Here is a 115343-nt window from a genome sequence, read left to right on the forward strand (position 1 = left end):
GTGACCAACGCTCTGACCTGCGAAATAGGGTTGCACCCGGCCCGCAAAATCTAGGGGAGGAGTTTTTTCAGCGAGGACTCGAGTCGAGTTGGAGAACGCGAGTGCTGCAGCACTCGCGTTCTCCAACTCAGCACCTGCTGTCGCCAGTGTCGGCCTCGCTTCGGTGACAGTCCACTCTTCCCACCTCCGCGATCGAGACCTCACGCAGCGGGTGGGACAGTTCCGCACCCGAACCAGGCACGGGCTTCGAGCGTGAACGGTCCGTCGGGCAGCCTCGAACGGCAGGCCTCGCGGATCTGCCCGCGGCTGTCGTCGTCCAGTCCGGCCAGATGGGAACCGGCCGGCCCGACCGCGTAGGTGAACGGCATCCAGAAGTCGTCGAAGTCGGTGTACTCGACGCTCGCGTGCAGTTCACCGTCGACGACGTAGTCGAGCCCGATCGTGGCGAGCCGATGCGCGATGTCGCCTCGGCGCACTCCCGCACGCAGACGCTCACCGACGACGTCGGGGTCGAGGTCGCGGGCGGCTGCCCAGAACGTCTCGAGCATGATCATGCCGCCCTCGGTGAGGTCCCACATACAGGCGGCGACTGGTCCTCCCGGCCGGGTGACTCGGGCCATCTCGGCCAGTCCCGCGTCCGGGTCGGTCATGAATCCGACGACGAGGCAGGAGAGTGCCGCGTCGAAGCTGTCGTCCTCCCACGGCAGCGCTTCGGCCACACCCACCCGCACGTCGGCGCCCGGATTCCTGGCACGGCACGCCTCGGCGAATTGAGGTGCCGGGTCGATCGCGGCAACCTGGCGCGGATCGCCGACACGCTCGGCCACGGTGGACGTGAGACCGCCTGGCCCGCAACCGACGTCCAGTACACACAAACCCGCCCGCACGCCGGCCGCGTCGACGAGTGCGGGCGCAAGTGTGCGGGTGTAGCGCCCCATGAAACTGTCGTAACTCTCGGCTGGAGCCGTGAACTCCATGGATCAACTCTGACCCCGTCGAGACCGGATCGTCAACCGTGCGGTGGTCTCGACACCACGCCTGGTTTCGAGACGCATCGGACTCGCTATCGCTCGCACGGTGCTCCTCAACCCAGCGGCCTGGCGGCTCGGAGTCGGCTCCGCCGGATCGAGCCGGTACCGAGCGGAGCGAGGCACCGTGTCGAGATCGACCAGCGGTGGGCAGCTCAGCTCGTCGGCGCGGGTGAACCGCTCGGCGCCACGGCGGCGGGGTTGCGCCACACCACCGGCGAGGTCTTGTAGTCGAAGGCGTCTGCGCCGGAGGTGTCGGCCCAGTAGATGACCTGCTGCAGTTTCTGCCCCGGGTCGGCGAGGGCGAGCAGGCACGTCGCATACGACTCGCCGCGCCGCATTCGTTCCGGCTTCGCGGTCGCAGTGCACGACGGCAGACCCGTGGGTGGTGGGACGGTGAGCGCTGCCGCCCGGCCGTCGGGGCTCCCGGCGATCCCGACCACGCCCGGTGCGGCTGACGGCCGATTCGCCAGCGAGGTCACCGTCACGTAGATGAAGTAGGGGACGCCGCCGTTTGTGGCGGTTTCGGGCACACCCTCGGCGGGTGTTATCCCGGTGACCGTGAACAGTGCGAGGGCGCCCGACGTGGCGAAGGCGTCGGCCGGAAGCGTGGCCGTGGCACCGAAATCGAGGCCGGTGCCGGGCGCCGTGCGCGCGGGTACGCCGCGGGACACGGTCACCGATGCCGACATGGGCACCGACGTAGGTTTGTCGCCGGCTGGGGTGTCGGAGGTTGTCGATGAGCAGGCCCCGACCGCCAACAGCATCGCCACGCTTGCCGCGATCCCGACGCGCCGCACCATCCGATCAATCCTCACGCTGCGTAAGGTTACCGAGGTGACGACCAAGCAGGGGCAAGTCGTGGCGTCGGGCGCGTTCCAGTTGTTCGGCCAGCGCAAGCGTGAACAGGTCAGTGAACTGCTGACGGACGTGTTCGGGCGTGACGATGTGGAGGCGTTGGGCGCGGATTGGCGCGGCATCGTGTACTTCACCGTCGCCGACGACGAGGAGATCTCCGACGACTCGGTGCTCGGATTCGATGCGTCGAGCGGCGATTCGGGAGAACTCGCGACGGTCGAGGAGGTGCTGGCCGCGATCCGTTCCGGGGAGATCGCCGAGGCCGTCGACGTCGCGAGTTTCGATGCATGGCGTGACGCCACCGGAACTCACACCATCGACATGGGTGCGTGCGTGCCGCCGACGCTGTACGAGTTCCTGGGTGGTAATCCGGCCGAAAGATCCACCGAGACAGAGGATCTCGTGACGTTCATCGCGGTCGCCGCCGCGCTGATGGGGCGGCTGGAGCAGCTTGGTGTCCAACCCGGCGACGAGATTCCCGACGAGGTGTTCGACGACGAGCGCTGGCGCGACGGCTGAGGCGATCAGTCTGACGCGATCAATCTGCGGTCACCTGGATGGGCGCGATCGCCAGGTGCGGGAGGTCGGGCTGCAGGCGCAGTTCCACCCTGCCGGACCCGGTGGTGACGGTGGTGCCGATGCCGTGAGTGGTGACTGACGGAATGCCGGTGCCGGCGACCCAGCCGCGGAGGGTGCCGCGAGTGCCGCGGGTGAGGTTGCGCCAGTCGACCCGGACGTCCACCCGGCACGGTGCACTGGTGCCGGAGATGCCGAGGAAACCGCCCGTTACCTGCACGTATACCTGTCCCGGGCGGTACGGCCCGGGTGCGGCGAGCATCCTGACGGTGCCCGCGCAAACCCCATCGGCCAGTGTGTACAACGGCGCCGAGGACGCTGTGCGGTTCTGCGGTTCGGCGTTGGCTGTTGTCGCAGCCAGGCCCATTCCCGTTGTGGCGGTGATGATTCCGACGGTGATGGCGATGGGGCGTCGGATTCGGCGGAGAAGATGGCGGCTACCCATGGCGGACTCCCGGTATCTGCGGTGGCGTCCGGGCCGCGATCTCGACGCCGGGTGTGACATATGCCATATCGACGACGATGGGACTGTCGTTACCCGCTAGCTGTCTCGAGCACCTCAGGGAGCGGTGGGTGGGAGCCTGCAGCTCAGGCCTCGCGGCCGCGATGCTGTCGGTACCACCGGACCAGTTCGTCGGTCGACGAGTCGTCCGCGGCGGGGGGCGCGGCGTCGGTGGTGATGACGCCCAGCAACTCCTTGGCCTGCGTCTTGCCCAACTCGACACCCCACTGATCGAACGGGTTGATTCCCCAGACGGTGCCCTCGACGAACACCTGGTGCTCGTAGAGGGCGATCAGCTGGCCGACCACCGCGGGGGTGAGCTTGGGGGCCAGGATCGACGTGGTCGGCCGGTTACCGGGCATCACCTTGTGCGCCACCACATTCGGGGCCACACCTTCGGCGGCGATCTCATCGGCGGTCTTGCCGAAGGCGAGCACCTTGGTCTGGGCGAAATAGTTGCTCATCAGCAGGTCGTGCATCGAGCCCGCGCCGTCGGGGGTCACCGGCAGGTCGTCGGTGGGTTCGGCGAAGCCGATGAAGTCCGACGGGATCATCCGCGTGCCCTGGTGCAGCAGTTGGTAGAAGGCGTGCTGGCCGTTGGTGCCGGGTTCGCCCCAGAACACCTCGCCGGTGTCGGTGGTGACGTGATGCCCTTGGGCGGTCACCGACTTGCCGTTCGACTCCATCGTGAGCTGTTGCAGATACGCGGCGAATCGGGCCATGTCGTTGGAGTAGGGGAGCACCGCGCGTGTCTGCGAGTCCCAGAAGTTCGAATACCAGAGTCCGATCAGGCCCAGGATCACCGGCGCGTTCTGTTCGAGGGGCTGCGTCCGGAAATGCTCGTCGACGACGTGGAATCCGTCGAGGAACTCGGCGAAGCGGTCCTTGCCGATGGCCGCCATCACCGACAGCCCGATCGCCGAGTCGACCGAGTAGCGTCCGCCGACCCAGTCCCAGAAGCCGAACATGTTGGCGGTGTCGATGCCGAACTTCGACACCTCGGTCGCGTTGGTGCTCACTGCGACAAAGTGTTTCGCGACCGCGTCGGCTCCGGCGCCCAGCTCTTCCAATAGCCAGCTGCGGGCCGCCGAGGCGTTGGTCAGGGTCTCCAGCGTGGTGAAGGTCTTGGAGGCGATGATGAACAGCGTGGTCTCGGCGTCGAGGTCGGCGAGGGTGCCGACGAGGTCGGCGGGGTCGACGTTCGACACGAAATGGCAGCGAATGCCGGCGTCGGCGTAGTGGCGCAGCGCCTGGTACACCATCACCGGGCCCAGGTCGGAACCGCCGATACCGATGTTGACCACGTCGGTGATCGCCTTGCCGGTGTGGCCCTTCCACTCGCCGCTGCGCAGCTTGTCGGTGAAGACGCCCATCGCGTCGAGGACCTCGTGGACGTCGGCGACCACATCCTGACCGTCGACCGTGAGCGACGCGTCGGCCGGCAGTCGCAACGCGGTGTGCAGGACGGCGCGGTCCTCAGAAGTGTTGATGTGGGCGCCGGCGAACATGTCGTCGCGGCGGTCCTCGAGCCCGACCTCGCGTGCGAGGCTGAACAGCAGTTCCAGCGTCTCCCGGAGCACACGGTGCTTGGAGTAGTCGATGTGCAGATCTCCGACGTCGACCGTCAGCTCACGGCCCCGATCGGGGTCGACGGCGAACACCTCTCGCAAATGCATCGCGTACACGTGCGGCTGATGAGCCGCGAGCGCCTGCCACGACTGGGTGGCGGTGATGTCACCATGGTCGCTTCCGGTGAACTCTCCGCTGCCTGTGAAACCGCCGCTCGACACGTCGCTGCTCATGGCTACCTACCCTATGTGTTCGGGGCGGGGGCCGCGATGCTCATCGACAGGTGTTCACGACTAGGGCACGCCCTAGGTTCACCGGCCCAGCGGTCCGCGGCCGAGTCGCAGCAGCAACATCGCCAGCGTATGGCCCTCTTGCCCAAGGTCTTTGAATCGCTCGAGTACCTTGACCTCGCGGCTGTAGACGAGTCGTGGGCCGCCCGACGCCATACGTGCTGCGCCGATCTTCTTCGACACCGCGGAGCGCCGCTTGACCGCGGCCAGGATGACGGCGTCGAGCCGGTCGATCTCGAGGCGCAGCGAGTCGATGTCGTCGGGCAGGTCGGACACCTCGGACGACAGCTCATACCGCTCGAGATCGATGGTCTGGTCGAACGGTACGGGCTGGGTGCTGCTGTCGTCGGTCACCCGCCCGATTCTGCCACGCCGGTACTCGGCACCACCGAGTGCGGCAGGTCGGAACGGACACGAGACGATAGGTGCCATGATGACCAATCGAACGGTGTCGTCGATCGCGGCGGCCCTGATCATCGCGGCATTGGTCGTTCGCGGCGCTCTGGTGGCGACGGGGAGCTTCTACTGGGACGACCTGATCCTCATCGGGCGTGCCTCGACGATGCCGATTCTGTCCTGGGACTACCTGGGTCACAGCCACGACGGCCACTTCATGCCGGCGGCCTTCCTGGTGGCAGGCCTGTCCACGGTGATCGCCCCGGTCAACTGGGTGGTACCGGCCATCACGCTCATCGTCGGGCAGGCGATCGCATCGGTGGCGGTGTGGCGCATGATCCGGATCATCGCGCCCCGCGCTGGTGCGGCGGGTCTGGCGGCCCTGACGTTCTACCTGTTCACGCCGATGACCGTGCCTGCCTTCACCTGGTGGGCGGCCGGGCTGAACACCTTGCCGATGCAGGCGGCGATGGCGTGGATCGTGGGCGACGCCGTCCTGGCCTGCCGGTCCGACGCCGACGCCGCGCAGCGCCGCCGCATCGTCGTCCGATCGTCGATCGTCTTCGTGGTCGCCCTCGCGTTCTTCGAGAAGTCGTTGTTCGTCCTACCGGTCGCGTTGGTCGCGGCCACCCTCTCGATCGCGTTCGAGGATCACCCGATCAGTCCGCTGGCGACGGCGGTGTCCCGTGCGCGCGGTCTGTGGGGAGCGCTCGCCGCGATCTTCGGAGTGTGGCTGATCGTGTTCTTCTCGGTGTCGGATGCGACGGCGGGCGTGCACTCGGCCGCACAGACCGCGCGGCTCGTGTGGCGGTCGGTGAATCGTGCGATCGTGCCTTCGCTGGTCGGTGGTCCGTGGGAATGGGACCGGTGGAATCCCAGCCCGCCCATGGGTTTCGCGTCGTGGTGGATGATCCTGGCCGGGTGGCTGGTGATCGCCGCGGTGGCGATCTGGGCGCTGCTCCGCAAGCGCGGAGCTGCGGCGATCCTCATCCTCGCCGCCGCATATGCGGTGCTCGCTCAGGTGCCGGTGATGTGGAATCGGTCGAGCGGCAACACCGCCCTGGAATTGGCGCAGACGATGCGCTATCTGCCCGACACCGCGCTGGTCTTCGCCGCGGCTCTCGCGCTGCTGATCGCGGCTCCGGCCCGCGTCAGGGCAGTGCCGGCCGACGACGAGAATCCCCGGGGTGGTCGGCACGCGAAACCCGCCGAACCGGCCGCCCCGGCGACCGGGCTCGTGGCAGTGGTCGTCCTCATCGGGCTGGCGGTGGCGTCGGCAAGCGTGTCATTGGCCGGGTTCGGGAACTCGTGGCGCGACAACCCGACCGGCGACTACCTCGACACCGCCAAACGCAGCCTGGCCGCGGGCACCGATCATCCGATGTTCGATCAGGCGCTGCCACTGGAGATCCTGCTGCCGGTGGCCTATCCGAACAACCAGATCAGCCACACCTTCGGACGGCTTCGGCAGCGACCCGATTTCGGTTCGAGCACCGACCGACTACAGGTCCTCGACACCTCGGGGCAACTCGTTGCCGGCGCGGTGACACCGCGTCGTGCCATCGCCGAGGGTCGGGGGAGTTGTGCCAGACCGGAGTTGTCGGCACCTGCCCGGCTGGCACTCGACGGCCCGCTCATCCGGTGGCGCTGGACGATCGCGCTGAGCTACTGCGCCAACCGTGCGGGCGAGGTCGAGTTCTGGCTCGACGAGGGGTCGCGGGTCAAGGCAACCGTGCAGCCAGGCCTGCACGTCATCTACGTGCAGCTCGACGGCCAGGGCTCGGCGGTCAACGTCGCGCCGCTGACCGCCGGGCTGGCGCTGCACACCGGGGCGGGTCGGGTCGGGGAGGTCGTCGAGGCGCGTTTCCTCGGCGAGTGACCCCGCCGCGTCAGGCGCCGATCAGCGGTTCGGATCGATGTAGGAGACCTCGATCTTGTCGCTCTGACCGGCTTCGCGGACCAGCGCCTCGAGGGCCACGGCGGTGCTGGGCTCCGCGACAAACCACAGGACCCGTGTGCCGTTGGCGGCCGCGACCTGCTTGGTGATCTGGTCCTTGATGGTGGTGGTGCCGGCCCAGGACGGGTCGAGTTGTCCGTTGACGACGTGGGTGGCGTAACCGGGCGCGAACATGACCAGCAGGTCGCCCAGCGGGCCGAGACCGTCGAAGAGGTAGTCGCCGCGCTGGATCACGTAGTAGCTGGGCAGACCGGTACGGGGTGACCCGTATGCGGCGGCCTCGGGCTGCTTGGAGCCGGTACGGACAAACGTGACCTGCTGCTTGGTGCGTTCCTGATTCTTGTTGATCTGGTCGTTCAACGCGTCGACCGTATTCGTGCGGAACGGCAGGTACTGCCAGGTGGGGACGCCGCGAACCGTGGTGCCCTCGCCGACGATGTTGCGGGCCACGCACGTCGCCCGGCCGGTTGCGCCGAAGTCCGCGCGGATCACCGTCGTGCACGGTGCGGCGGCCGGGCGGCCGTTGAGCGTGAAGTTGACGGTCAGGCCGTAGTTGACGTAGCCGGTGCCGGTCGCAGTCGGTGAGACGGTTCCGCTACCTGTGTAGGTGAACGGGCATGCGGCGCGTGTGCAGTTCCCGCCGGGCACAAAGGCGACTGCGCGGCTGTCCACGGTGTAGCCGGGAGCCGGCACGTTGACGAGATCGTTGACCAGCGCACGCTGGTTGGCGAACAACTTCGCCGCATCGTCGGCCGACTGCGTCGCCACGTCGAGGTCGTAGGTGGTGGTGAGTTTGTCCGACCCCTCGTCCGTGACCTCGGTGCCCTTGACATGGGTGACCACCTTGGAGCTCGGATCGAAGGTGACCTCCCACTGGCCGATCTTCACGACGTTGTCGCCGACGAAGGTGACCGGCGGGTCTGACACCGGCCAGAAGCGTGCGTCGGGCAGACCGGGATTCGGCGATGCCACCTCGATGGGGCCGAGCTTGGGTGCCTGATCGGCAGGCACGGTGCCGATGGTGCCGGCGAGGATGTCGGGCGCGAGGGTGTTTCCGACCGGCAACACGCTGGTGCGCGACGAGTCGACCCACTTGCCGGCGAGTGGCCCGAGATCCTTGCGTTCCTTCTCGTTGGAGCTCAGCACGGCGGTCCAGAAACCGGCCGGTGCGTTGACGAAGCGGCTGTTGCCGACCTGCCGGTATTCGCCTTGGTTGCCGTTCACCGAGATGGTGCCCTCGGCACTGTTGGAGATGGTCACCACCATGTTGGTGAAGTCGTACTTGATGCTCTGCCCGCCGTACTCCTGCGTCACACTGCCGGTGTATTTCGCGGCGGGACTCGAGGCCAGTTTGAACAGCACCTCGTCGAGGCTCTTCTGCGCGCGGAATGCGGCCGTCGGTTCGGCTGTCCCGGCATGACTGAACGGGATGAAGGACACCACCACCGCGATCACCGCGGCTATCGCCCCCACCGCCAGGATGACCGCCCCAGCTGCCTTCGACATGGTTGTTCCTCCTGTTGGTCCCGCGTCCCAGCGCCGAAACCACATGGCGCCGCCAGAGTCTGTCGATCCGGGCATATCGTAGCCGTCGGAGCCGACGAGACGTAGCTTGTTCGGTCGGTCGTCCGAATGCCATGTCGCCGTGGCGTGCGGCGTGCGAGTGTGTCCAGGAGATGTCGGTGCCTGCGGGTAACCTCGAATACCGATGACTGGCACTTCCTCTCTCCCGTCCGCCGACACCCGCGAGGCGCGTGCGGCAGCCCCGTCCGATCCTGCGATCGACCGTCTGCTCGACGGGTTGAATCCGCAGCAACGTGCGGCCGTACTGCACACCGGGGCGCCGCTGCTGATCGTTGCGGGCGCCGGTTCCGGCAAGACGGCGGTGCTCACCCGGCGGATCGCTTACCTACTGGCCGCGCGGGATGTCTCGCCCGGCCAGGTCCTCGCCATCACCTTCACCAACAAGGCCGCGGCGGAGATGCGGGAGCGGGTCATCGACCTGGTGGGCCCGCGGGCGACCTACATGTGGGTGTCGACGTTCCACTCGACGTGCGTGCGCATCCTGCGTGCCCAGTCCGGGCTGCTCGAGGGGATGAACTCCAACTTCTCGATCTACGACGCGGACGACTCCAAACGCCTGCTGGGCATGATCATCCGCGACCTCGAACTGGACCCCAAGAAGTTCAGCCCGCGCGGCGTGGCGGTGGTGATCTCCAACTACAAGAACGAACTCGTGGGCCCGGAGCGGGCGATCGAAGCTGCGGCCGACGACGAGCCGTCGGCGCTCAAGATCGCCGAGATCTATCGCGAGTATCAACGTCGCCTGCGCGCGGCCAACGCCTTCGACTTCGACGACCTGATCGGCGAAACCGTGGCGCTGCTGCATGCGCACCCCGAGGTCGCCGAGTACTACCGCCGCCGCTTCCGGCACGTGCTGGTCGACGAGTACCAGGACACCAACCACGCGCAGTACGTCCTGATCCGTGAGCTGGTGGGGGAGCACGTCACTTCTGGCGCCGGGAGCGCAGCGAGCGGGCCACATGGACACGGCGGGGTTCAGCCGTCGGAACTGTGTGTCGTCGGCGACGCCGATCAGTCGATCTACGCCTTCCGCGGCGCGACGATCCGCAACATCGAAGAGTTCGAGCGGGACTTCCCGAACGCGGAAACCATTCTGCTGGAACAGAACTACCGTTCCACCCAGACGATCTTGTCAGCCGCGAATGCGGTCATCGCGCGCAATGAGCATCGTCGGGACAAGCGGTTGTGGACCGACTCGGGCGACGGTGAACTGATCGTCGGCTACGTCGCGGATTCCGATCGCGACGAGTCGGTGTTCATCGCGAAGGAGATCGAGAACCTCACCGACTATTCGATCGGCGGGTCGTCGAGCCACAAGTACTCCGACATCGCGGTGTTCTACCGCACCAACACCGGCTCACGAGCGGTGGAAGAGGTCTTTGTCCGGCACGGGATCCCGTACAAGGTGGTCGGCGGCACCAAATTCTATGAGCGCAAAGAAGTTCGGGACGTGGTCGCCTACCTGCGGGTGGTCGCCAACCCGGACGACACGGTGAGTCTGCGTCGCATCCTGAACACGCCACGACGCGGAATCGGCGATCGTGCCGAGGCGTGCGTCGCGGTGCATTCGGAGAACACCGGCCGCAGTTTCTACGAGTCGCTGATCGACGCGGCCGACGGCAAGGTCGCGCTGCTCAATTCCCGTGCGGTGAAACAGATCGGCGGTTTCGTCGACCTCATCGAGGGTCTGCGTACCGACTTCCTCACCGGGTTCGGCTCGGCCGGTGACGCCGACGAGGACGTCGCCTACATCGACGCCACCGAGGAAGGCGCCGACATCGGCGAACTCATCGACGCGATCGTCGAACGCACCGGCTATCGCGCCGAACTCGAGGCGTCCAACGACCCGCAGGACGGCGCGCGTCTGGACAACCTCAACGAATTGATTTCGGTGGCACAGGAGTTCAGCCAGGACGCGGCCAAGTTGGCGGCCGGCGAGATCGACGAGGACGACGATCCGCTGGAGTCCGGCCGGGACACCGAGGGGGAGCCCGAGCCGGGGTCGCTCGCGGCGTTCCTGGAACGGGTCTCGCTGGTGGCCGACGCCGACCAGGTGCCCGACGAGGGCGAGGGTGTGGTCACGATGATGACGCTGCACACCGCCAAGGGCCTGGAATTTCCGGTGGTCTTCGTAACCGGTTGGGAGGACGGCCATTTCCCGCACATGCGCGCGATGGGTGACCCGGCCGAACTGAGTGAGGAACGACGCCTGGCCTACGTCGGCATCACCCGCGCCAAGGAGCGGCTGTACCTGACCCGCGCGATCACCCGGGCGTCCTGGGGGCAGCCGGTGTCGAATCCGGAATCCCGCTTCCTGCAGGAGATTCCGCAGCACCTACTGGACTGGCGGAAAACCGAACGGCGTCGGTCGTCGAGTGGTTTCGGCGGGTCGTCGTCGGGTGTCTTCGGCCGCGATGGTGCGTTCTCGTCGGGTGGGATGTCGGGCGGTCGTGGGCGGTCCTCGTATTCTGCCGATCCGGCTCGCGGGCGCAACAAATACGTGAATTACGAAGTGGGCGACCGCCACAACCACCCCAAGTACGGCCTGGGCAAGGTGGTCGACAAAATCGGCAGCGGCGCCACCGAACGCGTCGTCATCGACTACGGCGGCAGCGCCGGTCGGGTCACCCTACTGACCGCGGGCGGCATACCCGGCGACAAGTTGTAGGCGTCCGTCTTGCCACCGCCGGCCGAGGTGAGAGCCTCGAAGCTGCTGGTGAGCGGAAGTTTTCGCCTCGCCGGCAGGCGCTACTCGAGTCAGCGGCCCTCAGTCGGTGTTGCCGACGATCGTGGAGGCGGGAAGTGTGGGGTTAGGGCCGGTGGGCAGGATCGGGCCCATGACGGTGGTCGTCCGGGAACATCCCGGAAGCGGACGCTGACGGGCCCGACCCCAGTCACCGATTGTCGGTCGTCGCGTCCCGGCGAAGGCGACACCTTCTGCTAGAACATCGGCTGGACGGCTCAACCCTTGGCGCGGTTGTCACCCAACCCATCGCTCCGCAGACGAGTACCCACAAAGGTTGGAGTTTGACGCGGCATCCGCGCGGCCGGCACCCGCGACAACAGGAGCCGAATTGGAGAACGCGAGTGCTGCAGCACTCGCGTTCTCCAACTCAACTCGAGTTCTCGCAGGACGACGCGGGACACGGCCAGACCGAAGCCGAGGCCGCCCTGGGGTGATGTGCCATGGGTGGCCTCAGACCACACCCCTGTGCCGAGTCGGGTCAACCGTGTGCTGCAGCACACAGATTCTCCAACAGGACACAGAGTGTCAGGAGCGACTCCCCGACAGGCTGTATTTGCCCAGGTCAGAGCGGTGGTGACCTAACTCTTCGAGTCAGCGTCCCTCCGTCGGCGTTGCCGACGATCGTGGAGGTGGGAAGAGGGCCGTGGAGCGCGGCGCGGCGACGATGATCCACGAAAAATAGGGGAAGAAACTCGTCCCCTATCCCTGGAGTCCTCCCCGCGAATTTTCTCGCGGACGACTCAACAAGCAGGGGCAGAAAGTAGGGGAAGAACCTTCCCCTACTTTCAGTGGTCCGGTGGCTCGCTGACGTGGCCCGGTCGCCTGCCCTTCGAACACCTCAGGGAGCGGTGGGGGTGGTGGACGCTTATGTGCAGGTCAGAGCGCTAGTCACCGAACCCTGCGGATCAGCGGCCCAATCGCGATCGTGGAGGCGGGAAGAGTCGTCCGAAACGGCCAGATCACACGATCACATCGCCACCCCCGTCGGATATCTGTACGCCTCAGCCCGGCCACGTGCACTGTGCATTTGACTGGGCTCCCAGGTACAGATTTCCGCAGTTCAGGAGGCCGAAGACAGTACTCTTCGAATCAGGGAGCGGTGGGGTTGATCGAGCATCTCAGCGAGCGGGTCGCAGTCGTCCGCGAACAGCGGTACGCGGCTGGACCCACGCTACGGTGACCTCGCCGCCGTCGGAGAGCTCTCGCCATCGAGCGTCGAAATCGTCGAAGCGATCGAAGATCCGTTGCAGGAGTTCGGGTTTCACGTCGGCGTCTTCTGTGCGGCCGGGCCACGCGGGGTCGGGCGCGGCGAATCCGCGTTCGACCTCCCACAGCGCGAAAGTCAGGGATGCCAGGTATTCCGAGCGTTCCATGTCCTCGACCTGACCGGCAGTCGGCCGACGCGGACGGCGGGCGGCTTTGCGTCGTTCGGCGGGATCGGCGGGCCAGAACAACCCGTCGAGGCCGTTGGCGTCGTAGAGCCTGCCGAACACTCCACCCGACAGGGAAGCCTCGATCTCGACGACCATGTGGGCCGCATCGTGCGGAATGCGTGAACGACCACCCGGACCCCGGCGCGGTGCCAGCACGGGCGGCTTGTCTCGCGTAATGCGAACGTCGTACCCACCGGCACGTTTGACGAAAGACACCTCCACACGGCGATTATCGACGCCGGGGAGGCCGTGAGGCCAGTGGTTTTCTAGCCGCTGTAGGCAGGCAGACGCACGCCGTGCGCGGCGAGCCACGGTACGGGGTCGATCTTGGTGACACCCTGCTTCCACACCTCGAGGTGGAGGTGGGGGCCGGTGGAGAAGCCTTCGTTGCCGACGAGGGCGATCACGTCGCCTGCGGTCACGTGCTGGCCCTTGCGGACGAGGACGCCCGACGAGGACATGTGGCCGTACATGGTGACGGTGCCGTCGGCTGCCTTGATCTGGACCCAGTTGCCGTAACCGCTGGCGGGCTCGGCAGCGATCACGACACCGTCGGTGACCGCGTGGATCGGGGTGCCCAGCGGGCAGGCCAGGTCGATGCCGCCGTGCATGGAACCCCAGCGCATCGCGTAGAGCGAGGTGAACTGGCAGCTGCCGGAGGCGAAGTTGACGGGCTGCGCGAACATCGGGCGTCGGGCGAGTGCTTCGCGACGGGCCTCGTCGGCTGCTGCTGCGGCGCCGACGGCGAGTTGCTGCCCGAACCCGTCGGTGTCGGGGCTGGCGGTCGACGCGGCGACACCGGGCCCCAGATCGCTCGTGGCGCTCGTATCGGAGACGTTGGCGGCCGGACTGACCGAGGTGCCGTTCGGCTCGTCAGCGTTGCTCACCTGGGTGACCGCGGCGACGGTGGCGCCGGCGGCGATGGCGAAGAGGGCGGCGCGGCCACCACGCAGGGCGGTCGGCGGTGCGGCGACGCGATGCTTGCCGCCACGCTTGGTGCGCGATCCCTGCGGGTTGCTGCGGAACGGCTTGTCGTCGGTCTCGACGGCGAGGCGACCGGGGTCGTCGGAGAGGATGTCGGGGCGGGCGCCCTCGAAGTCGAGCGGCTCGTCGTATTCGTACTCGTCGAACTCGTGCTCGGGGATCAGGATGTCCTGAGTGACCTCGGAGCGGCTCGGACGGTAGTAGGGCTCCCAGGTTGCGGGGGTCCACGAGTGGTCGGTGGTGGAGTCGATGGCGGTGTCGTACTCGTCGATGGGGATGATCGTCGTCATCTCCTCGGCGGCGAAATCGTCGAGCCCCGGATACGTCGTCGTGCTTCGTGACCGGGTGCGGGCCGATCCGCGGGAATACGCTTCCGCCAAATCGTCCACCTCATCTCTTCGCTGCAGCGGATTTCGGAATAACGTTCCGTAACCCTTTTGTGACCATGTCTGGGAGCTGACGGTAACGAAATGATTGCGGCAAGTCCAACGCTGCGCGCAAGGTTCCTGCAATTATGTGAGTTGAGTCACAGAACCATTGCGATGTATGCTCTATCCTAAAGAGCCACTTCGTTACTGTGGATGTCGCTCCCTGTTGTTCTCCGACGTCAGCGATCTATTGGAGCACCCCGTCGAAACGTGTTCATCGCCGACCCCGGAATGCCGACCGAGCGAGTGATCTGTCGCACAAGCGCAGGGTGCGGTCACGATGGCCATATCCGGCAGGTTTAGAGTCCGATATGGCCCGCGTTACACACCCCCGCGGTGTTACATCCCTCTGCGCGGGCAAACCTACGAGATGGTGAGCTGAATGGATCTCTTCGAATACCAGGCGAAGGAACTGTTCGCCAAGCATGGGGTTCCCACCACACCCGGGCGGGTGACCGACACTGTCGCCGATGCACGGGCGATCGCCGAAGAAATCGGCAAGCCTGTGATGATCAAGGCTCAGGTCAAGGTTGGTGGACGTGGAAAAGCGGGCGGCGTGAAGTTCGCCGCAACCCCTGATGACGCACAGTCGCACGCCGAGAACATCTTGGGCCTTGACATCAAGGGCCATGTCGTCAAGAAGTTGCTGGTCGCCGAGGCCAGTGACATCGCGGAGGAGTACTACATCTCCTTCCTGCTCGACCGCGCCAACCGCACCTACCTGGCCATGTGCTCGGTCGAGGGCGGCGTGGAGATCGAGGTGACGGCCGAGGAGAACCCGGACGCCCTCGCGCGCGTGCCGGTCGACGCCGTCACCGGTGTGGACCTCGAATTGGCCCGCGAGATCGCCGAGAAGGGCAAGCTGCCCGCCGAGGTGCTCGACGCGGCCGCAGTGACCATTCAGAAGCTGTGGGAGGTCTTCGTCGCCGAAGACGCCACCCTGGTGGAGGTCAACCCGCTGGTCCGCACCCCCGACGATCAGATCCTCGCCCTCGACGGCAAGGTGACCCTCGACGAGAACGCCGACTTCCGCCATCCCGATCACGAGGCATTCCACGACAAGGACGCCACCGATCCGCTGGAGCTGAAGGCCAAGGAGAACGACCTCAACTACGTCAAGCTCGACGGTGAGGTCGGCATCATCGGCAATGGCGCCGGACTGGTCATGTCCACGCTCGACGTCGTCGCCTACGCGGGCGAGGCACACGGCGGCGTGAAGCCGGCCAACTTCCTCGACATCGGCGGCGGTGCGTCCGCCGAGGTGATGGCCGCCGGTCTCGACGTCATCCTGGGCGACGAGCAGGTCAAGAGCGTGTTCGTGAACGTCTTCGGTGGCATCACCGCCTGTGACGCGGTCGCCAACGGTATCGTCGGTGCACTGGGCAAGCTGGGCGACGAGGCCAACAAGCCGCTCGTGGTGCGCCTGGACGGCAACAAGGTCGACGAGGGACGCAAGATCCTGGCCGATGCGAATCACCCGCTGGTGACGCTCGCCGAGACGATGGACTCCGGCGCCGACAAGGCCGCCGAACTGGCGAGCAAGTGAGGTAACGGACAATGTCGATTTTCCTGAACAAAGACAGCAAGATCATCGTGCAGGGCATCACCGGCGGTGAGGGCACCAAGCACACCGCACTGATGCTCAAGGCGGGCTCCAACATCGTGGGCGGCGTCAACGCCCGCAAGGCCGGCACCACCGTCGCCCACACCGCCAAGGACGGCTCCGACATCGAGCTGCCCGTCTTCGGCAGTGTCTCGGAGGCCATCAAGGAGACCGGCGCAGACGTGTCGATCGCCTTCGTGCCGCCGAAGTTCGCCAAGGACGCCATCATCGAGGCCATCGACGCCGAGATCCCGCTGCTGGTGGTCATCACCGAGGGCATCCCCGTGCAGGACAGCGCCTACGCGTGGGCCTATAACGTCGAGAAGGGCACCAAGACCCGCATCATCGGGCCCAACTGCCCCGGCATCATCACTCCGGAGGAGTCGCTCGTCGGCATCACCCCGGCCAACATCACCGGCAAGGGCCCGATCGGGCTGGTGTCCAAGTCGGGCACCCTGACCTACCAGATGATGTACGAGCTGCGTGATCTCGGCTTCTCCACCGCCATCGGCATCGGCGGCGACCCGGTCATCGGCACCACCCACATCGACGCCATCGAGGCCTTCGAGAAGGACCCCGAGACCAAGGTCATCGTGATGATCGGCGAGATCGGCGGCGACGCCGAGGAGCGGGCAGCCGACTACATCAAGGCCAACGTGTCCAAGCCGGTCGTCGGCTACGTCGCGGGATTCACTGCGCCGGAAGGCAAGACGATGGGCCACGCCGGCGCCATCGTGTCCGGCAGCTCGGGCACCGCCCAGGCCAAGAAGGAGGCCCTCGAGGCGGCCGGCGTCAAGGTCGGCAAGACGCCGAGCGAGACCGCCAAGCTGGCTCGCGAGCTGTACGAAGCTCTCTGAGCTCGAAGCCTCTGGGCTGACACACAGAACTCCCACTTACACACAAGATCCCGTGTGTAAGTGGGAGTTTTCTGTGTGGCTGACCGCCTGTCGCGTGCGATAATTCGCCGATGAGCAGCGACGCGCCCCGCGAGGCGAAGATCGCCACCGGGGCCGTGGCATTGGGGCTTCGGGGCGTCGTCTCCTCCGCCGAGGCAGCGCGATCCGTCGCCCGCCAAGCCCTGCGGCTGCCGGTGATCGGCCCCTACGGTCGCCGCGGCATCGATCGTCTCGCCGCCGAGGGCGACCGCGTCATCACCGACGTCGTGCCAGTGCTCGTCGACCGCGTCCTGAGGCTCGTCGTTGCGGTGATCACGGTCGTCGTCGCCGAACTCGATCTGACGAACCTCGTGAAGGAACATGCCGATCTGAACGCCATCGCCGGCGACCTGGACATCAACGCCATCCTCGACCGCGTTGACCTCAATGCGGTGATCGCCGAGCGGGTCGACCTCAACGCCGCGGTCAAGCACGTCGACCTCGATGCCGTTGCCGGGGGACTCGACATCGACGCCATCCTCGCCCGGGTCGACCTGATCGGGCTGGCCGAGGACATCATCGAGGGCGTCGACCTGCCCGACATCATCCGCGACGCCAGCACCTCGGTCACCGCCGACGTGATGACCGATGTGCGCAGTACTTCCGAGCGGGCCGACGACGCGGTGGCCAACGCGATCGGACGTCTGCTCCGACGCAAGGTGGAGGCGCCCGATGAGTGACACCGCCGACGACGAGACGCCGGTCGTCCCGCGACACCCCGTAGCCCACGGCGTCGTGCACGACCGCGACAAGAACGCCGGCATCGTGAGCCGGGGGATCGCCGCGGGATTGGACCTCGGCGTGGTCGGCGCGATCCTGGGGGGCGGGTATCTCGGCCTGATGCTGATCCGGTTCATCCTCAGCGTGCAGAGCTTCACGTTTGCCCAACCGAACCTCTTCTTCACCGCGAGTGGTTTTCTCGCCGTGTCGGTCCTGTACCTCACCGCATGCTGGGCCGTGTCGGGCCGCACCCTCGGTTCGGTCGTGATGGGTCTGCGAGTGGTCAACTACAAGGGGGTGCGCATGCGCCCGATCGGCGCACTGCTGCGCGCCCTGATCTGTACCTTCTTCGCGATCGGATTGCTATGGGTGGCAGTCGATTCCCGACGCAGGTCGGTCGCCGACGTCATCCTGCGCACCCGGGTCATCTATTCGCGCTGAGCCGTGGTAGCACAAGTGCTACCATAGAAAAATGAACACCGTTGGACTGCGAGAATTGCGCCAAGATGCCTCGGAGTTAGTTCGGCGCGTTGAGGCCGGCGAGGAGATCACCATCACGGTCTCCGGTCGTGCGAGCGCGAAATTGGTTGCCGCAGCACCACGTACATGGCGACAGTGGGCCGACGTCGAGTCACTGTTCGCCGGCCCGGCCGATCCCGACTGGGGAGTGGATCGCGAGGCAGTAGACCACGAGATCGCAGACCCATGGGAACGGAATTGAGGGGCATCCTCGACACCAGCGTCGTGCTCGCCACCGACCTCGAACCCATCGCCGGCGAGTTGGCGTTGAGTGCGATCACGCTGGCGGAGATGCACTTTGGTGTTCTGGTGGCCAAGACGTCCGAAGTGCGTGCAGAGCGACTGCGCCGCCTGGTGCTGATCGAGAAGGCGTTCGACGCATTGCCGGTCGATGAGGCGGTGTCCGCGAGCTACGGGCGGATCGCGTCGGCGGTCGTCGAACTCGGGCGGCAGCCACGCGCGCGATCGATGGATCTTCTGATCGCGGCCACCGCGCATGCGCACGACGCGCGTCTCTACACGCGCAACCCGTCCGACTTTGCCGGGCTCGACGATCTCGTGGAGGTTGTGTCGGTCTAGGTTTCAGCAGATCTGCCGGTTCAGCGTGGCGCCGTCGTAGGTGACGATGATCCGAATGCACGTGCGGGCCGGCGCGTATACCGCCGGTGTGAAGAACTGTTGCGGCGCAGCCGAATAGGTGGGTGAGGATTTCCATCCGGAGGCCTGCGACCAGATGCGGGCGCTGCCGTCCATGCCGCCCGGAGTGGCGACCTCGAGCCAGTTGTATCCCGACGGAGACAGGTACAGGATCACCACGGCATTGCCCATCGACGTCCGCCAGACGGGTCGCCCGCCCGCCGGGAGGGGCGCCGATGTCGGCGTGGTGGTCAGGGGTGGTGGCGGCGGTTGTGACACTGTGGTCGATTGCGTCGGGATGAGCGACGGCGTGGTGAGCGACGCGGCCGCCGCCTCATCACCCGACGTGTCGTCGGACGAACCGGTCGCGAGGAACCAACCACCGAGGCCGAGTAGAGCGACCACGAGAAGCGCGATCAGGCCGATCAGGATGTAGATCGACGTATTCGACCTTCTTCGTGGGGGCGGCGTCGGCATCGGCGCGATCGGCGCACGGACCGTGTGTGCCACTGGGGCGGGAACGAATTCGGTGGTGGCGATTCTGGTCGGGGCTTCCGCTGCCGGTGACCGGGTCAACGCGCGCCGGGCGTCGGCCACCAGCGCAGCCGAATCGGGATACCTTTCCCGCGGATCCTTCGCCATGCCTCGCCGGATCACCGCATCCAGTGGTGAGTTCAGTGGTGCCGGGAGCCGCTGAAGGTGGGCGGAGATGATCTGCTCCGGGTTCGTCGACGTCGCGAAAGGTGCCTGACCAGAAAGGCACTCGTACAGGACGCCGGTCAATGCGTAGATATCGGCGGCGGGCCCGGCGGCGTCGTCGGTGAACCGTTCCGGAGCCATGTAGCGAAACGACCCGATCACACACCCGGCCTGCGTGAAACGAGTGTCCGCCTCGGCCATGGCCAGGCCGAAATCGACGAGGTACGCGAAGTCATGTCGATCGACGATGATGTTGTCCGGCTTGACGTCCCGGTGGGTCAGGCCGGCCTGATGCGCCGCATCGAGCGCGCCGCCGATCTGCTCGACGATGTGCACGGCGCGATGGGGTTCGAGTGGGCCGTCGTCGGCGATCACCTGTCCCAGATCGCGGCCCGTCACGAGTCGCATGTCGATGAAGAGTTGCCCGTCGATCGAACCCCAATCGTGGATGGGGATGATGTGCGGGTCATTGAGTGACGCAGCGACGTGGGACTCGCGGATGAACCGGTCCCGAGCGGACGGGTCGTCGCTGACGGAGCGATTGAGCAGTTTGAGCGCGACGGTGCGACGTCGACGGGTATCTGTTGCGCGGTATACCTCGCCCATCCCGCCTCGACCGAGCAGCTCCTCGAGCCGATACTGCCCCAACGTGGTGCCTGCGAGGTCGGTAGGAGACGGGGACATGGTCGATTCGATCCACTGGGCGGGCACAACGGGAATCTCGGACACTACCAGGCACGGATGGGCGTGAGCGACCGTTCGATCGGATGACGTGGAGGTGCAAGAGTGCCTTCACCCCAACGGCCGATACGGTCTGTACGTCAGTTCTCGCTGACCGCTTTGAGTTTCGCGAGTCCCTTCTCGAAGTCCTTGCCGAGGAGCTTGTCGAAGAACCCGAGCGGGGCCGCGACGCGACTGAACAACGAATGCGGGCCGGTCATCGTCCAGGTGACGCCCGTCCGATCGCCCTCTGGCGTGAGTTCGAAAACGCTTGTGCTCGTGGACTTCATCGGCTTCTGGAACACCACCTTGATGTCGACACGGCCTGGCTCGTCGGCGCGCAGGATCTCCATCTCGCCCTTGCCCGCCTTGCGATTTCCCGACCACGCGTACCGTGCTCCGACGCCACTGCCGGCGCCGGAGTAGTCGCGGTGCAACTCGGGGTCGAGCCCCTCCCAGGGTGACCATTCGGTCCAGCGATGGAGATCCACGATGCGTTCATAGACGGCGTCGGCCGACGCGTCGATGGTGGTGGCGCGGCTGACGGTGTAGGTGTCGGACATGGGTCTACCGTAGGGGAGTGGACGAGGGGCGGCGAGTACCGGCAGCCGGCGCAGTGATCGTCGACGACGCGGGTCGCCTGCTGCTGGTGTTGCGCCGCAACGATCCTCAGGCCGGGCGCTGGAGTCTTCCCGGCGGGAAGGTCGAGCCCGGCGAGAGCATCGTCGCGGCCGTCGAGCGAGAGGTCCTCGAGGAGACCGGGCTCGTCGTCGACGTCGGCGATCGGGCGTGGCTGGTCGACATCCCGTACCGCCGGGGCGACGCCGCGGAGGCCATCGTGTTCGAGATCCACGATCATTTCGCGTCGGTACGGTCGGGCACGTTGCGGGCAGGCGACGACGCGGCCGACGTCGGGTGGTTCACGCCGGAAGAGCTGCGCACCGCGCGACTCACGCATGGGTTGCTGGGCTACCTCGAACGCGCCGGTGTCGTCGGGAAATGACCTCTGCCTTACGCGACTTTGTAGCAATTGATGGCGCCCAGCGCTTCCTATTGCTACAGATCCACACCACCATGTCGGCGGTTCGCTGACCTGAGCTCACACGGGTGCGGTCGGGTCGCAAGAGTAGGGTGCCGAGGGAGACCAAAGGAGTGCCATGACGGAACTGTTGCCCCTGGACCCCGACCAGCTGCTGACCACCACACGGTCGGTCCGCAAGCGCCTCGACCTGGAGCGGCCCGTTCCCCTCGAGCTCGTCGAAGAGGCGATCGAGGTGGCCTTGCAGGCGCCGACCGGGTCCAACAGCCAGACCTGGCATTGGATCGTCCTCACCGATGCGGACCTCAAGAAGCGGGTCGCCGAGCTGTACGCGAAGTCCTTCGCGACGTACTACGCCAACCAGGCGCCGCGTGATGAGACCGGTAAACGCGTGGCGTCGAGTGCCCAATACCTGGCCGACGTGATGGGTGACGTCCCGGTACTGGTGATCGGGGCGATCTACACGGGTGGTGAGCTGCCCACGGGCAACCAGGCCGGAGTATGGGGTTCGCTGCTTCCCGGTGCGTGGAGCCTGTCGTTGGCGCTGCGTGCGCGGGGTCTGGGTTCGGCGTGGACCACGTTGCACATCGAGTACGAGAAGGAAATCGCCGAGTTGCTCGGGATTCCGCCGACGGTTCACCAGGGCGTGCTGCTGCCGGTGGCGTACACCAAGGGAACCGATTTCAAACCGGCACCGCGCAAACCGCTCGACAAGGTGCTGCACGTCAACGGTTGGTGAGTACGCCCGATGCCGAGCGCAGATGCCGAGTCGGCGCCACGTCAGACGCGTCGTGAACAGGCCAAGGCAGCCCGCCGCACCGAACTTCTCGAGGCAGCGGCCCGGCAGATGGCCGAGCGCGGCTTCTCGTCGGTGCGTCTCGAGGACATCGGACGTGCGGTTGGCGTGAGCGGTCCCGCCATGTACCGCCACTTCACGTCGAAGACCGACTTGCTCGACGAGATGCTCGTCGACATCAGCGAGCGTTTGCACGACGGCGGCGCCGAGGTGGTGGCGCGCGGCGGCGCGCCTGCCGACACCCTGCTCGACCTGATCGGTTTCCACATCGATGTCCTGGTCACCAAGCCCGACCTGATCGTCGTGCAGGATCGGGATCTGTCGTCGCTCACGCCGGCCGCCAACCATCGGGTCCGGTCGTTGCAGCGGCGGTACGTCGAACAGTGGGTGGACGTGGTGCTGGCCGACGCCGCCGAGCGCGGCAGGACTCTCGACCGCGACGAGGCGCGCGTGCGTGTGCACGCGATGTTCGGCTTGCTCAACTCGTCGCCACGATTGCCCGACTTCCCGGAGCATCAGTTGCGTGCACTGCTGACCGCCATGGCGACCGCCGCACTACAGGTGAATGTGGCGAATCCGCTTGGATGAACTTGCCGCGCAGGGCTACGAGTTCGGCCTCGCATGCCTATAGTCTTGCGCCATCGCCGCACCAAGGCCGGCGTTCGACGAGGAGAACAGCGTGAATCCAGGTGATCCGAACCATCCGGCAGGGCAGCAACAAGGTGCAGGGCCGACGGGGCCGCCATCCGGAGCATTTCCTGGGAGCTCGGATCCCACATCGTTCGTCGGCGCCAACGTGCCCGGGACGCCTCAGGGGCCGGCCAGTGGACAGATCCCGGCGCAGGGTGCGTGGGGCAACCCCTACGATCCCCAGCACAACCCCAACCAGCCGTACGGCCCCAACGCCCCATACGGCGCGTGGGGTCAACCGCCGATGGCGCCCGGTCCGCGTCCCGACATCTCACTCCTGCTCGCCCTGGCGTCGGTGGTGGCCGGCCTCGTCACCTACTTCATGGGGTTCGTGTCCTGGATCAGCGTGGCGAGCGGGGTGGAAGACGAGGCAGACAAATGGAGTGAAGACCTGGCCAACGGGGACCGGGGCGTACCCGGCTTCTTCTCCTATGAGATCGTGCTCAACCCGGGCAAGTTCCTGATCCTGCTCGGCGCGGTCGCGGTCGCCACGACTCTCGTCCTCGTGCCGAAGTACCGAAAAGCCTTGCCGTTCCTCGCCGTGATCGCGACGGCAGGCTGGCTGGCCCTGTTCGCAGCCGCGCTCGTGGTGCCGCCGGTCGTCGAGTTGGGCGCGGGTGCCATCGTCGCCCTGATCTTCGGCTTCTTACAGGTCGCGCTGCTGTTGGGTGCCGCGTTCCTCTTTGGACTGAAGAAGGACGACCCCAAGCCTGCCTGACCATCCCTTGACCGAATCAGCGCGCGGCCCATCGGATTCCGATCCGTTGGTCCGCGCGCTGCGTGCTGCAGGGAGTGTCTTCGCGGAGGACGAGGCGGAGTTGCTGCGCGACGACGCGGTGGATTCCGATCAGCTCGCCTCTTGGTGCGCACGACGCGTCGCCGGTGAACCCCTCGAGCAGATCCTCGGGTGGGTGGGCTTCGGCGATCTGCGTTTGGCCGTCGGACCGGGAGTCTTTGTGCCACGACAGCGTTCGCTGTTGCTGGCGCACGCTGCACTTGCCGAGGTGCGCGAACGGACGAGGCCGACGATGCTCGAGCCGTACTGCGGGGTCGCCCCGATTGCGACGACGGTGCGGCGTCGAGCCGACGACGCGGTGGTGCATGCCACCGACGTGGACGCGGTTGCTTTGTCGTACGCGACGCGAAATCTGGAAGACCCGGCCGCGGTTCACCGTGGTACTGGACTCGCGGGTCTGCCCGAAGCGTTACGCGGCCGCATCGACGTGATCGCCGCTGTGCCGCCCTACGTGCCGGATTCGGCAATCGACACACTCCCACACGAGGCTCGCGACCACGAACCGCACGGCGCCCTGCTCGCCGGACCCGATGGGCTGCAGCATGTTCGCGACCTCGTCCGCGAATCCGTCGAGTGGCTCACACCAACCGGCGTGGTGCTGATCGAGATCAACCACGCTCAGTTCGACGCCGTCGCCGATCATGCAGCGACAGTGGGCTACCGCGCCGCGGCGATCGTCGGCGACGACGGACAGACGGTGCTCGCGCGGCTGCACGCCAATACCTCCTGATCCTCATGCCGCGCCGCGCCGCGCTCCTCGCGCCGCGACCTTACCGCCGCCTGAGGTGCGACGAGCGCTAGCGAGGAGCCTCGAAGGCCTGGTGAGACATCGATGTCACCTCGCCAAGGGCTTCGAGGCTCGCAAGCTCGCACCTCAGCCGGCGGAGGGGGCTTTGTCGGTCTCCACTCGACCGTCAGATACCCAATTCACCTCGCATGCGCGACAACTCGCGATGATACTGCTCGACGTTGCGCATCTTGATGTTCTCGTAGCCGCGGACCATGTCGGGCAGGTCGGCGACAGCGACCAACCGCTCCGCGTCGATCCTGCCGGAGTCGATCGCAGCGAGCATCGACTCGACGAGCTCCCGGTATTCGACGATGAGTGCGCGCTCGGTCCGTCGGATCTCGGTGCGGCCGAACGGGTCCAGCGCGGTGCCTCGCAACCGCTTCATCCGGGCCAACCCCGACATCGGGCGCGTGCTCCACGCGCCCAGCGACATCTTCTCCTTCTTCCCGAGCGCACGCAGCGTCGGCGGATGCAGCCGAACCGCGACCTTGGCGTCGTCCCCGAACTGCTCGGCGACCTGTGACGCGAAGTCCGGGTCAGCGGTCAGGCGCGCCACCTCGTACTCGTCCTTGTAGGCCATCAACTTGTACAGGTTGCGGGCAATCGCATCGGTCAGGCCGGCGTCACCGGCCTCGGTGTGCACTCGCCGGACCACGTCGAGATATTCACGGGCATAACGCTCGTTGGCGTAGGCGGTGAGTTCGTCGTACCGGATCGCGACAGTCCGCGCGAGGTCGCCGGTGATGCCGACCGCATCGACGGCACGCCGTGCAGCGTCACCAGGCTCGGTACCAGCATCGTCGCGGCCGTGCAGCGCGTCGAGGACCGCGGTCACCGCATCGGGGTCGGCGACCACCTGGCGGCCACGTCGGAACGCCTGCGTGTTCGCCGACACCGCAACACCGTTGAGTTCGATCGCGCGTTCGATCGACTCGGCCGAGATCGACAGCGCCCCGGTCTGATACGCAGCCCCGACCATCAGCATGTTCGCGTACTGCTCGTCGCCGAACAGGGCGGTCGAGACGGCGCCGGAATCCAGGTAGACGGCCCGCGCGACCCGCGAGTCGATGGCCGAATGCACTTGTGCGGCTGCGGGAAAACCGACGGTCGTGTCGATGACCATGAGTCCCGTCGGGATCTGCGTCGTCGAGACCACCGCGACCGTCTTCTCGGCCGCGGCCACCTTCAGGTTGACCGGGTCGGTGCCGACCAGCGGGTCGCAAACCAGGTAGAGGTCGCAGTCGTCGGAGGCCACCTTCGCGGCCTGCTCGGCCGGATGTGACGACACCTTGACGTCGCTGACCACCGCACCGCCCTTTTGGGCGAGACCGGTCATGTCCACGGTTCTCGCCCACCGACCGTCGAGCACGGCCGCCGTCGCGAGCACCTGCGACACCGTCACCACACCGGTTCCGCCGATGCCGGTCACGCGCAACGAGAAGGTGTCCCGCATTGCACGCAACATCGGTGTCGGAACATCCGACGCCGGAATGTCCTGCGCCCGAACCGGTTGCCGCTTGGTTCCGGGAGTGACGGTGACAAACGACGGGCAGTCGCCTTTCAGGCACGAGAGATCGAGGTTGCACGAGCTCTGATCGATGCGTGTCTTGCGCCCGAACTCCGTCGACACCGGATGGACCGACAGGCAATTCGACTTCTCGCCGCAGTCGCCGCATCCCTCGCAGATTCGCTCGTTGATCATCACCCGCGTCTTCGGGGTTTCCATCGTGCCCCGCTTGCGCTTACGGCGCTTCTCCGCTGCGCAATGCTGATCGTGGATCAACACGGTGACGCCGGGAACAGCGGCCAATTCGGTTTGGACGTCCAGCATCTCGTCGCGGTGGCGTACCTCGACCGTCGACGGTAGCCGCAGTGAACGTGTCCGATGCGGATCGTCGGAGGTCACGACGACGCGTTTGACCCCCTCGTCGATCAGCAACGACGTGAGGCGTGGGAGGCTCATCGCGCCGACCGGGTCTTGACCGCCGGTCATCGCGACCGTTCCGTTGTAGAGGAGTTTGTAGGTCACGTTCTCGCCGGACGCAACCGCCGCTCGCAGCGCGAGCGAACCGGAATGCATGAAAGTTCCGTCGCCGACGTTCTGAACGAAATGGTCGGCGGTCACGAACGGTGCCATGCCCAGCCATTGCGCGCCCTCGCCGCCCATCTGCGTGACACCGGCGACATCGCCGACCTGCCGCGGATCCATCAGCAACACCATTGCGTGACAACCGATTCCGGCGCCCACCAAGGTGTCGGGCGACACCTTGGTGGAGCTGTTGTGCGGACACCCGGAGCAGAAGTACGGGGTCCGCACCGCCAGCGGCAGTTCGATGCGAGTACCGCGGGCCGCCTTACGGTCGAGCCATGCCTGCGCGGCGTCGACCCCGTGCCGCGCAAGGCGTCCGGCGAGACCGCGCGTGACGGAATCGACGTCGAGTTCACCGAAGCGGGAGAACAGTGTCGACCCGTCCTCGTTGACCTTGCCGACGATGCGGGGTGCCCGAGGATGCCGGAACAGGATGTCGCGCATCATCGTTTCGATGAAGTCGCGCTTCTCCTCGATGACGATCACCTCGTCGAGGTCGCCGCGGGCGGTGCCGAACATGAAACGATCGAGGATCTCGCGTTCGATCGGGTACACCATGCCGAGCTTGAGGATGCGGATGCCCAGGCGGTGGAGATCGTCGTCGGTGATATCCATGAGACGCAACGCTTCTCGAAGGTCGAGATAGGTCTTGCCGGCCGCCACGATGCCGATCCGATCGTCCGGGCTGGACACGACCACACGGTTGATGCCGTTGAGACGCGCGTACTCCAGGGCCCGTGGCAGCCGGGTGGTGAGCTGATTCTGTTCGAGCTCCATCAGATTCGCGCCCAGGAGGCGCCCGCTGGGGACGTGCGGACTACGCCCGAGATTGCCGTACACCGGGGTGATGCGTGCCGGATCGACGTCTGCGGTGGCGGCGCCGTCGGCGACATGCGCCGAGATCTTCATCGACGTCCACAGGCCGCTGACCCGGCTCATCATCGCGGCGTGCACGCCGAGGTCGAGGATGTCCTGCGAGTCGGCGGGGTAGAGGATCGGCATGTACAGATCGGCCAGCGCCATCTCCGACGCGCAGGGGACCGTCGAACTCTTGGCGCCCGGATCGTCACCGACGAGGGCCACGGCGCCGCCGTCGGGATGGGTGCCGATGAGGTTGGCGTGCCGGAGTGCGTCGGTCGCCCGGTCGAGCCCGGGAGCCTTCCCGTACCAGTAACCGACGACGCCATCGCGGTTGTCCGCGAGCGATCCCACCTGCGCGGCCAACTGCGACCCCATCACCGACGTCGCTGCGAGCTCCTCGTTGAGCCCGGGACGGTGGACGATGTCGTACGGATCGAGGTACTCACGACGACGCGCGATCTCGAGGTCGTAGCCCGCGAGCGGTGAGCCCTCGTAGCCGGAGATGAAGGATGCGGTTCGTAGGTCTTGGCGGCGGTCGACGCGGGCCCGGTCGCGGACCATGCGCACCAGTGCCTGGATGCCGGTGAGGAAGATGGTGCCCGAGTCGCGGGTGTAGCGATCGTCGAGCGAGAAGCCGTCGCTGCCGTCTGCACGCTGCTCTACCTGGGCTGATACGAGTTTGCGCGCGCGGTCGTCTGCGAGGGTCATGGGGTTACCTGGCCTTCATTGTGTCGGTCGCCGTTGGCCGGGGTGTGGCGTCGGGCGACGTGGTTGTACGGAACCCAGGGGTGGCGGGTTCCCCACCAATGTACGAGACGGAAGTGACCCGCGTCACGCTTGGTCGAGTGTGCTGATCCGCAGAGTTCGGTGACTAACGCTCTGACCTGCGCGTAAGCGTCCGCCACCCCCCACCGCTCCCTGAGGTGTTCGAAGGGCAGGCGAACGGGCCACGTCAGCGAGCCACCGGGCCACTGAAAGTAGGGGAAGGTTCTTCCCCTACTTTCTGCCCCTGCTTGTTGAGTCGCCCGCGAGAAAATTCGCGGGGAGGACTCCAGGGATAGGGGACGAGTTTCTTCCCCTATTTTTCGTGGATCATCGTCGCCTCGTCGCGCTCCACGGCCCTCTTCCCGCTGGGTACCGATATCCGACGGGCTGGCGTGGGCTCCGGCGGACTGACCGGCCGGCGCTGGGAGTCGGCTGTCTGAAGTGGTCGCCGTGACGTGCCCCCGAGGTCATAGTGCCCTCGGAGCGCACTGAGGAAGACTGATTCGGACGTCGTCGAAAGGGTTGTCTGATCAGTATGGATTTTGGTTCGGATTCCGGACGAAAAATCATACTGATCGCTGTCGGAGAGCCTCGTACTCGACTTTCGGCAGGTGGCTGACATCGACGGCGAAGTCGTGTACCGTCCTATTCAGTTAATGACCAGTAACTGAAAGGTCAATGATGACCACAACGGTCGAGGGGTTCCGAACCGCGCACGAGCAGAACCTCGACGTGCTGCGTCAACGGCTGACGACCGTCGCCGCCGGCGGAGGCGAGAAAGCGCGTGCCCGTCACGAATCGCGCGGAAAGCTGCTGCCTCGCGATCGCGTCGACGGCCTGCTCGACGTCGGGTCACCGTTCATCGAGGTCGGGCCGCTCGCCGCCTGGGGGATGTACGACGACAAGGCGCCCGCCGCGGGTGTGATCGCCGGCGTCGGACGCGTGGCCGGCCGGGAATGCATGATCGTCGCCAACGACGCGACGGTCTCCGGCGGCACCTACTACCCGGTCACCGTCAAGAAGCACCTGCGGGCGCAGGAGATCGCGGCGGCCAATCGGCTGCCGTGCATCTACCTCGTCGACTCCGGCGGCGCGATGCTGCTGCAGCAGGACGAGGTGTTCCCCGATCGCGAGCACTTCGGACGCATCTTCTACAACCAGGCGACCATGAGCGCCGCGGGCATCCCGCAGATCTCTGCGGTGCTCGGGTCGTCGACCGCGGGCGGCGCCTACGTCCCGGCGATGAGCGACGAAACGGTGATCGTCCGCAACCAGGGCACGATCTTCTTGGCCGGCCCACCCCTGGTGAAAGCGGCCACCGGCGAGGACGTGACCGCCGAAGAACTCGGTGGTGGTGCCATGCACTCGTCGGTCTCCGGTGTCACCGACCACCTCGTCGACAACGATCAGCAGGCCCTCGCCAAGGTCCGCGACATCGTGGCCACCCTCGGGCCGCGCGCCGCGCCGCAGTGGGACACGGTCGCGCCGCGCGAACCGCTGGCGCCTCAGACCAACCTCTACGACGTGGTGCCCACCGACCCGCGCACTCCGTACGACGTCCGCGAGGTCATCCGGATCATCAGCGACGCAGGTGAATTCAGCGAGTTCAAGGAGAACTACGGAACCACGCTGGTCACCGCTTTCGCTCATGTGCACGGCCATCCCGTCGGCTTTGTCGCCAACAATGGGGTGTTGTTCAGTGAATCCGCGCTCAAGGGAGCGCATTTCATCGAGTTGTGCGATCAGCGTCGGATTCCGCTGGTATTCCTGCAGAACATCACCGGTTTCATGGTCGGACGCGCCTACGAGGAGGGCGGCATCGCCAAGAACGGGGCCAAGATGGTCAACGCGGTTGCCTGCGCCCGGGTGCCCAAACTCACCGTCATGGTGGGCGGCTCCTTCGGAGCCGGCAACTATTCCATGTGTGGTCGCGCGTATTCGCCCCGCTTCCTGTGGATGTGGCCCAACGCCCGCATCTCGGTGATGGGCGGCCCGCAAGCCGCCGACACCCTGGCGACGGTGCGTCGCAATCAGATCGAGCGGTCGGGACAGGAGTGGGCCAGCCACGAGGAGGAGGCCTTCAAATCGCCCATCCGCGAACAGTTCGAGCGGCAGTCCGATGCCTACTATTCCACCGCCCGACTGTGGGACGATGGGATCATCGATCCCGCGGACACCCGAACCATGCTCGGATTGGCCTTGGAGACTTGCCGATACGCGCCCCTAGCAGATGCCAACTACGGCGTCTTCCGGATGTGATGACATGACCGACACGATCAGGCCCATTCGCAGTGTGCTCGTCGCCAACCGAGGCGAAATCGCATGCCGAGTCATCGACACCCTGCGGCGTTTGGGGATCCGAAGCATCGCGATCTACTCCGACGCCGACGCGAACGCACGTCACGTTCGCGAGGCCGATGTTGCCGTGCACATCGGACCCGCCGCCGCCACCCAGAGCTATCTCGACATCGCCAAGGTGGTCGACGCGGCGCGGCAGACCGGTGCCGACGCAGTGCACCCCGGATACGGATTCCTTTCGGAGAACCAGAAATTCGCGGCCGCGCTCGCCGAGGCGGGCATCGTCTTCATCGGCCCGCCTGCCCAGGCGATCGCGACGATGGGTGACAAGATCACCGCTCGCGCCGCCGTCACCGAGCGGAATGTGCCCGTGGTGCCCGGTATCTCGCGTCCCGGGCTCTCCGACGACGACTTGATCTCGGCGGCCCCCGACATCGGGTTCCCGGTGCTGATCAAGCCCAGCGCGGGCGGCGGTGGCAAGGGTATGCACCGTGTCGAGGACGCGGCCGGGTTGCCCGATGCGCTGACGCGCGCCCGTCGGGAGGCGTCGTCGGCCTTCGGTGACGACACCCTGTTCCTCGAACACTTCGTGGACACCCCACGCCACATCGAGGTGCAGGTGCTCGCCGATACCCACGGCAACGTCATCCACCTCGGCGAACGCGAATGCTCACTGCAACGCCGACATCAGAAGGTCATCGAGGAGGCGCCGTCGGCGCTGCTCGACGAGGCCACCCGCGCGCGAATCGGGGACGCGGCGTGCGACGCCGCCCGCAGCGTCGGCTACACCGGGGCCGGCACGGTCGAGTTCATCGTCTCGGCGCACCGCCCCGACCAGTTCTTCTTCATGGAGATGAACACCCGTCTGCAGGTCGAGCATCCGGTGACCGAGCTGGTGACCGGCGTCGACCTGGTGGAGCAGCAGATTCGGGTCGCGCGTGGCGAGGTGCTCGCCCTCACCCAGGACGACGTCGTGTTGCGCGGTCACGCCATCGAGGCTCGCGTGTATGCCGAGGATCCGGCGAACGGCTTTCTGCCCACGGGCGGACGCATCGACTTCCTCGTCGAGCCGGACAGCCTGCCGGGCAACGGAATCCGAGTGGACTCCGCGATGCTTCCGGGTCTGGTCGTGGGCAGTGACTACGATCCCATGCTGGCCAAGGTCATCGCGCATGGTGCCGACCGCGAAGAAGCACTCGAACGCCTCGACCACGCGCTCGCCCACACCCGGGTGCTGGGCGTGGTCACCAACATCGACTTCTGCCGCCACGTCTTGGCTCAGCAGGCCGTGATCGATGCCGACCTCGACACCGAACTCCTCGACCGACTCGTCGTGGACTACCGGGCTCCGGCACCCGTCCCGGAAGCACTCGCTCTGGCAGGCATGGCGCGTATCGGAGTTCGTGATCGCAGTGACGTGTGGGAGTCCGCCGTGGGTTGGCGGGTCGGCGGTAAGGCGCCGGTGACCATGCGATTGGTCAGTGGCGGAGAACATTTCACCGTTTCGATCCGGGTCGACGAGACCGGCCATCGCACGCTCACCGGAATGGCGACGGTGACCACAGAAGGCGAGACGCCGGCGCCGAGTAGTGCTGCAGAGTGGAGCGCTGCGGTCGGCTACCTGCCCGAGACCGGACGCTTGATCGTCGACGGGATCAGCCAGTCGTGGTCGTCGGCGCTCATCGGCGACACGTGGTGGGTGGCCGGCCCGCACGGCACGTGGCAACTCGAGGTGGCACGCCCCATCCTCGACGAGGCGGCCGACGACAACGCCGGCGAGATCGTCAGCCCCATGCCCGGAACGGTGGTGGCCGTTCCGGTTACCGACGGCGAGACCGTCAGCCAGGGCAGCCCGGTCGTCGTCGTGGAAGCGATGAAGATGGAGCACTCGCTCACCGCCGCGGTGGACGGTTCCGTGTCGTTGACGGTCAAAGTCGGCGACAAGGTGTCCGCCGGGCAGGTGCTCGCACAGATTCAGACAGAAGCCGCCGATAACGCTGCTCCCGAGGAGAACTGATGGAACTGACGCAGGAATACACCGACCTCATCGCGACCGTGCGCGACTTCGCGCAATCGGTGGTCGCGCCGGTTGCGGCCAAACACGATGCCGAACACAGCTTTCCGTACGAGGTGGTCGCGCAGATGGGCCAGATGGGCCTGTTCGGACTGCCGTTCGACGAAGAGTACGGCGGCATGGGCGGCGACTACTTCGCTCTCGCCCTGGCGCTGGAAGAACTCGGGAAGGTGGACCAGTCGGTCGCCATCACCCTGGAAGCGGGTGTGAGTCTCGGCGCCATGCCGATCTACCGCTTCGGAACCGAGGAGCAGAAGCAGACCTATCTGCCCGATCTCACCGCAGGTCGGGCGTTGGCGGGCTTCGGCCTCACCGAACCGGGCGCCGGTTCCGACGCCGGGGCGACCGCCACCACCGCCAAGGACGACGGCGACTCGTGGATCATCAACGGCGCCAAGCAGTTCATCACCAACTCCGGGACCGACGTCACCTCGCTCGTGACCGTCACCGCGGTCACCGGCACTCGCGAGAACGGCCGCAAGGAGATCTCCACGATCATCGTGCCGTCTGGCACCGAGGGGTTTGTGGCCGAGCCCGCCTACAACAAGGTGGGCTGGAATGCGTCCGACACACACCCGCTGAGTTTTTCCGATGTGCGTGTGCCCAAGGAGAATCTGCTGGGCACTCAGGGCCGCGGCTACGCCAACTTCCTGTCGATCCTCGACGAGGGGCGCATCGCGATCGCGGCGTTGGCCACCGGGGCGGCGCAGGGCTGCGTCGACGAAAGCGTGAAGTACGCCAGGCAACGTCAGTCCTTCGGCAAGCCGATCGGCCAGTACCAGTCGGTTTCGTTCGCGATCGCGCGCATGGAGGCCCGCGCGCACGTGGCTCGCACGGCCTACTACGACGCGGCGGCGAAGATGCTGGCGGGCAAGCCCTTCAAGAAGGAGGCGTCGATCGCCAAGATGATCGCCAGTGAGGCAGCGATGGACAACGCCCGCATGGCGACCCAGATCCACGGCGGCTACGGCTTCATGAACGAGTATCCGGTCGCACGGCACTACCGCGATTCCAAGATCCTGGAAGTCGGCGAGGGCACCACCGAAGTGCAACTCATGCTGATCGCGCGGGAGTTGGGATTCGCATGAGCGAGCGAAGCGACGTGGGATTGCCGCTGAGCGAGCGAAGCGACGTGGGATTGCCGCTGAGCGAGCGAAGCGACGTGGGATTGCCGCTGAGCGAGCCGCAGCGCGTCGTGCAGCGTGGGCTCTGGTTCGAGGAGTTCACCGAGAGCACCATCTACGAGCATCGCCCCGGACGGACCGTCACCGAGGCCGACAATGTGCTGTTCACGACGCTGACGATGAACACCCAGGCCTTGCACCTCGACGCGGCGTGGTCGGCGCAGCAGCCCGGCTTCGGCGGGCAGCGTCTGATCAACTCGATGTTCACCTTGTCGACGATCGTCGGGCTGTCGGTGTCGCAGCTGACCCAGGGCACGCTGGTGGCCAACCTGGGCTTCTCCGAGGTGGCCTTTCCCGCGCCTCTCTTTGCAGGTGACACGCTCTACGCCGAGACCGAATGCACCTCTAAGCGCGAATCGCGTTCGCGACCCGGGGAGGGCGTGGTGAACTTGACGCACATAGGACGCAATCAGCACGGCGAGGTCGTCGCGCGGGCGCAGCGGGCCACGCTGGTGCGGAAAAGGCCGACGCAATGACGATGAACTTCACGAATCGACAACTGGCGAACCCGTGGTTGCCGCCCGGGCCCGCGTTGCTGTTTTGTCCGGCCGACCGCCCCGATCGTTACGCGAAGGCGCTCGAACGGGCCGACGTGGTGATTCTCGATCTCGAGGATGCGGTGGCACCGGATCGTCGTGCGGCCGCGCGGGAGGCGCTCATCGCCAATCCCATCGACCCGGACCGCACCATCGTGCGCATCAACCCGGCCGGCACCGGCGACTATCGGCGTGACCTGGCCGCGGTGGCCGAGACCAACTATCGCGTTGTCATGCAGGCCAAGGCCGAGGACATTGCGTCGATCGTCGACACCGCGCTGCAGACCATCGCGTTGATCGAGACACCGCTGGGGGCGACCCGCGCCCACGAGATCGCCGAAGTGGTGAACTGCGTCGGATTGATGTGGGGAGCCGAGGATCTGGTCGCCGGGCTGGGCGGTAAGTCGAGTCGATTCGGGCCCGACGAGAAGCACCCCGGCCAGTACCGAGACGTCGCCCGCTGGGTTCGTTCGTCGACCCGGATCGCGGCGGCGGCGCACGGGAAATTCGCCGTCGACTCGGTCCACCTGGACATCAACGACACCGAGGGGCTCATCGACGAGGTGCGGGATGCGGTGGCCCTCGGGTACAGCGCCACTGCCTGCATCCACCCATCCCAGGTTCCCTACATCCGTGACGGCTATCGACCCGCGGGCGACGAGGTCACCTGGGCCCAACGCGTGGTCGACGAATCGACTGCGCGCGGTGGTGGGGTCTTCAGCCTCGAAGGCCAGATGATCGACGGTCCGGTGTTGCGTCAGGCCGAGATGGTGCTCACCAGAGTGGCTGCCGCCAAAGAAGTTTCGAACAACGACGAGTGAGTCGGGGAGAACCGGAGCACAACCATGACCGAAAAGGCTTACGCGCGAGGTGAAGACACACCCGCGCTGCTCACCGAGACCATCGGTGCCACACTCGCTCGCACCGTCGAGGCACATCCGGACAACCTCGCGCTGATCGACGCGGCGGCGGATCTCCGGTGGACCTACCGCGAATTCCGCCACGGCGTGCGCGCTCTTGCGGCGGGTTTGCTGCGCATGGGTGTCGGAGTCGGCGATCGGGTGGGCGTGTGGGCGCCCAACCGATACGAGTGGGTGTTCACCCAATACGCGACGGCAGAGATCGGCGCGATCCTGGTCAACATCAATCCGGCGTATCGCCAGACCGAGGTCGAGTACGCACTGGCCCAGTCGGAGATCAGCGTGGTGATCGCTGCCGAACGGTTCAAGGATTCGGCGTATGCGACCATGCTCGACGAGGCTCGGGCGAAATGTCCCGATCTTCGTGAGGTGGTGCTGTTCGAGTCGGCGCGCTGGGAGGAACTCATCGCGGAACCGAGCGAGGACGAACTGGCCCGGGTGGCGGAGATCGCTGCTTCGCTGTCGCCCGACGACCCGATCAACATCCAGTACACCTCGGGCACAACGGGATTCCCCAAGGGTGCCACCCTCACTCACCGCAACATCAGCAACAACGGGTACCTGGTGGGTGAGCTGCTGAACTACACCGACGCCGACCGGATCTGCATCCCGGTGCCGTTCTACCACTGCTTCGGCATGGTGATGGGCAACCTCGCGGCCACCAGTCACGGTGCGGCGATGGTGATTCCGGCACCGGCCTTCGATCCGGAGGCCACGCTGCGGGCCGTCGCCGACTACAAGTGCACGAGTCTCTACGGCGTGCCGACGATGTTCATCGCCGAACTGGCGCTGCTCGATTCGGGCGCCGAGTTCGATCTGTCCAGTCTGCGGACCGGCATCATGGCCGGTTCGCCGTGCCCGGAACATGTGATGCGGCAGGTGATCGACCGGATGAACATGTCGGAGGTGTCGATCTGTTACGGCATGACCGAGACGTCGCCGGTGTCCACGCAGACCCGCGTCGACGATCCGCTGGAATTGCGGGTGACGACGGTCGGACGCGTCGGTCCGCACCTGGAGATCAAGGTGATCGATCCCGTCACCGGCGAGACCCTGGATCGGGGCGAGACCGGAGAGTTCTGCACCCGTGGTTACAGCGTCATGCAGGGCTACTGGAACAACCCGGAGAAGACTGCGGAGGCAATTGATTCCGAGGGGTGGATGCACACGGGTGATCTGGCGGTGATGGCGCGCAATGGGTATGCCGCCATCACCGGGCGGATCAAGGACATGGTGATTCGCGGCGGTGAGAACATCTACCCGCGCGAGATCGAGGAGTTCCTCTACACCCACCCCGACATCCTCGACGCCCAGGTGATCGGAGTTCCCGACGACAAGTACGGCGAAGAACTGATGGCGTGGGTACGCCTGCGTGAACCGGCCACCGATCTCACCGCCGACGACGTGCGCGACTTCGCCGACGGCAAGATCGCGCGTCACAAGATCCCGCGTTATGTCCACGTGGTGAAGGAATTCCCGATGACCGTCACCGGCAAGGTGCGCAAGGTCGCGATGCGTGAAGAGGCGATCGAAATGCTCGGGCAAGATCTGTGAGCTCATCGGACATGGACGAGTTCCGAACCCATCTGCGCGACAACGGCATCGACGTAGGCGACACATACGAGGCGTTGTGGCAGTGGTCGGTCGATCAGCCCGCGGAGTTCTGGCGCTCGCTGTGGCAGTTCTACGATCTCGACGTCATCGCCGAGAAACCGCTTGCCGAGGGCGCCGACGCGGTGCTGGCGAATTCCGAGATGCCCGGAGCCCGTTGGTTTCCCGACATCCGCCTCAACTATGTGGATCAGATCCTGCGGCATTCGGGCCTGCCGGGTGCGGCGATCGTCGGGATCGACGAGACCGGTGCCCGCTCCGAGATCTCTTGGGCCGAGCTGGGTTCGGCGGTCGCAGGGCTCGCCGCGACCCTCCGTGATCTCGGCGTCGGAGAGGGCGACGTGGTCGCAGCCTATCTGCCACACATTCCGGAGGCGGTGGTCGCCTTCCTGGCGACCGCGAGTCTCGGCGCCATCTGGTCGGGCTGCGGTCAGGACTACGCGCCGGTGGGTGCGGCCGGGCGTCTGGGGCAACTCGAACCGAAGGTGCTCTTCACCGCGGACGGCTACCGCTACAACGGTAAAGACATCGACAAGGCCGCCGACAGTGCGGAACTCGCATCGTTGCTGCCCGAGCTTCGTGCGCGGATCGTCGTCGGGGGTGGCGGGGATGATGCGGACGTGCTCGACTACCGCGACGCGGTGGCAGCAGGAGATCCGACGACCCTCCAACCGGTGAAAGTGGCCTTCGACCACCCGTTGTGGGTGTTGTTCAGCTCCGGCACCACCGGCCGGCCGAAAGGCATCGTGCACGGACACGGCGGTGTCGTCGTCGAACACCTGAAGGCCGCTGGGCTGCACGGTGGACTCGGGGCCGACGACGTGTTCCTGTGGCAGACCGCGCTGAGTTGGATGATGTGGAACTTCCAGATCGCGGGACTGCTCGTCGGATCGAAGATCGTGTGTTACAGCGGATCTCCGCTCTACCCAGATGCCGACCGACTGTGGCAGATCGTCGCCGACGAAAAGGTCACCTACTTCGGAACCAGCCCCGGCCAGCTGCAGGCGTCGCGCAAGGCCGGTCTGGTGCCCGGGCGCGACCATGATCTGTCCGCATTGCGCGCACTCGGCAGCACCGGGTCGTCGTTGGCGGGTGATCTGTTCACCTGGGTCGACGAGAACGTCAAGGCGGGTCTGCCGATCTCGTCGATCAGTGGCGGCACCGACGTGGTCACCGCTTTCGCGGGCGGCTCGGTGGGCGAACCGGTGGTCGCCGGCGAGTTGTCGGTGCGTTATCTCGGTGTGGCGCTGGAGAGTTGGGCCCCGGACGCAACGACGCGCGTCGGTGAGGTCGGCGAGATGGTGGTGACCGCCCCGATGCCGTCGATGCCCGTGGGATTCTGGCGCGACGACGACGGATCACGCTATCGCTCAGCCTATTTCGAGCACGTATGGGAAGGGTCGGGCCCGGACGGTCCGGTGTGGCGGCACGGCGACTGGGTGACCCTCACCGACCGCGGTTCTCTCGTCATCCACGGCCGCAGCGATGCGACGCTCAACCGGCAGGGCATTCGGATGGGTTCGGCCGACATCTACGAGGTGGTCGAAGGGCTCGACGAGATCGCCGAGGCGTTTGTCCTCGGTGTCGACGGCGAGGGCGGCACGTATTGGATGCCGCTGTTCGTCACCCTGGTGCCGGGCGCGACGCTCGACGATGCGCTGCGCGGTCGGATCGCGGCCGAGATCCGCCGTCGGCTGTCGCCGCGGCATGTGCCCGACGAGGTGATCGAGGCACCGGGCATCCCGCATACGCGTACCGGTAAGAAGCTGGAAGTTCCGGTCACCGCGATCCTGGCCGGTCACGACGAGGTGAACGTCGACCCGAAGGCCGTTGACGACTACTCCCTGATCGACTGGTACGCCGAACGAGGTCGCGAACACAGCTGGTGACACCACTGGTGACGGACGGCCGTGTCGCGTCGAGGTGCACCACCGGTAGCGTGTGCAACGACGGTTACAAGCTATCTGTGAGCAGGAGCGAACTCATGACCTATCAACCCGGGGGGTACGGGCAGCAGCCCGCGACCGGTCAAGACTATGGACAGCAGAGCGCTGCGGCGGGATATCCGCAGGCCACAGGGCAGTCGGGTGCCGCCGATCAGTCGGGTGCGCAGTCCTACGGGCAGCAGGGTTACGGCCAGCAGTCCTATGACCCGCAGTCCTATGGACAGCAAGGCTACGACCCGCAGAGCTATGGGCAGCAGGCCTACGGTCAGCAGGGTTACGGCTACGCCCAGCGTCCGCCGAGCCAGGGACTGCCGGCCATCACGCCGCTCATCGTGGCCGGGACCATCGGTCTGTTCGGCCTGGTGGTGCTGTTCTGCGGTTTCGCCACCGGTAGCAGCTACTCGAGCGAATACGTCGACGTGTCGTCGAAGGTCTGGGAGACCTACTTCGTCGTGCCGTATGCGCTGATCGTGACCGCAGGTTTCCTCGCGCTGCTGGCGCTGGTGCCCAAGCTCGACTTCCGGCCGGCGCCGCTGGTGGTTGCCCTGGCCTTGGCTGCGTCGTTCATCAGCGTCTTTCAGATCGCGACCAAGGAAGGTGAGACGGAGACCGGTGCCGGTGCGATCATCGTCATCGTCTTCTCGATCCTCATCGCGCTGATCGCCATCTTCTGGCTGGTCATCGAGGCCGGACTCATCAAGGTGGCGCCGGGTGCGACCGCTGCACCGGCTGCTGCCGCGACCGGCGCAACCGCGTACGGCACCGGCACAGCGGCACCGACCGCCGATGCGTCCGCGTACGGTGCAGCGACCGGTCAGGCCGACGCCTCCGCCACGGCGCAGAGTGCCGCCCAGCCCGCGCCGTCCGATTCGGCGACCAGCGCGTACGGCTCGACGGCCGGCCAGACCGGCCAGCCCGGCTACTCTCCGTCGGCGTACCCCGGTTACGGGTCGTCCTACGCCCAGCCCACCTATGGTTCCTACGGCCAGTCGCAGGCAGCGCCGGCCGGTGGATACTCGGCAGGGGAGGCGAGCGCCACTCCCGGCGCATCGGCATCCGAAGCCGGGGCGTCGGCGGCCGAGCCCGCCGGCCCCGCTGGCGACGAGCACTCGACCACGGTCTACAAGCGTCCGGAACCCCCGCAGAGCAGCTGACCTCTACGACCGCCGCCCCATCTGGACACGCTCCGGGTGGGGCGTCGTCGTGTGATCACACGCTCTTCTCAGCAGGGGTGCGGCGCGTCTGTCGCTCGGGCGTCGACGATCGTGCGACGCTCGTAACCGATGCCCACCTTCTCCCCGACGCAGACCACCGAGAACCTGGCGTCGCAGCTGCGCAGGCTGCGGCGATCCAATCGTGCCCAGCGGGTGGCCTCCGAAGGATCGGCGCGGGAACTGGTGCTGGTGGCGTTCGCGGTTCCCGCCGCGGCTCTCGTCGTGCTGGCGGTCGTGGTCCTCACCGTCCTGTTGATGGCCGGCAGTGGGCTGACCGGACTCGGCACCGCGGTCGCGTCGTGCTGGCTCGCGATTCACCAGGTGCCCGTCACGATCAGCGGTGTGACGATCGGGGTGCTGCCGCTGCTCCCGACCATCGTCGTGGCGGCTGCGACCGGCAGATTCGCCGCCGCGGCGGCCCGATCGCGCGACACCGTGTCCGAACTCCTCGCGGTGGTGGCGTCCGCGGTGGCCGGGCCCGTTCTGATCACCGCCATGTCGCTCGCGGTCGTCATGGACGGCACCACCGTCCTGCCGATCCAATCGCCCAACCCCTTGCTCGCCTTTGTGTACACCTTGCTCGTCCACGTGGCGGGTGCCGTGGGTGGTGTCGTCTGGTCGCGCCACGGCGACCTGACCGTCCGATGGGGCATCTCGACCACCGACCGACGCGGTATTCGCATGGGCTTCGCGGCAGTGCTGCTCCTACTGGCCGTCGCCGGACTGCTGGTCACCGTGCGGTTGGTGATGCGGCACTCCACACTCGGTGAACTCATCGAGACCGGCAACGGATTCGACGGCTACGTCGGCCTGACGATGCTGTCGCTGATGTACCTGCCCAACCTGATGGTCGGCGCGCTCGCCGTGCTCGTCGGCTCCGACGCGCACGTCGGCACCGCCACCTTCGGTCTGTCCGCGGTGCACGGCGGTCCGGTACCGCCGCTGCCGGTGCTGGCTGCGCTGCCGGATCCGCCCGGTCTGGGACGTGCGGGACTCATCGGCTTTGTGGTGCCGCTCGCCATCGCCGGATTCGTCGCGTGGCGGTGCCGCGACCTCGACCCACGCGCCAACGTGCGGTCGGTCGGTGTCGCCGCGGCGGTCGCAGCGTCGATGGTCGCGGTGTTGACGTGGATGGCGGGTGGTCGGCTCGGAGAGTTCGGCGACGTCGGAATCAGTGTCACCTCGGCATGTGTGTACACGCTCGGCTGGATCATGGTGGTCGGCATGCTGACGGCCGCGGTGTACGGCGTGCTGCCGTCGACCAAGGCGGCGCGGTCGCGCGTCGTCGACGACGAGGATGCGCTGCCCGACTGGGACGACGACGGTTTCGACGACGACTACGTGATCGTCACCGACGCGGAACTCGACGGGGAGACCGACGAATTCGAGTACGACGACGAAGACGCCGAGTACGAGGACGCCGAATCCGACGACTTCGACGACTTCGACGAAGTCGAGGATGTGGACGACGAACCAGAGTCCGACGCACCCGTGAATCGTCTGGCCGACGACGACTTCGACGACGACGAGGCCTACGACCTCTACTCGGCGCCCGACCAGCGACCCTGACCCGGCGAGGTCGGTGCGCATGCGCTGACCTGGGCAAACGTGGGGTTGCCGTGCCGAAAAATCTAGGGGAAGAACTTCTTCCCCGGGGTTCACAGTCTTCCGCCAGAAATTTCTGGGGGAGGACACCAAGGGTCGGGGAAGAAGTTTCCTCCCCTACTTTTGTCGGCGAGGTGTGCAGCCTACCCTGGCGCAGAGACGACCGTCCTCGGCGATTAGGCTCAGACGCGTGAGTTCCGGACCCATCGCAGCACCGAACGGGCGTGTGCCGATCGTGGTGATGGCGTCGGGCACGGGGTCACTGCTCGAATCGTTGCTGGCCCGCACCGCCGATCCGGGCAGTGTGTTCGACGTCGTCGCAATCGTCGTCGACCGCGACTGCCGCGCGGCGCAGATTGCGGTCGAGAACCAGATCCCGCTCATCAGTTGCCGCCTCGCCGATCACGCGGATCGGACTGCCTGGGACCAAGCACTCACCGAGGCCGTCGCCGCCACGGCTCCCGAGTGGGTGGTGACCGCGGGCTTCATGAAGATCCTTGGTCAGCGATTCCTGGCGCGCTTCGGCGGCCGTGTGGTCAACAGCCATCCCGCACTGCTGCCGTCGTTTCCCGGCGCCCATGGCGTTGCCGACGCATTGGCTTACGGGGTCAAGGTGACCGGCGCGACCGTGCACCTGGTGGACGACGGCGTCGACACCGGACCCATCCTGGCCCAACACGTGATCGACGTCCTCCCCGACGACGACGTCGACACCCTGCACGAACGAATAAAATCGGTCGAGCGTGTTCTGCTCGCCGACGTGGTGACGAGCGTTGTCACCCGAGGAGTAGTCATCGACGGACGAAAGGCCCACATTCCGTGAACGCGCAGCATCCCGACACCCGTCCCATCCGACGCGCACTGGTCAGCGTCTACGACAAGACCGGTCTGGTGGAGCTGGCGACCGCGCTGCATGAGGCAGGGGTGGAAATCGTCTCGACGGGGTCGACCGCCAAAACCATTGCCGCGACCGGCATCCCCGTCGTCGAGGTGTCCGAGGTGACCGGGTTCCCCGAATGCTTGGACGGCCGCGTGAAGACCTTGCACCCCAAGGTGCACGCCGGGTTGCTGGCCGACCTCCGCAAGGAGTCGCACATCACCCAGCTCGACGAATTGGGTGTCACCGCTTTCGATCTGCTGGTCGGCAACCTCTATCCGTTCACCGAGACCGTTGCCTCCGGTGCCGGCCCGGACGAGTGCATCGAACAGATCGACATCGGCGGACCGGCGATGGTCCGCAGCGCCGCCAAGAACCATCCGGTGGTGGCGGTGGTCGTCGATCCGGCCGACTACACGTCGCTCACCGACGCGCTGAGCGCGGGCGGTTTCACACTCGCGCAGCGACAGGCATTGGCCGCCAAGGCCTTCCGTCACGTCGCCGACTACGACGTGGCGGTTGCGGAGTGGATGTCCACCGTCGTGTCGCCGGCGCAGGAGAGTCCGGAGTTCCCGGAGTGGACGGGTGCGACGTGGTCGCGATCGGCAGTGCTGCGCTATGGCGAGAACCCGCATCAGGCGGCCGCCCTCTACATCGACAACGCGGGCAGCGGGGGCCTTGCGACCGCAGAGCAGTTGCACGGCAAGGAGATGAGCTACAACAACTACACCGACTCCGACGCCGCGTGGCGCAGCGCGCACGACTTCGACGCGCCGGCCGTCGCGATCATCAAGCACGCCAACCCCTGTGGCATCGCCGTCGGCGCCGACATCGCCGAGGCGCACCGCAAGGCGCACGCGTGTGATCCGGTGAGCGCCTACGGCGGTGTGATTGCTGCCAACCGCGAGATCACCGTCGAGATGGCCGAGCAGGTGGCCGAGATCTTCACCGAGGTGATCATCGCCCCGGGCTTCGCCGACGGTGCACTGTCGGTGTTGACCCGCAAGAAGAACATTCGCGTCCTCGTCGCGCAGGCCCCGACCGATGGGGGCCTCGAGACCAAGCCGGTGTCGGGCGGACTGCTCGTGCAGCAGCGCGACGTCCTCGACGCCGATGGCGACAACCCGGCCAACTGGACTCTCGCGGCCGGTGACCCGGTCGATGCGGCGACGCTGGCCGATCTCGAATTTGCTTGGCGTGCATGCCGTTCGGTGAAGTCCAACGCGATCTTGCTGGCCAAGGACGGCGCGTCGGTGGGCGTGGGAATGGGGCAGGTGAATCGCGTCGACTCCGCGCATCTCGCAGTCAAACGTGCGGGCGACCGTGCTGAGGGAAGCGTTGGGGCGTCGGATGCGTTCTTCCCCTTCCCCGACGGATTGCAGGTTCTGTTGGCCGCCGGTGTGAATGCGGTTGTGCAGCCCGGCGGGTCGATCCGCGACAACGAGGTCATCGCGGCGGCGACCGACGCCGGGGCGACGCTGTATCTCACCGGGGCACGGCATTTCGCTCACTGATCTCGCGCTGCTGGTCGTCGCCGGGTTCGGCGCCGGCCTGATCGGCTACATCACCGGGCTCGCCTCGGTGGTCAGTTATCCGGCGCTCTTGGCGGTCGGCCTCACCCCGATCGCCGCGAACGTGACCAACACTGTTGCTTTGGTCGCGGTCGGTGTGGGCAGCACCGCCCAGTCCGGTCGTGCCCTGCTCGACGGCGATCGTCGTCAACTCGTCGGCGGTGCCATCGCGTCGCTGATCGGTGGTGTGGTGGGCGCGGTCTTGCTGTTGGTGACTCCGGCAGGTGCTTTCGAGGCGGTCGTGCCGTACCTGGTGGCGATCGCCGCCCTCGCGCTGCTCGTGCAGCCGACACTTCGACGCCTGGCCACCAGCCATGCCGAGCGGCCGTCGGTGTTCCTGTTGGGCGTCACCGTGATCGGGATCTACGGCGGGTACTTCGGTGCGGGGGCGGGCATCATGATCCTCGCTCTGCTCCTGGTGGTCACCAGCGAACCGCTGTGGCGCGCAGCGCTGTCGAAATCGTTGTTTCTCGGCATCGCCAACACCGTGGCCGCGATCGGGTTCATGATCTTCGGCCCGGTCCACTGGTGGGCAGCGCTGGCCATGGCGGTGGGTTGCCTGGCCGGCGGCTGGTGTGGTCCGCCGGTGGTCAAACGACTGCCCGCCGGGCCCCTCCGGATTGCGGTGGGGCTCGGCGGGCTCGGTCTCGCGGTGTGGCTGGCCCTGCGCTGAGAACAGTTCAGCGCTGCGGGGGAATGGGATTGCCGTTCTCGTCCGAGCCTGGGGGATAGGTGCCGTTCGCGTACGGGTTGAAACCGTTGGTGAACAGAGTCGCGACGTCGAGGCCTGGTTCGATCTGCCCGATCCGAACGCCCTCGTCGACCCAAACCTTGAACTCCTTCGGATCGATCACCCCGCCGGGCACCGGGATTCCCGCACTCTTCCACTGTGCGACGAACTTTGTGTTCTCGTTACGCCCACGCTTGTTGATGATCTCGGTGAGCTTGGCGACCACCTCCTCGCGAGGATGAAGCTGCGCCCACCGGACGGCTCGAGCGTAGCCCTGCACGAAATCGACGACAGCATCCTTGTTCTGTTCGATGAAGTCCTTGCGGAGGACGGTGGTCGAAATGGCCAGCGATCCGATGAGATCGGTGTCGCGGAACAGTTCGTGCAGCCCGCCTGCCTGCACTGCCACATCCTTGAAGATGGTGCCGAGATTGCCGATGTCGATCTGGCCGGAGCGCAGCGCCTGCTCGGTGTTGATGGGTGGCACCACGGTGAGGCCGACCTGCCGAATCTCGCCATCCGACAGCCCGTTTCGATGAAGCCAGGCGTTGATGACGTACTCGTGATAGGCGCCGAGGGTGTTGATCCCGACCTTCTTGCCGATGAAATCGCGAGGCGCCTTGATACCGCTGCCTTCCAGCGAGTAGTAGCCGGAGAACGTCTGCTGGTCGGAGCCCACATCCGAGATGACCGCGGTGATAGGTGAACCCGCCTGTTGGAGTTTGGCCACCGACCCGTTGAATGCGGCACCCACGTCGACCTGGTTGGTGGCGACGGACTGGATATCCTGCGGCCCACTCGTCGTGTCGCCGACCCACTTCAGTTTGATCTTGCTGAAATACCCCAGCGCGTCGGCCAATTCGTACCATCGAACCGCCGACGTCTGTCCCTGATACCGGATGACCACCTTGCCATCCTCGACCTGTGTCGCGTTGGGCGAGCAGGCGGTGACGACAGCCGCCGCCAAGGCGACGAGAGCGAGGAGGAACGCAGTTGCGCGGCGTGGACGCCAGGTGCGAGTCATGTTCGTATCTCCTGTCTCTGCCCGGTCAGTCACGCGCCACGAAGCGATCACCGGATACGGCCACCGATGGGCTGCCGTCGGGGCCAACGGGGACGTCACCCTCGATGGTTGTCCGGAACAGGGTCCGTCGAACGTCGAGGTGGTTGATGTCGCTGGGTGCCAGGTGTGCCGTGGCTCGGTTGTCCCAGACCGCGACACTGCCCGCACGCCAACGGAATCGAACCGTGTAGGCGGGGTTGGTCACCTCGTCGAACAGCAGATCGAGCAGGGCGTCGCTCTGGCGGCGCGAGTAGCCGATGATGCGGCTGGTGAACCCGGGTGTCACGAACAGGATCTTCTCCCCGGTCCGCGGATGGACCCGCACCACCGGGTGCTCGGCGACCAGCGGTGCGGAGGCCACCTTGCGCCCGTACTCGCTGGCGTCGGTGAACACCGGTTTGCGTCCTCCGAACCGATGTTCGGCGCGCAGTCCGTCGACGAGTTCCTTCAGCGACTCCGGCAGCCCCGCATATGCGGCAGCCAGATTCGTCCAACTGGTGTCGCCGCCACGCTCCGGTGCGACGTCGGCGCGCAGGATGGTCACCGCCGGTGGATTCACGAGCGGGGTGACATCGGTGTGCCATTCGCTGGTGTAGCTTGCGGCCTTGACCCCGAATTTGCGTTCGTACTCGCGGTTGTCGACGGTGAGGATCTGCGGGAACTCGGTGGGGGCGTCGTCGTCATAGGGGTGCGAGTCGGTCACCGCCCCGAAGATGCGCGAAAACGCGATCTGCGCAGCGTGATCGAGGTCGTGCTGATCCCGGAAGAACAGCACCTTGTGTGCGTGCAGTGCCGCGACGAGCGCGTCGGCGGTCTGCGGTGGCAGCTCGCGCGACAGGTCGATGCCGTCAACGTAGGCGCCGATGTTGCCTGCTGCGCGGTGCAATTCGAGATCGATGATGGTCGTGTCGTCTGTGATGGTCATGGTTGTCCGTTCGTGTTCGATGATGGGTTGGCAGGTAAGAAAACTCAGCGACGCGTCGACAAGAAGGGTTCGCCCGAGACGGAATTCGACTTTCGCCCATCGACTCCCACGGGTATGTCGCCCTCGACGGTGGTGCGATGCAACACCCGCACCACGTCGAGATGCCCGAGGTCGGTGGGGGCGAGGTGAATGGTCGCGCGGTTGTCCCACACGCCGACACTGTCGGGCGTCCAGGCGATCCGGACGGTGTAGGCGGGATTGGTGACCTCGTCGAACAGCAGGTCGAGGATGCGGTCGCTGCGCCGAGCGCTCAGTCCCACTATGCGGCTGGTGAATCCGGGGTTGACGTAGAGCAGTTTGCGGCCGGTCACCGGATGCACACGCACCACGGGGTGCTCGCTGATGATCGGTTTGTCCCGGGTGAGGCTCTCCGATTCCGATCCGTCGCTCCACTGGGGTGCCCGCCCGCCGAAACGGTTCTCGGCGTTGAGCCCTTCCAGGAATCGCTGCAGCGACGCAGGCAGATTGTCGTATGCGGCAGCGAGGTCGGCCCAGGTGGTGTCGCCACCGAACTCGGGTACCAGTTCCGCACGCAGGACTGTCACCGCCGGCGGATTGACCAGCGCGGTCACATCCTGGTGCCAGAAGCTGGCATAGCTGTACTGGCGCCCGCCCGCACGGCTCGCGTACGTCCGCGAGTCGACCTCGAGGATCTCCGGAAACCCGGCCGGCGACTTGTCGGTGTAGCCGAGCGGATGCGCACCGGTCACCGGGCCGTAGTACTCGGTGAAGCGGATCTGCTGGTCGTGATCGAGCCGTTGGTCGCGGAAGAACAGCACCTTGTGCTCGAAGAGTGCGTCCCGCAGCGCATCACCCACCTGGGCGGTGATGTCGTCCTTCAGGTCGATCCCGGATACCTCCGCTCCGAGGTAACCCGCGATGGGTTCGACGGTGAGCTGTGCGGTATCCGTCTGGCGGTTCTCGATGACTGAGGTCATGGTTGTTGTCTCCTGATCGGTGAGCCGTATCGGCGGTCTGGACTGCCGTTCTTCTCGACTATCGATCGGCGCCACACGGGCGCAAGGAGGGCATCCACATTGTGGAAACGAACGGCGATTCTCGGGCCAATCGGGTCGGAAAAGTTCACCCTGCACACAAGGATTCACCCGCATCGGTCTGTGGGTGAGCATTGGACGCGACAGCTCACCGCTGAGTGCCCACCGGTCGAGAAGGAGGCCATCATGGATCTGAACCAGAAGGCCCGCACCGGATCTCAGTCGGTCGAGCGGGCGATTGCCGTGCTCTTCGCCTTCGACGGTGAGGACGCGGCAATGTCGCTCACCGATGTGGCCGATCGGGTCGGTCTGCCCGTGAGCACCACTCATCGCATCGTCGGAGCTCTGGTCAAGGGTCGTCTGCTCGATCGGGGGGCTGACGGCAACTATGTGATCGGGCCCGGCATCGTCGACCTGGCCGCACGCGCATTGCCGGAACTCGATCACAGTGCGGCAGCTCCGCATCTGCATCAACTGGCGGCCGAGATCGGCATCACCGCGAGCCTGGGCATGGAGGTGAAAGGCGAAGCCGTGACGGTCTACTCGGCGCATCCGCCGATTCGGTGGTGCAACCAGCAGATCCCGGAACCGAGAACGGCGTTGGACACCAGCGCGATGGGGCAGGCGATCGTTGCCTTCCATGCCGGCGGTCGTCGGCCCGCACTGCGACGCGGCGCCGCGTCGTCCGACGTTCGCCGGCGGGGCTATTCGATGGCCACCACCGCATCGGGGGTGACCGCGGTGGCCGTACCGGTGTTCGACGGCGCTGGCCGGGTATGCGCGTCGATCGGCGTGCAGGCGCGCAGCGCACGGCTCAACCGGGAGTTGATCGGCCGGGTCGTACCGGTGATGAGGTACACGGCTCGCGCCTTGACGCCGGTGCTGGCGTCGGCCGATTCCGGCAGGACACAGATGGAACAAATACCGGGGGTGAGATGACATGACCGAGCAGACACCGAAATTGGAACTGCGCGGCGTACGCAAGGTGTTTCCGGCACGGGGCAAGCCAGACTTCCTCGCGCTCGCGGATGTGACCGTTGCCGCGCAGCCGGGCGAATTCTTGGTGCTCGTCGGCCCGAGCGGCAGCGGAAAATCGACGTTGCTCGACCTGATCGGCGGCCTGACCCGCCCGACGGCGGGGGAGATCCTGCTCGACGGCAAGCCGATCACCGGGCCCGGCCTGGATCGGGGCATCGTCTTCCAGCAGTACGCGCTGCTGCCGTGGCGGACTGCCCGGGCCAACATCGAATTCGGGTTGGAGGCCAAGGGGGTGCGGCGGCGGGCGCGACGGCAGATCGCCGACGAATACCTGGCGCTCGTCGGTCTCACGGGTTTCGGTGACCACTACCCGCACGAGCTCTCCGGCGGGATGAAACAGCGGGTCGCGATCGCCCGCAGCCTCGCCTACGAACCCGAGATCCTGTTGATGGACGAGCCTTTCGCCGCACTCGACGCGCAGACCCGGGAGGGTTTGCAGGACGAGCTGCGCAAGATCTGGCGGGCCACCGGCAAGACCATCCTGTTCATCACGCACGGCATCGATGAGGCCGTCTACCTGGGGAACCGGGTGGCCGTGCTGTCGGCGCGGCCCGGCCGGATCACCGAGATCGTCGACATCGACCTTCGTCGGGAGGGGATCGAGGACCTGCGGTCGTCGGCTCAGTTCCGTGAGTACCGCCACCATCTGTGGCTTGCGCTCCGGGCGCAGCGGGATGCCACGCAGCGGGATGCCACACAGCGGGATGCCACACAGCGGGATGCCACACAGCGAGATGCCGCACAGCGAAATGCAAGTGGTCTGGTGGGAGCGTCGAATGTCTAGCGGCGTGCAGTTGGCTCTGTCCGACAAGCACATCGAAGAGGCGACTGCTGTGCCGGAGACCACGGAGGACTCCGCCGCTGTGGTGGCCGAGGCGTCGGACGATCGAGCGGCGTGGTGGCATCGTGTGTCGTCGGTGGCGGGCAAGGGTGTGCGGGTGTCGCTGGTTCTGCTGGTGCTGGCGCTGATCTGGGAGGTTGCACCACGCATCGGCGCGGTCGATCCCACCTTCCTGCCGCCGGCGTCCACCGTTGCCCAGGCCCTGTGGGAGCTCATCGGCAACGGCCAACTGTGGCAGCATGTGTCGGCCAGTCTGAGTCGCGCCCTGGCGGGCTACCTGATCGCGGTGGCGATCGGGATTCCATTGGGCCTGCTCATCGGCTGGTACCGGCTCGTTGCCCAATGGCTCAACCCGGCGCTCGAACTGTTCCGCAACATCGCGCCGCTCGCATTGCTGCCGGTGTTCGTCCTCGTACTGGGGATCGGGGAGACCTCCAAGGTCGCGCTGGTGGTGTACGCGTGCCTGTTCCCGATCCTGCTCAACACCATCTCGGCGGTGCGTGATGTGGACCCGCTGCTCATCAAATCGGCTCGTTCGCTGGGTCTTTCGCCGGCACGTCTCTTCGCCAAAGTCGTGCTGCCGGCCTCGTTGCCGACGATCTTCACCGGGCTGCGCCTCTCGGCCGCGGCGTCGATCCTCGTGCTCATCGCCGCCGAAATGGTCGGGGCGCAATCGGGATTGGGCTTCCTCATCATGGCGTCGCAGCTCAGCTTCCAGATCCCGGAGATGTATGCGGGGATCGTCGCGATCGCGGTGGTGGGCGTCATCTTCAACGCGGTACTGGTGCTCATCGAACGGTACTTCACGCGGTGGCGGGTCGACCCCGGTCACTGAACCATGTCGAAAGGACAACAACACACCATGTCTCGTCAACTGCATCTGAATGCGTTCGTGCTCGGCGTCGGGCACCACGAAGCCGCGTGGCGGCATCCGCTGACAGATGAGCAACGAGTGCTGGACCCGCGGCACTACATCGAGGTCGCCCAGCTCGCCGAACGTGGGCTTCTCGATTCGGTGTTCTTTGCCGACATCCTCGCGGTGGGACCGAATGTCGCGCGCAACTCGCAGCAGGTGTTCGAGCCGATCACCTTGCTGTCGGCCATCGCCGGGTCGACCCAGAGGATCGGTCTCATCGCGACCGCTTCGACGAGCTACAACCATCCGTACACGCTGGCCCGTGCCTTTGCCTCGCTCGAGCACATCAGCGGCGGGCGGGCCGGATGGAACGTCGTCACGTCGGCGACCGCGGACGAGGCACGCAACTTCGGGTTCAACGGAACTCCCGAGCATGCGCAACGGTATTCGCGTGCAGAGGAATTCGTTGATGTCGTCACCGCGCTGTGGCACAGCTGGGAGTCCGACGCATTACGGCTCGACGTCGATGCGGCGTTGTTTGCCGACCCCGACAAGGTGCACACCGTCGACCACGTGGGCCCGCACTTCACCGTCCGCGGTCCGTTGAATTCGCCGCGTTCCCCGCAGGGTCGGCCGGTGCTGGTGCAGGCCGGGTCGTCGGAGTCGGGTAAAGACCTTGCGGCCAGGATCGCGGAAGTGGTGTTCACCGCGCAGCGCTCTGTTGCCGACGGCACCGCGTTCTACGACGACCTCAAGAACCGTGCGTCGCAGTATGGGCGGGGTCGCGACGAGATCGCCATACTGCCGGGGATCGTGCCGTACATCGGTGACACCGAGGCGCAGGCCCGCGAACTCGAGCACGAGTTCACCACGCTCATCTCGCCCGATTACGCGTTGCGACAGCTTTCGGTCTTCTTCGGGCAGGACCTGAGCGGGATCGCGCTCGACGACCGGTTGCCGCCCCTGCCGCAGGAGTCGGAGATCGAGGGCAACAAGAGCCGCTCGAGTCTCGTGCGTGCACTGGCAGAAGGTGAAGATCTCACCGTGCGGGATCTCATCGGCCGGCTCGGCGGCGGCCGCGGGCATCGGACCCTCGCCGGCACGCCGCAACAGATCGCCGACGACCTCATCGAGTGGGTGGATGCGGGTGCCGCGGACGGATTCAACGTCATGCCGCCGTACCTGCCCGGTGGACTTGAGGCATTTGTCGACAAGGTGGTGCCGATCCTGCAGGAGCGCGGGCGTTTTCGTACCGAGTACACGGGTTCGACGCTGGCGGGTCACTACGGTCTCGACGCCGCGGCGCGAGGCGAGGTTCGTGCGGCGTCGCCGGTGACCCGGTAATCCCGGCGCCTTTAAATCGTGCTGCGACAAATGCTGTGTGACAATCAAATCCTGCACTACAAAGGCGTGGTAGCCACTGCACAGCAACCGGAGGGAGAGCCGCGAACATGCGCCACCACGCGATGAACTGGTCGGACGGCTCCCATCACGGCTCTCCTCCCGAAGTTCCCGGATTCCGCGCCTGACCTGCACGATCCAACGTCATTTCTGACGACACAAGGGAACTCCGATGACAATCTCCATCTCTGACTCTGCCGTGCCGGCATCCGATCGGGGCGCCGCATCCGATCAGAATGCCGGCACCATCACCTCCGGCGTCGAACTCGACGTCGACGAATTCGGGCCCCACTTCGGTGCCGAACTGCGCGGCATCGACGTCGCGAACGCGTCCGACGACGAGGTCCGGGCGATCCGGCGGGCGCTGATCGACTACAAGGTCATCGTCCTGCGTGACCAGCAGCTCGACGACGCGGCCCATATCGATTTCGGGCGCCGCATCGGGGACCTCACCGTCGGACACCCGGTGTGGGACAGCGGTGACGTCCCCGACGAGGTGTACTCGCTCGACTCCGCCGACAACGGATTCGCCGACGTCTGGCACACCGACGTCACGTTCATGCCCCGACCACCACTCGGCTCGATCCTGCGTCCAGTTGTGTTGCCCCGCAACGGCGGTGACACCAACTGGGCCGACGCCGAACTGGCCTATCGGTCGCTGTCGGAGCCCATTCGTACGCTCATCGACGGCCTGACCGCGGTGCACGACGGCAGCCGCGAGTTCGGCTACTACCTCAAGCAGCGCCGTGGCGGTAAGGGCAACGAATGGGACGGTGCCGAGGTCACCGAACTGACCCCGGTCTCGCACCCGGTGGTGCGGGTCCATCCCGAGACCGGTCGCAAATCGTTGTTCGTCAACCCCGGATTCACCTCGCACATCGAAGGTGTGTCCGACGCGGAGAGTCGAGGCATCCTCGACCTGCTCTACGCACACCTGACCAAACCCGAGCACATCGTCCGACATCGTTGGCGCCTGGGCGATCTCGTGCTGTGGGATAACCGCAACACCGTCCACTACGCCAACCGCGACTACGGAGATTCGCGTCGCGTCATGCACCGCATCACGCTGCGTGGAGATGAGCCCGTCGGGCCGGTTGCCTGACTCGAAGGGTTACGTGACGGACCTCCACCGACCGTCGGAAATCTGTACCTGGGAGGTCGACCAGGTCCACAGTGCACGTGGTCAGACTGAGGCGTACAGGTAACTGACGGGGTGCTGGCCCCCTTTCCTCTTTTATTCAACCAAAGGGTTGACAACGACGTCGCGGAGGCGCAGGCTCGTACTCAACCAAACGGTTGAGTAACGGCACCGGGAGCGAAGCGATCGGGCCGAATGTCAGGAGATGACGTGGCAGACGAGTTGTCCAAGGTGTTCGCTGCGCTCGCAGATCCGACCCGACGCGACATGGTCGCCCGGCTCGCGGTCTCCGACGCGACGGTCAGCCAACTCGCCGAGCCGTACGACGTCAGCATCCAGGCGGTGTCCAAGCACCTCAAGGTGCTCGAGGACGCCGGACTGGTGACTCGCAGCCGTGCGGCCCAGACTCGCCCGGTCCATCTGGAAGCGGAGGTGTTCGACCTCATGACCAAGTGGATCGAGCGGTATCGCCGACGTGCGGAGGAGCGCTACCAGCGTCTCGACGTACTGCTGGCCGAACTGAACGAAGGCCCGTCAGGTGCAGCGCCTGGCGACGAACAACCACGAGCGAAAGGACAGGCGTCATGACCACCACCCGATACCCCGAGGCAACAATCGAGGCGGACAAGGAGGTGCCCATCATCCGCATCACCCGCGACTTCCGGGGCACCCCAGCGCAATTGATGAAGGCGCACACCGACCCCGAACTGTTCGTCCGCTGGGTCGGCCCGGATGCGATCAGCAGCCGGATCATCGACTGGGACGTGCGTGACGGCGGGAGTTGGCGTTACGTCTCCGAACACGACGGCCAGGAGTTCGGCTTCCGCGGCTGCTTCCACACGGTGTCGGACGACAAGATCGTCCAGACTTTCACCTTTGAAGGCATGCCCGACCAGGTCGCGCTCGAGACCCTCTGGTTCGAGGACCTCGGCGACGGCATCACCCGCCTGCATGCGCAATCGCTCTGCGACAGCTTCGAAGCCCGCGACGGCTGGCTCGCCTCCGGCATGGAGGTCGGGGTCAACGAAGGTTACACCGCACTGCAGAAGCTCATCGCCGACGGCGTGATCTGATCATGGCACTGGTGGAACTCTCTGCCGCGCAACGCCATCGGCAGGTGAGTGAGCGCTTCGGGGCCGTCGCGGACTCGGTCTCCGACTGGGACGCGCCGAGCCCGGTCGACGGCTGGGCGGCGCGCGACGTCGTCGGACATCTCGTCGAATGGTTCCCCGGCTTCCTCGCCGGCGGCGGTGTGGTGCTCGCCCCAGGGCCTGCCGTCGCCGACGATCCGGTGGCGGCCTGGGTGGCACATGCCGCCGCCGTCCAGGATCTGCTCGACGGTGACCGAGCCGACGAACAGTTCACCCATCCGATGGCCGGCACCCATCGTCTGGCCGACGCGATCGACCGGTTCTACACCGCCGACGTCTTCATGCACACCTGGGATCTCGCCGAGGCGGCCGGTGTCGACGCCGCCCTCGACCCCGCGTTCGCGCAGCAACTCCTCGACGGGATGGCGGGGATCGAGGACATGCTGCGGGCTTCCGGGCAGTACGGGCCGAGGGTCGAGGTGCCCGACGACGCGGACGTCGTCGTCCGCCTTGCCGGTTTCATCGGCCGCGATCCCGGGTGGCGGGAGAAATAGGGTCGGCACCGATCGCCGGTCGCGGAGTACCGTGGACGAGGTGCCAGAGGAGAATCTCATCACCAACACCTCCCAGACCACCGAAACCCGCCATCCGTCGCCCCGAACCGTCGGTGAGCTGCGCGCCAGCGGCCACATCCAGCGCAGCATCCGCGACGAGATCCGCAACAACCTGCTGACCGCCTTGCGGACGGGCGCCGATCCGTGGCCGGGCATCGTCGGCTTCGAGGGGACAGTGATCCCGCAGCTCGAGCGTGCCCTGATCGCCGGTCACGACGTCGTGATGCTGGGCGAACGTGGTCAGGGCAAGACGCGCATCCTGCGCACCCTGACCGGCCTGCTCGACGAATGGACGCCGGTGATCGCCGGCTCCGAACTCGGTGAGCATCCCTACGAGCCGATCACCCCGGCGTCGATCCGCAAGGCCGCCAACCTGCTCGACGATCTGCCGATCGAGTGGCGTCACCGCAGCCAGCGCTACAGCGAGAAGCTGGCCACCCCGGACACCTCGGTGGCCGACCTGGTCGGCGACATCGACCCGATGAAGGTGGCCGAGGGCCGCAGCCTCGGCGACCCCGAGACCATCCACTTCGGGCTCATCCCACGTGCGCACCGCGGCATCGTCGCCATCAACGAGCTGCCCGATCTCGCCGAGCGGATCCAGGTGTCGATGCTCAACGTCATGGAAGAACGCGACATCCAGGTGCGGGGTTACACGCTGCGGCTGCCGCTCGACGTTCTCGTCATGGCCAGCGCCAACCCGGAGGACTACACCAATCGCGGTCGGATCATCACGCCGCTCAAGGACCGTTTCGGCGCCGAGATCCGGACCCACTACCCGATCGAGCTCGACGACGAGATCGCCGTGATCGAGCAGGAAGCCGACCTCACCGCGACCGTCCCGACCTTCATCACGGAGATCCTGGCGCGTTTCACCCGCTATGCGCGTGATCATCCGTCGATCGATCAGCGGTCGGGTGTGTCGGCCCGATTCTCCATCGCCGGCGCGGAAACCGTTGCGGCAGCGGCATTGCACCGCTCCGCGGTGACCGGCGAGGAGCAGGCCGTGGCGCGGGTCGTCGACCTCGAGTCGGTGATCGAGGTGCTGCGCGGCAAGATCGAGTTCGAGTCCGGTGAGGAGGGTCGTGAGCTGGAGATCCTCGAACACCTGATGCGTAAGTCCATCGCCGACACAGTTCGTGCTCATCTCGGCGGCATCGACATGGCGCCACTGGTGGATGCGCTGGAGAGCGGCGAACCCGTCGTCACGGGGGATCGGGTCACGGCCGTCGACTTCCTCGGTTCGATCCCGTCGGCGGAAACCACGTCGGAACTGCTCGACGACATCGCCGAGCGCCTCGACGCCGAGGCCGACGGTGAGCGCGCGAGCGCCGTCGAACTCGCATTGGAAGGCCTCTACCTGGCCCGCCGGATCGGCAAGGAGGCCGACGAATCTGGTCAGACGCTCTACGGGTGAGGGAGTGAGCATGGCGCGCAAGAGCTTTCATCGATCTCGGTATCAGCGCTACAGCGGTGGGCCCGATCCGCTGGCGCCTCCCGTCGATCTGCGTGATGCGCTTGCCGAGATCGGCGACGACGTGATGGCGGGTGCCTCACCGCAGCGAGCGCTGCGGGAGTTCCTGCGTCGCGGCACCCCGGACATGCGTGGGCTCGACAAACTGCGCGAGCAGATCAATCGTCGGCGGCAGGAATTGCTCAAGCGCCGCAACCTCGACGGGACGTTCAACGAGATCCGCGAACTCCTCGACCATGCAGTTCTGGAGGAACGCAAACAACTCGCCCGTGACCTCGACGACGACGCACGTTTCGCCGAGATGCAGATCGGCAACCTGCCGCCGTCGACCGCGCAGGCTGTCGAAGAACTCTCCGAATACGACTGGCGCTCACCGCAAGCCCGCGAAGACTTCGAGAAGATCAAGGATCTCCTGGGGCGCGAAATGCTCGACCAGCGCTTCGCCGGCATGAAGGAAGCCCTCGAAGGCGCGACCGAGCAAGACCGCCAACGTGTTTCGGAGATGCTCTCCGATCTGAACGAGCTCCTTGAGGCGCATAATCGTGGTGAGGACACCACGCAGCAGTTCGACGAGTTCATGGACAAACACGGCGACTTCTTCCCGGAGAATCCGCGCAACACAGACGAACTCATCGACTCGCTGGCTCAGCGCGCCGCCGCGGCCCAGCAGTTCTACAACTCGCTGACGCCCGAGCAACGCGCCGAACTCGATCAGCTCGCGCAGCAGGCGTTCGGGTCGCCGGAACTGATGAACCAACTCGCGCAGATGGATTCGGCGTTGCGAGAGGCGCGTCCTGGTCTCGGCTGGGATGACGGGCAGTCGTTCTCCGGCGACCAGCCGATGGGGATGGGGGAGGGTGCGGCCGCTCTGCGCGACATCTCCGAACTCGACGCACTCAGCGAGCAGCTATCCCAGCAGTATGCGGGCGCGCAACTCGACGACATCGACCTCGACGCCCTGGCCCGTCAACTCGGTGAGGACGCGGCCGTCGACGCCCGGACCCTGCAGGAACTCGAGAAGGCACTCAACGAGCAAGGGTTCTTCGACCGCACCTCCGACGGGCAGCTCCGACTGAGCCCCAAGGCGATGCGGCAGCTCGGGCAGACCATCTTCAAGGATGTGGCCGAACAGCTTTCGGGTCGACGCGGAGATCGTCAGACCCGACGCAGCGGCCTTCTCGGCGAGCCGACGGGGGCCACTCGCGAGTGGGTGTTCGGTGACACCGATCCGTGGGACGTCACCCGCACGGTGTCGAATGCCGTGCTGCGCACCGTGTCCGAGACCACCGAGCCCGCGCTGACGACTGCCGAGATGGCGCGTGAGGGCGTACGCATCGACGTGCGCGACGTCGAGGTCGCCGAGACCGAGACCCGCACCCAGGCTGCCGTCGTGCTCCTCGTCGACACATCGTTCTCGATGGAGATGGAGGGCCGCTGGACACCGATGAAGCGCACCGCGATTGCGCTCAACCACCTGATCTCCACCCGATTCCGCAGTGACGAACTGCATCTCATCGCGTTCGGGCGGTACGCGCGGTCGATCGACATCGCCGAACTGACCGGGCTGCAGCCGCGGATGGAGCAGGGCACCAACCTGCATCACGCGCTGCTGCTCGCGCAGCGTCATCTGCGTCGCTTCCCCAACGCGCAGCCGGTGGTGCTCGTGGTGACCGACGGTGAGCCGACCGCTCACCTCGACCCCAGCGGCGAACCGTTCTTCTACTACCCGCCGCACCCGCAGACCATCGCACTCACCGTTCGCGAACTCGACCACGTCGCTCGTCTCGGCGCGCAGGTGACGTTCTTCCGGCTCGGGGAAGACCCGGGACTCGCGCACTTCATGGATCAGATTGCTCGTCGGATCGGCGGCCGGGTGGTGGCCCCCGACGTCGACGGGCTGGGCGCGGCCGTCGTCGGCGACTACCTCCGCTCACGACGGGGTCGCCGGCGCGGCTGACACTCCCGGTTGGCCTGCCCCTGACTCGAAGAGTTCGGTGACCGCCCCGCTGAGCTGCGGAAATGAGCCCCCGTCGTGCCCGCAAAATCTAGGGGAAGAACTTCTTCCCCGGGGTTCATAGTCGTCCGCGAGAATTTTCCGGGGGAGGACTCCAAGGGTAGGGGAAGAAGTTTCTTCCCCTACTTTTGTGGTGCCGGTTCGCGCCGCCGACGATGATGCCGCCGCTGCGCACTCATGGCAACCACGTGGACGGATCGTGCGTCCATGCTCGACGATGACGCGCTTCCCACCTCGGCGGTTGGGTCGCTGATCCGAGAGGTTGGGTAACCGCCGCGGCGACCTGCGGAAATCTGTACCTGGGAGGCTGGCCACGTGCACAGTGCACGTGGTCTGGTTGAGGGGTACAGATTCCCGACGGGGTCGCGGTGCGTTCCCGCGGTTGGGCCAACCGGGTGACCTACGCGCTCGCCGACCGCGCACCGACCACCCACAGCACGATGCCGACGACGGTCAGAATGAAACCGAATCCGCCGCCGAACACCGCGAGCAGAATGCCGACGACACTCATCGCGATCTCGCCGGCGCTGAGTGCGGGCGCTGCGTAGGCGGGTCGATCACAGGTGATGGTGTAGGAGCCGCTCGCCTTGATCTCGACGGTGCGGAACGATTCGATCTGTTGACCGTCGTAGCCGAAGTTGGTGCTGACCTCCGAACCTCCGGTGACGTCGGCGGGACCGTCGAAGGTGCAGGTCGGGGTAACGCTGTCCTCGGGGGCGAACAGCTGCAACGAATCTCCATCGGAGAACGTGCGGGTCGTCGTCGTGTCGATGGCAAAGATGTCGTCGGCCTGGCCGGCGATCTTGCTGAACCCGATCACCGCGAGCACGATCCCGGTCGCGACGCAGGCCACGAGGATGATGGCGCCGATCCATGTCATCCACTTGCCGATTCGCTTCATTCGCGACCGGTTCTTCTTCGCCGGGACTGGCTGGAACGGTTGGTACGGGTTGGGGGTGTAGGGGGAAGGAGACGGAACCGGTGGGTGGTACGGGCCGTACGGCGGGCCGGGCGTACTCATCTGTCGTCTCCTGGGTAAGGGTTGTCTCGGGGCCTTATTCTGGGGGCCATTCTCCGGGTTTCCACGGTGGTCGTCGGCCGGAATCGACACTAGTGTCGGGATCGTGACCACTCCCGACCTTCCGTCCGACGACCGTCGCGCGCGTCTGCGAGCCGCCGATGCCGATCGCGAACTGGTGCACGAGATCCTGTCGGCCGCGATGGCGGGCGGCAACCTCTCGCCGGCCGAGTACGAGGAACGCGCCGGAAAAGCCGTTATGGCCAAGACTTTTGGTGACCTCGACGAACTCACCGACGATCTTCCGGTGGCCCAGCTCGGCGTCGCGTTGCCCACCTGGCCCGTGGTCGACACGACGCGCGGCACGCGGGTGACCGGCAGGGCGGACAGCCCGGCAATCGTTCGTCATCGGCTCGCGATCATGTCCGGCAGCGAACTCAAAGGGACCGCTCCCGTCGCCGGACACCTGAGTGCGACCGCGATCATGGGCGGGGTTGAGATCGACTTGCGCGAGGTCGAGTTCACCGAGCCCGTTCTGACGATCCAATGCGTGGCGATCATGGGCGGCGTCGACATCACCGTCCCGGAGGACGTGACCGTCGACGTCGGTGGTCTGGGCATCATGGGGGGTTTCGGTGGCGCGAACGCGACTGGCGCGCCTGGCGCACCGACGGTGCGCGTCACCGGTCTGGCGCTGATGGGCGGCGTCGACGTCAAACGTAAGCCGGTCGACGAGTAGGCAATTCGACTCGAGTCCTGGGCCGGTCAACCCGTCAGGCAAGCACCAGCGAGATGATCGCGATCGCCGGGATCGACGCGAGGGTGGTGATGAGCGCGGTGTCGCGCGCGAGGATCTGACCGCGCCGATATCGCGTCGCGTAGACCATCACGTTCTGCGCGCTCGGCAGCGCACCGATCACCACCTGCGCGAAGAGTTGATGCCCGGTCTGGCCGAAGCCCCAACGCGCGACGACGTAGACCAGCGCCGGCATGACGAGCATCTTCAGGGCGGTGGCGAGCGCGATGTCGCGTCGTGGGCTCTCGCCCTTCTTGAACACCGTCACACCGGTCAGGGAGAGTCCAAAGGCGAGCAATGCTCCTGGCACCGAGGCGTTTCCGAGCATCTTGAGGGGTTCGAGTACCGGTGCCGGCGGTATCCAGCCAATGAGCGAGACGACAAGTCCGGTCACCCCGCCGATGACGATCGGATTGGTCAGCGGGGTGACGACAGCGTCGCGCCACAGCGAGCGGTGCGCGCCACGATCGAGCGCCGTGAGGTCGAGGGCCAGGAGCGCGATCGGGGAGTAGATGAGGATCTGGAAAAGCAGCAGCGGCGCGATGAACGTCGCGTCGTCGAGCACGAAGATGGCGATCGGGAGCCCGAGATTCACGCTGTTGACGTACGACGACGACAACGCGCCGATGACCAGCTCCGGAACCGCGCGCCGCAGCCAGAATCGGGCGACGACCAGATAGATCAGCCCGATCGTCAGTGCGCTACCGCCCGCGATGACCAGGGTCGACGAGAAGATGACCGACAGATCCGAGGTCACCAGCGAATGGAAGAGAAGCGCCGGGGTGCAGACGAAGAACACCAGCCGCGACAGGACCTCGTGGGCGTGGTCGCCGAGTAGGCGTGTCCGTCCGAGCACGTATCCGATGCCCACCACGATGAAGATGACGGTGAACCCGGAAACCACGCCTGACACCAGCCGAGCTTATTCACTACCCTGAAATGCACATCAATCGGGCGATCGTGGAGGAGGGTCAGCGTGACCAACACGCCTGGACAGGGATCGGGCCACCAGGACGACGGATGGGTCTCGCTGAACAAGGACGCACCGGCGCAGCCCGCAACGCCGTACGCACCCACCGAGTTCTCGCCGACCTACCAAGCGCCGCCCACCTATCAAGCGCCCCCGACCTACCAAGCGCAGCCGACCTATCAGGACCCGTCGAGCGATCCGTACCTGGCCGGTTACGGATCCAATCCGCCGCTACCGCCGGTCGCGGCACCGGGGTCCGACGGCTACTACGGAGCAGCGTCGCCGAACCCGTACGGCCAGTACCCGTCGACACCCGGGTATCCGCAGTACCCGTCCCCTGTGCAGTACGGGGGATACGGGGCGACGCCCTATGGCTACGGGCAGCCGGTTGCACAAACCAACGGGAAGTCGACGGCCGCGCTCATCTGCGGAATCGTCAGCCTGGTCTGCGTTTTCCTGCTGAGTTGCTTTTCTCTCCCGATCTCGGGCCCCGCAGGCATCGTCGCACTGGTGATGGGAGTCAAAGCGCGACGCGAGATCGACGATTCAGCCGGCGCGCAGAGCGGCAGTGGAAACGCGTTGGCCGGTCTCATCACAGGTGGCATCGGTCTTGCGCTCTCGGTGATTTGCACAGTTCTTCTCATCGCGATCATTGCCGGGTCGTACTGACGACTGATTTTCGGCTGCTTTCCGAGGGGGATCGGAACAATCTTGACTAGGCTGTATCCGACGTGCCGCGCCTTGCGGTACCGATCCGTCTGCGCGTCTCGGGGAGCCGCGCGTTTCGAAAGGCCAAGCCGATGACGAACCCGACCGGCGACGAGGATCCGTTCAAGAAGAAGCCCACGGAACCCGAATCGTACGAGCCACCCGCCACGCCGTCCGGGGACGCGACGCGAGTGATCAAGACCGGACCGGGCGAGGGTTACCCACCGCAGGGCTCGCCGAGCAGCCCGCCCCCGCCGTCGTATGGCACACCGCAGCCACCCGCCGGTGGCTACGACGCCACCCGGGTCTCGCAGACACCGCCGCCGTCTTACGGATCGCCGTCCACGCCTTCGTCGGATCCGTCGCAGTACGGCGCTCCGCCGTCGTACGGTGCACCGGGCTCGACGCCGTCCTACGGCGCCCCCGGTTCGACGCCCTCCTACGGTGCATCGACGCCGTCCTACGGTGCGGACCCCGGCGCGTCGTCCGACCCGAACGTGCCGCCGTCCTATGGCACGCCGTCGTATGGCACCCCGCCCGCCAGCCCGTACGGTCAGCCCGGATACGGCGCTTCGGGTTACCCGGCAGCAGGCGCACCGGGGTACCCGGCGCAGGCGAAGAACAACCCTCTCGCAATCGCATCTTTGGTGTGCTCGATTGTCGGCTTGGTGTGCTGTGGCCTCACCGCCATCGTCGGCCTGGTTCTCGGCATCGTCGCACGCAAGCAGATCAAGGAATCCAACGGCACACAGACCGGCGACGGGATGGCGCTGGCCGGAATCATCATCGGCGCCATTGTGACCGTGCTGTTCATCATCTACTGGATTCTTGTGTTCGCCGGCGTGATCGGTAGCTTCGCCTTCGACACCAGCACCGACTACTGACAAGCCTCGTTTTGGAGGTTGCCGTCCTTGCCGGGTAGTCTGGTGAGGTTGTGTGACGCGCCCACCGGGCTGCAGGCGCACTGACCAGGGATCATCGCGCCAGCTGATCGATCCCAGACAGACCACCGTAGGAGAAGGGCTCAACCATGGCTGTACCGAAGCGCCGGATGTCGCGGGCCAACACCCGTAGCCGTCGTTCGCAGTGGAAGGCGGACAATCCCGCACTGCAAGAGGTGAAGGTGAACGGCGTCGTGCAGCGCATTCCGCGTCGTCTGGTCAAGGCTGCCCGTGCGGGCGTCATCGACCTGGACCGTCGCTGATCTAGAGCTGCCCGACGGTCGCGCCGCCGACCGTCGCGACAAACGAACCACCGACCGCCCCTGGGCCTTGTGCCCGGGGGCGGTCGTTCACGTGCGTGACCAACCGTTCGGATCGGTCATGGGCTGGTTACGATGACCGGGCACCACGTCGGTGCACCAACCAACGGGGGGACCAATCAGAATGCCCGAGTATTACGGCGGTTCGTCCGGTGATGATTCGTCGCAATGGGAGCCGACCCAGCTGAACCAACGACCGGTGACGCCGCCCCGCTTGGACAAGGGGACCCCGCCGCTCTCGATGCCGATCACGCCTCCGCCGGTGTCGGGATCGCTGCCTCCGTTGCCCCCGCCGTCGTCTGCTGCGCTACCGCCGGTGCCGGCCTACGGCGCGCCGTCCGTGCAACCGTACGGTGCTCCGTACTACGGACAGCCGGCGTACGGGCCGCCGGTAGTCATTGCCCCGGTGCGCCGGACCAACGCGATGGCGATCACCGCGCTCGTGGTGTCGCTCGCCGGGTGTGGGTGTCTCAGCTGGTTGGGGATCGTGTTCGGCCTCATCGCGCGCAATCAGATCAAGAACTCCAACGGAACCGAAGAAGGCGACGGGCTGGCCATCGCCGGGATCATCATCGGTGCGATCGCACTTGTCGGAATCCTGGCGTACTTCGTCATCAACGTGATCTATCTGGGTCTGGTCGTCGGCGCATCGTCGACGTCGACCGACTACTGATGCGAAGTGTTCGGCGACCACCGCGCTGAACTGGGCAAATGCGATAGTGTCGTGCCGCAAAATCTAGGGGAGGAACTTCGTCCCCGGGTTTCGTAGTCGTCCGCGAGAATTTTCCGGGGGAGGACTCCAAGGCCAGGGGAGGAAGTTTCGTCCCCTACTTTTCGTGGGGCGCCTGCTTCTGTCGTCGCGTTCGGCGGAACGCGACGACAGGTGACTGAGATCGGGCCGTGAGCGAGTGCTTCCGGGAAATACCCGGAGGACCACCGTCAGGGGCCCGATCCTGGCCACCGGCCCGACCCACCTTCCTGCCCCCACGATCGCCGCCGCCGGCCGGTTCCTACTGGGCGATGAACTTGTTGACGGCGCGGTTGAGGAAGTTCGGGATGAACTTGGCCGCGTTGCCCAGCACCAGGGTCTGGGTACCGACGCCGTAGCTGGTCCGGTGCAGCAGCTTGTCCTGGCGGGTGGGATGTACTGACTCCCACACCTTGTCGGCGACCTGCTCGGGCGTGATCCGGATGCCCAGGGTCTTGGTCGACTTGGCGTCGGCGGCGGCCAGCGCGGTCTTGGCCCACAGCGGCCAGATGCTGACGACGCGGATGTCGTCGGGCTCCCACTCGAGTTCGAGCGCCTCGGTCAGGCCGGCGACAAAGAACTTGGTGGCGCTGTACACGGCGATGTCGGGCTGCCCGTAGATGGCCGACGCCGAGGCGATGTTGACCAGGTGTGCACCGGGCGTCGCCTTCAGGTACGGGTGCGCGGCCTGAGCCCCGAGGGCGACGCCGAGCGCGTCGATGTCGATCTGGCGCTTGATCGCGTCGGGGGAGATCTCGGTCAGCGGACCCTCGTGCAGGATGCCCGCGTTGTTGTCGAGGACATCGAGCGTGCCACCCGTCGCCTCGGTGAACTCACCGAGCGCGTGCGCCCACTGGGCCTCGTCGCGGACGTCGAGTTCGCCGACGATCCAATCGGGGTGGTTCGCCTTGACCTTGTCGAGCGCGTCCTTGTTGACGTCGTAGACACCGATCGTCCATCCCTCCCGGTCGAAACGCTCCGCGGTGGCCAGTCCGATGCCCGCTGCGCCGCCGGTGATGAAAATCGATGACATATCCGTCTCCTGCCTTCTGACCTGCGTCGATGAGGTCCTCGGTCTAACTTACTCGCCAGTATATTCCTGTGCCTGTTTACTCGGTCACAGCCCGGTGCTATCTTGACAACAAGCATTGTCATAACATCACACGTTGTCACGATTACTGGAGGCGAATCAGATGACTGCCGCTATGGACCGCACCCACGCCGGTGAGCCGCAGGCGCCCATCGACAACGTCGTGAGCATGCATGACCAGGGCACCCAGGAAGTGTCCGAGCGTCTTCTCGCGTCGGCCGCGCGGCTGTCGCGCAATGCGATGACCGAGATCGACTGGTCGCTGCCGATGGACCCCACCAAGTACGGCTGCAGCCCGGAATGGTCGTCGCTGTACGGGACGGCGTACTGGGATGAACTCACCGAGGAGCAGCGGATCTCGGTGACCCGCCACGAGTTCGCGTCGATCATGAACATCGGCATCTGGTTCGAGATGATCCTGCAGGAGATGGTGATCCGCGACCAGTACCTCGGCGCGTATCACAGCCCCGAATTCCAGTTCGCGCTCACCGAGATCGCCGACGAGTGCCGCCACTCGATCATGTTCGCCAAGGCGTCGGAGAAGATGGTCGGAACCTCCTACAAGCCCACCAAATGGGTTGGGCGCCTGGGTAAACTGTTCAAGCGAACCGCGAGGAACGAGGTCGCCTACGCTGGCATCCTGGTCGCCGAGGAAGTGCTCGACGTCTTCCAGCGCGGCTGCATGCGCGACGACCGGGTGCTGCCGTTCATCCGCACCGTCAACGAGATCCATGTGCTCGAGGAATCGCGCCACATGAAGTTCGCGCGCGAGGAAGTGCGCGAGTCGATGCAGGGTGTCGGCTGGTTCCGACGCCAGTTCAGCGCCCTGTATGTTGCGCTCGGCGCCTACTTCATCGTCTCGAGTCTGTTGCAGCGCAAGGCCTTCGAGGATGCGGGACTCGACGCGGACCGTGCGGTCGCGGAGATGAACTCCAACTCGCACTTCCAGTCGATGGTCCGGTCGAGTTGCGTGCATCTCATGGAGTTCCTCGACGAGGTGGGACTCCTGACGCGCCCGGCTATGCGTTACTACCGGAAAGTGCACATGCTCTGATGTTCGTCATCACTCAATCCTGCTGCAGCGACGCAGCATGCGTCTCGGTGTGCCCGGTGAACTGCATCCACCCGACGCCCGAGGAACGCGGGTTCGGCAGCTCCGACATCCTGCACATCGATCCCGAGGCGTGCATCGATTGCGGCGCATGTGCAGATGCCTGCCCGGTCGACGCGATCTACCCGGCCGACCGTCTCGGCGCCCGCGATCAGGTGTTCATCGAGATCAATGCCGACTATTACAAGAACAACGCCGACGTGAAGTCCGGCTGGGGTCCGGTGAGCTACCCAGAGATTCCGAAGCTCCCTGCGGGACTGCGGGTTGCGCTGGTCGGTACCGGGCCGTCGGGTGGCTACGCGCTGCGCACCCTGCTGGACCGGACCGAGGCGCACGTCACCGTCCTCGACAAGCTGCCAACACCGGGTGGACTCGTTCGTGCCGGGGTGGCCCCCGACCATCCCGGCACGAAAGGGGTGTTGCGTGGATTCGACCTGCTCTACCGCGACCCGCGCGTCACCATGCTCACCAATGTGACTGTGGGCAAGGATATCTCGCCCGACGAACTCGCCGACCACTTCGACGCGGTGTTCTACGCGGTCGGTGCGAGCGAGTCACGTCGCCTGGGTATCCCCGGCGAGGATCTGCCCGGCTCGACGTCGGCCACCGAACTCGTGGCCTGGTACAACGCGGTCCCGGGAGCCGAGCAGGGTCCGCCCATTCGTCGTGGTTCCGACGATGATCCGGCCACCGGTCGGGCGGTGGTCGTGGGAACCGGCAACGTCGCGCTCGACGTCGCACGCATTCTGGTGTCGCCGCCGGAGTTGTTGGCCACCACCGACATCGCCGACCGCGCGCTCGACATCCTGCGGGAACAGAACGTCCACGAGGTGGTTCTGCTGGGTCGTCGGGGTCCCGAGGACGCCGCCTACACGGCAGCGGAATACCGTGCGCTGTCGGAGATCCCGGGCGTCGACGTGGTGGTCCACTCCGGAGGTGACGTGCCCGACCTGACCGGTCCGGCCGACCCGAGTCGTCGTCGAATCGTGTTCCTGTTCCATACCACTCCTGAGTCGATTGTCGGGGATGAGCGAGTGGAATCGGTGAACCTGCGGTCGGGCGAACACCGCCATTCCGTTGCCACCGACCTCGTGGTGCGCTCCATCGGATACCGCTCCACACCGATCAAGGGCCTCGCCTTCGACGACAAGCGCGGCATCTTCCCCAACGTCGACGGTCGGATGACCGACGTTTCCGGCGACGTCATCCCCGGCGTCTACGTGCTCGGCTGGGCCAAGCGCGGCCCGAGCGGCGGCATCGGCGCAAACAAGATGTGTGCACAGGCGACGGTCGAGGACTTCATCGCCGACGCCGCGTCGGGCGCCCTGCGCAGGACCACGCGTAATCCGGGCGAGTTCCAGGCGCTCATCCGACGCCGCGTGCGGCGCGTGATCGGCTACCGCGGCATGCGCGCCATCGACCGTTCCGAACGCCGACGCGGCGCCGAACAGGGCCGCCCCCGTGTGAAGTTCACCCAGGTCGCCGACATGGTCGGTGCGGCGGGGTGGCGCAAGCGCTGACAGTTCGCTCCCCGAGGTGCCTCTCCCGCTGTGGTGCCCCCTCCCGCTCCCGGAGGTGCCCGAGGCGCCAGCCGAGGGATCGAAGGGCTGGTGAGACAACGCTCTCAGCTCACCAACGGGCTTCGAGGCTCGCAAGCTCGCGCCTGCGCAAGCGGGGGCTCTACGCACAGTCGACGCGCGGTGCAGTGAGGGCCTGACAACGCCCCCGTAACATCGCCGCAAGTGGCATTTCACGCGTACTCGGGATAGTGGCGGGTATGTCCAGCACTCCGCACTTCCTCCAGGGCGTGTTCGCGTTCGCCGGGTCCGGGCTCACCAAACCCGGCCCCATCGACCCGTCGCTGACGTACACGGTGCCATCTGGCCTGACGGCGCAGCCACTCTACTTTCGTGGCGGCAACAGCTCCGATGACCTCATCTACGTCACGCTCATGCGCGACGGTTCGCCGATGCGGATTTTCCCGATGGGTGCCAAGTCGTCGGTGAATGTGCCGCTGCGCGTCGTGGAGGACGTCGACCCCGACAGTGTCCTGGAACTCGTGCTCGCAGCGCCGGAGGGCACCAGCGGCGAAGTTGTGATCGACTTCGGGATGGTCACCTTCTGATGCAGCCGTCGAACTGGGACCCGGACGCAGCGCCCAAACGCCGGCTGGTGGTGGTCGGCAACGGTATGGCCGGGGCGCGCACCGTCGAAGAGATTCTCGCGCGCGGGGGCGGCGACCAGTTCTTCATCACGATGATCGGCGACGAGCCGTACGGCAACTACAACCGAATCATGTTGTCGCATGTGCTGTCCGGCGAAACCTCCACGGACGACGACGACCTGATGCTCAACCCGATGGCCTGGTACTCCGAGAACGGGGTCACGCTGCATGCCGGCGACCGTGCCGAATCCATCGACCGGTTCGCCAAGAGCGTGCGGTGCGAGAGCGGTCGGATCATCGGGTTCGACGTCCTGATCATCGCGACCGGATCGCACACGTTTTTTCCCAACATGGACGGCCTGCGCGAGCCCGACGGCCGACTTGCGCGCGGGGTCTTCGGTTTTCGCACCATCGAGGACACCAACGGAATGCTGCAGATGGCGACTTCGCGCGATCACGTGAAGGCGGTGGTGATCGGCGGCGGACTGCTCGGTCTGGAGGCTGCCTACGGTCTCAAGACGCAGGGCGTCGATGTCGACGTGGTGCATTCGCCCGGCCACTTGATGAATCAGCAGCTCGACGAGCGCGGTGGTCGGGTGTTGCGCAACAAGATCGAGGAACTCGGGGTCGGGGTGCTCACCGGCAAACGCACGACCTCGGTACTGCGCGCCGACGACGGCACGGTCGCGGGTGTGGGCTTCACCGACGGCGGTTCGCTTCCCGCGGACATGATCGTGGTGACCGCCGGCATCCGGCCCAACGTCGAGATCGCTCGCGGTGCCGGATTGGTGGTCGAACGCGGGATCGTGGTCGACGATCAGATGCGTTGCGAAGACGAGGCATTCATCTACTCGGTCGGCGAATGCGCGCAGCACCGTAGCGAGGTCTACGGTTTGGTGGCTCCGCTGTGGGAGCAGGCGGTGGTCCTGGCCGATGTCATCACCGGAGCGAATCCTGCTGCGGAATATCATGGTTCGCGCCTGACGACGAAGTTGAAGGTCGCCGGCGTGGACGTCGCGGCGATGGGTGTCAAAGGGCCCGAACGCGACGACGACGAGTTCGTCCAGTTCTACGAACCGCGCAGCGGTATCTACAAGAGTGTCGTGGTGCGCGACAACAAGCTCATCGGCGCAATGCTGCTCGGCGACATCTCGAAGGCCAGCTTCCTGACCCAGGCTTTCGACGAGAAGGTGCCGCTGCCCGACGAGCGCATCTCGATGCTCTTCGATCTCGGAACACCCAGCGCGGCAACGGGTGCCGCCGAGCTGTCCGACGACGTCCAGGTCTGCAACTGCAACGGCGTCACCAAGGGTGACATCGTGGCGTGCGTCGCGTCGGGCTGCACCAGCGTCAGCGACGTCTGCGCCAAGACCCGCGCCGGAAAGGGCTGCGGCTCATGCAAGGGTCTGGTCGCCGACATCGTCGAGCTTGCGGCCGGTGACGCGCTGACCGTCGACAAGTCCGCGGACTGGTACGTGCCATGCATCCCGCTGACCAAACCTGAACTCATCGAAGCCATTCGACGACAGGACCTCCGGTCGGTCACCGACGTGTTCGCCGCGTTGGCACCCGACGGTGAGGACGCGGCCGCCAAGATGCCACTGGCGTCGCTGTTGCGGGTGATCTGGGGCGCGGAGTGGAAACGTGAGCCGGGAGCGTTGTTCGTCAACGACCGTGTGCACGCGAACATCCAGCGCGACGGCACGTTCTCGGTGGTTCCCCAGATGAAGGGCGGCGTCACGTCGCCAGAGCAACTGCGCAAGATCGCGGATGTGGCCGAGAAGTACGACATCCCGATGATCAAGGCGACCGGCGGTCAGCGCCTCGACCTGCTCGGCGTGAAGAAGGAAGATCTGCCCAAGGTGTGGGCCGACCTGGGCATGCCGTCGGGGTACGCCTACGGCAAGAGCTTCCGCACCGTGAAAACTTGTGTGGGAACCGACTATTGCCGGTTCGGTCTCGGCGATTCGACTCAGCTCGGCATCGACATCGAGACGCGTTATCAAGGCCTGGAGTCACCCGCGAAGCTGAAACTCGCAGTCACGGGGTGTCCGCGCAACTGTGCCGAAGCGCTGTGCAAGGACTTCGGGGTCGTCGCCATCGGCGATGGGAAGTGGGAGATCTACGTCGGTGGTGCGGCCGGGGCGCACATCCGCAAGGGTGATCTGCTCGCCACGGTCGATTCACCCGACGAGGTTGTCCGGTTATGCGGCATCTTCATTCAGCACTACCGCGAGACCGGAAAGTGGTTGGAGCGCACCTACGCGTGGGTGCCGCGGATCTCGATCGAAGAGTTGCGAGCCATTCTGGTCGACGACCGTGACGGTCTGGTCGCCGGGCTTCAGGAGCGCATCGAGGAAGCAGTCGCCGGCTACGTCGACCCGTGGCTCGATCGCGTCGAACCGAAGTCGCCGGCCCAGTTCACGCCTGCGCTACCGCTGTTGCCGCTCCCTGCGGTTCCTGCGCGCGGTGCCCGACCGTCCCCGGAGGTGGTTGCACGATGACCGTCGTGTCGAGCGGAACGGCTGTGGTCCTGGGTCTGATGGAAGACCTGATGGTCGGGGAGGGCCGGGCATACTCGGTCCAGGGCAAACAGATTGCCGTGTTCCGGATGACCGACGGCACGTTGCGCGCCACCGACGCGATCTGCCCCCACAACGGCGGACCACTCGCCGACGGCCAGTTCGACCTCGGCACCATCGTCTGTCCGCTGCACCAATACGCCTTCTCGTTCGGCGACGGAACGTGCCGGAACGGGGCGGTCGGGTCGGTGACGGTCTACCGGGTGGAAGACCGCGACGGCGAGATCGTCGTGTGGTTGTGATCCGCCGAGCGCTGCCTGACTCGAAGAGTTCCGTGACTGGCTCGCTGACCTGGGCAAATGCGTCATGCCGTGCTCGAAAAATCTAGGGGAAGAGTTTCTTCCCCGGGGTTCACAGTCGTCCCCCAGATAATTCGCGGGGAGGACTCCAGGGGTCGGGGAAGAAGCTCCTTCCCCTACTTTTTGTGGGGCGTGTGTTCCCCGCGTCGCGGTCGGCGGAACGCGATGACCGACGATCGGTGATTGAGATCGGGCCCGTCAGCGTCCGCTTCCGGGAAGTACCCGGAGGACCACCGTCAGGGGCCCGATCCTGGCCATCGGCCCGACCCACCTTCCCGCCTCCACGATCGCTGACGACGTCGGCGACCGGGCCGCTGAGCTGGGCAAATGCGCTTGCTTCGTGCCGAAAAATCTAGGGGAAGAACTTCCTCCCCTAAGTTCCAAGTCCTCCCCGCGAAATCTCTGACGGAGGACTCCAAGGGTAGGGGAAGAGTTTCTTCCCCTATTTTTGTTGCGGCAGTGGTGGTGGCGGCAACTGAGGCAGCAGTAGGTCAGTACACGTCCCGAATGTAGCGTTTGTCGGCGGCGAGGGCTTTGACGTAGGATTCGGCGCTCTTCGCTGAGCGTCGACCATGCTGTGCGACAATCCCTTTGAGAGCGGCGTCGACATCCTTGGCCATGCGCGACGCGTCGCCGCAGACGTAGACGTGGGCGCCGTCGTGCAGCCACTGGTAGAGCTCTTCGCCGTGTTCGCGCATGCGGTCTTGGACGTAGATCTTGCGATCCTGGTCGCGGGAGAAGGCGACGTCGAGGCGGGTGAGCACGCCGTCGGAGAGCATCGAGGTGAGCTCGTCGCGGTAGTAGAAGTCGGTGGCGGAGTACTGCTCGCCGAAGAACAGCCAGTTGGGTCCGTTGTGGCCCAACGCTTCACGCTCGCGAAGGAAGCCGCGGAACGGTGCGATCCCGGTGCCCGGACCAATCATGATCATCGGCGTGTCCGGGTCGGCGGGCGGACCGAAGTGGGTCGACTTGGTGACATACAACCCCACGTCCTCGGCATCGGCGTGATCGGCGAGGAACGTCGAACAGACGCCGCCGCGCGGGGTGCCGAACATGTTGTAGCGCACGGCCGACACCGTCAGCTGCACTTCCTCGGGATCTTCCAGCGGGCTCGACGAGATCGAATATGACCGTGGCACCAACGATTTGAGCGCAGCAATCCACTCGGGGGCGGTGGCGCGTGCCGGATACTGGGCGAGGACGTCGACGCTCTGTCGGCCCCACATCCAGCGATTGAGTGCATCCTTGTTGCCCGGAGCCACGAGGTCACGCAGCTCCGACGACCCGCTGCGTTCGGCGACCAGACGCACGAAGTCGGGTGTCACCTTCGCGAAGTCGACACGCTCCCGTAGAGCTCGGCGCAGTGTCATGGTGTCGCCGTCGGGAAGGTCGACCATCTCGTTCTCGTCGAGCTTGGTGAGGCTGAGCCACTCGTCGATCAGCGTGTGAGTGTTCAACGGCCAGACACCCAGCGCATCGCCGGTGTCATAGCGAAGAGTGTCCGGAGGGATGCGAAACCCGAAGTTGCGCACGTCTTTCCCCGAACCATCACCGTTGAGTTTGACGTTGCGGGTCAGCGCGGTCACCAGCGGCTGCTTGCGCGAGTAGGCCGGCGCCGTGCGGATCGACGGTGCTGCCGAGGAGTCGGCGGGTTCGCTGACCACCACGACCTTGTCGTCGGTGGCCGTCCCTTCGACAACTGGTCCGTGCATGCTGATCGCTCGGATCACGCTGTCGAGCCAGCCGCCCGCTGATTCTTCGAAGTCCGGTTCGCAATCGACACGGTCGACGATCCGCCGACCGCCGAGTTCGGCGATCTTCTCGTCGAGTTTGCGTCCGTGGCCACAGAAGTCGTCGTAGTTGGAGTCGCCGAAGGCCAGTACGGAGAAGTCGACGCCCGACAGGTCGGGCGCACCCTCGGTGTTCAAGCTGTCCCAGAAGGCGCTTCCGTTGTCCGGTGGTTCGCCGTCGCCAGTGGTGGAGGTGACGAACAGGGTTGTCCCGGAAAGGGTTGCGACGTCGACCTCGTCCATCGATTTCGCGGTGACCGTCCGCCCGGTGTCAGACACCTTGTCGGCCACCGACGTCGCGTAGTCCTCCGCGGCCCCCATCTGCGACGCCCACAGCAGGGTGACGGTATCCACAGAACTGTCATCGGCAGAAGCGGAATCAACAGACACGGCCGATGTAGAGCGCGCAAATCGACCGGCGAGCACCCCGCCGACCCACATCCGTACTTCCTCGCGGATCGGCGCATCGGACGGAATGGTCGGTACACCAACCGGTTCCGCGCCGATCCCGGCGGCAAGCCCGGCCACATACAGCTTCTCGGACGCAGTCAGCTCAGGCGCGGAAATCCCGGCAACGCCCAGAGCGTCGGACAGACTCGAGTGCGGCACTGACATGGACTCCTCAACTACGACGGCGGTTGCGACCTTGGTGAGCGTCACCGCGCAGACCTTGAACTCGGGTTGTTGCGACGCGGCGTCGACGGCGTCGGAGGTGACCGCGTTGATGGCGTAGTGCTCGCCGAACATGTCGTTCCAATGGAATGGCACAAAGCAATTGCCCGGACGGACGCGGTCGGACACCCTGGCGGGCAACACCGCTCGCCCGCGCCGGGACGCGATCTCGACCGTGTCCCCGGTCGACACCTCCATCGCCGACGCATCGTCGGGATGCAGTTCGACGAACGGGTCGGGGTTGAGCTTGTTCAGTTTGGCCACTCGGCCGGTCTTGGTCATCGTGTGCCACTGGTGGGGCAGCCGACCGGTGTTGAGCAGGAACGGGTAATCGTCGTCGGGCATCTCGACAGGGTCGATGTGCGGCCGCGCGAAGAACTGCGCGCGCCGATTGGGTGTGGCAAAGGCCAGACGCGGCACCGAGCCGTCCGCGGCGTGATGGAGCGTCTGACTCCGACCGTCGTTCAAATAGCGGATCGGATTGCGCGCACCACCGTCGGTGGGGTCCGCATCCGGCGGGCACGGCCACTGCATCGGGGTTCGACGCAGGCCGTCGTAGGTGACGCCGCGAATGTCGTAACCCGTTCGGGGGTTGGCGAATTGCTTGATCTCCTCGAAGATATCCTCGGCGCTCGAGTAGTCGAAGGCGTCGGCGTAACCCATCTCCGACGCGATGCGGGCGATGATCTGCCAGTCCGGGATCGCCTGTCCGGGCGGCGGGAGCGCGGGTTCGAACAGTGTGAGGTTGCGTTCGGAATTCACCATCACGCCGGTGGATTCGGTCCACAGCGTCGCCGGGAGCACGACGTCGGCGTAGGCGTTGGTCTCGGTCTCGGCAAACGTGTCCTGCGTGATGACCAGCTCGGCTCGTTCCAGCCCCTCGATGACTGTCTTTCGATTGGCCACGGAGGCAACCGGATTGGTGCAGATGACCCAGCACGCGCGAATCTCGCCGTCGGCCATGCGGTTGAACATGTCGATGGTGCCGCCGCCGACGTCGGTGCGCAACGTACCGCGTGGCACACGCCAGACGTCTTCCACGAAGTCGCGGTCGGCGTCGGAGATCACGGCACGCTGACCGGGCAGACCCGGTCCCATGTACCCCATTTCGCGACCGCCCATCGCATTGGGCTGGCCGGTCAGCGAGAACGGTCCGCTGCCGAGTCGGCAGATGGCGCCGGTGGCGAGGTGAAGGTTGATGAGCGCGTTGGTGTTCCACGTTCCGTGTGTCGACTGGTTGAGACCCATCGTCCAGCAGCTCATCCAGTTGCCCGCGGTGCCGATCATCTCCGCCGCCCGGCGCAGGTCGTCCTCGGCGACACCGGTCAACTCGGCAACCACGTCTGGCGAGTACGAAGCAGAGAAGTCCGGCATCTGCTCGAAGCCGTCGGTGAAGTCGGCGATGAACTCGTCGTCGGTGTGCCCACCGGCGATGAGCAGGTGCAGGATTCCGTTGAGGAGCGCGAGGTCGGAGCCTGAGCGAACCTGCAGGAACAGGTCGGCCTTGTCGGCGGTCGCGGTACGACGCGGATCCACCACAATCAGCTTCGCTCCGGCCTTGACGCGGTCCATCATGCGCAGGAACAAGATCGGATGGCAGTCGGCCATGTTGGCGCCGATGACGAAGAAGACGTCGGCGTGGTCGAAGTCCTGATACGACCCGGGCGGGCCGTCGGACCCGAGCGACTGCTTGTAGCCGGTGCCGGCGCTGGCCATGCACAGCCGGGAGTTGGATTCGATCTGGTTGGTGCCGATGAATCCCTTGGCCAGTTTGTTGGACAGGTACTGCGCCTCCAGTGACATCTGACCGGAGACGTAGAGCGCGACGGCGTCGGGCCCGTGCTCGTCGATGATGCTGCGCAGACGGTGTGCGGTGTCGGTGATGACCTCATCGAGATCTGCCGAGGTGAGTTCGTCACCGCGTCGCGGACGCACCAGCGGCGTCTCGAGTCGACCACCCCCGGCGAGCATGTCCGCGGTGGTGGAGCCCTTGGTGCAGAGCCGGCCGAAGTTGGTGGGGTGGTCGGTGCGTCCGACGGTCTTGGTGACGATCGGCAGACCACCGTCGTCGGCGACCTGCAGCTTCATACCGCAACCCACGCCGCAATAGGCGCACAGCGAGTCAACGGTTGCAGCGGTCACGCACTCCAGCGTCGGAAATCCATGTTTCTGGACTCAAAGGGCCCGGTTACGCAGCAGTCAACTTGCCCTCACAGCGGCCGCGAGCCCCTGTGCGTACCAATTGAGAACCCCAGGTCAGTCGTTTACGGCGTTGCTCAGCGACATCTCAGTCGTTACGGATAAGACTGTAGGTATGCGCATCCTTGTGGTCGACGACGATCGGGCGGTCCGTGAGTCGCTGCGTCGTTCGCTCAGCTTCAACGGGTATGCGGTGGACACCGCGGGCGACGGAATCGAGGCACTGGAGAAGATCGTCTCCGACCGTCCCGATGTCGCGATCATGGACGTGATGATGCCGCGCCTCGACGGTCTCGAGGTGTGTCGTCGTCTGCGTTCGGCCGGTGACGACCTGCCCATCCTGGTCCTGACCGCCCGCGACACCGTCTCCGAGCGGGTCAGCGGCCTCGACGCCGGCGCCGACGACTACCTGCCCAAACCGTTCGCTCTGGAGGAATTGCTCGCTCGGCTGCGCGCGCTGCTGCGTCGGGCCGCCCCCGAGGACGACGCCGATTCGGAGACGTTGCGCTTCGCCGACCTCTCCCTGGATCCGGTGACCCGCGACGTCGTGCGGGGTGAACGCCACATCAGCCTCACGCGCACCGAGTTCGCGCTGCTGGAGATGCTGATGGCCAACCCGCGCCGGGTGCTGTCGCGCAGTCGCATCCTGGAGGAGGTGTGGGGTTACGACTTCCCGACCTCGGGCAATGCGCTCGAGGTGTACGTCGGCTACCTGCGGCGCAAGACGGAGGCCGACGGTGAGGAACGTCTGATCCACACCGTGCGCGGCGTCGGCTATGTCCTTCGGGAGACGCCTCCGTAGTGGCCGGCGGAAATACCCCGTCCGGGCATCTCTCCGATTGGTCGATGCGCCGGGCGATGCGTTCCGGGCGTGACGAGAACCGCGAGATGCGCGCCCCGATTCCCCTCACCCGGGCCGTGTCGTTGCGTGTGCGCGTCACGATGCTGTCGGCGACGGTCGTGCTCGTGTCCGTGAGTCTGATGGCCGCCGCCGCCTACTTCGTGGTGTACCGCGCGATGTACAACGAGGTCGACAAACAACTCGAGAGCCGAGCCGACGGCATGACGGCGCTGGCCAAGACCGGGTTGCTCAACGAGCGTCCCGAATCTCTCGTCGCCGGCACCGTGTTCTCCACCAACATCTCGGTGGCCCTCGTCCGCCCGACGGGGCAGACGTATCTGATCGGCCAGGTGCCGTTCGAGAAGGTCGAGCGGGACGTCGCACGGTCGAAGAACACGCCCGGCAACAACCGGCAGAGCCTGCGAACCGTGGGCAATCAGCGGGTGCTCGCACGCAAACTCGACGACGGGAACACGCTGATCCTGGCGCAGAGTCTGTTGCACACCGACCGGGTGCTCAAACGGTTGGCGTGGGTGTTGTTCGTCGTCGGCTGCGGGGGTGTCGCGTTGGCCGCGCTGGCCGGCACGGCGGTGGCGCGGGCGGGTCTGCGCCCGGTCGCGCGGCTCACCAGGGCGGCCGAAAGAGTGTCGCGCACCATGGATCTCACACCGATTCCGGTGTCGGGCAACGACGAGCTGGCGCGGTTGACGGAGAGTTTCAACACGATGCTCGGCGCGTTGGCCACCTCCCGCGACCGGCAGGCCCGACTGGTTGCCGACGCCGGCCACGAACTGCGCACACCGCTCACGTCGTTGCGTACCAACCTCGAATTGCTGATGGCCGCGAGCGAGCCGGGCGCACCGGCCATGCCCGTCCAGGACATGGTGGAACTGCGCTCGGACGTGATGGCCCAGATCGAGGAACTGTCCACTCTGGTGGGCGATCTGGTGGATCTGGCCCGCGAGGATGCGCCCGAGGTGGTCTACGAGGAGGTCGATCTCGTCGTCATCATCGAGCATGCGCTCGAACGGGTTCGACGCCGACGCAGCGACGTCGAGTTCCAGACCAACCTCACGCCATGGTTCGTGTTCGGCGAGGAGCACGGTCTGAGTCGCGCGGTGCTCAACGTGCTCGACAACGCCGCCAAGTGGAGTCCGCGGGGGCGTGCGGTGATCGTCGAACTCAATCAGGTGGGCATCTCGACCGCCGAACTGACCGTCGCCGACGCGGGGCCGGGCATTCCGGTGGAGGACCGTGAGCTGGTGTTCGAGCGCTTCTATCGGTCGACGCAGTCGCGGTCGATGCCGGGTTCGGGACTCGGACTGGCCATCGTCCGTCAGGTGTTGATGCGCCACGGCGGTTCGGTGACCGCGGAGCAATCCGACCTCGGCGGTGCACTCATTCGAATGACTTTGCCGGGTCGGGCGACGCCGGCGGAACCATCGCCGCAAGTGGTTCGTCAGTAAAGAAGGACGGCCGCGGTGATCAACGCCTGTGTGATGACTCGCTGTGGCCGGATCGGCATACCACTAGTGTTGTGCGTGTTCACTGACGTGCCGGTGAAACATCGGTACCGGGGAGAAAGAGACAGCAGATGACGACTGGCGGTTCGCAGGGTAGCGGCCCGTTCGGCGACGACCGGCTCCAGAACGCCCGGGAGGGCGCACGGCCGGACGACGCCGGGCAAGCCCCGGAGACGGTGTCGGCACCCCAGGATGGGCCGTCGGAACCGTCGACGCCTGCCTACGGCCTGGACAAGGTCACGGGGTCGGAATCCCCGACCGCCGCGGTTCCGGGTTCGGAGGCGGCCACTAATGCCCACGGAACCAACCTCCCGCCGCGTCCGCCGCAGGACTACAGCGCACCGCAGTACGGAACTCCTGGCACACCCGGCAACGAGGCACCTGGCGCCGCCAGCTACGGACACCATTCGCGGCCCGGCGGTTACGGCCAGCCCGATCCGAATCCGTTCGGCCAGTCAGGTCCCGCGCCCGCGTACCGGCCAGGCCCGACGCACGCGTTCGGCCAGCCCGGTCCGACGCCCCAACCCGGCCCGACTGCCCAGCCTGGTCCGACTGCCCAGCCAGACCCGACGACCGCGTTCGGCCAGTCGGGTCCCACCCAGGCCTATGGCCAGCCCGGTCCGACGCACGCCTTCGGCCAGCCCGGCTCGACGCCGCCCGGCACCCGGCCGGAAACCGCAGGTCTGGCACCGGTCGGCGATCCGTACGGCGCACCCGAGCCAGCGAAGAAGAAGCGGTCGGGCGTCGGCAAGACCCTGCTGGTGATCGGTGCCGTGCTGCTCGCACTGGTGGCCGGTGGCATCGGCGGTTTCCTCAGCGCCAAGGTCTTCGACTCCGACAGCGACCTCGCGTCCAACAACCGGCCGCTCGGCGGCGACAAGAGCACCGACCAACCGGCCGCGCCCCCAGGGTCGGTGCAGGACGTGGCGGCCCGCGTCCTGCCATCGGTGGTGTCGATCGATGTCACCGAGGGCAGCCAGTCGGGTGAGGGGTCGGGCGTCGTCATCGACTCCAATGGCGTGATCATGACCAACAATCACGTGATCAGTGCTGGTGGCAGCCGTCCCGCGAGCCAGGTGACGGTGGACTTCTCCGACGGTACGCGCGCCCCGGCCCGCGTTCTCGGCGCCGACCCGATCTCCGACATCGCCGTCATCAAGGTCGAGCGCACCGGTCTCAAGCAGATCGACATCGGCACGTCGAGCAACCTCGCCGTCGGGCAGGACGTCATCGCCATCGGGTCGCCGCTGGGCCTGGCCGGCACCGTGACCACCGGCATCATCAGTGCCCTCAACCGTCCGGTGTCGACGTCTCGGGAGGGTGGCACTGCCTCGGTGATCGACGCCATCCAGACCGACGCCGCGATCAACCCGGGCAACTCGGGTGGTGCGCTGGTCAACGCTCGCGGTGCGCTGATCGGTGTGAACACCGCCATCGCGACCCTCGGCGGCAGTGAGCAGCAGCAGACCGGCAGCATCGGCCTCGGGTTCGCGATCCCGATCGACCAGGCGTATCGCGTGGCGAAGCAGCTGCAGGAGACCGGTAAGGCCACGCACGCCGGGATCGGTGTGACGGTGCGACCCAACACCGACCCCAACAACCCCGGCGCACTGGTCAACGACGTGACCCAGGGTGGCCCGGCCGACGACGCCGGAATCCCGAAGGGCGCGGTCATCACCAAGGTCGACGATCGCATCATCACCTCCGGCGATGCGCTGGTGGCGGCGATCCGTTCGTACGCACCCGGCGACGTGGTGACCGTCGAATACACCTACCAGGGGCAGACCAAGACCACGCGCGTGACGCTCGCCGAGCTGCCCACCAGTTGATCCGATACCCACGTTCGAGCTCTCGAAAGGTGTACAGATGACCGCCGATTCCGCTTCCCGCTTTGTGACCGACGCGGCCGACGCCGGTGACGTGGATCCGGCCGACGTGATGGCCGCCGATGCCGCCGCCCGCGAGTTCGTGGCACGGCACCCCGACGGTTCACCCGAGGTGACCGGTGAGGTCGGTCGGGCGCTCGTGGTGGTGGTCGACGACGAGGCCGCCCACGGCGACGACCATCGCCTGCTCGGTCCGTTGGTGGGAGAGCTGTTGGCGGAGGCCGGTTTTCACGTCGACGCGACCGTGGTGGTGTCGTCCGACGAAATCGAGATCCGCAACGCGCTGAACACCGCGGTGATCGGCGGCGTCGACCTGGTTCTGTCTGTCGGCGGTGTCGGTGTCGGGGCTCGCGACGTGACCCCCGAGGCGACCGAACCTCTGTTGGATCGGCGTCTGGAGGGCATCGAAGAGGCCGTCCGGAGTTCCGGGCTCGCCGCAGGCGCCACCGACGGTGGTCTGTCGCGCGGTCTGGCCGGCATCTCCGGTCAGACGCTCGTCGTCAACATCGCGAATTCCCGTGCAGCCGTGCGCGATGGCATGGCCACCGTCGCGCCGCTCGCCAAGTTCGTCATCGAGAGCATCAGCGAGTTCTGACTCCCCGCCCCTAGGGTGTGAGGAGCGCAAGCCCCCTCCGCTCCTTGGGCCCTCTCCGCTCCCTGAGGTGCGAGGAGCGCTAGCGAGCGACGCCGTTTACCGCTCCCTGAGGTGCGAGGAGCGCTAGCCGCCGGGCTGAGGAGCCCCATGCGAGGTACGAGCACGGAGCGTCTCGAAGTCGACGAGCCTCGAAGGGCTCGCAAGCCGACATTGTCAGCAACCACCGCCCACGGCTCCCTCACTGTTCTCGACCCTGCTGGTTGAGTAGCGTCTCGCGAGCCTGCGAGCCAGGCGCGTATCGAAACCACGGCGAGCCGACAATGTCAGCAACCACCGAGCGGGTTGGACGATTTTGTCGATCGATAGATTCTTGACGAAAACGTATGCGTGCGACGACGATCGGGCGTAGTGGAGTGAACAGTAGGTGAAGAGTCAATGCCGAGTAGCGCCGATCACACTGAAAAACCGTGCGTGAGCAGTGACGCTAACGATCGTTCGCGCGGTGTGCAGCGTCGTCGGATGCGCGACGATGTCTTCGGAAATGACCTACCGAACACGACTTCCGACGAACGTGATGAAGATCACAGTGGGCACTCGCGAGAATGGTACGAATCACAGCGTCCGCCTCATTACGAGTGACGCATATATGTACTGACATGCCCGCAGCAGCGTGTTTTCCTTCCGTTAACATTTCCGAATCTACTAATGACAAATGTCCGATTCGTGATCGCAAGTACCGAGTTACGACACGGTTGATTCCTCCTGTTGCCGGTACAGATATCGACCCGATAACGTTCGCCTCGACAACGCTCGGTGCCCAATGTCGGGAACCAGGGGGGAGTCCTGCGATCTGTCGCGAGTGACGACGCAGCAGTGACCAGGGTTCACGGATCCTCACCTTACTTAAGCCATGCGTAAGTTGTGGCTTAGGAGATACTGTGAGGTTTCGGGGACGACCCGAGGGTCATCAACTTGTGGATGCGCATGCATTCATAGGAGAACAGCCGAATCCTGTGAGAGGGAACGAATGAGCAAGTTCAGCAAGCTTGGGCTGCGCCGCGTCGTCGGCGCGGCCGCCATCGCATCGGTGGCGGCCCTGGGCCTGGCCGGTATGGGGGCAGGCGATGCAGCAGCCGTTGCGCTGCCGAATGGTTACAAGAAGGCCACCGGCGTCGACGGTGAGGTTGTGCAGACCTGGCGTACCGGCGAAAGTGCCTACGCGATCGGCACTGTCGCCAACAACCCGACCGCCCGCGGATTCGTTCTCTCGGGCAACTACCAGACGAAGGCATCGTCCGGAGTCAATGGCAACATTGCCGTGAAGTACATCGTCGGATGCCAGGTCGATGTCAGTGGTCTCGAGCTGGGACTGGGTGGTTCGCTCGACATCGTCACCCCGTCGGGTGGCGTCTCCGGCTCTTTGACACTGCCGCTCTCTCCGGGGCAGGTCGCCATCGTGGACATCACCGACAAGGACTTCGACGCCGGCAAGGCCATGAGCATCCAGCTCTCGCAGCTCTCCTTCAAGCTCAACGGATGCGCCGGATACGCCTCGGCACGTTCGGCAGTCAAGGTGATCGCCGCCAAGGGTTACAACACCGACGACGGCACCGTGAACGGCGAGGGCACCCTCATCCAGTCCACCCTGTACGGCAAGCCCTTCAGCATTAACTGACCGGGCGCAGATAACACTCACTCTCTGATTTATCTGCCCTGAGCAGATCTCTAATTCCACGAAGGGGAATCATGAAGAAGAACATCACCCGCCGTGTGGTCGCCGGTGCGGCCATCACCGGCGCTGCCGTGATGGGTATCGCGGGCCTGGGCGACGCTCCGGCCCACGCGGGCAAGCTGCCCGGCGGCACGATCACCAAGACCCTGGCCGATGGCACCAAGGTCACCGTCACCCTGTTCGACCAGTACGCCAATTACCAGCGTGCCGTCACCAATGTCCAGACCTCGCGTGAGGTCTGGGTCACCGGCAAGGTGCGAGTCAGCATCAATGGCAAGCAGGCCGACGGTGGCTCCATCAAGGTCGGATACGACGTGGGCTGCCAGGTGACCTTCGGCGCGGGCGCCGGAGCTGGAGCGGGATACACCCAGGGCGGAGACGACGAAGGTCCTTCGGCCGGTGGTGACGCAAGTGTCACCCTAGGCCCCGGCCAGGTCAGCACCGTGTGGGTCATCAACACCACCTCGGGCGACAGCACTGCGTACAAGGACTACGAGGTCAACGACTACACCTTCAAGGGCAACAAGGGTGGCGTTGTGTATAGCCAGGAGAAGTTCGGCGTCGATGGTTGCGCCGGCTACGCCGCGGCTCGTCCGCGCGTCCAGGTGACCGTCTCCACCGATTCGGTGAAGAGCGTCACCGTGCTCAACGGCAAGCCGTTCAGCATCGGCTGATCTACACCAGTTCTGACCGAAGGGCGGGAATCCGAAAGGGTTCCCGCCCTTCGGCGTATCTGCCTTCCGCTGATGGAGCCGCCACACGCTGATCGACCCGGCCCCCACGCTGATCGAGCCGACTCCGAGCCGCTAGGCGAGGCGTCGTGTCGAGATCACTGCACGTGAGCTCGGCAAAGTGGTCTCGACACGCTTCCTCGCCCCAGGGGGCTCGGTAGCGGCTCGACCAGCGTGGAGCGCCTGGGCTCGGTAGCGGCTCGACCAGCGTGGAGCGCCTGGGCTCGGTAGCGGCTCGACCAGCGGTGGGGGGCTTCGACCCGATCTGTGAGGGCTTCGGCTCGGCCCGCGGAACACAAACGGCTCGGCCGGCGATAGGAGAGTGGAGGCTCGAACACCGTCGAGCCTGGGCGCCTCGTGCGCAGTTGCTGTGTCTTCGCTGGATAGGGCCTGCTGGCTTGGTATTCGGGATCGACCGGCGGATAGGCTGCGAAGGTTGGGCGCACACGAAGAGCGAAGGTGAGGGAATGGCCGGCTTGCGGAAGTCTCGATGGAGCGTGACTCCCGAACCGGACGAGCTCTACGAGACCGAGGCTGAGTTCGACGGCGCGGGTGAAGTGGTCTCGACACGCCGCCTCGCCCAGGGGCTCGGAGGCGGCTCGACCAGCGGTGGGGACGAGGGGTCGGGTGAAGTGGTCTCGACACGCTTCCTCGCCCAGGGGCTCGGTAGCGGCTCGACCAGCGAGGTTCGCGACGGGCTCGACGACTACGACGACCGCCCCAATCCTCTCAACGTCATCACCACCATCCGCCGCTTCACACCGCTGCTGAAGGGGGAGCGGTGGAAGCTGGCCGTCGCGATCCTGCTGTATCTCATCGAGGTCGGGACCACGGTGGTCACGGTCGCGGTGTTCGCCTACATCGTCGAAAACGTGTTGATCACAGGTGATCTCCAGGCACTCGTGGCGCCGATGATCATCTGGGTGAGCGTCACGCTCCTCGGTTCGGCATTGTCGTACGCCGGCAACGTGATCGGTGGCGGCGTCACCGAGAAGGTGCTGCTGCGTCTGCGCGACCAAATGTATGCGCACACACAACGATTGGCGCCGCACGCCCGATCCCGCTTCGACACCGGCGACCTCATCGCCCGACACAGCTCCGACGTGGAGGCCATCGACAGCCTGCTCTCGTCGGGCATGATCTCGGCGGTGGTGGCCATCGTCAGCCTCGTCATCTACGCGGTCGCCGCGTTTGTGACCGCATGGGATCTTGCGTTGCTGGCCGTGATCCTCGCGCCGCTGCTCTGGGTGATGGCGCGGTGGTTCGGCGTTGTGGTGAAGAAGGCGTCGCGGCGTGAGCGGCATGCCAACGGCCGCATCAGCACCCTGGTCAACGAAGGCCTCACCAACTCGCTGGCGATCCAGTCCGACAATCAGGTCGGCCGCGACCGCCTGCGCGTCCTGCGACAGTCACGCATCTGGCGCAACGCTCGGATGTCGGAGATCAAGGCCAACGCCGCCTTCTCCGAGGCCGTCGGCATCGTCGAGGTGCTGTGCATGATCGCCGTCCTGATCTTCGGCGCGTGGCAGATCTCGGTCGGCGACGCCACGCTCGGCACACTCATCGCGCTGACCGGCTACCTCGGCTACCTGTACCCGCAGATCCAGACCCTCGGCGGACTCGTCGTCGACGTCACCGCCGCGACCGCCAGCGCCGAACGCGTCGCCCAGGTCCTCGACGCACCGATCGGCATCACCGACGCCGACGACCCGGCACTCGACGATCCGACCGTCGTCGCCGACGCCACCGATGCCGACGCCGAGGCGATGCTCACCGCGCCGATCGCCGGCCCGGTCTCCGACCAGGCGGCACTCACCTTCCGCGACGTCGGCTTCAGTTATCCGGGATCGGGGCATCGGGTGCTCGACCACGCCGACCTCACCATCGACGACGGCGACTTCGTCTCGATCCTGGGACCCAGCGGTGCGGGCAAGAGCACACTGACCTATCTGCTGCTGCGGTTCTACGACCCCGACACCGGCTCGATCACCCTCAACGGCAACGACATTCGATCCCTCGGGCTACCGACCCTGCGCGCGCACATGGCAGTGCTGCCGCAGCAGGTGGCGCTGTTCAGCGGGACGGTTGCCGACAACATCGCCTACGGCCGGCCCGAGGCCACCCCCGAACAGATCCGCAAGGCCGCCGCGTCCGCGGACGCCACCGAGTTCATCGAACGAATTCCCGGTGGCTTCGACGCGAAGTTGGCCGAGCGTGGCGTCAACCTGTCGGGTGGCCAGCGGCAGCGGATCGCGTTGGCGCGTGCCTTCCTGCGCGACACCCCACTGCTCATCCTCGACGAGCCGACCACCGGCCTCGACGGTGCGACCACCACGCGCATCCTCGAACCGATGGTCCGCCTGGCGAAGTCGCGCACGACGCTGCTGATCACCCACGACCCCCAGGTCGCGGCATTGGCCGATTACACCGTCGAGGTCGACGGCGGCAGGCTCCTGCGTCGCTGACCTGCCCTGAAACGACGAATCCCCGTTGCCGAAGCGACGGGGATTCGAAATCACACGACTGGCGGGTCAGCTGCCCCACCAGAACGGCCACGGACGGGGTCCGCGACGACGCGGCGGCGGGCCGGGACGGCGACGGCGATGCGGGGGGCCACCGCGGCCGGGTCCGCCGGGTCCGCCGGGACCACCGGGACCGCCAGGTCCGCCGGGGCCACCAGGTCCGCCAGGTCCGCCGGGGCCACCAGGTCCGCCGGGGCCACCAGGTCATCTACGTGGGGGCATAGCTCTCTCCTTTTTCCGGACGTCGTCGGAAGTGACAGGCGTCACGATAGGTTGATCGCCGATTCATCATCGGACGTTACGAACGCTAACTGCGGAGAGGGTGCGCCTCAAGGACATCTGGACATGTCGGGCGACTTTCGTCCGATCGGACGGCACCGTGTGGAACCTATTGCCGCGCACGGAATGTCGCTCGACGGATCAGTGACCTGGCTTTCTGCCAGTTTCCTGTGAGTTTGCTGCCGAAACCTGCGTGGTACCTGTGAGTTTCGATCAGGTTCGATCGTACCACCCAGATTGGGAAAGAAAAGCCGAACGCGACCCTGCGGAGTCGGGGGTACCGCAGGGCCGCGCTCTCGAAATGGTGACGCGAAGTCAGCTTCCGAAGAAACCGAACGGCCACCGACGCGGACGGGGCTCCGGGCGCCGACGAGGCTGCGGGCGTCCTCCGGGACGACCCTGCGGCTGTCCACCACGGTTATCGGGACGCTGCGGCTGCTGTGGCATGTGTTGTACCTCCGGTTGTGTCTGTACTTCGTCGGACTCAACTGAAGGTAGGAACCGAACCTGGACGGTGGCTGCCGGTGTCGCTGTCAGTCGGCTGTGGGTCCGGGTCTGCACGCTCCCACCGCTCCCTGAGCGAGCAAGCGCAAGCGACGCCGTTTACCGCTCCCTGAGGTGCGAGGAGCGCAAGCGACGCCGTTTACCGCTCCCTGAGGTGCGAGGAGCGCAAGCGACGAGCCTCGAAGGGCCTGGTGAGAGAGCGTTTCCGAGCCCTTCGAAGCTCGCTCCGCGGGTCCTGAGCAGCGAGCCGGCGAGTGTGCCGAAGGGCGCACCTCAGGGAGCGGTGGTGGCGAGCGGTGGCCCAGCTTGGTGGTGGACAGACACAAATCGGCCCCCGCGATGTGCGGGGGCCGATCTGTTGTCAGCGTGAGTGACGTCCGGGCGCGTCCGGCGGAAAGTCGCCGGGGTACTGCGTGCCGGGACCCGATCCGGGCGGCGGTCCCGGAGGCCCGGGCGGCGGGTAGTTGCCGGGCGGCGGGTAGTTACCCGGAGGTGGGTAATTGCCGGGGGCCGGCTGCGGCGTCGGATACGGCGGCCCGCCAGGTCCACCAGGTCCGCCGAGCGGTCCGGGAGGGGGTCCCGACGGGGGGCCGGTGAGCGGTGCCTGCGGACCCGAGGGTGGGCCTGACGGCGGCTCGTACGGCGCGGTCGACGGCGCCGGAGGCGGTTGCGGGGCGTCGGGCTTCGACGTCGAGATGCGCTGTGTGGCCCCCGCCGCGGCTCCGGCCGCAGCCCCATACGTCGGACCCGATGGTGGCCCGGATGGGTCGGACAGGTGGTCGGGCAGATCGGCCTCGGCCTCCGCCTTGGCTGCCGACGCGCCTTCCGGATCGAGCAGATCGCGGATCTCGGTGAGCAGCGCGACCTCGGTGACCTCGGACTTCTTGCCGAAGCCGCCCAGTTCGGCGAGCTTGTTGTACGGCATGATGATGATGAAGTACACGACGGCCGCGATGATGAGGAAGTTGATGATCGCGGTGATCACAGCGCCGATGTTGACGAACGTCGACGGATTGTCGGTGATCTGGAACCCGAGTCCCTGAGCGGCGTCGCTGCCGATCGGGATCGAGTTGATGATCGGCTGGACGATGCCGTCGGTGAACGCGGTGACAATCGCGGTGAACGCTGCACCGATGATGACCGCGGTCGCCAATTCGACGACATTGCCCTTGAGTATGAAGTCCCTGAATCCCTTGAGCACGGTGTGCGGCCTCTCCTTGGTGGTTTCCCGCTCTTGTTCTCGGTAATTCGAATCTCTAACGAGTTCCTGAATTCGATGTGTGACACCGAACTTCCAAACCCTATCCAGGATCGTAAACGAATCGCGCTTCTTTGCAGCGAATGCGCGATATGTGTCGGGTACCTCGCCGGGTTGAACGCGCCCGACCGGTGGCTCGGCGCGAGCGCTCCCTGGTGAGATGACAATGTCGTGTCGCCAGGCCTTCGAGGCTCCTCGCTGCGCTCGTCGCACCTCAGGCAGCGGTGGGGGAGTCTGCGCTCGTCGCACCTCAGGCAGCGGTGGGGGAGTCTGCGCTCGTCGCACCTCAGGCAGCGGTGGGGGAGTCTGCGCTCGTCGCACCTCAGGCAGCGGTGGGGGAGTCTCCGCTCGTCGCACCTCAGGCAGTGGTGGGGGACTCTGTGCTCGCGTCAATGCAGCACCACGGCAAGCGGTGCGTCGAGTCCGACGGCGGCGACGCGGTGCGCCGACGATTCGTTCATCGCGAGCAGCACGGGACGGGTCGCAGTTCGGGCGGCCAACCCACCTCCGGCACTCTGCGTCGCGGGGAGCGCGACCACCGCGCCGCGCGCCAAGACTTCCGCGTCGGGCGACAGCACGTCGACCACGTCGCCCGAACGCAGCAACGCGGTCAGGGCGTCGTCGGCGAGGTGCACCGGGACGAGCCGGGCGTCGTCGGAACCGGTGAGCGCAGAGGGCAGGCGTGGCGTGAGGAGTCGGGCGTCGGTGACGATCTCACCGATGCGGACCGGCCCGGCGATCATGCGTCCGATCCCGGCGTCGGCGCTGGTGAGCGCACCGTCGGGGACCAGCGCCGCAGGAACGCGCACCACCAGCACATCGTCGGCGGTCAGCGGCTGGCCAGGCCGCAGTTCATGGGCCGCTGCCAGCACCGGACGTTCGCCGCTCGTCCGGTGTCCGGCGAAACCGACGCCCACGGCGACCGCGAGCAGCGCTATGGCTGCGGCGCGCCGGATGAGCACGCTGCGCGTCCAGCCTGGCCGCAAGGCGTGCCGGAGCCGGTCGCGCCATCGGGGAGCGAGTCCGGTCCGAGTGGGACGACGCAGAGAAGGCATGCGACGACACTAGGTTCGCGCCGACGCACCGAGGGCCAACCATCCACAGGTGCTGCGAAACCCCCGCTGACCTGTGGATGACCTGCCCGGTTCGAGAATGTCGCCGGCGTCGGGGAGAATGGTCCGCGGTGTGCCGGGAAGTCTGGTCGGCCTCCGGCAGCAGAAAGTGCCGGAGAATGCCACCGACGACCCCAATGGAGGATTCATGTCCGACCAGCAACCCACCGGTTCCGACCTCTCGCCACCAGGCGAGTCGACGTCGGACACCTCGCCGTCGCGCACCGCTCAGCTCAAGCGCTGGGCAGCCCTCGACACCACCAGCGGCGCCTTGCTGCTCACCGCCGCCACGATCGCCGTCGTCTGGGCCAACTCACCCTGGCGGGACAGCTACCAGGATCTCCTCGAGATCGAGTTCGGCCCGGCGGCCCTTCATCTGCACCTGTCGCTGGCCGACTGGATCGCCGACGGCATGCTCGCCATCTTCTTCTTCGTCGTCGGGGTGGAACTCAAACATGAGTTCGTCGCCGGCACCCTGCGCGACTTCAAGCTCGCCGGGGTGCCCATCGTCGCGGCCCTCGGCGGCATGATCGTCCCGGCGGCCTGCTACGTCGCCGTCGTCGGCATCGGCGACCCCGAAGCGCTCGGCGGCTGGGCGATCCCCACCGCCACCGACATCGCGTTCGCGCTCGCCGTCCTCGCCATCTTCGGCCGCGGACTGCCGGTGGCGCTGCGAACGTTCCTGCTCACCCTCGCCGTCGTCGACGACCTGCTCGGCATCACGGTGATCGCCACCTTCTACACCGACACGATCAACCTGCCCGCCCTGCTCGGCGCACTGGTGGCGGTCGCGGTGTTCGCGGTGCTCGTCCGCATGGCCCGACGCTGGTGGCTGCTGCTGTTGCCGGTCGCTTTGACGGCGTGGACGCTGATGCACGCGTCGGGTGTCCACGCGACCATCGCCGGTGTGCTGCTTGGCTTCTCGGTCCCGGCCGTCGCCATGCGCGGTGAACGGATGCCGCGGACCGAATGGTTCGACGAGACCATCCGGCCCTACTCCGCTGCGGTGGCACTCCCGGTGTTCGCGTTCGCCGCAGCCGGGGTAACGGTGGTCGGGACGTCGGGCATCATCCAGCCGGTGTCGATCGGCATCATGCTCGGACTCGTCGTCGGCAAGGTGGTGGGCGTCCTGGCATTCACGGCATTGATGGTGCGCTTCACCCCATTACGACTACCCGACTCCATCGGCCTCCGAGACCTTCTGCCCGTCGGCATGCTGACCGGCGTCGGATTCACCGTCGCCCTGCTGATCGCGGAACTGTCGTTCGAAGTGGGCAGCGACTCGCACGCCGCCGCCGCGAAGGCGGCGATCCTCGCCGGGTCGGTGGTGTCGGCGGCAATCGCGGCCGTCCTGCTGAGGTGGGACGCACGTCAGTTGCGTGATCCCGACATGAACCGTGACGGCATTCCCGACGTCGATCGCGACGTCATCGGCGGCTGATCTAGGCGGCCTCGGGGCCCTGCGCTCCACCGGCTCCCGCTCACCCTTTTCGCTCCCGCTTATTAGATCCAATAAGCGGGAGCGCAATGGGTGAGCGGGAGTTCTTCCCCTACTTTCAGTGCCACCCGGGTGGCGTTGGGGTCAGGCCGTCAGGTCGAAACCGATTCCTTACGTTCGTCTTTGGGTTGGTAGCTCTCCCAGAACGACGCGCCGACGATGCCGAGCGCGATCGGATCGAACACGGGATCCTTGCCCTGCTTCTTCTGGCGTTCGTAGTCGCGTAGCGCCTTGAACGCGGGTTGCTGGAGGATCAGGATGCCGACGATGTTGAGCCAGGCCATCAGGCCGACGCCGATGTCGCCGAGCGTCCAGGCTTCGGTAGCCGTCGACACCGCACCGATCGCCACCGACACCAGGATCAGGCCCTGCAGCAGCATGGTGACGTTGGTTCCCACCGTGCTGCGCAGGGGCTGGATGTAGACGGTCGACGCCTTGCCGAGCAAGAACCGCAGATTGGTTTCGGCCATGTAGTAGTAGGCGATGATCGTCGTCAAACAGAAGAAGGCCAGTGAAATGGCGACGAACGACGAACCCGCGCCGCTCCAAAGGGTGTCGAAGCCGGCCTGGACGAACGTGGGACCCACCTCGACGCCGTCGTCAAGCAGCCCGCCGTCGGCGATGACGGCGCCGGAATCGGACTCGCCCTCGAACACGCGGTAGGCCCCGGTCGACAGGATGAGGAATCCGGTCGCCGAACAGATGAACAGGGTGTCGACGTACACCGCGAACGCCTGCACGAGTCCCTGCTTGGCGGGGTGCGACACCTCGGCTGCGGCCGCCGCGTGCGGGCCGGTGCCCTGGCCGGCCTCGTTGGAGTAGATGCCGCGCTTGACGCCCCACATGATGGCCGCGCCGATGATCGCACCGAATGCCGAGTCCAACCCGAAGGCGCTGCTGAACACCATGCGCACGACGCCGGGAACCTCCGAGGCGTTCATCGCGACGATGACGATGGCCAGGACGATGTAGACGATCGCCATGAAGGGGACCACGATCGACGCGAACGCCGCGATCCGCTTGACGCCACCGATGATGATGAACGCCAGGACGATCACCATGCCGATCGCAGCCCAGTAGGTCGAGATGCCCCACGCGTCGTTCATCGCCACTGCCATCGAGTTCGACTGCACGCTCGGGAGCAGCAGCCCGCAGGCGAGCACGGTGACCGCGGCGAAGACGAGGCCGTAGACCTTGAAGTACGGCGCCGCCTTGGTGTGCGCCAGTGCGCGGCTGAGGTAGTACGCGGGACCGCCGCGGTATTCGTTGGTCAGGCGGTCGCGGGTCTTGTAGATCTGGCCGAGGGTGCACTCCACGAACGACGTCGACGCCCCGAGGAACGCGACCATCCACATCCAGAACAGCGCACCCGGTCCGCCGAAGGCGATGGCTGTGGCGACGCCCGCGATGTTGCCGGTGCCGACGCGGCCGGCCAGCGACATCGTCAGCGCCTGAAACGACGAGACGCCGTCGGGGGAGCGTTCACCGTGCAGCATCACCCGGATCATCTCCGGGATCTGGCGTACCTGCACAAACCTGGTGCGCAGCGAGAAGAACACCCCCGCTGCCAGGCAGAGGTACACGAGCGGATTGCTCCAGATGTAGCCGTTGACGGTGTCGAGAAAATCGGTCATGGGAACGTGCTCCGGGATCGGGTGCTGGGTCTCATGGCACGGGGCTCCGTTGTCCGCCGCCGACCTTTACCATTCCATGACCAAAGGATGTTCGCGACGCGAACGGGTGGAGAACCGAACAGGTTGCAACGACACTCGGAAAACGAGCGTCATGGCAACCGGAGTTCACTCGCACGGCGCACCGTCGGACCAGCGGCTTAGCACTCGGAATGTTGGAGTGCCAAAATCGGTTACACTTGTCAGCGATTCACTGACTTCCGGAGGTTTCGGTGCCCACTTATTCGTATGCGTGCACGGAGTGCGACAACAAGTTCGACATCGTCCAGTCGTTCTCGGACGACTCGCTGACCGAATGCCCGCAGTGCACCGGACGCCTCCGCAAGCTGTTCAACAGTGTCGGCATCGTCTTCAAGGGCAGCGGCTTCTACCGCACCGACTCCCGTCCCGGCTCGTCCTCGTCGGACAGCTCCTCGAGCGACAGCTCGTCGTCGAGTTCGGATTCGTCGAGCTCGACGAAGTCGGAGTCGAGTTCGAGCAAGTCCGACAGCAGCAGCTCGTCGAAGTCCGACAGCAGCTCGTCGAGTTCGAGTTCGAGTTCGAGTTCGACAACCAAAGCTGCCGCGCCGGCCTGATCAACCAGGTCTGAAACCCAGCTAGCCCAATGCCCCGAACCCGCCCTCAGGAGTGAGTACCCAGCCGACCGGTACGTCGTACGGTCCGGCGGGTAGGGAGTCGACGAGCTCGTCGTCGTAGATCACCGCGACCACGTCGGCGGTCAGTCCGGTGAGGGTGCGGTCGTAGTAGCCGCCGCCACGGCCCAGTCGGACGCCGGACTTGTCGACCGCGAGCGCAGGGACCAGGATCACCGACGCCGCGCGGATGGCCTCGGCTCCCAGGCGCGAACCGGTCGGTTCCCACAGTCCCCATCGGCCGCGGGTCAGCGACTGCTGGCCGGTGTAACGGGCCCAGTCGAGGCGGTCGGGTTCTCCGGGTGGGACCACCGGGATGAGGACTGTGACGCCGCGGTCCAGCAGGGCGTCGAGCATCGCCAACGAGCCGGGCTCCGACCCCACCGGCACGTACGCGGCAACCGTCACGTCGTATTCCAGGCGGAACGGCGCCGCGTAAATCCATTCGGCGAGGTTGGCCGCAGCCTGCTCGCGCGCAAACGGGGACATGCGGGCCCGATGCTCGGTGCCCTCATCCCGTAGTCGTCTCTTCAGAGTCCGCAACCCCGACCATCCCTCGCGCAGATCCCGATGCTTCTCGAACCGGACTGTAGCCGATCGCACACCGCGTCGGACCCGCTACCGCCGGGAATTCACCTGTTCGACGGAGGTGACTTGCATCGTGACGACAGGCTTCTGACAGCGAGCTGTCCTAGGGTGGTGACCATGACGTCCAGCACGCAAACCGACGAGTTCACCGAGTACGAAGCCGTACCGAACACTCCGCCGATCCCACGCACCGCCGTCGTCCCCGCGGCCGGTCTGGGTACCCGATTCCTGCCCGCCACCAAGACGGTGCCCAAGGAATTGCTGCCGGTCGTCGACACCCCCGGCATCGAGCTGGTCGCCGAGGAGGCCAAGGCCGCCGGCGCCGAACGTCTGCTCATCGTCACCTCGCCCGGCAAGGACGGCGTCGTCGCGCACTTTGTCGAAGACCTGGTGCTGGAGAACACGCTGGCCAAGCGGGGCAAGGCCGCGATGCTGGCCAAGGTGCGCAAGGCGCCGTCGCTGCTCGAGGTGGCGTCGGTGGTCCAGGAGAAGCCGCTCGGCCTCGGACACGCCGTCGGATGTGTGGAGAAGTACCTCGACGACGACGAAGACGCCATCGCGGTCCTCCTACCCGACGACCTTGTCCTTCCGGGCGGCGTGCTCGAGGTCATGGCCCGTACACGTCAGCGACGCGGCGGGTCGGTGCTGTGCGCGATCGAGGTACCCGGAGACCGGATCTCCGCGTATGGCGTGTTCGACGTCGAGGAGTTGCCCGACGCGCACAATCCGAATGTCAAACGTCTCAAGGGAATGGTGGAGAAACCGGACCCCAAGGACGCTCCCTCGAACCTCGCGGCCGCCGGACGCTACATCCTCGACCGCAAGATCTTCGACGCCCTGCGCCGCATCGAACCCGGCGCCGGCGGCGAGCTGCAACTCACCGACGCGATCGCGCTGCTCATCGCGGAAGGGGAGCCGGTGCACGTCGTCGTGCATCGCGGCACGCGTCACGACCTCGGCAACCCAGGCGGCTACCTCAAGGCGGCCGTCGACTTCGCCCTCGACCGCGAGGATTACGGACCCGACCTGCGGGAGTGGCTGCAGAAGCGGCTCGCAGAGGGCTGAGGACATACCACGACTGGTATAAACTCTGGCTGTGGATCGCGCGGAATTGAGCAGACGAACACGGCAGCGTCCATCGGTTCTGCTCAAGAAGCATCGCGACGAGATCATCGAGCTGGTCGCCGCTCATCGGGGCTCGAACGTCCGGGTATTCGGTAGCGCCGCAAGCGGTATCGACACCATCGACAGCGACCTCGACCTCCTCGTCACCTTTCTTCCGGACACGCACCTGGGTGAGGTGGGCATCTTGATGTCGGAGCTCAGCGACTTGCTCGGTATCAAAGTCGACGTGATCAGCGAAGGTGCACTCACTGATGATCGGTTCTCTCGGCGCGTACTCGCCGACGCTGTGTCGTTGTGAGGCGGTGTCCGCCGGCCACCTCCCGGTGGAATTCCGGAACGCCTATTCCGGCCAGCCGTGGGATCTGGTCATCGGCATAGGCAGCACCAATCAGCTCTACGAAACGTCGTGCGCTCAACAGGATTTGCAGTGCTCGTCCAGAAGTACTGCAGTCGATTGCGAATTGATGCCCTTGAGCGTGTCTAGGATTCAGGGCGACATCGGAACGCTATTTCCCGGAGGACCGAGCGCTGCGACCCGCACCACGTAACAACCCGCTGGGCGGACCGACGGCCGCTGATGCCCGCGACTTGATCGCTTATCTCGACGCCACGATGCCGGGCGACGATCTTTCTGGTGAGGAGCGTGCTGCCGTTGTGCGTTGGCAGGGATTGGATCGCTTCTACGAAAGGGTCCAAGCGATTGAACGCGAAATCGACCCTCCCGCCGACTACGAGGCCGAAGAGGTGCGCGACTTTCTTGAGGTTGTGATTCGGCGCCATCCGATCGGTCGCCGTGCGATGGCGTGGCGCGGTATCCGCGACGCGGGGTCGGCTTTGGGCGTCGCGGGCCATGAAGTCGAACAATTGGTCGACCGAGTAGTGCGTGTAGGCGGTTTCTTGGCCACGTCGCCGTTGCGCTCGATTGCTTCTTCATTCACGGTTCCTCCGCGTGATCCCCTCGTTCTCCGTCTGATCGTGCCGGCCGGCACTGGGGTGTTGTGGGTGCCGCCCGCTGGAGTGCCTGCACTCGCTGAGCAGTATGAGCTGTTGATGAGGTCATCGGCCCTGTATATCCTCGGGGTGAGCAGCGGAGAAGATGGGACTCCCGAGCTGACGGCAGAGTTGCGGAGGTGGGACGATGGCGATCATGAATGAACGAGTGCAGGACGACAGCGTCTTTCTGCACTCTGGGGAGCCGCGCCCAGCGCCTCAGTCATTGGGCGCACTGCTGGCCTGCCTTCGTCTCGACTACGCCGACATTGCCGCCCAGCGGGCTGGGCTGCGGCGTTGGCTCGACGACAACGAGCCGTCGAAACGCTTGATGAGCAGCATCGAGCGGCAGGGATTTGGCGACCTGCTGACCTGACAGTCGGTAGCGGTCCGCGCGCCTGCGTCGTACCCTCCGCTCGAACCGCTACAGTTTTCGCTGTGCTGTATCCGGTGAGAGTGCGGTGAAATGCGTTCGGTCGAGGATCATCTGACCCTGGTGACCGCTGCTGCCGTGGCGCCACGGCCGGTGCGGGTGGCGATCTCGGAGTCGCAGGGTTTGATGTGCGCCGAGGAAGTGGTAACCGAGCTGCCCATGCCCGGGTTCGATCAGGCCGCCATCGACGGCTACGCCGTGCGGGCCGTCGACGTCGGGCTCGCGGGCACCATCGCACCCGAGGACATCGAGGACTTCGACACCGCCGGAGCCGAATTGGTGGACCTCGAGCCGAATGAGCCGATGATCGTGTCGTTGCCGGTGGTCGGGGAGATGGAGCCGGGCACCCGCACGCCGACGAGACTGCAACCGCATCAGGCGGTGCGCGTCGAAACCGGTGCGCCCATGCCCACTCTCGCCGACGCGGTGGTCCCGCTGCGCTGGACCGACGGCGGCGAGCAGAAGGTCAAGATCGGTCACGCCGTCGAGAGCGGCGACTACGTCCGACGCGTCGGCGACGACGTGCAACCCGGTGACGTCGCCGTGCGGTCCGGGTCCATCATCGGTCCCGCCCAGGTGGGACTGCTTGCGGCGGTAGGACAGTCGCGGGTGATGGTGCATCCCCGGCCGCGCCTGTCGGTGATCTCGGTGGGCAGCGAACTAGTCGACATCGACCGCACCCCCGGGCCCGGCCAGATCTACGACGTCAACAGCTACGCGCTCGCCGCCGCCGCGCGCGACGCCGGTGCCGACGTGAATCGCGTCGGCATCGCCGAGCGCGAGGCGTCGCGGATGCGGGAAGTGGTTGAGGCGCAACTCATCCGGTCGGAGATCGTGGTGATCTGCGGCGCGGTGGGCGGCAGCGCGTCGCGCGCCATCGCCGACGCCCTGGCCGACCTCGGTGATCTCGAGATCGTGCGCGTCGCCATGCATCCGGGTTCCGTGCAGGGCTTCGGCCGGCTGGGGCGAGACGAGGTCCCAACGTTCCTGCTGCCCGCCAACCCGGTGAGCGCGCTCGTCACGTTCGAGGTGATGGTTCGACCCCTCATCCGCATCGCCCTCGGCAAACGGCAACCCATGCGCCGCGTCATCAAGGCACGCACCATCGGACCGATCGCGTCGGTCCAGGGTCGTAAGGGCTATCTACGGGGACAGCTTATGCGGGACGAACGGTCGGGGGACTACTTGGTGCAGGTGCTCGGCGCGTCGCCGACCGGGTCGTCGCACCTGCTCGCCGAACTCGCCGAGGCAAACTGCCTGATCATGGTCGATCCCGAGGTCGACGAACTCGGCACCGGCGACGAAGTCGACGTCGCGTTCCTCGCGCAACGCGGCTGAGGTTTGCCTTTCACCGCATAAACTCAACTCTTGTGTTCAGGTGGTTGAGCGGTGAGCAGGCCAGTCCGGGGTGGCCGGCGACCCTCGGTCCGTTGCGTTTGCCCGCGGGAGCGGTGAATTTGCGGCCGGTGAAGCTTCGCGACGGCAAGACGTGGAGCGAACTGCGCATCCGCAACCAGAATTCGTTGCTGCCGTGGGAGCCGACCGGCGTCGGAAGCTGGGCCGACCGTCACCAACCGAGTTCGTGGCCGCCGCTCTTCGCGATCCTGAAATCCGAGGCCAAACGCGGCACCATCCTGCCATTCGTGATCGAACTCGACGGTGTGTACGTGGGGCAGCTGACCGTCGGCAACATTCAGCGGGGCGCGGTACGGACCGCGTGGATCGGCTACTGGATCGACGAGGTGCACGCGGGCAAGGGCATTGCGACCGCGGCTGTCGCCCTCGGCGTCGACCATTGTTTCGGCGTGGTCGGGCTGCACCGGCTCGACGCAACGGTTCAGCCGTCGAACGTTGCGTCGCAAAAAGTCTTGAGCAAGGTCGGTTTCCGTCAGGAAGGGCTGCTCGAGCGGTACATGGACGTCAACAAACGCTGGCGCGACCACCTGCTGTTCGCGTTGACCGTCGAAGAGGTGGCCGGCAGCGCCGCCGAGACGCTGGTGCGGGCGGGTCGGGCGAGCTTCCGCTGATGAGCCCACTGGAGATCGTGGTCCGCGGCAACGCGAGCGGCAGGTATGCGCCGGAGTTGGCGGTCGTGGGTCTTGCGGTGCGCGCCGAGGACAACGACAAGGCGACGGTCCGTTCCGCCGCAGCCGCCGCGCACGCCTCACTCACCGAGGCGCTCGCGTCGTTGGAGGCCGACGGTGCGGTGACGACGTGGTCGAGCGATGCCGTGCGCGTCTACTCCCACCGCCCCTACGATCCGAGCGGTGAACGCCGAGAACTCTTGTACACCACAAGGATCGGGGTCGAGGCGACGTTCGTCGACTTCGAGAAGCTCTCCGAGTTCGTCGATCGATGGATCGGCGCCGACGACGTCGAGGTGAGTCGGGTGTCGTGGGCCGTCACCGAGGAGAACCGGCGAGCGTTCGAGCGAGATCTGCGTCGGCTGGCCGTCGACGACGCCGTCGACAAGGCGCAGGCGTACGCCGACGCGGTGGGACGCGGACCGGTCGTGGCGACGCAACTCGCCGATCCCAACATGCTCGCCGAACCGCGACCGATGCCGATGATGCGCGCGGCCGCACCGATGGGCGACACCGGCCCGAGCATCGAACTGCGACCCGAGGACATCGAGATCGTCGTCGCTGTCGACGCACGGTTCGCTGCGGACTGAGTTGCGCTGGCGGCTTGCCCACCCCGCTGCCTGAGGTGCGAGGAGCGCTAGCCGCCGGGCTGAGGAGCCCCATGCGAGGTACGAGCATGGAGCGTCTCGAAGTCGACGAGCCTCGAAGGCCTGGCGAGCCGACAATGTCCTCTCACCCGGGCTTCGAGGCTCTCGGCTGGCGCCTCGAGCACCTCAGCCAGCGGGGTGGCGCCCTCCGGCAAGGGGGCGGACCATCGAGCGGGGTGGTGACTCAAGGTAAGTTCGACATCACAAATTCGCGATGCGACAGAGACGGGGGACAGATGATGAAGTTGCGTGTGCTTGCGGGGGTCATGGCCATCGGTGCGGGGGTGACGAGTGTCGTGGTGGCGACACCGACAGCCGACGCCGCGCCTGCGCCGTCGGTTCGGGTCTGCGCGTCGTGGTTCGACGGTCGGCCCTACCACGGCGGCGTGACGCTGGTGAATCGCAACTGGTGGGAGATCGGCCGTACCCAGGGGACAACCGGCAACGGCTGCACCGTTTTCCGGAACGTACGGCCGCTCACCACCTACCGGGTGCTGGTGAACACCGAGATCAAGCCCTGCAGTCAGGCGTTGCGGCCCGACGGCAGTTGGTACAAGACCGGCACCAAACGTGACGCGGTCGGTTCGTCGCGGTGGCAGACCACACCACGACACGGGCAGGTCGACCTCGGACGATTCCGGGTCAACATCTCGGAGCAACTCTGTCAGTGAGGTAGCCCGGTTTCATGGCGGTCTTGCTGAGAGGCCGCTATGAAACTGGCCGACTTTGCTCTCCCTCGGCGCGTCTGCGCAGGACCCGCGGTGATCGGCAATAGATTGTCGAGTGAATCCGTGTGACCAGAGTGAAAGAAAGGGAGAGTCACCATGCCCAACTCTGTACTGTGGGTCTGCCTCGTCGCGGTCTGGCTCTTCGTGCTGGTCCCGATGGTGATCAAGGGCCGGCCGCAGATGCTCAGGTCCACCGACATCGCCCGCGCCACCCGACTCCTACATCGCGGCGGAACCAAGACCGCGACGCCGCGTCGACGTGCCGCCGGGCGCCATCCCGACAGCCCATCATGGTCACGCAAGACCAAGGAAGAACGACTCAAGGCGAAGCTCGGCGACGCCGCCGAATCCGACGAGGTCGATTCTGACGCCGCTGATTCGGACGACGAGAAGGTCGAGTCGACGACGGTGCGGCGGGCCTCCGCCGAGGCTGTCGAAGCACCGGTGGTCGACGACGCCGATCTCGACGAAGATGCGGAGGCCGATCAGCCGGCCGATGCCGACGCTGAGGCCGAGGACGCTGAAGACGCCGAGTACGAGGACGAGTACGACGAGGACGCCGAGTACGAGGACGACGCCGACTACGAAGATGCCGAGTACGACGAGGATTACGACGACGAAGACGACTACGAGGCAGAGTCCGAGTACGAGTCCGAAGACGACGACCTCGACGAGGACGAGTACGACGGCTACTCGCGGTCGGCACACGAGGACGACGATGTCCGCGCCGACGATGCCGAGGATGCGACCGAATCCGAGACCGCGCAGCGCTCCGAAGCCGGTCGGGGAAGCCGCGTGCGTGGATCCACCCGCAGCAGTGCGTATTCCATTGAAGACAAGGGTCGCGACCTGCGCTACCGCGAACGGCAGCGCGTCACCATCGGCCTGCTGATCCTGGTGTTCGCGGCAGTCGCCGGCGGGTTCGCCTTCGGGTTGGCGGGCTGGGTCGCAACCGGCGTGACCGCGACACTGCTTCTCGGCTATCTCTTCTACCTACGACGCGCCACCAAGACCGAGCAGAAGATCCGGGCTCAGCGCGCCACACGGGCTCAGCGGGTGCGCCGTCAGGAAGCCGAGCGGCGTCGTCGTATGGAGCAGACCCCCGAATTCGCTGCTGCGCCACCGCCTCCCCGGTTGCGCCGCCCCGGCGGTGCGGTGGTGCTGGAGATCGACGACGAGGACCCGGCGTTCGAGCATCTGCCGCCGTTCCAGCGTCGCCGCGTGATGCGCGAAGAGCCGGAGTACCGCCGCGTCGGCTGACCGAGCGAAAGGCATTTCGTCAATCCGCCGACAACTCGGTACCCCATCGACTTGACTGGTTTGTGCACGACCACTGCCAGTCCAGCGATGGAGGCTCAGGATCATGCCGAAGCCAAAGCCGGTGCGCGTCAAGCACGTAGTGGCGACGTTGTTCGCCGGGGCGTGTGTGACCGCCGCAGCCCTTCCCGCGATGGTCGGCGGTGCCCATGTGTCCGTCGAGCCGGCTCCGGGCCGGTCGGCTTCGTCGGGCCCGCCGATCGTGGTGGTGTCCAAGAAGGTCGTCGTGCCACGGTGGGCCGTACCGGCCGCCCCGGTTGGTCGCGAAACCACCTTGAACACAACGATTTCGACCGTGCCAACCTTCGACGACGGCGCGCGCACCTACGCGCGGTCCTCGACAACCCGATCCAGATTTGTCGACGGTCGATGGTGGTCGGTCACGGCCGCGACGGTCGGCATGCTCTCGAGTGACGGCGGATGGAAGTCGGTGAGCGCCACGACCGCCCGGTCGGCGACGGTCGACGATCAGGTGCTGTCGATCACCACGACCGTCGCCACTCCGGTCGCCGGAGATGCAGAATCCCTTTCCGTCACCACCACCACCGCTCGGCCCATGTTCGGTGACGGTGGCTGGTTGTACGGCAACGGTCGGGACGCCCTGGTCGTCAACCCTGACTGCACGAGCAACTGCGTCGGCGAGGACGGCGGACTGCTCGGCGGTGACGGCGGTGACGGTGCCTTCGGCGGTGCGGGTGGCAGTGCCTGGCTGTTCGGCAATGGAGGACGCGGCGGGGACGGTCTGAACGCGGTGTACGACAGCACCGGACGGTGGTGACGGCGACCAATGGTGGCGTGGGCGGCGACGGCGGACTGCTGAGCGGAAGCGGCGGCGAGGGCGGCAACGGCGGCTGTGACATTCAAACGTCCGGGGTACTCGACGCCATCGCCGGAGACGGCGCCATCGGCGGTGCCAGCGGATTGTTCGGTGGCAACTCGGGCCGCGGAGGCGACGGCGGCGATGCGTACGCGGCCTACGGTGACGCCTTTGCGGGTGACGGTGCCGACGCCGGTTCGCGCATCTCGGATCTCAACTTCTTCGGTGACAGCGGTGGCGGCGGCAACGGCGGCGACGCCACAGCGGTCAATGGCAACGCGACCGGCGGAAATGGCGGGTACGGCGGCCACGGCAAGTGGCATGCAGCCGGCCTCGGCGGCACGGGCGGCGATGCGGCACCGAGAACGGAAATGCCCAGGGCGGCAACGGCGGTAAGGGTGGGGCTGTCTTCCTGGGGACGGGTAACAAGGGGGGTCGAGGTGGTGACGCCACGACCGAGAACGGCAACGCGACGGGTGGTCGAGGCGGCGATGGGGCATGTCGTCACCAATGGCAATGCCGGTGACGCCGGCCAAGGCGGCAACGCCACCGGAACCGACACCGTCACCGGCGGCGACGGCGGCGATGGGGGCATCGGCGGCGGAATGTTCAACGGCGACGGCGGAAATGGCGGAAATGGCGGCGACGCCAAGGGCGGTCACACCACGACCGGCGGCAAGGGTGGCAACGGCGCTTACGGCGGCTTCATCGGCAATGGGAACGGCGGCAACGGAGGGAACGGTGGCAACGCCGACTCCACCGACACGAAGACCGGAACGGCGAACGGCGGAAACGGCGGAAACGGTGATGATGGTGGCGTGGTGGCCGGCAATGGTGGTGACGGCGGGAACGGCGGAAATGCCAACGGCGGCAACAAGAACAACCCCGGAAACGGCGGCGACGGAGGGAACGGCGGCGTCGGGGGCAACAACGGTGACAACGGTAACGACGGTGACGGTGGTGACGACAGCGGGAGCTGACGAGTGAGGTGCTCCTGCGTCGATCACCAGCAACGCTCGTGTAGCACCGAATCAGCGCTACACTGATGCATCGCGAATCTGACGATCATAGTCGACGACGAGACGCTGAAGCGAGCCCGGATTCGCGCCATCGAACGTGGTGAATCGGTGAATCAGTATCTGGCGCAACGTCTTGTCGAGTATGCCGACGCGGACACCGCACGTTCGCGTCGGCAACGGGCGGCCGCCGACTTTGTCGATTTGTCCCGCGAGTTGAGTGGCAGCTCCGAAGGTGCCGGCTGGACACGTGAAGAGCTGTACGACGAGCCGCGCAAGGCGCAGCGGTGACCGTCTTTCTCGACACCAACCTCCTCGCGTATCAGTTCGACGACAGTCTCCCGGGTAAGCAGTCCCGTGCCCGCGAGGTGTTCGCCGCACATGCCGCTGACGCGGTGATCAGCACACAGGTGCGTGTCGAATTGCACTCGGTACTGATCCGCAAACTCGGTCGGTCGCGGTCTGAGGCTGCCAGAGTTCTCGACTCGTTGCCGCTTGACGTCATCCCCGCGGATGCCGAACTTGTTCGGGTGGCTGCGCACACCGCCGCACGACACGAGCTGTCGATCTTCGACGCGATGATCCTGGAAGCGGCTGTCCGCGGTGGGTGCGACGAACTCTGGACCGAGGACCTGGCGGACGGCGGCACTCTGCGGGGAGTGCGTGTCGTCAATCCGCTGAGCTGACGTGCGTTTGCCCAACTCGAATCTGTCGGGGCCTTCCGACAACTAGAATCGCTGTACCGAGCATCCTCCAGTGCCTCATTGGGGAGGACACGATGCAGACGACGACTCGTCGGCCTTGGACGCTCATCTGCGGCTGCCCTGTTGATGGCGGCGGTCGTCGGAATCTCGATCATCTGTGCTCCGGCGGCGACCGCCGAACCCCGACAACCCACACTGCCGTTCGGCACGCCCTGGTACACGGTCTGGGTCAACAAGCCGAACGCCCAACCCGGGTATGTCTTTCTACACCACCGGAATGGCGGTCGCGCTTCCGATCCAGCTCGACCTCTCGCTGTTCCCACAGACCCGACTGGCCAACATCATCGCCGACAAGTCCGGGCGTGAAGTGTTCCGCTACACCCGCCGAGCGGTCAGCTGGTCGCCGACTTCCGCGCCCAGACGTACCGGGGCCGCAAGGTGCTCACCTGGTGGCAGGGCGACGGAACCAACGGCATCGGCTCGGGCGTGCACTACATGGCCGACACCCGCGGCCGCATCATCAAAAGGGTCACAGCGGGTGCCGGATTGACGTCGGACCTGCACGAGTTCCAGCTCACCCCGGACGGCCGGGTGCTGATCATCTCGTACGTGCCGGTCCCTGCCGACCTCACCCCGGTTGGCGGGCCACGCAACGGCACACTGTTCGACCGCGTCGCCTCGGTCATCGACGTCGCGTCCGGACGAGCACTGACGCGCTGGTCGACGCGGGCCCACGTCCCCTTCACCGAATCGACGATGCCCCTCGCGGCGGGTTCCACCTACGACGCCTACCACATGAACTCGGTCTCGCTCGATCCGTCCGGAAACCTGCTGATGTCGTTCCGGAACATCAATGCCGTCATCAGCGCCGACATCCGCACCGGGGGGTGAATTGGCAACTGGGCGGCAAACATCCGACCCTCGCCATGGGTCCGGGAACCTCGATCGCCGGGCAGCACGACGCCCAGGTCACCGACGCCAACACGGTCCGCGTGTTCAACAACAACGAGGACGGCAACAATCAGCTCGGCTATTCGAGCATCAAGTGGATCCGGATCGATCCCGCTCGCCGCACGGCCCGATTAGTAGGCGCCACAACGCACCCCGCCGGTCTTGCCAGTTTGGCGATGGGCAATGCGCACGGCCTGTCCAACGGCGGCGTCTTCGGTGGCTGGGGCTCGTCACCACACATCTCGGAGTTCTCCCGCTCGGGCGAACTCGTCTACGACGCCACGCTGCCGGTCGGGACGTATCGCGCGTATCTTGGCGCCTGGCCGTGAGTTTCGGTGGCAACGAGGCTCTGCGCCTGGGTTCGGGGCGTCAGCAAACGTCCACCCGGCACCGAATCCCGGGTGCGCGTGACAGTTTCGCGTCTCGAGTAAGCAGTGAGGCTCCGAGATGCTCGGCGAGACCATTGGGATCCAGCCACAGCGACACCAGGACCGAAGCGTCCACCACGAGAGTCGTCAACTGCGGTCGGTGTCCAGGTCCTCGAGAATGTCGTCGACGGTGGTCGCCGGATTGGCGCTCGCCGAGGCGCGAGCATCGACGAGCCAGTCCTCCAAGGTGGGTTGAGCGGCAAGTCGCTCGAGTTCGGCGACCAGGTACTCCTGCAGAGACCGCCCTGACCGTGCCGCGCGATCGGCGAGCACATCCCGCGTGTGGTTCGGAACGTGGCGAATGGTGATCGACACAGGCATGCATGCATTTTAGCAGCACCTTCGGTGGTCCTTCGTGATGATGCCGCCGTGCGCATATCGTGGGTCGGACGTAGGCAAAGCAGTGGAGCTGTGTTGGCGGCGGCAAAGCACGTTCCGCGTTTCGAAGAGTGGGCGAGGATGAGCGACGACACACAGCGACGGCGCATCGGCCGCAACGACGCACCCGTCGAAGAAGAACTCGAACGCAGTTTTGAGGCCGTGGTCACCGAAGGTGCCGAACGCCTGCATCGCACGACGCGCGCCGTCATCATCACCGGACTCTTCGGCGGGATCGAGGTATCGGTCGGCATCATGGCGATGCTTGCCGTGCTCCACGAGACCGGAAATCACCTTCTCGCCGGCGTGGCCTTCTCCATCGGACTCATTGCCATCTACCTCGCACACAGCGAATTGTTCACCGAAGACTTCCTGATGCCGATCGCCGCGGTCGTGGCGCGGGACGGCAAGCTTCGTCACCTGGCCAAACTGTGGGTCGGCACGCTCGCAGCCAATCTGGTCGGCGGCGCGATCATGATGTGGATCGTGACCCGCGCGTTTCCCGAGTGGAGTTCGACGCTGGCCGAATCGGCCGAACACTTTGTCAACGCGCCTCTCAATCTGCAATCCATCTGCCTGGCAGTGCTCGGCGGGAGCACGATGACCCTGCTGACCCGGATGCAACAGGGCACCGATTCGCCCGTCGCGCGGATCATTGCGTGTGTCGGCGCGGCCTTTCTACTTGCCGGCCTCCAACTCTTCCACTCGGTACTCGACTCGCTGCTCATCTTCGGCGGCATCTTCTCCGGAGCCGACGTCAGCTATGCCGATTGGCTCGGATTCTTCTGGTACGCAGTGCTGTTCAACATCGTCGGCGGAGTCGTGATCGTGACATCGCTGCGGCTCTTGCGGACGAAGGAGTTGGTCGAGGAAGAGCGCAAGGAAGGAAGTAACTACAGCGACGGGTGAACGATCGTGATTGTCGACCAACGCGTCGAGCAGCCGACGCCCGCTGATACGAGCCCAATCCGCTGAATGCCGCCGTGAACTGGGCGTTCTCTAGTGGAGTTAGGGGAAATCGAACCCTTGACCTACTCGATGTGAACGAGGCTTCCGGGGTATTTGCTGCGCCAAACCTGAGTTGGTTGTGTGTGAACCACTGCGGTCGCGAAGTTGGTTTCGCTGGCGCCTGGAAGCGGCCTTTGGGCCTGTTGCGGACTGCCCTCTGCTTCAACATGCGATCACCGCTAGGCAGTTCGAAGCAGGTGCCGTAGCGAGTACTCGTCTGGTTCCTCGGCCAACGCTGTCGACGCGTGCCTTGATCGAGTTCGGGAAGGCGATCGCCCTTGGTTGACAATTGGGCGGTTCCCCGGGGCGCCGACATCCGTCGCCAACTCGTCGAGCGAATTCGCCATCGACGCCTCTCCGCGCTAGGCTGCGAGCTATTCAGCGGCTTGTCAAGCAATCCAGGTACTGTTGACTACTTACTTGTTGTGGATTCAGTGACCGTCCGTATGGGAGGGGCAGTCCATGGGCGCCGGATTTCTGGCTACTCAGCTCGACAAGCTGATGCTGCGAGGCAAGATGAGTCCTGCTGACACCGACATCAACGACCTCCCCGAACGGACTGGCGCCGAGATCGCTGCAGAGCTGGGCGGACGTATGCTTCTGAGGTATGTCGAGCATCCGGATGAGGTAGGACGAACCCACCCGACGTTCGTGTGTCCGACGCCTTACTCTATGGACGAGGTGTATCAATGGCTTGCTCTGCCGAAGCCGTTGAGTGTGCGTAGATGGGTTGTGGTACTTGACCCAACTGGTATTGATTACGTTAAGGGACCAAAGGAGTGCTCCCTGGGCGGAGGTATCGAGTACCTGCTGCCCAACGGGTATGAGTCCGGGGCAATAGCTTCACCCGGATGGGCTGTGGAGGTTCGGTGAAATGGAACTGATTGACACGGAAATCCGTGAGTCGGTCGTGACAGCCACGGAGAAGGCATTTCACGAATTCGGTGCGGAAACCGTCTACTTGGGGATCGATAGACATGGCGTCACAGAGTCCGTGGCGCTGCGTCGCACTGCCGATCCTGACGTTCTTGTGTTTGTAGCCCTGGCTGCATGGACTCCGCAAGCCGACGGTCATTCGCTCATGATTCAGTCCTCCTACGCGGTGAAGAACCTCGCTTCGACAGTGCGTCGAGAGGTCGACACGATCACGATTGCCGAGGCCGAGCAGCATCGGGAGCTCCATACTCTGGTGATGCGTGCCGTAGAGTCCGCATTCCGAGCGAGCGACAAGCTGGTAAAAAGTCCGCCACCCGCTGATCAACCGCTAACTGAGGGACTGCTTAGCTCTGAGGCCTACGAAGGGCTTGCGCGGGCAACGTAGTAGAGCGGCACCGCCCGTCCCACAAGAGATGTGGCAGATCGGAGCAAAGCTCAGCGATCTCGTTGGGACTTGTGACCGACGTCCTTGCCGCAGATTGAGCGCGCTTCGAGAGTGCCTTCACCCTGCCTGTGGACAGCACACCAATCCTAGGTTTACGGTTGGCCGGATGACGAAGCGGCGCCGTACCAACGGTGCCGGGCAGCAGCGCCCTTTCGAGGCTCCGAGTCGCGTGGTCACCTCCAACGCCTGCTCCACCGCTCGACGTACAGGTCAGAGCTTCACGGGAGCAATCGTAGTCGCAGGGCGCGACTCGCCGGGCGTGCCCTGGCTGTGCCCTTCAGGTTCGGCCAGACAGACGACGAGACCCCTAGCTCCTGCTCCTTCGCAGGTGAGAGGGGGTCTCGCGATTGTGGAGCTAAGGGGAATCGAACCCCTGACCTACTCGATGCGAACGAGTCGCGCTACCAACTGCGCCATAGCCCCGGGCGGTCTCTCGACCGGCCGCGTGTCACTTTATCAGTCGATGCCGAGCACATCCCAAACGCACCCGGAGCCGGATAGGCTTCGGGTGTGGCGCAGATGTCCGACCAGCAGATCGCGACGGTTCTCGACAATGCCGTGGCCGGGATCAACCCCGTGCTCGACGCCCTCGCCGAACGCGACCCGTTCGGTCTGAAGGGTCACACCTTCCACGACCATGCGGACGACGAGTCCGGTCTGGAACGCACCAAGCATCACGCCGCCCGATTCCTGAACGCCGCCGACTGGCCGGGCACCAAGGGGTGGTCGGAGCGTCCGATGAACAAGCGGGCCAGCTGGTGGGTCAGCCGCATCGGCACCATCAACACCGGGGCGGTAGCGTTTCCCGGCGTCTTCGGGGCGTGGACCAAGAAACTCCCGGTCGCGTCGGTCCTGGGGTTCGCGAATCAGGCGATGGTCCTCGTCGCGATCGCCCGCGAATACGGCGTCACCGACCGCGCGAAGCAGGTGCGTCTGCTTGGCGCGGTGCTGTGTCAACGCGACCTCGTCGATCCGGACGTGGGCGTCGAATCGAAACCGGCGCTACCGGCAGAAGGCAAGGCGCGCAAGAAGTCTCTGACACGGGCTGTCTGGGACACGGCCAAGACCTTGCGCGCCATCAGCGACGAACTCGATCGCCGACCCCAACCGATCTTCTTCTTCCGGATGCTCGCCTGGATTCCGCTGATCGGCGCGCCGGCTCTGTATATCGGTGAGCGGCTTGCGCTTTCCCGTGCGGTGAAGCGTGGTCGTGCGTGGATCGTCGCGCACCCCGACACCGTCGAGCCCAAAAAGGCCGACGACGAGTCCGGCGAGGCAGAACACGCCGGTTAGGGACGCACCGTCACGGCCAGGTGTCGAGATATGCGCGGTAGGTGCCGATGGGTAGCGTCGCGTCGTAGACGAGTTGCCCGCTGGGGCTGAATTCGGAGATGTGCGGCGCAGTTCCCCGGCTGCCGAACGTGTTTCCGTTCGACAACCCCTGAGCGTTGCCGGTCGCGGCCGCCGACAATCCGGCTGGATGCCTCTGCGCCCGAACCAGATGCGCTGTCCGACGCTGCAGGTCGAGGCGAATCCACTTGATGCTCGACGTGCCCAACTGCTGGGTGCCGGTGATGTTGTTGTCGAAGACGCGGATGGTGTTCGGGCCGGCGTATTCGGCGTCGTGCTGGCCGTGCGTGGCCACACCCGCGCCCAGCTTGAGATCTGAATGTTTGCCGCCCAGACGCCAATTCACTTTGCCGCTCCGGATGTCCACGTTGTAGATCGCGCTCAGATTCCGGAACGAGAAGAGCAGGTTGCCCGACGGGTCGAGCACGATCGAGTTCATGTGGTACGGGTCGAAGGTGACCCGAGGACGGCGTTGCGCGGGTCGCCATACCGCAGCGCCGTCTCCGACACTGGGATGTGTGCGTGCGATGACCATTGCAGGACAACACGTTTGGTTGCGACGTCGATGACGGTGGCCACGCAGTCGAGGATGGTGCCGTTGCGCGGTCCGCCGACCGAACTCAGGTCGGCGGCGATCGGGACGTACGACGTGATGAGCGCCCGACCGTCCGGGGTCAACCGGAACTCGTGGACGTCGGACTTGAGGCGTCCGGGCGTCACGGTGGTGATCAGACGGCCGCGGGTGTCGGTGATGTAGTTGACGCCCTCGCCGTGCCCGCCACCGCCGCCGCCCTGCCACCAGGTGAGCACCTTGCGGCCCTGGTAGACCTGGGTGCGGAAGTTGGAGACGCTCTGGCCCTTCGGCGGGACGTAGCGCCACACCTCTTTGCCCGACTTGTCGACGATGATGTTGGCCTGCCCGAACTGGTCGAGCCCCGGGCCGCCGACGGTGAACGGCACCGCCGCGGCCAGGCCGCTGGTGTAGAAGATGTAGCCCGGCGCGCCGCCCGGTCTGTTGACCTGCACCGTGTAGGTGGGCGTTCCGAACGGCAGGGTCGGCAGCGCCGTGGCGTCCGGCGCGAGCAGAGCACTCACGCCGAAGACTCCGGCGAACAACAGCGCAATGCGCGCCACCAACGTTTGACGGTGCATGACGACCCCCTTCGAGACAGACGAATGCATGATTCGCCGCATCCGACGCCGGCGCATCGCGGACATGCCGGGCAAAGCGGATCAATCAGGGCGGTTGCTGCAGCTTCCGGAGTTGCGATCGGGCGGCACAAAACACCAGGTTTCCGCAGATTCGGTCAACCGTGCCACCTGCCAACCAAGCACTTGCTAGGTTCGGCGTCATGCCGTTGACCAAGCCTGCCTTCCGCCGCGCTGCTCTGAGCGCGCTCCTCGCTGCAGTTCTCGCGGGATCGTTCCTTGCCGCGGGCAATCTCCGCGCCGAACCGCTGCCGGTGACGTTCAACTTCTTCGCCGGCATCCCCGCCGAACTCGCGCATCCGGGCGGCTCGCTGCCAGGCTCCAACGACTTCGCGTGCAAACCGTCGTCGCGGCATCCCCGGCCGGTGGTGCTCGCGCACGGCACGGGCGGCTCCCAGCAGACCAACTGGGGAACCTACGTGCCGCTGCTCAAGAACGAGGGGTACTGCGTCTTCGCCCTGACCTACGGCGCGCCGACGTACCTGCCGTGGCCCGGCAGCGCCATCGGCGGCATGGGCACGATGGAGGACAGCGCGAAGCAGTTCAAGACGTTCGTCGACAAGGTGCTCCGCGCGACCGGGGCGTCGAAGTTCGACGTCGTGGGGCATTCGCAGGGGACCGTCGTGCCCGCGTACTACGCGAAATACCTTGGTGGGCGGAACAAGATCGGCAAGTATGTGTCGCTCGCCCCGGCCTGGAACGGGACGACGCTGGCGGGCACCGACCTCCTGCTGCCGTTCTGGCGCGGGTTGGGCGTCAGCGCAGAGCAGGTTCCGGTCTGCCATGCGTGCTTCCAACTCGATCCGCAGTCACCGTTCCTACGCAAGGTGCGCGCAGGGGGTTACTACCTCCCGAACGTGGAATACACCAACATCGCCACCCGCCACGACGAACTGATCGTCCCGTACTGGCTCGGTCTGCCGCCCGGCCGGAACACGCGCAACATCGTCGTCCAGGACGGATGCCCGGTCGACTACACCGAACACGCAGGCGTCGCGGGGTCGCGCCGGGCGGCGTACTTCGTACTCAACGCCCTCGACCCGCAACACCCACGTCCGGTCCCATGCGACCGCGCAGCGCCATTCACCGGTGCTGCATTCTGATTCGACGAGTCCCATCCGCTCCCTGAGCAGGCCTTCCACCCGCTCCCTGAGGTGTCCCCTTACGCTCCCTGAGGTGCGAGCGGAGCGAGCCTCGAAGGGGCCGGTGAGACGACAATGTCATCTCACCAACGGCTTCGAGGCTCGCGCCTCAGCCATCGACAGGGGCGCTCCTCCCGAGAACGCGCTCAGGTAGCCGCCGTGACCTGCTCGGTCGGCGTCGGACTTTCGCCGGCAGAGGAATCCGGTTTCGGAGCGACGGCGTTGCGGCCCGGTGCGGCGGCGAACTCGAAGGCGATGAGCACCAGGACGGCGATCACCGCGGTCCAGAACACCACCAGACCTGTGGGGAACTCCCAGAACACCAGGACCAGGCCGGCCGCCACCGCGATGGTCACCCGCACCGGGATGCGGATGCGCCACAGCGTCTGCTCGATGTTGTTGGGTTCGCGCTTGCCTCGGCCACCCATCAGAGCGGCGTGCCGGAACGCGTCTCGGGTCGCCGACGCCGTGCGCGACGGACCGCTGAAGAAGCTGATGATCGCGACGGCGAGCGCGATCACGGCAACCACGCGAAGCGGTACTCGCAGCGGATTGATGAGCGTGTCGAAGATGTAGGACGCCGCAGCCGGGGACAGCACGTCGGTCGGGATGGCGTGGAGGTAGAACGACCGTCCGATCAGCAGGCCTAGTGCCAGCGCGAACATGGCGATCAGGAGTGCGACCGCGACGGTCGTCACCATGGCGCGTCGTCGGCCTGCACCGACCAGGGCCACCGCCCCGATGGCGCATGCGAGCGCGATCCACGGCAACCAGGTGCCGGCGCGGTCGAGTGCGTGGAAAGTGTTCTGCGCCCGGGCAAGTGGCGCCGACTGGACGATGACGAATTCCTTGTTGATCGTGGGAATCCTTGCGGCGAGCGAGAATCCGCGTTGAACCAGCCTCTGCTTCACCTGATCGATGATGGGGCCGAGCTGGATACTGATCGTGCCCGCCTTGTCCATCTTGACCGCGGCGTTCTTCGGGTCGGCGCTCACGAGACCCAGAATGCGTTCCTGGGCACGCTTGTTCGCGTTGATCCACAACGTCTGGAAGTCGGGGGATCGGACGAACTCGCTGACCGTCTTGTTGATGTACGACGTTGCCTGCCCGGCGATGACCGGTGCCAGTCCGACGAAGGCCGCATCGATTCGAGGCCGGTCGGCCGGTGTCGCGTCGACGATCTTCTGCAGCGCGTCGCCGACCACCGCTTCGAGATTCAGCTGGTCGTTGATCGCGGTCGTGATGGAGGTGATCACCTGATCCTGAACCGCTGGATTCGCCGCGATCGGCGTCACCATCGCGACATAGCGGTCGGTGTTGATGATGTCGTTCTGGATGTAGCGGGTGACCACGCCGAGGATCGCCAAGAGGGCGCACACCACGACCAGGAAACCGGCGACGATGCGTCGGCCCAGGTGCCGGGGGAGTTTGTCGTCCTGTTTCGACTCGGCGTCGGTCTTCGCACGCAGCGACGCGACCTCCGCGCGCAGGCGCTCGAGTTCGGCACGTTCGTCGGCTTCTAGCTTGTTCAGCGGAGCGGTCACGACCGGTGTGGTCTTTGCGGGCTCAGGTGAGTCGCTGGTGATCTCGGTGGTAGGGGTCGCGTCGTCGGAGTCGGTACTCTCCGACGATGAATCGTCCGCGGGTGGTGGCTCGGTGGTCATGGCGCTCCTGTGGACTCAAGTGTCGCGAAAACCGTACTTCGTGGTGGTGCTCCGAACAGGTCGGTCGGAGAACATCACACAGACAATCGCACGTGCGACGGCGCGGGGCATCCCCCGTCACGTGTGAGATCGTCGCGTCGATTCGTCCGTCGGCGGCGTCGTCGATGGGGTAGAAATCCAGAGATGCGCCAGTTTCGAGTGTTCATGACGATGATCGTGTCGGTCGCACTCGCTGCGGCCATGCTGGTGCTGGTCGGCCCGACGCCCGCGCGCGCAGCGGTACCCGACCTCGGACCCGGGTTCCAGTTCGGCGTCGCACAGTCGGGATTCCAGTCCGAGGGCTACAACCGCGACTCCAACTGGTTGCGCTACGGCAAGCAGGGCAAGGTCGACCAACCGGTCGGGAGGGCGGTCGACTTCTTCCACCAGTATCGCGGCGACATCGCCCGCGCCAAGTCGCTCGGCGTCGGGATCTATCGGACGTCGATCGAGTGGTCGAGGGTGCAGCCCGCGCCCGGTCGTTACGATCCGGCGGGCTGGGCGTTCTATGACCGCGTGATCCGTGACGTCGTCGACTCCGGCATGCGACCGATGATCACGCTGAATCACTGGGTGCATCCCGGCTGGGAGGTGGATCGGGGCGGATGGAATCGGGCCGGGATGGCCGCCGATCTGGTCGCATTCGCCAACCGTGCGGTGAACCGGTACGCATGGGCCAATCCGCTCTGGATCACCTTCAACGAGCCGACCGAGTACGTGCGTCGCGAACTGATGTACGGCGGTGTGCGACCCGAGAATCTCGGCCGAATGGTCGACGGGATCATCGCGGCCCACCGCGCAATCTACCGTCACATCCACGCCGTGCAGCCGGGCGCGCAGGTGTCGTCGAACTTGGCGTACTTCCCGGTGCCGGGCGTCCAGTCGTGGTTGGAAAGTCTCTTCCCAGAACGACTTCGAGACACGCTGGACTTTGTTGGCGTAGACCATTACTACTCGTTCTCGGTGACCGATGCGTCGGTGGCATATGGCGCGACCGGTGAGTTCTGGAAGAGTTCGCAGGCGCCGGAGTCCATCTACTACGTCCTTCGTCATGTGGCGCAACGGTTTCCGGGGAAGCCGATCCGGGTGGTCGAGAACGGTCTGGCCACCGATCCGCGAGGTTGGCGAGCCGACGGATACCGTCGGGGCGATCATCTGCGCGACACCGTGTACTGGTTGCAACGCGCCAAGCAGGACGGTGTGCCGGTGGTTTCGTACAACTACTGGAGCCTGACGGACAACTACGAATGGGGTGACTTCGACGCGCGGTTCGGTCTGTACACCGTTGACGCACAGGGTGATCCGTCGCTGAAGCGCCATGCCACCGATGGCGTTGTCGCTTATCGTGCAATCACGGCCGCCCGCGGCGTTCCGGTGGGATACCGGCCCACCCGCATGCCTGTGCCCTGCTCGCTGGTCGCCGTTCCCGACAGCTGCACCCATCCAGCGGTGGTGCGCTGACCACGAGGGTCAGGGGAGTCCGAGCAGGCGTAGTCCAGCGGCTGTTGCGGCGGCCAGGATCACGACGACGGCGATCGGCGCCTTGCACAGCGCGGCTACGACGCCGACCCCGACACCCGCGGGCCGAGCCCAGCCGGCGAAATCGTGGTCGACGAACATCGTGCCGGTCACGGCGACGGCCACCAGCAGGACGATCGCGGCGCGGTCGAGAAGGGCCTCGGTGGCGGACGAGATCGTGATGCGGTTGCGCAGCGTCGGACCCGCGAGCCGGATGAGGTAGGTGCCAACAGCGAGCACCCCGACAGCAATTCCCAGAGCCCATCCGCTCATCGCAAACCCGCCTCGTCGACCTGTAGGAATTCTGTACCCCGGGGCTCTGCCGAGTGCACAGTGCACCCGACGACGCTCCCAGGTACAGATTTCGGCGGACGACGCAGCGCTTCGAGGGCGGCGAACCCGGCGAGTGCGCCGAGGATCGGCAGGCCAGCTGGGGTGAACGGCGTGAGCATAAGTGCGACAGCGCCGCCGACGAGTGCCGCAAGCAGGGTTCGACGATCACGCAACGCTGGGATCGCGAGTGCGGCCAGGAGTGCGGGGAAGGCGGCGTCGAGGCCGAGCGCCTCCGGCGACGCGATGACGCCGCCCATTGCGGCACCGATTGCCGCACCGGCCGGCCAGGCCACGAGAATGCCTGCGCCGCAGAGTAAAAACGCCGCGCGAGCCCGTCGGGGATCGCGTTCCGCAGTGGTCAGCGCCGCCGTCTCGTCGTTGATGAGGTGGGCTCGAATGAGCAGACCCCGACCGCCTGGCAGATGTTTGCCGACCGCCAGCCCGTAGCCGAAATTGCGTGTGTTGACCAGGATTCCGGCGAGTGCACCGAGAATGGGGGCGCCGCCGGCGGCAAGGATTCCGACAAAGACGAACTCCGACGACCCTGCCAGCACCACGGTCGCGATGCCGACGATCTGCCACCACGTCAGCCCCGCGCCATGGGCCGTGACGCCGTACGACGCGCCGATGACGAGAACCGACAGGCACATGACGGCCACCGCACGCACCGTCGAGCCGTCTAATGTTCTCCAAGCCGAACGCATGTCCACTATGATGAACACATGACACCTGTTCGTCAAGACGGACACTCGTTCAATGAACCGAACGACTCGCGCCGCGCGACCGCCGATCCCAAAGCGCTGGTCGCGGCGTCGCTCAAACGTGAGCGCACCAGGGCGGGGCTGTCGATCGGCGAACTCGCGCGACGTGCGGGTATTGGCAAGTCGACGTTGTCGCAGCTCGAGTCGGGCGACGGAAACCCCAGCGTGGAGACGTTGTGGGCCCTCTCGACTGCCCTCGGAATACAGTTCTCGGCACTGCTCGACTCGCCGACCCCGACCGTCGAGGTCATCCGCTTCGGCGGCGGTCCGGTGATTCCAGCAGCCGACGCCGACTACTCGGCGACGCTGCTCTCCACCGCGGCGCCCGGATCACGCCGGGACATGTATGTCATCCGGGCCGAACCCGGCAAGCCGCGGATATCGGCGCCGCATGCGCGGGGGATCGTCGAACATGTCGTGATCAGCGCAGGCCGC

The 115343-nt window shown here is 66.0% G+C and carries 105 protein-coding genes and 1 tRNA gene (1 of these 106 running past the window's edge); 77 read left to right on the forward strand and 29 right to left on the reverse strand.

Annotated features, from left to right (window positions below; all coding sequences use genetic code 11):
• Positions 1-200: 200 nt before the first annotated feature.
• Together MKW15_RS04210 and MKW15_RS04215 are read right to left on the reverse strand one after the other, a co-directional pair.
• A complete protein-coding gene (locus tag MKW15_RS04210; protein WP_240856330.1) occupies positions 201-977 on the reverse strand; it encodes a class I SAM-dependent methyltransferase in 777 nt (258 codons plus the stop codon).
• Positions 978-1183: 206 nt separating this feature from the next.
• On the reverse strand, positions 1184-1720 hold the full coding sequence (locus MKW15_RS04215; RefSeq protein ID WP_240856528.1) for a hypothetical protein: 537 nt from the start codon (positions 1718-1720) through the stop codon (positions 1184-1186).
• A 145-nt stretch (positions 1721-1865) separates the two neighbouring features.
• On the opposite strand from MKW15_RS04215, the gene MKW15_RS04220 reads away from it, so the two are divergent.
• The gene (locus tag MKW15_RS04220; RefSeq protein WP_240856529.1) at positions 1866-2405 is read left to right on the forward strand and encodes a hypothetical protein; all 540 of its coding nucleotides are present in this window, start codon (positions 1866-1868) and stop codon (positions 2403-2405) included.
• A gap of 19 nt (positions 2406-2424) precedes the next feature.
• On the opposite strand, the gene MKW15_RS24355 is transcribed toward MKW15_RS04220, so the two are convergent.
• The 3 genes from MKW15_RS24355 to MKW15_RS04235 form a co-directional block, all read right to left on the reverse strand.
• Positions 2425-2907 (reverse strand): hypothetical protein, encoded by a 483-nt coding sequence (locus MKW15_RS24355; protein WP_276614608.1) that lies wholly within the window; start codon positions 2905-2907, stop codon positions 2425-2427.
• 143 nt (positions 2908-3050) lie between these two features.
• The gene (pgi, locus tag MKW15_RS04230) at positions 3051-4766 is read right to left on the reverse strand and encodes a glucose-6-phosphate isomerase (RefSeq protein ID WP_240856331.1); all 1716 of its coding nucleotides are present in this window, start codon (positions 4764-4766) and stop codon (positions 3051-3053) included.
• A gap of 78 nt (positions 4767-4844) precedes the next feature.
• Positions 4845-5177, reverse strand: a complete 333-nt coding sequence (locus MKW15_RS04235; protein WP_240856332.1) for a chorismate mutase — start codon at positions 5175-5177, stop codon at positions 4845-4847.
• Positions 5178-5253: 76 nt separating this feature from the next.
• Here MKW15_RS04235 and MKW15_RS04240 point away from each other — a divergent pair, with 76 nt between their 5' ends.
• A complete protein-coding gene (locus tag MKW15_RS04240) occupies positions 5254-7098 on the forward strand; it encodes a hypothetical protein (protein ID WP_240856333.1) in 1845 nt (614 codons plus the stop codon).
• Positions 7099-7119: 21 nt separating this feature from the next.
• Here MKW15_RS04240 and MKW15_RS04245 read toward each other — a convergent pair whose 3' ends face one another.
• On the reverse strand, positions 7120-8682 hold the full coding sequence (locus MKW15_RS04245) for a hypothetical protein (protein WP_240856334.1): 1563 nt from the start codon (positions 8680-8682) through the stop codon (positions 7120-7122).
• A 202-nt stretch (positions 8683-8884) separates the two neighbouring features.
• Between MKW15_RS04245 and MKW15_RS04250 the strand changes: the two genes are divergently transcribed.
• The gene (locus MKW15_RS04250; protein ID WP_240856335.1) at positions 8885-11428 is read left to right on the forward strand and encodes a UvrD-helicase domain-containing protein; all 2544 of its coding nucleotides are present in this window, start codon (positions 8885-8887) and stop codon (positions 11426-11428) included.
• Positions 11429-12624: 1196 nt separating this feature from the next.
• Here MKW15_RS04250 and MKW15_RS04255 read toward each other — a convergent pair.
• Both MKW15_RS04255 and MKW15_RS04260 read right to left on the reverse strand, forming a co-directional pair.
• Complete coding sequence (locus tag MKW15_RS04255) at positions 12625-13161, reverse strand: hypothetical protein (protein ID WP_240856336.1); 537 nt, start codon at positions 13159-13161, stop codon at positions 12625-12627.
• Positions 13162-13205: 44 nt separating this feature from the next.
• Entirely contained in the window at positions 13206-14312 is a 1107-nt protein-coding gene (locus tag MKW15_RS04260; protein ID WP_240856337.1) for a M23 family metallopeptidase, read from the reverse strand.
• Between the two features lie 421 nt (positions 14313-14733).
• On the opposite strand from MKW15_RS04260, the gene sucC reads away from it, so the two are divergent.
• From sucC to MKW15_RS04290, 6 genes are all read left to right on the forward strand, one after another.
• The gene (gene sucC, locus MKW15_RS04265) at positions 14734-15897 is read left to right on the forward strand and encodes an ADP-forming succinate--CoA ligase subunit beta (protein WP_240856338.1); all 1164 of its coding nucleotides are present in this window, start codon (positions 14734-14736) and stop codon (positions 15895-15897) included.
• A gap of 11 nt (positions 15898-15908) precedes the next feature.
• Complete coding sequence (sucD, locus tag MKW15_RS04270; RefSeq protein ID WP_240856339.1) at positions 15909-16811, forward strand: succinate--CoA ligase subunit alpha; 903 nt, start codon at positions 15909-15911, stop codon at positions 16809-16811.
• Positions 16812-16921: 110 nt separating this feature from the next.
• Positions 16922-17569 (forward strand): hypothetical protein, encoded by a 648-nt coding sequence (locus MKW15_RS04275; RefSeq protein WP_240856340.1) that lies wholly within the window; start codon positions 16922-16924, stop codon positions 17567-17569.
• Complete coding sequence (locus MKW15_RS04280) at positions 17562-18050, forward strand: RDD family protein (protein WP_240856341.1); 489 nt, start codon at positions 17562-17564, stop codon at positions 18048-18050. Before MKW15_RS04275 ends, MKW15_RS04280 begins: the two co-directional genes overlap by 8 nt.
• A 31-nt stretch (positions 18051-18081) precedes the next feature.
• Positions 18082-18330 (forward strand): type II toxin-antitoxin system Phd/YefM family antitoxin, encoded by a 249-nt coding sequence (locus tag MKW15_RS04285; protein ID WP_240856342.1) that lies wholly within the window; start codon positions 18082-18084, stop codon positions 18328-18330.
• Positions 18315-18707, forward strand: coding sequence for a type II toxin-antitoxin system VapC family toxin (locus MKW15_RS04290; protein WP_240856343.1), 393 nt, complete (start codon positions 18315-18317; stop codon positions 18705-18707). Before MKW15_RS04285 ends, MKW15_RS04290 begins: the two co-directional genes overlap by 16 nt.
• Positions 18708-18710: 3 nt before the next feature.
• Here the strand turns inward: MKW15_RS04290 and MKW15_RS04295 are convergent, their stop codons facing one another.
• Together MKW15_RS04295 and MKW15_RS04300 are read right to left on the reverse strand one after the other, a co-directional pair.
• A complete protein-coding gene (locus MKW15_RS04295; RefSeq protein ID WP_240856344.1) occupies positions 18711-20147 on the reverse strand; it encodes a serine/threonine-protein kinase in 1437 nt (478 codons plus the stop codon).
• 137 nt (positions 20148-20284) lie between these two features.
• Positions 20285-20746, reverse strand: coding sequence for an SRPBCC family protein (locus tag MKW15_RS04300; RefSeq protein WP_240856345.1), 462 nt, complete (start codon positions 20744-20746; stop codon positions 20285-20287).
• 17 nt (positions 20747-20763) lie between these two features.
• Here MKW15_RS04300 and MKW15_RS04305 point away from each other — a divergent pair, with 17 nt between their 5' ends.
• From MKW15_RS04305 to MKW15_RS04325, 5 genes are all read left to right on the forward strand, one after another.
• Positions 20764-21186 (forward strand): NUDIX hydrolase, encoded by a 423-nt coding sequence (locus tag MKW15_RS04305; RefSeq protein WP_240856346.1) that lies wholly within the window; start codon positions 20764-20766, stop codon positions 21184-21186.
• 154 nt (positions 21187-21340) lie between these two features.
• The gene (locus MKW15_RS04310; RefSeq protein ID WP_240856347.1) at positions 21341-21961 is read left to right on the forward strand and encodes a nitroreductase family protein; all 621 of its coding nucleotides are present in this window, start codon (positions 21341-21343) and stop codon (positions 21959-21961) included.
• Between the two features lie 9 nt (positions 21962-21970).
• The gene (locus MKW15_RS04315) at positions 21971-22606 is read left to right on the forward strand and encodes a TetR/AcrR family transcriptional regulator (protein WP_240856348.1); all 636 of its coding nucleotides are present in this window, start codon (positions 21971-21973) and stop codon (positions 22604-22606) included.
• Between the two features lie 208 nt (positions 22607-22814).
• Positions 22815-23426 carry a DUF5336 domain-containing protein gene (locus tag MKW15_RS04320; protein ID WP_374246141.1) on the forward strand — a complete coding sequence of 204 codons (612 nt, stop codon included), beginning with the start codon at positions 22815-22817 and terminating at the stop codon, positions 23424-23426.
• 7 nt (positions 23427-23433) lie between these two features.
• The gene (locus MKW15_RS04325) at positions 23434-24234 is read left to right on the forward strand and encodes a N5-glutamine methyltransferase family protein (RefSeq protein WP_240856350.1); all 801 of its coding nucleotides are present in this window, start codon (positions 23434-23436) and stop codon (positions 24232-24234) included.
• Between the two features lie 184 nt (positions 24235-24418).
• Here the strand turns inward: MKW15_RS04325 and MKW15_RS04330 are convergent, their stop codons facing one another.
• Positions 24419-27952 (reverse strand): indolepyruvate ferredoxin oxidoreductase family protein, encoded by a 3534-nt coding sequence (locus MKW15_RS04330; protein ID WP_240856351.1) that lies wholly within the window; start codon positions 27950-27952, stop codon positions 24419-24421.
• A 738-nt stretch (positions 27953-28690) separates the two neighbouring features.
• Here MKW15_RS04330 and MKW15_RS04335 point away from each other — a divergent pair.
• From MKW15_RS04335 to MKW15_RS04390, 12 genes are all read left to right on the forward strand, one after another.
• Positions 28691-30268, forward strand: a complete 1578-nt coding sequence (locus tag MKW15_RS04335; protein ID WP_240856352.1) for a carboxyl transferase domain-containing protein — start codon at positions 28691-28693, stop codon at positions 30266-30268.
• 4 nt (positions 30269-30272) lie between these two features.
• Positions 30273-32324 (forward strand): acetyl-CoA carboxylase biotin carboxylase subunit, encoded by a 2052-nt coding sequence (locus MKW15_RS04340; protein ID WP_240856353.1) that lies wholly within the window; start codon positions 30273-30275, stop codon positions 32322-32324.
• A complete protein-coding gene (locus MKW15_RS04345; RefSeq protein ID WP_240856354.1) occupies positions 32324-33469 on the forward strand; it encodes an acyl-CoA dehydrogenase family protein in 1146 nt (381 codons plus the stop codon). Before MKW15_RS04340 ends, MKW15_RS04345 begins: the two co-directional genes overlap by 1 nt.
• A gap of 86 nt (positions 33470-33555) precedes the next feature.
• Complete coding sequence (locus tag MKW15_RS04350; protein WP_240856530.1) at positions 33556-34041, forward strand: MaoC family dehydratase; 486 nt, start codon at positions 33556-33558, stop codon at positions 34039-34041.
• A 2-nt stretch (positions 34042-34043) separates the two neighbouring features.
• Entirely contained in the window at positions 34044-34922 is an 879-nt protein-coding gene (locus MKW15_RS04355) for an HpcH/HpaI aldolase/citrate lyase family protein (protein ID WP_240856355.1), read from the forward strand.
• Between the two features lie 24 nt (positions 34923-34946).
• The gene (locus MKW15_RS04360; protein ID WP_240856356.1) at positions 34947-36575 is read left to right on the forward strand and encodes an AMP-binding protein; all 1629 of its coding nucleotides are present in this window, start codon (positions 34947-34949) and stop codon (positions 36573-36575) included.
• An 11-nt stretch (positions 36576-36586) separates the two neighbouring features.
• Complete coding sequence (locus MKW15_RS04365) at positions 36587-38521, forward strand: acetoacetate--CoA ligase (RefSeq protein WP_240856357.1); 1935 nt, start codon at positions 36587-36589, stop codon at positions 38519-38521.
• A gap of 95 nt (positions 38522-38616) precedes the next feature.
• Positions 38617-39732, forward strand: a complete 1116-nt coding sequence (locus tag MKW15_RS04370) for a DUF5336 domain-containing protein (RefSeq protein WP_240856358.1) — start codon at positions 38617-38619, stop codon at positions 39730-39732.
• A gap of 129 nt (positions 39733-39861) precedes the next feature.
• Positions 39862-41361: a cell division protein PerM gene (locus MKW15_RS04375; protein ID WP_240856359.1), complete on the forward strand. Its 1500-nt coding sequence runs from the start codon at positions 39862-39864 to the stop codon at positions 41359-41361.
• Between the two features lie 277 nt (positions 41362-41638).
• Positions 41639-42220 carry a phosphoribosylglycinamide formyltransferase gene (gene purN, locus MKW15_RS04380; RefSeq protein ID WP_240856531.1) on the forward strand — a complete coding sequence of 194 codons (582 nt, stop codon included), beginning with the start codon at positions 41639-41641 and terminating at the stop codon, positions 42218-42220.
• Positions 42217-43788: a bifunctional phosphoribosylaminoimidazolecarboxamide formyltransferase/IMP cyclohydrolase gene (gene purH / locus MKW15_RS04385; RefSeq protein ID WP_240856360.1), complete on the forward strand. Its 1572-nt coding sequence runs from the start codon at positions 42217-42219 to the stop codon at positions 43786-43788. The genes purN and purH overlap by 4 nt, the downstream gene beginning before the upstream one ends.
• Entirely contained in the window at positions 43775-44518 is a 744-nt protein-coding gene (locus tag MKW15_RS04390) for a sulfite exporter TauE/SafE family protein (protein WP_240856532.1), read from the forward strand. Before purH ends, MKW15_RS04390 begins: the two co-directional genes overlap by 14 nt.
• A gap of 7 nt (positions 44519-44525) precedes the next feature.
• Here MKW15_RS04390 and MKW15_RS04395 read toward each other — a convergent pair whose 3' ends face one another.
• Genes MKW15_RS04395 through MKW15_RS04405 form a run of 3 tightly spaced genes read right to left on the reverse strand, consistent with a single transcriptional unit; the run spans position 44526 to position 47561 of the window.
• The gene (locus tag MKW15_RS04395) at positions 44526-45599 is read right to left on the reverse strand and encodes an ABC transporter substrate-binding protein (RefSeq protein WP_240856361.1); all 1074 of its coding nucleotides are present in this window, start codon (positions 45597-45599) and stop codon (positions 44526-44528) included.
• A 25-nt stretch (positions 45600-45624) separates the two neighbouring features.
• Positions 45625-46563: a TauD/TfdA dioxygenase family protein gene (locus MKW15_RS04400; protein ID WP_240856362.1), complete on the reverse strand. Its 939-nt coding sequence runs from the start codon at positions 46561-46563 to the stop codon at positions 45625-45627.
• Positions 46564-46607: 44 nt separating this feature from the next.
• Entirely contained in the window at positions 46608-47561 is a 954-nt protein-coding gene (locus tag MKW15_RS04405; protein WP_240856363.1) for a TauD/TfdA dioxygenase family protein, read from the reverse strand.
• A gap of 243 nt (positions 47562-47804) precedes the next feature.
• Here MKW15_RS04405 and MKW15_RS04410 point away from each other — a divergent pair, with 243 nt between their 5' ends.
• From MKW15_RS04410 to MKW15_RS04455, 10 genes are all read left to right on the forward strand, one after another.
• Positions 47805-48557, forward strand: a complete 753-nt coding sequence (locus MKW15_RS04410) for an IclR family transcriptional regulator (protein WP_240856364.1) — start codon at positions 47805-47807, stop codon at positions 48555-48557.
• A gap of 1 nt (position 48558) precedes the next feature.
• The gene (locus MKW15_RS04415; protein WP_240856365.1) at positions 48559-49440 is read left to right on the forward strand and encodes an ABC transporter ATP-binding protein; all 882 of its coding nucleotides are present in this window, start codon (positions 48559-48561) and stop codon (positions 49438-49440) included.
• On the forward strand, positions 49433-50332 hold the full coding sequence (locus MKW15_RS04420; RefSeq protein ID WP_240856366.1) for an ABC transporter permease: 900 nt from the start codon (positions 49433-49435) through the stop codon (positions 50330-50332). The genes MKW15_RS04415 and MKW15_RS04420 overlap by 8 nt, the downstream gene beginning before the upstream one ends.
• 27 nt (positions 50333-50359) lie before the next feature.
• Positions 50360-51697 (forward strand): LLM class flavin-dependent oxidoreductase, encoded by a 1338-nt coding sequence (locus MKW15_RS04425; protein ID WP_240856367.1) that lies wholly within the window; start codon positions 50360-50362, stop codon positions 51695-51697.
• Positions 51698-51926: 229 nt separating this feature from the next.
• Positions 51927-52856, forward strand: a complete 930-nt coding sequence (locus MKW15_RS04430) for a TauD/TfdA dioxygenase family protein (protein WP_240856368.1) — start codon at positions 51927-51929, stop codon at positions 52854-52856.
• Between the two features lie 246 nt (positions 52857-53102).
• Positions 53103-53480, forward strand: coding sequence for an ArsR/SmtB family transcription factor (locus MKW15_RS04435; RefSeq protein ID WP_240856369.1), 378 nt, complete (start codon positions 53103-53105; stop codon positions 53478-53480).
• Positions 53477-53965 carry an SRPBCC domain-containing protein gene (locus MKW15_RS04440; RefSeq protein ID WP_240856370.1) on the forward strand — a complete coding sequence of 163 codons (489 nt, stop codon included), beginning with the start codon at positions 53477-53479 and terminating at the stop codon, positions 53963-53965. The genes MKW15_RS04435 and MKW15_RS04440 overlap by 4 nt, the downstream gene beginning before the upstream one ends.
• A gap of 2 nt (positions 53966-53967) precedes the next feature.
• Complete coding sequence (locus MKW15_RS04445) at positions 53968-54537, forward strand: maleylpyruvate isomerase family mycothiol-dependent enzyme (protein ID WP_240856371.1); 570 nt, start codon at positions 53968-53970, stop codon at positions 54535-54537.
• Positions 54538-54568: 31 nt separating this feature from the next.
• Positions 54569-56014 carry a sigma 54-interacting transcriptional regulator gene (locus MKW15_RS04450; RefSeq protein ID WP_240856372.1) on the forward strand — a complete coding sequence of 482 codons (1446 nt, stop codon included), beginning with the start codon at positions 54569-54571 and terminating at the stop codon, positions 56012-56014.
• 10 nt (positions 56015-56024) lie between these two features.
• Positions 56025-58028: a vWA domain-containing protein gene (locus MKW15_RS04455; RefSeq protein WP_240856373.1), complete on the forward strand. Its 2004-nt coding sequence runs from the start codon at positions 56025-56027 to the stop codon at positions 58026-58028.
• 457 nt (positions 58029-58485) lie between these two features.
• Here MKW15_RS04455 and MKW15_RS04460 read toward each other — a convergent pair whose 3' ends face one another.
• Complete coding sequence (locus MKW15_RS04460) at positions 58486-59106, reverse strand: hypothetical protein (protein WP_240856374.1); 621 nt, start codon at positions 59104-59106, stop codon at positions 58486-58488.
• Between the two features lie 103 nt (positions 59107-59209).
• Here MKW15_RS04460 and MKW15_RS04465 point away from each other — a divergent pair, with 103 nt between their 5' ends.
• Complete coding sequence (locus MKW15_RS04465) at positions 59210-59842, forward strand: DUF1707 SHOCT-like domain-containing protein (RefSeq protein ID WP_240856375.1); 633 nt, start codon at positions 59210-59212, stop codon at positions 59840-59842.
• A 34-nt stretch (positions 59843-59876) separates the two neighbouring features.
• Here MKW15_RS04465 and MKW15_RS04470 read toward each other — a convergent pair whose 3' ends face one another.
• Positions 59877-60812: an AEC family transporter gene (locus MKW15_RS04470; protein ID WP_240856376.1), complete on the reverse strand. Its 936-nt coding sequence runs from the start codon at positions 60810-60812 to the stop codon at positions 59877-59879.
• Between the two features lie 63 nt (positions 60813-60875).
• Here MKW15_RS04470 and MKW15_RS04475 point away from each other — a divergent pair, with 63 nt between their 5' ends.
• The 4 genes from MKW15_RS04475 to MKW15_RS04490 all read left to right on the forward strand — a co-directional run bounded on the left by MKW15_RS04475 (position 60876) and on the right by MKW15_RS04490 (position 63511).
• Positions 60876-61538, forward strand: a complete 663-nt coding sequence (locus MKW15_RS04475; protein ID WP_240856377.1) for a DUF4190 domain-containing protein — start codon at positions 60876-60878, stop codon at positions 61536-61538.
• 131 nt (positions 61539-61669) lie between these two features.
• Entirely contained in the window at positions 61670-62461 is a 792-nt protein-coding gene (locus tag MKW15_RS04480) for a DUF4190 domain-containing protein (RefSeq protein WP_240856378.1), read from the forward strand.
• Between the two features lie 146 nt (positions 62462-62607).
• Complete coding sequence (gene rpmF, locus MKW15_RS04485) at positions 62608-62781, forward strand: 50S ribosomal protein L32 (protein WP_240856379.1); 174 nt, start codon at positions 62608-62610, stop codon at positions 62779-62781.
• 181 nt (positions 62782-62962) lie between these two features.
• The gene (locus MKW15_RS04490; RefSeq protein WP_240856380.1) at positions 62963-63511 is read left to right on the forward strand and encodes a DUF4190 domain-containing protein; all 549 of its coding nucleotides are present in this window, start codon (positions 62963-62965) and stop codon (positions 63509-63511) included.
• Between the two features lie 337 nt (positions 63512-63848).
• Here the strand turns inward: MKW15_RS04490 and MKW15_RS04495 are convergent, their stop codons facing one another.
• Positions 63849-64619, reverse strand: coding sequence for an SDR family oxidoreductase (locus MKW15_RS04495; RefSeq protein ID WP_240856381.1), 771 nt, complete (start codon positions 64617-64619; stop codon positions 63849-63851).
• Between the two features lie 160 nt (positions 64620-64779).
• Between MKW15_RS04495 and MKW15_RS04500 the strand changes: the two genes are divergently transcribed.
• From MKW15_RS04500 to MKW15_RS04520, 5 genes are all read left to right on the forward strand, one after another.
• A complete protein-coding gene (locus MKW15_RS04500; protein ID WP_240856382.1) occupies positions 64780-65730 on the forward strand; it encodes an AurF N-oxygenase family protein in 951 nt (316 codons plus the stop codon).
• Positions 65730-67307 carry a 4Fe-4S binding protein gene (locus tag MKW15_RS04505; protein ID WP_240856383.1) on the forward strand — a complete coding sequence of 526 codons (1578 nt, stop codon included), beginning with the start codon at positions 65730-65732 and terminating at the stop codon, positions 67305-67307. The genes MKW15_RS04500 and MKW15_RS04505 overlap by 1 nt, the downstream gene beginning before the upstream one ends.
• 257 nt (positions 67308-67564) lie before the next feature.
• Complete coding sequence (locus MKW15_RS04510) at positions 67565-67912, forward strand: molybdopterin oxidoreductase (protein ID WP_240856384.1); 348 nt, start codon at positions 67565-67567, stop codon at positions 67910-67912.
• Complete coding sequence (gene nirB / locus MKW15_RS04515; RefSeq protein WP_240856385.1) at positions 67912-70455, forward strand: nitrite reductase large subunit NirB; 2544 nt, start codon at positions 67912-67914, stop codon at positions 70453-70455. Before MKW15_RS04510 ends, nirB begins: the two co-directional genes overlap by 1 nt.
• A complete protein-coding gene (locus tag MKW15_RS04520) occupies positions 70452-70775 on the forward strand; it encodes a Rieske (2Fe-2S) protein (protein WP_240856386.1) in 324 nt (107 codons plus the stop codon). The genes nirB and MKW15_RS04520 overlap by 4 nt, the downstream gene beginning before the upstream one ends.
• 548 nt (positions 70776-71323) lie before the next feature.
• Here the strand turns inward: MKW15_RS04520 and MKW15_RS04525 are convergent.
• Positions 71324-75382 carry a molybdopterin-dependent oxidoreductase gene (locus MKW15_RS04525; protein ID WP_240856533.1) on the reverse strand — a complete coding sequence of 1353 codons (4059 nt, stop codon included), beginning with the start codon at positions 75380-75382 and terminating at the stop codon, positions 71324-71326.
• Positions 75383-75608: 226 nt separating this feature from the next.
• Here MKW15_RS04525 and MKW15_RS04530 point away from each other — a divergent pair, with 226 nt between their 5' ends.
• The 7 genes from MKW15_RS04530 to MKW15_RS04560 all read left to right on the forward strand — a co-directional run bounded on the left by MKW15_RS04530 (position 75609) and on the right by MKW15_RS04560 (position 85266).
• On the forward strand, positions 75609-76295 hold the full coding sequence (locus MKW15_RS04530; protein ID WP_240856387.1) for a response regulator transcription factor: 687 nt from the start codon (positions 75609-75611) through the stop codon (positions 76293-76295).
• A 44-nt stretch (positions 76296-76339) separates the two neighbouring features.
• Positions 76340-77800 carry a sensor histidine kinase gene (locus tag MKW15_RS04535; RefSeq protein ID WP_240856534.1) on the forward strand — a complete coding sequence of 487 codons (1461 nt, stop codon included), beginning with the start codon at positions 76340-76342 and terminating at the stop codon, positions 77798-77800.
• Between the two features lie 128 nt (positions 77801-77928).
• Positions 77929-79686 carry a trypsin-like peptidase domain-containing protein gene (locus tag MKW15_RS04540; protein ID WP_240856388.1) on the forward strand — a complete coding sequence of 586 codons (1758 nt, stop codon included), beginning with the start codon at positions 77929-77931 and terminating at the stop codon, positions 79684-79686.
• 37 nt (positions 79687-79723) lie between these two features.
• Positions 79724-80338: a MogA/MoaB family molybdenum cofactor biosynthesis protein gene (locus tag MKW15_RS04545; protein ID WP_240856389.1), complete on the forward strand. Its 615-nt coding sequence runs from the start codon at positions 79724-79726 to the stop codon at positions 80336-80338.
• Between the two features lie 1027 nt (positions 80339-81365).
• The gene (locus MKW15_RS04550; RefSeq protein WP_240856390.1) at positions 81366-82013 is read left to right on the forward strand and encodes an MspA family porin; all 648 of its coding nucleotides are present in this window, start codon (positions 81366-81368) and stop codon (positions 82011-82013) included.
• Between the two features lie 71 nt (positions 82014-82084).
• Positions 82085-82744 carry an MspA family porin gene (locus tag MKW15_RS04555; protein WP_240856391.1) on the forward strand — a complete coding sequence of 220 codons (660 nt, stop codon included), beginning with the start codon at positions 82085-82087 and terminating at the stop codon, positions 82742-82744.
• A 524-nt stretch (positions 82745-83268) separates the two neighbouring features.
• Positions 83269-85266, forward strand: a complete 1998-nt coding sequence (locus tag MKW15_RS04560; RefSeq protein ID WP_240856392.1) for an ABC transporter ATP-binding protein — start codon at positions 83269-83271, stop codon at positions 85264-85266.
• Positions 85267-86467: 1201 nt separating this feature from the next.
• Here the strand turns inward: MKW15_RS04560 and mscL are convergent.
• Both mscL and MKW15_RS04570 read right to left on the reverse strand, forming a co-directional pair.
• A complete protein-coding gene (gene mscL, locus MKW15_RS04565; RefSeq protein WP_240856393.1) occupies positions 86468-87307 on the reverse strand; it encodes a large conductance mechanosensitive channel protein MscL in 840 nt (279 codons plus the stop codon).
• 446 nt (positions 87308-87753) lie between these two features.
• Positions 87754-88419: an SAF domain-containing protein gene (locus MKW15_RS04570; RefSeq protein ID WP_240856394.1), complete on the reverse strand. Its 666-nt coding sequence runs from the start codon at positions 88417-88419 to the stop codon at positions 87754-87756.
• 205 nt (positions 88420-88624) lie between these two features.
• On the opposite strand from MKW15_RS04570, the gene nhaA reads away from it, so the two are divergent.
• Positions 88625-89917: a Na+/H+ antiporter NhaA gene (gene nhaA / locus MKW15_RS04575; RefSeq protein ID WP_240856395.1), complete on the forward strand. Its 1293-nt coding sequence runs from the start codon at positions 88625-88627 to the stop codon at positions 89915-89917.
• 149 nt (positions 89918-90066) lie between these two features.
• On the opposite strand, the gene MKW15_RS04580 is transcribed toward nhaA, so the two are convergent.
• On the reverse strand, positions 90067-91608 hold the full coding sequence (locus tag MKW15_RS04580) for an alanine/glycine:cation symporter family protein (RefSeq protein ID WP_240856396.1): 1542 nt from the start codon (positions 91606-91608) through the stop codon (positions 90067-90069).
• A gap of 269 nt (positions 91609-91877) precedes the next feature.
• On the opposite strand from MKW15_RS04580, the gene MKW15_RS04585 reads away from it, so the two are divergent.
• Positions 91878-92240 (forward strand): FmdB family zinc ribbon protein, encoded by a 363-nt coding sequence (locus tag MKW15_RS04585; RefSeq protein WP_240856397.1) that lies wholly within the window; start codon positions 91878-91880, stop codon positions 92238-92240.
• A 21-nt stretch (positions 92241-92261) separates the two neighbouring features.
• Here MKW15_RS04585 and MKW15_RS04590 read toward each other — a convergent pair whose 3' ends face one another.
• Complete coding sequence (locus tag MKW15_RS04590; protein WP_240856398.1) at positions 92262-92840, reverse strand: 5-formyltetrahydrofolate cyclo-ligase; 579 nt, start codon at positions 92838-92840, stop codon at positions 92262-92264.
• Positions 92841-93002: 162 nt separating this feature from the next.
• On the opposite strand from MKW15_RS04590, the gene MKW15_RS04595 reads away from it, so the two are divergent.
• The 15 genes from MKW15_RS04595 (at position 93003) to MKW15_RS24370 (ending at position 104026) form a co-directional block, all read left to right on the forward strand.
• Positions 93003-93950, forward strand: a complete 948-nt coding sequence (locus MKW15_RS04595) for a UTP--glucose-1-phosphate uridylyltransferase (protein WP_240856399.1) — start codon at positions 93003-93005, stop codon at positions 93948-93950.
• A 31-nt stretch (positions 93951-93981) separates the two neighbouring features.
• On the forward strand, positions 93982-94308 hold the full coding sequence (locus MKW15_RS04600) for a nucleotidyltransferase family protein (protein ID WP_240856400.1): 327 nt from the start codon (positions 93982-93984) through the stop codon (positions 94306-94308).
• A gap of 290 nt (positions 94309-94598) precedes the next feature.
• On the forward strand, positions 94599-95165 hold the full coding sequence (locus MKW15_RS04605; protein ID WP_240856401.1) for a hypothetical protein: 567 nt from the start codon (positions 94599-94601) through the stop codon (positions 95163-95165).
• The gene (locus MKW15_RS04610; protein ID WP_240856402.1) at positions 95149-95376 is read left to right on the forward strand and encodes a hypothetical protein; all 228 of its coding nucleotides are present in this window, start codon (positions 95149-95151) and stop codon (positions 95374-95376) included. The genes MKW15_RS04605 and MKW15_RS04610 overlap by 17 nt, the downstream gene beginning before the upstream one ends.
• 90 nt (positions 95377-95466) lie before the next feature.
• On the forward strand, positions 95467-96771 hold the full coding sequence (glp, locus tag MKW15_RS04615; protein ID WP_240856403.1) for a molybdotransferase-like divisome protein Glp: 1305 nt from the start codon (positions 95467-95469) through the stop codon (positions 96769-96771).
• A 32-nt stretch (positions 96772-96803) separates the two neighbouring features.
• Positions 96804-97460, forward strand: a complete 657-nt coding sequence (locus MKW15_RS04620) for a GNAT family N-acetyltransferase (RefSeq protein WP_240856404.1) — start codon at positions 96804-96806, stop codon at positions 97458-97460.
• Positions 97460-98107 (forward strand): SIMPL domain-containing protein, encoded by a 648-nt coding sequence (locus tag MKW15_RS04625; protein ID WP_240856405.1) that lies wholly within the window; start codon positions 97460-97462, stop codon positions 98105-98107. Before MKW15_RS04620 ends, MKW15_RS04625 begins: the two co-directional genes overlap by 1 nt.
• 296 nt (positions 98108-98403) lie before the next feature.
• A complete protein-coding gene (locus MKW15_RS04630) occupies positions 98404-98835 on the forward strand; it encodes a hypothetical protein (RefSeq protein WP_240856406.1) in 432 nt (143 codons plus the stop codon).
• Positions 98836-98988: 153 nt separating this feature from the next.
• Positions 98989-100152 (forward strand): divisome protein SepX/GlpR, encoded by a 1164-nt coding sequence (gene sepX / locus MKW15_RS04635; protein WP_240856407.1) that lies wholly within the window; start codon positions 98989-98991, stop codon positions 100150-100152.
• Positions 100153-100255: 103 nt separating this feature from the next.
• A complete protein-coding gene (locus MKW15_RS24360; protein ID WP_276614611.1) occupies positions 100256-100987 on the forward strand; it encodes a hypothetical protein in 732 nt (243 codons plus the stop codon).
• Entirely contained in the window at positions 100984-102006 is a 1023-nt protein-coding gene (locus tag MKW15_RS04645) for a hypothetical protein (RefSeq protein ID WP_240856545.1), read from the forward strand. The genes MKW15_RS24360 and MKW15_RS04645 overlap by 4 nt, the downstream gene beginning before the upstream one ends.
• 147 nt (positions 102007-102153) lie before the next feature.
• A complete protein-coding gene (locus tag MKW15_RS04650) occupies positions 102154-102333 on the forward strand; it encodes a hypothetical protein (RefSeq protein WP_240856408.1) in 180 nt (59 codons plus the stop codon).
• On the forward strand, positions 102330-102728 hold the full coding sequence (locus MKW15_RS04655) for a PIN domain-containing protein (protein ID WP_240856409.1): 399 nt from the start codon (positions 102330-102332) through the stop codon (positions 102726-102728). Before MKW15_RS04650 ends, MKW15_RS04655 begins: the two co-directional genes overlap by 4 nt.
• Positions 102729-103184: 456 nt before the next feature.
• Positions 103185-103637 (forward strand): arylsulfotransferase family protein, encoded by a 453-nt coding sequence (locus MKW15_RS24365; RefSeq protein ID WP_308221012.1) that lies wholly within the window; start codon positions 103185-103187, stop codon positions 103635-103637.
• Positions 103634-104026, forward strand: a complete 393-nt coding sequence (locus tag MKW15_RS24370) for an arylsulfotransferase family protein (RefSeq protein WP_308221013.1) — start codon at positions 103634-103636, stop codon at positions 104024-104026. The genes MKW15_RS24365 and MKW15_RS24370 overlap by 4 nt, the downstream gene beginning before the upstream one ends.
• 186 nt (positions 104027-104212) lie before the next feature.
• On the opposite strand, the gene MKW15_RS04665 is transcribed toward MKW15_RS24370, so the two are convergent.
• A complete protein-coding gene (locus MKW15_RS04665) occupies positions 104213-104446 on the reverse strand; it encodes a FitA-like ribbon-helix-helix domain-containing protein (protein WP_240856410.1) in 234 nt (77 codons plus the stop codon).
• Positions 104447-104584: 138 nt separating this feature from the next.
• Here MKW15_RS04665 and MKW15_RS04670 point away from each other — a divergent pair, with 138 nt between their 5' ends.
• From MKW15_RS04670 to MKW15_RS04680, 3 genes are all read left to right on the forward strand, one after another.
• The gene (locus MKW15_RS04670; protein ID WP_240856411.1) at positions 104585-105412 is read left to right on the forward strand and encodes a formate/nitrite transporter family protein; all 828 of its coding nucleotides are present in this window, start codon (positions 104585-104587) and stop codon (positions 105410-105412) included.
• A 561-nt stretch (positions 105413-105973) separates the two neighbouring features.
• Positions 105974-106384 carry a hypothetical protein gene (locus MKW15_RS04675; RefSeq protein ID WP_240856412.1) on the forward strand — a complete coding sequence of 137 codons (411 nt, stop codon included), beginning with the start codon at positions 105974-105976 and terminating at the stop codon, positions 106382-106384.
• A 1-nt stretch (position 106385) separates the two neighbouring features.
• A complete protein-coding gene (locus MKW15_RS04680; protein WP_240856413.1) occupies positions 106386-106832 on the forward strand; it encodes a hypothetical protein in 447 nt (148 codons plus the stop codon).
• Positions 106833-107242: 410 nt separating this feature from the next.
• Here MKW15_RS04680 and MKW15_RS04685 read toward each other — a convergent pair.
• Positions 107243-107315: transfer RNA gene (locus MKW15_RS04685), tRNA-Ala, on the reverse strand.
• An 87-nt stretch (positions 107316-107402) separates the two neighbouring features.
• On the opposite strand from MKW15_RS04685, the gene MKW15_RS04690 reads away from it, so the two are divergent.
• Positions 107403-108185 carry a hypothetical protein gene (locus tag MKW15_RS04690; protein WP_240856414.1) on the forward strand — a complete coding sequence of 261 codons (783 nt, stop codon included), beginning with the start codon at positions 107403-107405 and terminating at the stop codon, positions 108183-108185.
• Positions 108186-108195: 10 nt separating this feature from the next.
• On the opposite strand, the gene MKW15_RS24375 is transcribed toward MKW15_RS04690, so the two are convergent.
• Both MKW15_RS24375 and MKW15_RS24380 read right to left on the reverse strand, forming a co-directional pair.
• On the reverse strand, positions 108196-108681 hold the full coding sequence (locus MKW15_RS24375) for an arylsulfotransferase family protein (RefSeq protein WP_276614612.1): 486 nt from the start codon (positions 108679-108681) through the stop codon (positions 108196-108198).
• Positions 108678-109394, reverse strand: a complete 717-nt coding sequence (locus MKW15_RS24380) for an arylsulfotransferase family protein (RefSeq protein WP_276614613.1) — start codon at positions 109392-109394, stop codon at positions 108678-108680. Before MKW15_RS24380 ends, MKW15_RS24375 begins: the two co-directional genes overlap by 4 nt.
• Before the next feature lie 200 nt (positions 109395-109594).
• Here MKW15_RS24380 and MKW15_RS04700 point away from each other — a divergent pair, with 200 nt between their 5' ends.
• Complete coding sequence (locus MKW15_RS04700) at positions 109595-110554, forward strand: esterase/lipase family protein (RefSeq protein WP_240856415.1); 960 nt, start codon at positions 109595-109597, stop codon at positions 110552-110554.
• 185 nt (positions 110555-110739) lie between these two features.
• Here the strand turns inward: MKW15_RS04700 and MKW15_RS04705 are convergent, their stop codons facing one another.
• Complete coding sequence (locus MKW15_RS04705) at positions 110740-112257, reverse strand: hypothetical protein (RefSeq protein ID WP_240856416.1); 1518 nt, start codon at positions 112255-112257, stop codon at positions 110740-110742.
• 183 nt (positions 112258-112440) lie between these two features.
• Here MKW15_RS04705 and MKW15_RS04710 point away from each other — a divergent pair, with 183 nt between their 5' ends.
• Positions 112441-113757, forward strand: a complete 1317-nt coding sequence (locus MKW15_RS04710) for a family 1 glycosylhydrolase (protein ID WP_240856417.1) — start codon at positions 112441-112443, stop codon at positions 113755-113757.
• A gap of 9 nt (positions 113758-113766) precedes the next feature.
• Here MKW15_RS04710 and MKW15_RS04715 read toward each other — a convergent pair whose 3' ends face one another.
• Positions 113767-114087 carry an AzlD domain-containing protein gene (locus tag MKW15_RS04715; RefSeq protein ID WP_240856418.1) on the reverse strand — a complete coding sequence of 107 codons (321 nt, stop codon included), beginning with the start codon at positions 114085-114087 and terminating at the stop codon, positions 113767-113769.
• Complete coding sequence (locus MKW15_RS04720; RefSeq protein WP_240856419.1) at positions 114084-114851, reverse strand: AzlC family ABC transporter permease; 768 nt, start codon at positions 114849-114851, stop codon at positions 114084-114086. The genes MKW15_RS04715 and MKW15_RS04720 overlap by 4 nt, the downstream gene beginning before the upstream one ends.
• A gap of 18 nt (positions 114852-114869) precedes the next feature.
• On the opposite strand from MKW15_RS04720, the gene MKW15_RS04725 reads away from it, so the two are divergent.
• Positions 114870-115343, forward strand: partial view of a helix-turn-helix domain-containing protein gene (locus MKW15_RS04725; protein ID WP_240856420.1) — the 5' portion only. Its footprint extends 135 nt past the window's final position; 474 of the gene's 609 nt are visible here — the first part of the coding sequence; its start codon is at positions 114870-114872; the stop codon falls past the right edge of the window.

Source organism: Gordonia gummivorans (genome assembly GCF_022513585.1).
Lineage (GTDB): Bacteria > Actinomycetota > Actinomycetes > Mycobacteriales > Mycobacteriaceae > Gordonia.

Bases quoted from the DNA above. Each gene is read 5' to 3' on its own strand.
- MKW15_RS04210 (WP_240856330.1), bottom strand. From the start codon at position 977: ATGGAGTTCACGGCTCCAGCCGAGAGTTACGACAGTTTCATGGGGCGC.
- MKW15_RS04215 (WP_240856528.1), bottom strand. From the start codon at position 1,720: ATGTCGGCATCGGTGACCGTGTCCCGCGGCGTACCCGCGCGCACGGCG.
- MKW15_RS24355 (WP_276614608.1), bottom strand. From the start codon at position 2,907: ATGGGTAGCCGCCATCTTCTCCGCCGAATCCGACGCCCCATCGCCATC.
- pgi (WP_240856331.1), bottom strand. From the start codon at position 4,766: ATGAGCAGCGACGTGTCGAGCGGCGGTTTCACAGGCAGCGGAGAGTTC.
- MKW15_RS04240 (WP_240856333.1), top strand. From the start codon at position 5,254: ATGATGACCAATCGAACGGTGTCGTCGATCGCGGCGGCCCTGATCATC.
- MKW15_RS04245 (WP_240856334.1), bottom strand. From the start codon at position 8,682: ATGTCGAAGGCAGCTGGGGCGGTCATCCTGGCGGTGGGGGCGATAGCC.
- MKW15_RS04250 (WP_240856335.1), top strand. From the start codon at position 8,885: ATGACTGGCACTTCCTCTCTCCCGTCCGCCGACACCCGCGAGGCGCGT.
- sucC (WP_240856338.1), top strand. From the start codon at position 14,734: ATGGATCTCTTCGAATACCAGGCGAAGGAACTGTTCGCCAAGCATGGG.
- sucD (WP_240856339.1), top strand. From the start codon at position 15,909: ATGTCGATTTTCCTGAACAAAGACAGCAAGATCATCGTGCAGGGCATC.
- MKW15_RS04275 (WP_240856340.1), top strand. From the start codon at position 16,922: ATGAGCAGCGACGCGCCCCGCGAGGCGAAGATCGCCACCGGGGCCGTG.
- MKW15_RS04280 (WP_240856341.1), top strand. From the start codon at position 17,562: ATGAGTGACACCGCCGACGACGAGACGCCGGTCGTCCCGCGACACCCC.
- MKW15_RS04285 (WP_240856342.1), top strand. From the start codon at position 18,082: ATGAACACCGTTGGACTGCGAGAATTGCGCCAAGATGCCTCGGAGTTA.
- MKW15_RS04290 (WP_240856343.1), top strand. From the start codon at position 18,315: ATGGGAACGGAATTGAGGGGCATCCTCGACACCAGCGTCGTGCTCGCC.
- MKW15_RS04295 (WP_240856344.1), bottom strand. From the start codon at position 20,147: ATGTCCCCGTCTCCTACCGACCTCGCAGGCACCACGTTGGGGCAGTAT.
- MKW15_RS04300 (WP_240856345.1), bottom strand. From the start codon at position 20,746: ATGTCCGACACCTACACCGTCAGCCGCGCCACCACCATCGACGCGTCG.
- MKW15_RS04310 (WP_240856347.1), top strand. From the start codon at position 21,341: ATGACGGAACTGTTGCCCCTGGACCCCGACCAGCTGCTGACCACCACA.
- MKW15_RS04315 (WP_240856348.1), top strand. From the start codon at position 21,971: ATGCCGAGCGCAGATGCCGAGTCGGCGCCACGTCAGACGCGTCGTGAA.
- MKW15_RS04330 (WP_240856351.1), bottom strand. From the start codon at position 27,952: ATGACCCTCGCAGACGACCGCGCGCGCAAACTCGTATCAGCCCAGGTA.
- MKW15_RS04335 (WP_240856352.1), top strand. From the start codon at position 28,691: ATGACCACAACGGTCGAGGGGTTCCGAACCGCGCACGAGCAGAACCTC.
- MKW15_RS04340 (WP_240856353.1), top strand. From the start codon at position 30,273: ATGACCGACACGATCAGGCCCATTCGCAGTGTGCTCGTCGCCAACCGA.
- MKW15_RS04345 (WP_240856354.1), top strand. From the start codon at position 32,324: ATGGAACTGACGCAGGAATACACCGACCTCATCGCGACCGTGCGCGAC.
- MKW15_RS04355 (WP_240856355.1), top strand. From the start codon at position 34,044: ATGAACTTCACGAATCGACAACTGGCGAACCCGTGGTTGCCGCCCGGG.
- MKW15_RS04360 (WP_240856356.1), top strand. From the start codon at position 34,947: ATGACCGAAAAGGCTTACGCGCGAGGTGAAGACACACCCGCGCTGCTC.
- MKW15_RS04365 (WP_240856357.1), top strand. From the start codon at position 36,587: ATGGACGAGTTCCGAACCCATCTGCGCGACAACGGCATCGACGTAGGC.
- MKW15_RS04370 (WP_240856358.1), top strand. From the start codon at position 38,617: ATGACCTATCAACCCGGGGGGTACGGGCAGCAGCCCGCGACCGGTCAA.
- MKW15_RS04375 (WP_240856359.1), top strand. From the start codon at position 39,862: ATGCCCACCTTCTCCCCGACGCAGACCACCGAGAACCTGGCGTCGCAG.
- purN (WP_240856531.1), top strand. From the start codon at position 41,639: ATGGCGTCGGGCACGGGGTCACTGCTCGAATCGTTGCTGGCCCGCACC.
- MKW15_RS04395 (WP_240856361.1), bottom strand. From the start codon at position 45,599: ATGACTCGCACCTGGCGTCCACGCCGCGCAACTGCGTTCCTCCTCGCT.
- MKW15_RS04400 (WP_240856362.1), bottom strand. From the start codon at position 46,563: ATGACCATCACAGACGACACGACCATCATCGATCTCGAATTGCACCGC.
- MKW15_RS04405 (WP_240856363.1), bottom strand. From the start codon at position 47,561: ATGACCTCAGTCATCGAGAACCGCCAGACGGATACCGCACAGCTCACC.
- MKW15_RS04410 (WP_240856364.1), top strand. From the start codon at position 47,805: ATGGATCTGAACCAGAAGGCCCGCACCGGATCTCAGTCGGTCGAGCGG.
- MKW15_RS04415 (WP_240856365.1), top strand. From the start codon at position 48,559: ATGACCGAGCAGACACCGAAATTGGAACTGCGCGGCGTACGCAAGGTG.
- MKW15_RS04420 (WP_240856366.1), top strand. From the start codon at position 49,433: ATGTCTAGCGGCGTGCAGTTGGCTCTGTCCGACAAGCACATCGAAGAG.
- MKW15_RS04425 (WP_240856367.1), top strand. From the start codon at position 50,360: ATGTCTCGTCAACTGCATCTGAATGCGTTCGTGCTCGGCGTCGGGCAC.
- MKW15_RS04430 (WP_240856368.1), top strand. From the start codon at position 51,927: ATGACAATCTCCATCTCTGACTCTGCCGTGCCGGCATCCGATCGGGGC.
- MKW15_RS04440 (WP_240856370.1), top strand. From the start codon at position 53,477: ATGACCACCACCCGATACCCCGAGGCAACAATCGAGGCGGACAAGGAG.
- MKW15_RS04445 (WP_240856371.1), top strand. From the start codon at position 53,968: ATGGCACTGGTGGAACTCTCTGCCGCGCAACGCCATCGGCAGGTGAGT.
- MKW15_RS04455 (WP_240856373.1), top strand. From the start codon at position 56,025: ATGGCGCGCAAGAGCTTTCATCGATCTCGGTATCAGCGCTACAGCGGT.
- MKW15_RS04460 (WP_240856374.1), bottom strand. From the start codon at position 59,106: ATGAGTACGCCCGGCCCGCCGTACGGCCCGTACCACCCACCGGTTCCG.
- MKW15_RS04480 (WP_240856378.1), top strand. From the start codon at position 61,670: ATGACGAACCCGACCGGCGACGAGGATCCGTTCAAGAAGAAGCCCACG.
- rpmF (WP_240856379.1), top strand. From the start codon at position 62,608: ATGGCTGTACCGAAGCGCCGGATGTCGCGGGCCAACACCCGTAGCCGT.
- MKW15_RS04490 (WP_240856380.1), top strand. From the start codon at position 62,963: ATGCCCGAGTATTACGGCGGTTCGTCCGGTGATGATTCGTCGCAATGG.
- MKW15_RS04495 (WP_240856381.1), bottom strand. From the start codon at position 64,619: ATGTCATCGATTTTCATCACCGGCGGCGCAGCGGGCATCGGACTGGCC.
- MKW15_RS04500 (WP_240856382.1), top strand. From the start codon at position 64,780: ATGACTGCCGCTATGGACCGCACCCACGCCGGTGAGCCGCAGGCGCCC.
- MKW15_RS04505 (WP_240856383.1), top strand. From the start codon at position 65,730: ATGTTCGTCATCACTCAATCCTGCTGCAGCGACGCAGCATGCGTCTCG.
- MKW15_RS04510 (WP_240856384.1), top strand. From the start codon at position 67,565: ATGTCCAGCACTCCGCACTTCCTCCAGGGCGTGTTCGCGTTCGCCGGG.
- nirB (WP_240856385.1), top strand. From the start codon at position 67,912: ATGCAGCCGTCGAACTGGGACCCGGACGCAGCGCCCAAACGCCGGCTG.
- MKW15_RS04520 (WP_240856386.1), top strand. From the start codon at position 70,452: ATGACCGTCGTGTCGAGCGGAACGGCTGTGGTCCTGGGTCTGATGGAA.
- MKW15_RS04525 (WP_240856533.1), bottom strand. From the start codon at position 75,382: ATGAAGCTGCAGGTCGCCGACGACGGTGGTCTGCCGATCGTCACCAAG.
- MKW15_RS04530 (WP_240856387.1), top strand. From the start codon at position 75,609: ATGCGCATCCTTGTGGTCGACGACGATCGGGCGGTCCGTGAGTCGCTG.
- MKW15_RS04535 (WP_240856534.1), top strand. From the start codon at position 76,340: ATGCGCCGGGCGATGCGTTCCGGGCGTGACGAGAACCGCGAGATGCGC.
- MKW15_RS04540 (WP_240856388.1), top strand. From the start codon at position 77,929: ATGACGACTGGCGGTTCGCAGGGTAGCGGCCCGTTCGGCGACGACCGG.
- MKW15_RS04545 (WP_240856389.1), top strand. From the start codon at position 79,724: ATGACCGCCGATTCCGCTTCCCGCTTTGTGACCGACGCGGCCGACGCC.
- MKW15_RS04550 (WP_240856390.1), top strand. From the start codon at position 81,366: ATGAGCAAGTTCAGCAAGCTTGGGCTGCGCCGCGTCGTCGGCGCGGCC.
- MKW15_RS04555 (WP_240856391.1), top strand. From the start codon at position 82,085: ATGAAGAAGAACATCACCCGCCGTGTGGTCGCCGGTGCGGCCATCACC.
- MKW15_RS04560 (WP_240856392.1), top strand. From the start codon at position 83,269: ATGGCCGGCTTGCGGAAGTCTCGATGGAGCGTGACTCCCGAACCGGAC.
- MKW15_RS04570 (WP_240856394.1), bottom strand. From the start codon at position 88,419: ATGCCTTCTCTGCGTCGTCCCACTCGGACCGGACTCGCTCCCCGATGG.
- nhaA (WP_240856395.1), top strand. From the start codon at position 88,625: ATGTCCGACCAGCAACCCACCGGTTCCGACCTCTCGCCACCAGGCGAG.
- MKW15_RS04580 (WP_240856396.1), bottom strand. From the start codon at position 91,608: ATGACCGATTTTCTCGACACCGTCAACGGCTACATCTGGAGCAATCCG.
- MKW15_RS04595 (WP_240856399.1), top strand. From the start codon at position 93,003: ATGACGTCCAGCACGCAAACCGACGAGTTCACCGAGTACGAAGCCGTA.
- MKW15_RS04610 (WP_240856402.1), top strand. From the start codon at position 95,149: ATGGCGATCATGAATGAACGAGTGCAGGACGACAGCGTCTTTCTGCAC.
- glp (WP_240856403.1), top strand. From the start codon at position 95,467: ATGCGTTCGGTCGAGGATCATCTGACCCTGGTGACCGCTGCTGCCGTG.
- MKW15_RS04625 (WP_240856405.1), top strand. From the start codon at position 97,460: ATGAGCCCACTGGAGATCGTGGTCCGCGGCAACGCGAGCGGCAGGTAT.
- MKW15_RS04630 (WP_240856406.1), top strand. From the start codon at position 98,404: ATGAAGTTGCGTGTGCTTGCGGGGGTCATGGCCATCGGTGCGGGGGTG.
- sepX (WP_240856407.1), top strand. From the start codon at position 98,989: ATGCCCAACTCTGTACTGTGGGTCTGCCTCGTCGCGGTCTGGCTCTTC.
- MKW15_RS24360 (WP_276614611.1), top strand. From the start codon at position 100,256: ATGCCGAAGCCAAAGCCGGTGCGCGTCAAGCACGTAGTGGCGACGTTG.
- MKW15_RS04665 (WP_240856410.1), bottom strand. From the start codon at position 104,446: ATGCCTGTGTCGATCACCATTCGCCACGTTCCGAACCACACGCGGGAT.
- MKW15_RS04670 (WP_240856411.1), top strand. From the start codon at position 104,585: ATGAGCGACGACACACAGCGACGGCGCATCGGCCGCAACGACGCACCC.
- MKW15_RS04675 (WP_240856412.1), top strand. From the start codon at position 105,974: ATGGGCGCCGGATTTCTGGCTACTCAGCTCGACAAGCTGATGCTGCGA.
- MKW15_RS04680 (WP_240856413.1), top strand. From the start codon at position 106,386: ATGGAACTGATTGACACGGAAATCCGTGAGTCGGTCGTGACAGCCACG.
- MKW15_RS24375 (WP_276614612.1), bottom strand. From the start codon at position 108,681: ATGAACTCGATCGTGCTCGACCCGTCGGGCAACCTGCTCTTCTCGTTC.
- MKW15_RS24380 (WP_276614613.1), bottom strand. From the start codon at position 109,394: ATGCACCGTCAAACGTTGGTGGCGCGCATTGCGCTGTTGTTCGCCGGA.
- MKW15_RS04700 (WP_240856415.1), top strand. From the start codon at position 109,595: ATGCCGTTGACCAAGCCTGCCTTCCGCCGCGCTGCTCTGAGCGCGCTC.
- MKW15_RS04705 (WP_240856416.1), bottom strand. From the start codon at position 112,257: ATGACCACCGAGCCACCACCCGCGGACGATTCATCGTCGGAGAGTACC.
- MKW15_RS04710 (WP_240856417.1), top strand. From the start codon at position 112,441: ATGCGCCAGTTTCGAGTGTTCATGACGATGATCGTGTCGGTCGCACTC.
- MKW15_RS04715 (WP_240856418.1), bottom strand. From the start codon at position 114,087: ATGAGCGGATGGGCTCTGGGAATTGCTGTCGGGGTGCTCGCTGTTGGC.
- MKW15_RS04720 (WP_240856419.1), bottom strand. From the start codon at position 114,851: ATGCGTTCGGCTTGGAGAACATTAGACGGCTCGACGGTGCGTGCGGTG.